The 115,343-nt window shown below is 69.9% G+C and carries 97 protein-coding genes, 3 tRNA genes, 1 other RNA gene and 4 pseudogenes (1 of these 105 running past the window's edge); 51 read left to right on the forward strand and 54 right to left on the reverse strand.

Going from position 1 to position 115,343, the window contains the following annotated elements:
- Positions 1-80 precede the first annotated feature (80 nt).
- The 9 genes from C503_RS0120550 to C503_RS0120590 all read right to left on the reverse strand — a co-directional run bounded on the left by C503_RS0120550 (position 81) and on the right by C503_RS0120590 (position 7,563).
- On the reverse strand, positions 81-1,358 hold the full coding sequence (locus tag C503_RS0120550) for a tyrosine-type recombinase/integrase (RefSeq protein ID WP_018684105.1): 1,278 nt from the start codon (positions 1,356-1,358) through the stop codon (positions 81-83).
- Between the two features lie 44 nt (positions 1,359-1,402).
- Positions 1,403-1,606, reverse strand: a complete 204-nt coding sequence (locus C503_RS0120555) for a helix-turn-helix transcriptional regulator (protein WP_026316522.1) — start codon at positions 1,604-1,606, stop codon at positions 1,403-1,405.
- Positions 1,607-1,626: 20 nt separating this feature from the next.
- A complete protein-coding gene (locus C503_RS0120560) occupies positions 1,627-3,237 on the reverse strand; it encodes a replication initiator (RefSeq protein ID WP_018684107.1) in 1,611 nt (536 codons plus the stop codon).
- Positions 3,234-3,680 carry a hypothetical protein gene (locus C503_RS0120565; protein WP_018684108.1) on the reverse strand — a complete coding sequence of 149 codons (447 nt, stop codon included), beginning with the start codon at positions 3,678-3,680 and terminating at the stop codon, positions 3,234-3,236. Before C503_RS0120565 ends, C503_RS0120560 begins: the two co-directional genes overlap by 4 nt.
- The gene (locus C503_RS0120570; RefSeq protein WP_018684109.1) at positions 3,677-5,158 is read right to left on the reverse strand and encodes an FtsK/SpoIIIE domain-containing protein; all 1,482 of its coding nucleotides are present in this window, start codon (positions 5,156-5,158) and stop codon (positions 3,677-3,679) included. Before C503_RS0120570 ends, C503_RS0120565 begins: the two co-directional genes overlap by 4 nt.
- A gap of 349 nt (positions 5,159-5,507) precedes the next feature.
- Positions 5,508-5,945: a hypothetical protein gene (locus C503_RS0120575; RefSeq protein ID WP_018684110.1), complete on the reverse strand. Its 438-nt coding sequence runs from the start codon at positions 5,943-5,945 to the stop codon at positions 5,508-5,510.
- Complete coding sequence (locus C503_RS46100) at positions 5,942-6,250, reverse strand: hypothetical protein (RefSeq protein WP_026316523.1); 309 nt, start codon at positions 6,248-6,250, stop codon at positions 5,942-5,944. Before C503_RS46100 ends, C503_RS0120575 begins: the two co-directional genes overlap by 4 nt.
- An 11-nt stretch (positions 6,251-6,261) precedes the next feature.
- On the reverse strand, positions 6,262-6,816 hold the full coding sequence (locus C503_RS47345) for an AMED_5909 family protein (RefSeq protein ID WP_211222432.1): 555 nt from the start codon (positions 6,814-6,816) through the stop codon (positions 6,262-6,264).
- 288 nt (positions 6,817-7,104) lie between these two features.
- Positions 7,105-7,563: a hypothetical protein gene (locus C503_RS0120590; protein ID WP_018684112.1), complete on the reverse strand. Its 459-nt coding sequence runs from the start codon at positions 7,561-7,563 to the stop codon at positions 7,105-7,107.
- A gap of 229 nt (positions 7,564-7,792) precedes the next feature.
- On the opposite strand from C503_RS0120590, the gene C503_RS0120595 reads away from it, so the two are divergent.
- A complete protein-coding gene (locus C503_RS0120595; RefSeq protein ID WP_018684113.1) occupies positions 7,793-8,467 on the forward strand; it encodes a GntR family transcriptional regulator in 675 nt (224 codons plus the stop codon).
- A 60-nt stretch (positions 8,468-8,527) separates the two neighbouring features.
- Here C503_RS0120595 and C503_RS44775 read toward each other — a convergent pair whose 3' ends face one another.
- The gene (locus C503_RS44775) at positions 8,528-9,364 is read right to left on the reverse strand and encodes a hypothetical protein (RefSeq protein ID WP_084477235.1); all 837 of its coding nucleotides are present in this window, start codon (positions 9,362-9,364) and stop codon (positions 8,528-8,530) included.
- A 477-nt stretch (positions 9,365-9,841) separates the two neighbouring features.
- Between C503_RS44775 and C503_RS48900 the strand changes: the two are divergent.
- Positions 9,842-10,051: pseudogene (locus tag C503_RS48900) on the forward strand (helix-turn-helix domain-containing protein); the annotation flags it as partial.
- Between the two features lie 3 nt (positions 10,052-10,054).
- The gene (locus C503_RS47975; RefSeq protein ID WP_245572542.1) at positions 10,055-10,321 is read left to right on the forward strand and encodes an XRE family transcriptional regulator; all 267 of its coding nucleotides are present in this window, start codon (positions 10,055-10,057) and stop codon (positions 10,319-10,321) included.
- A 788-nt stretch (positions 10,322-11,109) separates the two neighbouring features.
- On the opposite strand, the gene C503_RS46855 is transcribed toward C503_RS47975, so the two are convergent.
- The 4 genes from C503_RS46855 to C503_RS40135 all read right to left on the reverse strand — a co-directional run bounded on the left by C503_RS46855 (position 11,110) and on the right by C503_RS40135 (position 15,305).
- Entirely contained in the window at positions 11,110-11,286 is a 177-nt protein-coding gene (locus C503_RS46855) for a hypothetical protein (protein WP_169514571.1), read from the reverse strand.
- A gap of 11 nt (positions 11,287-11,297) precedes the next feature.
- Positions 11,298-12,161, reverse strand: a complete 864-nt coding sequence (locus C503_RS0120605) for a class I SAM-dependent methyltransferase (protein WP_018684115.1) — start codon at positions 12,159-12,161, stop codon at positions 11,298-11,300.
- 569 nt (positions 12,162-12,730) lie between these two features.
- Positions 12,731-14,038, reverse strand: a complete 1,308-nt coding sequence (locus C503_RS0120610; protein WP_051114890.1) for an ABC1 kinase family protein — start codon at positions 14,036-14,038, stop codon at positions 12,731-12,733.
- Between the two features lie 175 nt (positions 14,039-14,213).
- On the reverse strand, positions 14,214-15,305 hold the full coding sequence (locus tag C503_RS40135) for a ThiF family adenylyltransferase (protein ID WP_018684117.1): 1,092 nt from the start codon (positions 15,303-15,305) through the stop codon (positions 14,214-14,216).
- 109 nt (positions 15,306-15,414) lie between these two features.
- Here C503_RS40135 and C503_RS0120620 point away from each other — a divergent pair, with 109 nt between their 5' ends.
- Positions 15,415-15,945: a M48 metallopeptidase family protein gene (locus C503_RS0120620; protein WP_018684118.1), complete on the forward strand. Its 531-nt coding sequence runs from the start codon at positions 15,415-15,417 to the stop codon at positions 15,943-15,945.
- A gap of 218 nt (positions 15,946-16,163) precedes the next feature.
- On the opposite strand, the gene C503_RS0120625 is transcribed toward C503_RS0120620, so the two are convergent.
- Positions 16,164-17,468 carry a zinc-dependent metalloprotease gene (locus C503_RS0120625; protein WP_018684119.1) on the reverse strand — a complete coding sequence of 435 codons (1,305 nt, stop codon included), beginning with the start codon at positions 17,466-17,468 and terminating at the stop codon, positions 16,164-16,166.
- Between the two features lie 79 nt (positions 17,469-17,547).
- On the opposite strand from C503_RS0120625, the gene C503_RS0120630 reads away from it, so the two are divergent.
- The gene (locus tag C503_RS0120630) at positions 17,548-18,669 is read left to right on the forward strand and encodes a YlbL family protein (RefSeq protein ID WP_245572543.1); all 1,122 of its coding nucleotides are present in this window, start codon (positions 17,548-17,550) and stop codon (positions 18,667-18,669) included.
- A gap of 275 nt (positions 18,670-18,944) precedes the next feature.
- Here C503_RS0120630 and C503_RS0120635 read toward each other — a convergent pair whose 3' ends face one another.
- Positions 18,945-19,472, reverse strand: coding sequence for a PPA1309 family protein (locus C503_RS0120635; protein ID WP_018684121.1), 528 nt, complete (start codon positions 19,470-19,472; stop codon positions 18,945-18,947).
- A 168-nt stretch (positions 19,473-19,640) separates the two neighbouring features.
- Here C503_RS0120635 and C503_RS0120640 point away from each other — a divergent pair, with 168 nt between their 5' ends.
- The 10 genes and pseudogenes from C503_RS0120640 to lon all read left to right on the forward strand — a co-directional run.
- Positions 19,641-22,649, forward strand: a complete 3,009-nt coding sequence (locus tag C503_RS0120640) for a UPF0182 family protein (RefSeq protein ID WP_018684122.1) — start codon at positions 19,641-19,643, stop codon at positions 22,647-22,649.
- Positions 22,650-22,762: 113 nt separating this feature from the next.
- A tRNA-Met gene (locus tag C503_RS0120645) sits at positions 22,763-22,836 on the forward strand.
- Between the two features lie 334 nt (positions 22,837-23,170).
- Positions 23,171-23,244: transfer RNA gene (locus C503_RS0120650), tRNA-Met, on the forward strand.
- Positions 23,245-24,112: 868 nt separating this feature from the next.
- Complete coding sequence (locus tag C503_RS0120655) at positions 24,113-24,613, forward strand: PadR family transcriptional regulator (protein WP_026316524.1); 501 nt, start codon at positions 24,113-24,115, stop codon at positions 24,611-24,613.
- Between the two features lie 51 nt (positions 24,614-24,664).
- A complete protein-coding gene (gene prfB / locus C503_RS0120660; RefSeq protein WP_018684124.1) occupies positions 24,665-25,762 on the forward strand; it encodes a peptide chain release factor 2 in 1,098 nt (365 codons plus the stop codon).
- Positions 25,763-25,875: 113 nt separating this feature from the next.
- A complete protein-coding gene (gene ftsE, locus C503_RS0120665) occupies positions 25,876-26,565 on the forward strand; it encodes a cell division ATP-binding protein FtsE (RefSeq protein WP_018684125.1) in 690 nt (229 codons plus the stop codon).
- Between the two features lie 58 nt (positions 26,566-26,623).
- Positions 26,624-27,526, forward strand: coding sequence for a permease-like cell division protein FtsX (ftsX, locus tag C503_RS0120670; protein WP_018684126.1), 903 nt, complete (start codon positions 26,624-26,626; stop codon positions 27,524-27,526).
- Positions 27,527-27,551: 25 nt separating this feature from the next.
- Positions 27,552-28,028, forward strand: a complete 477-nt coding sequence (smpB, locus tag C503_RS0120675; protein ID WP_018684127.1) for an SsrA-binding protein SmpB — start codon at positions 27,552-27,554, stop codon at positions 28,026-28,028.
- Between the two features lie 261 nt (positions 28,029-28,289).
- Positions 28,290-28,463: pseudogene (locus C503_RS48905) on the forward strand (hypothetical protein); the annotation flags it as partial.
- Positions 28,464-28,521: 58 nt separating this feature from the next.
- Positions 28,522-30,159, forward strand: a pseudogene (gene lon, locus C503_RS42710) (endopeptidase La); the annotation flags it as partial.
- Between the two features lie 335 nt (positions 30,160-30,494).
- On the opposite strand, the gene C503_RS0120685 reads toward lon, so the two are convergent.
- Positions 30,495-31,793 carry an acyltransferase family protein gene (locus C503_RS0120685; RefSeq protein WP_018684130.1) on the reverse strand — a complete coding sequence of 433 codons (1,299 nt, stop codon included), beginning with the start codon at positions 31,791-31,793 and terminating at the stop codon, positions 30,495-30,497.
- Positions 31,794-32,137: 344 nt separating this feature from the next.
- Between C503_RS0120685 and C503_RS44075 the strand changes: the two genes are divergently transcribed.
- A complete protein-coding gene (locus tag C503_RS44075; RefSeq protein WP_084477238.1) occupies positions 32,138-35,092 on the forward strand; it encodes a S8 family peptidase in 2,955 nt (984 codons plus the stop codon).
- A 57-nt stretch (positions 35,093-35,149) separates the two neighbouring features.
- On the opposite strand, the gene C503_RS0120695 is transcribed toward C503_RS44075, so the two are convergent.
- Genes C503_RS0120695 through C503_RS0120705 form a run of 3 tightly spaced genes read right to left on the reverse strand, consistent with a single transcriptional unit; the run spans position 35,150 to position 37,591 of the window.
- Positions 35,150-35,794 carry a response regulator transcription factor gene (locus C503_RS0120695; protein ID WP_018684132.1) on the reverse strand — a complete coding sequence of 215 codons (645 nt, stop codon included), beginning with the start codon at positions 35,792-35,794 and terminating at the stop codon, positions 35,150-35,152.
- On the reverse strand, positions 35,782-36,927 hold the full coding sequence (locus C503_RS0120700) for a sensor histidine kinase (protein WP_018684133.1): 1,146 nt from the start codon (positions 36,925-36,927) through the stop codon (positions 35,782-35,784). Before C503_RS0120700 ends, C503_RS0120695 begins: the two co-directional genes overlap by 13 nt.
- 1 nt (position 36,928) lies before the next feature.
- Entirely contained in the window at positions 36,929-37,591 is a 663-nt protein-coding gene (locus tag C503_RS0120705) for a sensor domain-containing protein (RefSeq protein WP_018684134.1), read from the reverse strand.
- Between the two features lie 166 nt (positions 37,592-37,757).
- Here C503_RS0120705 and ssrA point away from each other — a divergent pair.
- Positions 37,758-38,130, forward strand: a transfer-messenger RNA (tmRNA) gene (ssrA, locus tag C503_RS44080).
- 283 nt (positions 38,131-38,413) lie between these two features.
- Here the strand turns inward: ssrA and C503_RS40150 are convergent.
- Together C503_RS40150 and C503_RS40155 are read right to left on the reverse strand one after the other, a co-directional pair.
- Positions 38,414-38,764, reverse strand: a complete 351-nt coding sequence (locus C503_RS40150) for a helix-turn-helix domain-containing protein (RefSeq protein WP_033400852.1) — start codon at positions 38,762-38,764, stop codon at positions 38,414-38,416.
- A gap of 165 nt (positions 38,765-38,929) precedes the next feature.
- Entirely contained in the window at positions 38,930-39,406 is a 477-nt protein-coding gene (locus tag C503_RS40155; protein WP_018684136.1) for a SixA phosphatase family protein, read from the reverse strand.
- A gap of 93 nt (positions 39,407-39,499) precedes the next feature.
- On the opposite strand from C503_RS40155, the gene C503_RS40160 reads away from it, so the two are divergent.
- Positions 39,500-40,996, forward strand: a complete 1,497-nt coding sequence (locus tag C503_RS40160; RefSeq protein WP_018684137.1) for a sensor histidine kinase — start codon at positions 39,500-39,502, stop codon at positions 40,994-40,996.
- 49 nt (positions 40,997-41,045) lie between these two features.
- Complete coding sequence (locus tag C503_RS0120725) at positions 41,046-41,702, forward strand: response regulator (protein WP_018684138.1); 657 nt, start codon at positions 41,046-41,048, stop codon at positions 41,700-41,702.
- Here C503_RS0120725 and C503_RS0120730 read toward each other — a convergent pair.
- The 5 genes from C503_RS0120730 to hrpB form a co-directional block, all read right to left on the reverse strand.
- On the reverse strand, positions 41,665-42,294 hold the full coding sequence (locus C503_RS0120730) for a VTT domain-containing protein (RefSeq protein ID WP_018684139.1): 630 nt from the start codon (positions 42,292-42,294) through the stop codon (positions 41,665-41,667). The two genes, C503_RS0120725 and C503_RS0120730, sit on opposite strands and share 38 nt — an antisense overlap.
- On the reverse strand, positions 42,291-43,052 hold the full coding sequence (locus C503_RS0120735; protein WP_156893361.1) for a hypothetical protein: 762 nt from the start codon (positions 43,050-43,052) through the stop codon (positions 42,291-42,293). Before C503_RS0120735 ends, C503_RS0120730 begins: the two co-directional genes overlap by 4 nt.
- Before the next feature lie 11 nt (positions 43,053-43,063).
- Positions 43,064-43,969 carry an ABC transporter ATP-binding protein gene (locus C503_RS0120740; RefSeq protein ID WP_018684141.1) on the reverse strand — a complete coding sequence of 302 codons (906 nt, stop codon included), beginning with the start codon at positions 43,967-43,969 and terminating at the stop codon, positions 43,064-43,066.
- Positions 43,970-44,050: 81 nt separating this feature from the next.
- Positions 44,051-44,521, reverse strand: a complete 471-nt coding sequence (locus tag C503_RS0120745; protein WP_018684142.1) for a DUF2127 domain-containing protein — start codon at positions 44,519-44,521, stop codon at positions 44,051-44,053.
- Positions 44,522-44,564: 43 nt separating this feature from the next.
- Positions 44,565-46,988 (reverse strand): ATP-dependent helicase HrpB, encoded by a 2,424-nt coding sequence (hrpB, locus tag C503_RS0120750; RefSeq protein ID WP_018684143.1) that lies wholly within the window; start codon positions 46,986-46,988, stop codon positions 44,565-44,567.
- Positions 46,989-47,054: 66 nt separating this feature from the next.
- On the opposite strand from hrpB, the gene C503_RS0120755 reads away from it, so the two are divergent.
- The 3 genes from C503_RS0120755 to C503_RS0120765 are packed head-to-tail and all read left to right on the forward strand — an operon-like array spanning position 47,055 to position 48,711.
- Entirely contained in the window at positions 47,055-47,540 is a 486-nt protein-coding gene (locus tag C503_RS0120755) for a MauE/DoxX family redox-associated membrane protein (protein WP_018684144.1), read from the forward strand.
- A 1-nt stretch (position 47,541) separates the two neighbouring features.
- Positions 47,542-48,342, forward strand: coding sequence for a DsbA family protein (locus C503_RS0120760; RefSeq protein WP_018684145.1), 801 nt, complete (start codon positions 47,542-47,544; stop codon positions 48,340-48,342).
- A gap of 15 nt (positions 48,343-48,357) precedes the next feature.
- Positions 48,358-48,711, forward strand: a complete 354-nt coding sequence (locus tag C503_RS0120765; protein ID WP_018684146.1) for a hypothetical protein — start codon at positions 48,358-48,360, stop codon at positions 48,709-48,711.
- Between the two features lie 1,087 nt (positions 48,712-49,798).
- Here the strand turns inward: C503_RS0120765 and C503_RS0120770 are convergent.
- The 7 genes from C503_RS0120770 to C503_RS0120800 form a co-directional block, all read right to left on the reverse strand.
- Complete coding sequence (locus C503_RS0120770) at positions 49,799-50,665, reverse strand: class I SAM-dependent methyltransferase (RefSeq protein ID WP_018684147.1); 867 nt, start codon at positions 50,663-50,665, stop codon at positions 49,799-49,801.
- Between the two features lie 15 nt (positions 50,666-50,680).
- Positions 50,681-53,539, reverse strand: a complete 2,859-nt coding sequence (locus tag C503_RS0120775) for an AfsR/SARP family transcriptional regulator (RefSeq protein WP_169514577.1) — start codon at positions 53,537-53,539, stop codon at positions 50,681-50,683.
- A gap of 322 nt (positions 53,540-53,861) precedes the next feature.
- A complete protein-coding gene (locus C503_RS0120780; RefSeq protein ID WP_018684149.1) occupies positions 53,862-55,292 on the reverse strand; it encodes an aldehyde dehydrogenase family protein in 1,431 nt (476 codons plus the stop codon).
- Positions 55,293-55,302: 10 nt separating this feature from the next.
- Positions 55,303-56,715: a gamma-aminobutyraldehyde dehydrogenase gene (locus C503_RS0120785; RefSeq protein ID WP_018684150.1), complete on the reverse strand. Its 1,413-nt coding sequence runs from the start codon at positions 56,713-56,715 to the stop codon at positions 55,303-55,305.
- A complete protein-coding gene (gene speB, locus C503_RS0120790) occupies positions 56,712-57,650 on the reverse strand; it encodes an agmatinase (protein ID WP_026316525.1) in 939 nt (312 codons plus the stop codon). Before speB ends, C503_RS0120785 begins: the two co-directional genes overlap by 4 nt.
- Positions 57,647-58,942, reverse strand: coding sequence for a flavin monoamine oxidase family protein (locus tag C503_RS0120795; RefSeq protein ID WP_018684152.1), 1,296 nt, complete (start codon positions 58,940-58,942; stop codon positions 57,647-57,649). The genes speB and C503_RS0120795 overlap by 4 nt, the downstream gene beginning before the upstream one ends.
- Positions 58,943-59,439: 497 nt before the next feature.
- Positions 59,440-60,939, reverse strand: a complete 1,500-nt coding sequence (locus C503_RS0120800; RefSeq protein ID WP_018684153.1) for a PucR family transcriptional regulator — start codon at positions 60,937-60,939, stop codon at positions 59,440-59,442.
- A 232-nt stretch (positions 60,940-61,171) separates the two neighbouring features.
- On the opposite strand from C503_RS0120800, the gene C503_RS0120805 reads away from it, so the two are divergent.
- The 7 genes from C503_RS0120805 to C503_RS0120835 all read left to right on the forward strand — a co-directional run bounded on the left by C503_RS0120805 (position 61,172) and on the right by C503_RS0120835 (position 67,190).
- Positions 61,172-62,764: an amidohydrolase gene (locus C503_RS0120805; protein WP_018684154.1), complete on the forward strand. Its 1,593-nt coding sequence runs from the start codon at positions 61,172-61,174 to the stop codon at positions 62,762-62,764.
- A gap of 83 nt (positions 62,765-62,847) precedes the next feature.
- Entirely contained in the window at positions 62,848-64,266 is a 1,419-nt protein-coding gene (locus C503_RS0120810) for a purine-cytosine permease family protein (protein ID WP_018684155.1), read from the forward strand.
- A 109-nt stretch (positions 64,267-64,375) separates the two neighbouring features.
- The gene (locus tag C503_RS40165) at positions 64,376-64,798 is read left to right on the forward strand and encodes a YbaB/EbfC family nucleoid-associated protein (protein ID WP_018684156.1); all 423 of its coding nucleotides are present in this window, start codon (positions 64,376-64,378) and stop codon (positions 64,796-64,798) included.
- Positions 64,795-65,121 (forward strand): hypothetical protein, encoded by a 327-nt coding sequence (locus tag C503_RS40170; protein ID WP_018684157.1) that lies wholly within the window; start codon positions 64,795-64,797, stop codon positions 65,119-65,121. Before C503_RS40165 ends, C503_RS40170 begins: the two co-directional genes overlap by 4 nt.
- On the forward strand, positions 65,118-66,101 hold the full coding sequence (locus C503_RS40175) for a WXG100 family type VII secretion target (RefSeq protein ID WP_018684158.1): 984 nt from the start codon (positions 65,118-65,120) through the stop codon (positions 66,099-66,101). Before C503_RS40170 ends, C503_RS40175 begins: the two co-directional genes overlap by 4 nt.
- Positions 66,094-66,636, forward strand: a complete 543-nt coding sequence (locus C503_RS0120830) for a hypothetical protein (RefSeq protein WP_026316526.1) — start codon at positions 66,094-66,096, stop codon at positions 66,634-66,636. The genes C503_RS40175 and C503_RS0120830 overlap by 8 nt, the downstream gene beginning before the upstream one ends.
- A 65-nt stretch (positions 66,637-66,701) precedes the next feature.
- Positions 66,702-67,190 (forward strand): hypothetical protein, encoded by a 489-nt coding sequence (locus tag C503_RS0120835; RefSeq protein ID WP_245572551.1) that lies wholly within the window; start codon positions 66,702-66,704, stop codon positions 67,188-67,190.
- Between the two features lie 2 nt (positions 67,191-67,192).
- Here C503_RS0120835 and C503_RS0120840 read toward each other — a convergent pair whose 3' ends face one another.
- A complete protein-coding gene (locus tag C503_RS0120840) occupies positions 67,193-68,722 on the reverse strand; it encodes an MFS transporter (RefSeq protein ID WP_018684161.1) in 1,530 nt (509 codons plus the stop codon).
- An 81-nt stretch (positions 68,723-68,803) separates the two neighbouring features.
- Between C503_RS0120840 and C503_RS0120845 the strand changes: the two genes are divergently transcribed.
- The 4 genes from C503_RS0120845 (at position 68,804) to C503_RS43455 (ending at position 72,212) form a co-directional block, all read left to right on the forward strand.
- Positions 68,804-69,238: a MarR family winged helix-turn-helix transcriptional regulator gene (locus tag C503_RS0120845; protein ID WP_018684162.1), complete on the forward strand. Its 435-nt coding sequence runs from the start codon at positions 68,804-68,806 to the stop codon at positions 69,236-69,238.
- Between the two features lie 11 nt (positions 69,239-69,249).
- Positions 69,250-70,158, forward strand: a complete 909-nt coding sequence (locus tag C503_RS0120850; protein WP_018684163.1) for a nucleoside-diphosphate kinase — start codon at positions 69,250-69,252, stop codon at positions 70,156-70,158.
- A gap of 526 nt (positions 70,159-70,684) precedes the next feature.
- Complete coding sequence (locus C503_RS0120855; RefSeq protein WP_018684164.1) at positions 70,685-70,981, forward strand: hypothetical protein; 297 nt, start codon at positions 70,685-70,687, stop codon at positions 70,979-70,981.
- Between the two features lie 799 nt (positions 70,982-71,780).
- Positions 71,781-72,212, forward strand: coding sequence for a hypothetical protein (locus C503_RS43455; RefSeq protein WP_018684165.1), 432 nt, complete (start codon positions 71,781-71,783; stop codon positions 72,210-72,212).
- Positions 72,213-72,216: 4 nt separating this feature from the next.
- Here the strand turns inward: C503_RS43455 and C503_RS0120865 are convergent, their stop codons facing one another.
- On the reverse strand, positions 72,217-72,636 hold the full coding sequence (locus C503_RS0120865; protein ID WP_018684166.1) for a VOC family protein: 420 nt from the start codon (positions 72,634-72,636) through the stop codon (positions 72,217-72,219).
- Between the two features lie 10 nt (positions 72,637-72,646).
- Positions 72,647-73,021: a helix-turn-helix transcriptional regulator gene (locus tag C503_RS47350; protein ID WP_051114895.1), complete on the reverse strand. Its 375-nt coding sequence runs from the start codon at positions 73,019-73,021 to the stop codon at positions 72,647-72,649.
- A gap of 202 nt (positions 73,022-73,223) precedes the next feature.
- Between C503_RS47350 and C503_RS0120875 the strand changes: the two genes are divergently transcribed.
- Complete coding sequence (locus C503_RS0120875) at positions 73,224-74,717, forward strand: M1 family metallopeptidase (RefSeq protein ID WP_026316527.1); 1,494 nt, start codon at positions 73,224-73,226, stop codon at positions 74,715-74,717.
- A gap of 42 nt (positions 74,718-74,759) precedes the next feature.
- On the opposite strand, the gene C503_RS44780 is transcribed toward C503_RS0120875, so the two are convergent.
- Both C503_RS44780 and C503_RS0120885 read right to left on the reverse strand, forming a co-directional pair.
- Positions 74,760-74,957: a multicopper oxidase domain-containing protein gene (locus C503_RS44780; protein WP_084477239.1), complete on the reverse strand. Its 198-nt coding sequence runs from the start codon at positions 74,955-74,957 to the stop codon at positions 74,760-74,762.
- A 17-nt stretch (positions 74,958-74,974) separates the two neighbouring features.
- Complete coding sequence (locus C503_RS0120885) at positions 74,975-76,273, reverse strand: phenylacetate--CoA ligase family protein (RefSeq protein ID WP_245572545.1); 1,299 nt, start codon at positions 76,271-76,273, stop codon at positions 74,975-74,977.
- A gap of 132 nt (positions 76,274-76,405) precedes the next feature.
- On the opposite strand from C503_RS0120885, the gene C503_RS0120890 reads away from it, so the two are divergent.
- Positions 76,406-76,478, forward strand: a tRNA-Ala gene (locus C503_RS0120890).
- Between the two features lie 151 nt (positions 76,479-76,629).
- Entirely contained in the window at positions 76,630-77,046 is a 417-nt protein-coding gene (locus C503_RS0120895; RefSeq protein ID WP_018684171.1) for a hypothetical protein, read from the forward strand.
- Positions 77,047-77,408: 362 nt separating this feature from the next.
- Here the strand turns inward: C503_RS0120895 and C503_RS0120900 are convergent, their stop codons facing one another.
- Entirely contained in the window at positions 77,409-78,722 is a 1,314-nt protein-coding gene (locus tag C503_RS0120900; RefSeq protein WP_018684172.1) for a helix-turn-helix domain-containing protein, read from the reverse strand.
- Between the two features lie 200 nt (positions 78,723-78,922).
- On the opposite strand from C503_RS0120900, the gene C503_RS0120905 reads away from it, so the two are divergent.
- The 3 genes from C503_RS0120905 to C503_RS48910 all read left to right on the forward strand — a co-directional run bounded on the left by C503_RS0120905 (position 78,923) and on the right by C503_RS48910 (position 82,126).
- Positions 78,923-80,623: a hypothetical protein gene (locus C503_RS0120905; RefSeq protein ID WP_018684173.1), complete on the forward strand. Its 1,701-nt coding sequence runs from the start codon at positions 78,923-78,925 to the stop codon at positions 80,621-80,623.
- Between the two features lie 179 nt (positions 80,624-80,802).
- Complete coding sequence (locus C503_RS40185; RefSeq protein WP_018684174.1) at positions 80,803-81,300, forward strand: NUDIX hydrolase; 498 nt, start codon at positions 80,803-80,805, stop codon at positions 81,298-81,300.
- A gap of 352 nt (positions 81,301-81,652) precedes the next feature.
- Complete coding sequence (locus C503_RS48910) at positions 81,653-82,126, forward strand: SDR family oxidoreductase (protein ID WP_425393532.1); 474 nt, start codon at positions 81,653-81,655, stop codon at positions 82,124-82,126.
- Here C503_RS48910 and C503_RS0120920 read toward each other — a convergent pair.
- Positions 82,119-82,853, reverse strand: a complete 735-nt coding sequence (locus tag C503_RS0120920) for a hypothetical protein (RefSeq protein WP_018684176.1) — start codon at positions 82,851-82,853, stop codon at positions 82,119-82,121. The two genes, C503_RS48910 and C503_RS0120920, sit on opposite strands and share 8 nt — an antisense overlap.
- Positions 82,854-82,918: 65 nt before the next feature.
- Positions 82,919-83,791, reverse strand: a complete 873-nt coding sequence (locus C503_RS47980; RefSeq protein ID WP_245572546.1) for a helix-turn-helix domain-containing protein — start codon at positions 83,789-83,791, stop codon at positions 82,919-82,921.
- A 517-nt stretch (positions 83,792-84,308) separates the two neighbouring features.
- Here C503_RS47980 and C503_RS0120930 point away from each other — a divergent pair.
- Both C503_RS0120930 and C503_RS0120935 read left to right on the forward strand, forming a co-directional pair.
- Positions 84,309-85,055 (forward strand): annotated as a pseudogene (locus C503_RS0120930) (dolichyl-phosphate beta-glucosyltransferase); the annotation flags it as partial.
- Between the two features lie 80 nt (positions 85,056-85,135).
- Entirely contained in the window at positions 85,136-87,259 is a 2,124-nt protein-coding gene (locus C503_RS0120935) for a glycosyltransferase family 39 protein (RefSeq protein WP_018684179.1), read from the forward strand.
- Positions 87,260-87,329: 70 nt separating this feature from the next.
- Here C503_RS0120935 and C503_RS0120940 read toward each other — a convergent pair whose 3' ends face one another.
- The 7 genes from C503_RS0120940 to argS all read right to left on the reverse strand — a co-directional run bounded on the left by C503_RS0120940 (position 87,330) and on the right by argS (position 95,578).
- Positions 87,330-88,325, reverse strand: coding sequence for a restriction endonuclease subunit S domain-containing protein (locus tag C503_RS0120940; protein WP_245572547.1), 996 nt, complete (start codon positions 88,323-88,325; stop codon positions 87,330-87,332).
- A gap of 583 nt (positions 88,326-88,908) precedes the next feature.
- Positions 88,909-89,610: a Crp/Fnr family transcriptional regulator gene (locus tag C503_RS0120950; protein ID WP_018684182.1), complete on the reverse strand. Its 702-nt coding sequence runs from the start codon at positions 89,608-89,610 to the stop codon at positions 88,909-88,911.
- Positions 89,611-89,829: 219 nt separating this feature from the next.
- Positions 89,830-90,471, reverse strand: a complete 642-nt coding sequence (locus C503_RS0120960) for a class I SAM-dependent methyltransferase (RefSeq protein WP_018684184.1) — start codon at positions 90,469-90,471, stop codon at positions 89,830-89,832.
- Between the two features lie 92 nt (positions 90,472-90,563).
- A complete protein-coding gene (locus C503_RS0120965) occupies positions 90,564-91,724 on the reverse strand; it encodes a glycosyltransferase (protein WP_018684185.1) in 1,161 nt (386 codons plus the stop codon).
- Positions 91,725-91,977: 253 nt separating this feature from the next.
- On the reverse strand, positions 91,978-93,141 hold the full coding sequence (locus tag C503_RS0120970; RefSeq protein WP_018684186.1) for a glycosyltransferase: 1,164 nt from the start codon (positions 93,139-93,141) through the stop codon (positions 91,978-91,980).
- Positions 93,142-93,201: 60 nt separating this feature from the next.
- Positions 93,202-93,795 carry an isopentenyl-diphosphate Delta-isomerase gene (idi, locus tag C503_RS0120975; protein WP_018684187.1) on the reverse strand — a complete coding sequence of 198 codons (594 nt, stop codon included), beginning with the start codon at positions 93,793-93,795 and terminating at the stop codon, positions 93,202-93,204.
- A 52-nt stretch (positions 93,796-93,847) separates the two neighbouring features.
- The gene (gene argS / locus C503_RS0120980; RefSeq protein ID WP_018684188.1) at positions 93,848-95,578 is read right to left on the reverse strand and encodes an arginine--tRNA ligase; all 1,731 of its coding nucleotides are present in this window, start codon (positions 95,576-95,578) and stop codon (positions 93,848-93,850) included.
- Between the two features lie 870 nt (positions 95,579-96,448).
- On the opposite strand from argS, the gene C503_RS47360 reads away from it, so the two are divergent.
- The 9 genes from C503_RS47360 to C503_RS0121025 all read left to right on the forward strand — a co-directional run bounded on the left by C503_RS47360 (position 96,449) and on the right by C503_RS0121025 (position 111,566).
- Entirely contained in the window at positions 96,449-97,810 is a 1,362-nt protein-coding gene (locus tag C503_RS47360) for a glutamine synthetase family protein (protein ID WP_018684189.1), read from the forward strand.
- Positions 97,791-98,528, forward strand: a complete 738-nt coding sequence (locus C503_RS0120990) for a gamma-glutamyl-gamma-aminobutyrate hydrolase family protein (RefSeq protein WP_018684190.1) — start codon at positions 97,791-97,793, stop codon at positions 98,526-98,528. The genes C503_RS47360 and C503_RS0120990 overlap by 20 nt, the downstream gene beginning before the upstream one ends.
- Positions 98,525-99,886, forward strand: a complete 1,362-nt coding sequence (locus C503_RS0120995; RefSeq protein ID WP_018684191.1) for an aldehyde dehydrogenase family protein — start codon at positions 98,525-98,527, stop codon at positions 99,884-99,886. Before C503_RS0120990 ends, C503_RS0120995 begins: the two co-directional genes overlap by 4 nt.
- Positions 99,887-99,888: 2 nt before the next feature.
- A complete protein-coding gene (locus C503_RS0121000) occupies positions 99,889-100,665 on the forward strand; it encodes a 3-oxoacyl-ACP reductase (RefSeq protein ID WP_018684192.1) in 777 nt (258 codons plus the stop codon).
- A complete protein-coding gene (locus C503_RS0121005) occupies positions 100,649-101,368 on the forward strand; it encodes a FadR/GntR family transcriptional regulator (protein WP_018684193.1) in 720 nt (239 codons plus the stop codon). Before C503_RS0121000 ends, C503_RS0121005 begins: the two co-directional genes overlap by 17 nt.
- A gap of 1,412 nt (positions 101,369-102,780) precedes the next feature.
- Complete coding sequence (locus C503_RS0121010) at positions 102,781-103,818, forward strand: class E sortase (protein ID WP_018684194.1); 1,038 nt, start codon at positions 102,781-102,783, stop codon at positions 103,816-103,818.
- A 140-nt stretch (positions 103,819-103,958) separates the two neighbouring features.
- Positions 103,959-109,784, forward strand: coding sequence for an SdrD B-like domain-containing protein (locus C503_RS43465; protein ID WP_018684195.1), 5,826 nt, complete (start codon positions 103,959-103,961; stop codon positions 109,782-109,784).
- A gap of 215 nt (positions 109,785-109,999) precedes the next feature.
- On the forward strand, positions 110,000-110,713 hold the full coding sequence (locus C503_RS0121020) for a class I SAM-dependent methyltransferase (RefSeq protein ID WP_018684196.1): 714 nt from the start codon (positions 110,000-110,002) through the stop codon (positions 110,711-110,713).
- Between the two features lie 202 nt (positions 110,714-110,915).
- Positions 110,916-111,566, forward strand: coding sequence for a 4'-phosphopantetheinyl transferase family protein (locus C503_RS0121025; protein ID WP_018684197.1), 651 nt, complete (start codon positions 110,916-110,918; stop codon positions 111,564-111,566).
- On the opposite strand, the gene C503_RS0121030 is transcribed toward C503_RS0121025, so the two are convergent.
- The 4 genes from C503_RS0121030 to C503_RS0121045 all read right to left on the reverse strand — a co-directional run bounded on the left by C503_RS0121030 (position 111,563) and on the right by C503_RS0121045 (position 114,112).
- The gene (locus tag C503_RS0121030; RefSeq protein ID WP_018684198.1) at positions 111,563-112,105 is read right to left on the reverse strand and encodes a methylated-DNA--[protein]-cysteine S-methyltransferase; all 543 of its coding nucleotides are present in this window, start codon (positions 112,103-112,105) and stop codon (positions 111,563-111,565) included. The two genes, C503_RS0121025 and C503_RS0121030, sit on opposite strands and share 4 nt — an antisense overlap.
- A 74-nt stretch (positions 112,106-112,179) precedes the next feature.
- Entirely contained in the window at positions 112,180-112,908 is a 729-nt protein-coding gene (locus tag C503_RS46105) for a hypothetical protein (protein WP_018684199.1), read from the reverse strand.
- Positions 112,909-112,947: 39 nt separating this feature from the next.
- Positions 112,948-113,568 (reverse strand): hypothetical protein, encoded by a 621-nt coding sequence (locus tag C503_RS0121040; protein WP_018684200.1) that lies wholly within the window; start codon positions 113,566-113,568, stop codon positions 112,948-112,950.
- 130 nt (positions 113,569-113,698) lie between these two features.
- Entirely contained in the window at positions 113,699-114,112 is a 414-nt protein-coding gene (locus tag C503_RS0121045) for a rhodanese-like domain-containing protein (RefSeq protein ID WP_018684201.1), read from the reverse strand.
- Positions 114,113-114,183: 71 nt separating this feature from the next.
- Between C503_RS0121045 and C503_RS0121050 the strand changes: the two genes are divergently transcribed.
- Entirely contained in the window at positions 114,184-115,125 is a 942-nt protein-coding gene (locus C503_RS0121050) for a helix-turn-helix domain-containing protein (RefSeq protein ID WP_026316530.1), read from the forward strand.
- A 92-nt stretch (positions 115,126-115,217) separates the two neighbouring features.
- On the opposite strand, the gene C503_RS40210 is transcribed toward C503_RS0121050, so the two are convergent.
- A protein-coding gene (locus tag C503_RS40210) for a winged helix-turn-helix domain-containing protein (protein WP_018684203.1) crosses the window boundary here: on the reverse strand, positions 115,218-115,343 show its 3' portion. 375 nt of this gene lie beyond the right edge of the window; only the last 126 of its 501 coding nucleotides appear in the window; its start codon lies beyond the right edge, outside the window; the stop codon is at positions 115,218-115,220.

A 115,343-nucleotide genomic window follows, 5' to 3' on the forward strand; every position in this document is an offset into this window, starting at 1 on the left:
AGCGACAGAAGTTATCCACATTCTTTCCGATACCTCGCCTGAACTGGGGAGATGCGTTTAGTGATCACCGTGGGCCGTCCTCAGGCCGTGAGATGAGGGCTTGGCAGCCATGCCTCAGTCATGGCCCGGCGGATGCGGTGGGGGCTTTCGGGGATGAGGTGGGTGTAGGTGCGGGCGGTGAAGGCCGGGTCAAGGTGGCCCAGGAGGTTCGCCAGCTCGATGAGGCTCACGCCGTGGGCCAGGAGGTTGGATGCGAAGGTGTGGCGTAGGGCGTGGAAGCCGTCGATGCGTTTGCGGTAGGGGGTGGCGGTGGTCTGGAAGGCGGGTACCCAGATGTCCCGGGCGAAGTTGTTCCCGCGCCACACTGGGGGCGGGAAGGGGTGGCGTTGCGACGGCGGAGGTCCGGGGACGAGTAGTCGCACGGTGATGAGGTCTCCATCCGGGACCAGCCACGGCAGGGTGACGTCATATGGTTCGTGAGCGGTGGTGTGGTCGTCAACCATCGTGATGAAGTCCTCGGTGATGAAGACTTCGCGTGTCTTGCGCCGCTTGGGCAGTCCGAACACGGGCTTCCCGTTGATCCAGCGGATTTGCCGTTGAATGTGAAGCTTGAGGTTATTTCGGTCCATGTCGTCCGGGCTGAATGCGAGTGCTTCCATTTGGCGGTGTCCGGCACGCAGGGCGATGTCCATCAATGGTCGATACTCCGGAGGGAGGCCGCTACGGATAGTGAGGCACTTTTCCCGAGGCCAGGGCTCCGGCCGGTATTCCTCGGGAACCGGCCTGCGGACGCTGTCAGCCTTGCAAGGGTTTCGTTCGAGCAACCCGTCAAAGACGGCTGCTTGCAGAAATCCCGAGATCGTGTCGAAAATCTGCGCCCGGTAGGAATCCTTTACGCCTCTTCCGCTTGACCAGTCCAGCCACTCTCGCATAGTGCTGGTTGTGAAGTGCTGGACAGGCACGTCGCCGAGGTAGGGCAGGACCATGGTGTTCAACCTGGTGTCCACACTGGCCACGGCGATCGGGTCTTTGGATCGACCTTTGCGCACTTCCGTTGTGTAGTCCCGGAAGGTGATCAATTTCGGTTCCGGCTTCTCCTCAGGCTTAGAGGCCGGCAGCAGCTTCACAAGCGGGCTTACCTGGTGCAACGCCAGGAACTTCTCGGCTTCACCCAGGCTGCGGTCCGGGAAGCTCTTGGACCGCTCGCTGCCGTCTGCGTAGTAGCGGACACGATAGCGCATACCCGTGCCGTGCAGCGCGGTCTTGTCTTTGAGGGGACGGCCGTTCTTTCCGACAATGACGTTCCCGGTCGCATCTTTCCTGTCCTTGTACCAGCGATCCTCAACGTGTCCGGCCATGGGAGTACCCCGTTTTCCTTTCGTCGTGATTGCTGAAATATTGGTCAGGCGGCTAGCTGGCCCTCGGTGCTGGCGTCAAGCCATGCGGCGATATCCTCCGGCCGATAGCGGACATGTTTGCCCATGCGCACGAAGGCCGGACCGGTGCCCTTGTGGCGCCATTCGGCCAGCGTCTTCTCCGGCAGCCGCAATAGTTCGGCCAGCTCTTCCGTGGTCCACAATCGGGTCGGTAATCCGCTATCATCCATGGTCTATCCCCCCAGTCCGGTCACGCCGCAGTCGCGGTTGCTGAAACACCCGGCCCGCCTGGTGGCCCGGCAGCGGCCAACAACGCCGTGTCGTATTCGGCCCGCCAGGTCACGCGTTCGGCTATGGCCCGCATGATCAGGTGGTCTCTCGGCGGGGCGTTACGGTCGCCGGGGGCGAGCCTCCGCCAGGCCCAGGCCGAGGTATCCCGGGCGGGTTTGACGATCCCCACCGCCGCCAGGGCCTGGGCGACGAACGCGGCCCGGTCGGCCTTGTGATCGGCCAGCGTCTTGCCCGACCACTTCCGGGACACCAGCACCCGCCGACCTGGCAGGCCGAGGGTGGTGCGTCGGTGAGCGCGTCCCTTGCAGTGCCCGGGGATGGTCCTGGAGGTGGTGCCCTGGGGGTGGACGCCGTAGAGCAGCCACACCGCGCACCGGGGCGAACAGGGCGTGATCGCGAGTTCGGCGTGGAGTCGTTCGTGGTGGTCACGCTGGCCGGGAGTGGTGGCGGTGATGATCTCGCCGGTGGACTTCGTGAGGTACTTGGTCAGGTAGCCGATGTGGCGTCCGGCTTCCTCGGTGCCGCCGAGGACGCCCTTGGAGTGCACCTGGGCGCCGAAGGTGGCGACGTGGGCGGGCTCGTCCACCAGGTCGACCGCGTCCGCCCAGGTGGTGAGCGGTTTCCGAGTCTCCGGGTCGACGAACGCGGCAGTGTGCGCGTCCCACACCGGCAGCCTGTCGCCGCCGTAGACCGGTTCGTCGTGCGGGGGCCACCACACCTGGAGATAGGTAGCGGCCGTTACCTGTCGGATCGTGTCGTGCGGGATGGCCCCGCGGATTCCCGCGTGCAAATGAGGTGCTGTTCTGCGCTGGGGTTCGACCGTGGCGAAGTACTGCACATCCCACCCGACGACGCGGCGTAGGTTCTGCCACCACCGGTCCACCAGCGAGGCGAAGTGCACCGCGTCCCGGGCCGCCCGCCGATAGTCATAGGTGCCCGGGTCGACCGGGGAACCATCGGAGCGGACGGGGCCGTAGGTGTCGCAGGTGAGGGTGACGAACATCGAGGGCCGGAACCGCCCAGCGAACTCACGGCCCACAGTGCGCTTCTCGACCTTGCGCCGGGGCAGGTTCGGGGCATCCTGCCGCCGCCTGGTCGAGCGCACCGGCGCCCTCTTCACCGGGGCCGTGTCCGGCGACGGCAACCGACCCCGGACACCGAGCCGCTGAAGCTCGGCATCCACCGAGCGGATCTCCTCCCGCAGATCGTCCGCATCGGCCCCGGCGGTGTCCCGGTACGCGGCCACCAGGTCCGCGCGCAGCTCGACCAACGCCGTGTGATCCCCGGTCGGGGCGGTGTCGCGCGTCTGCGGTTCCTCGGTCAGGTGCCACCCCTCCCGGCACTGGGCGATCCGCAACGCACGCGCCTTACGGGCACACGGCAGACACACCGACTCGACCGTGGACCCACACGGCACACCCACATAGCGGACCGCGCCATCGGTGGTGTCGGTGACCTCCATCGTGAACGGCCGCACGCACACCCCGTGCTGTTCGGCGGTGACACGCACGACCTCACGCGCCAGCGGCCCCCGGGTCCGGGTGGCGATGTCGACGATGTCTGCGGTCATGGGGTCACGTCCATCGGTGACCCGCCGCCCCAGACGTGGAGCTGTTCCGAACCGAACGTCCTGCGCTGGTGGGGTTCCATGCCCAGCGTGCCGTCCACGCCCGCCCACACCCTCACCCGTGCACGGCCGTCGGTGAGCGTGCCGATGACCGCCACGTGTGCCGATTCGTCGTTGTCCGGCCGCCACACGGACACCACGCAGTCCACCAAGGTGTCGGACCACTCGACGAGATCTCCCACGGTGTCGATCAACCGGCCCCCGTGCAACTGCACACTGATGTGGGTATCGTCGCCGGATGCGTACCCGGAGACACACAGGTAGGCCGGAACGGGCAGGTCCGCGAACACCACCAGGTGCTCACGAAGAGAGTCCATGATGGACAGATAGTCGGGGATGTCCACGAGCGCCGTGGGACTGCCGTACACGAGGGTAGTGGTGTTCATGCTGCTGTTCCTCCGGAGGTGAAGTCGTCTGTGTCGGGGAACGGGACGATCACGGCAGACCCGCCGGTGATCTCGTTCCGTAGTTCGATCAGGTTCGTGTCGGTGACCAGGAACGCCCTCGCTCGCACGGGTTCGCGTTGGCCGTCGTGCTTCACCCACGCCACACCAGGAGTCGACTCGGCGATCTCGTGGGCCGCCGCACCGCGCTGGCGGACGCCGTCACCGAGGACCATGTCCACTTGGGCCGCTTCGTCCAGGCGCATCGCGACCCGGGTGGGGAACAGGTTCCGGAAGGGGACCACTTCCTTGCGCGGGTCCTGCACGAACCCGACCACGCACACCCCGGGAGCACGGCCCTGCGAGGTGATGACCTGGAGCGCGGCCTGCGCGCGTTCACGCAGCCGCTTGTCCGGCAGATAGGCGATCAGCGCGGCCAACTCGTCCACGATCAACACCGTGAACGGGACACCGCTGTCCTTGGTCCACGTGCGACGGACACCCCGGAACCGGGTGGCGCGTGCCCGGACGTCGCTGGCGACCTTCTCCAGAAGCTCCACGGCTTCCTCGGGATCGTCATAGGCCAACTCGGAGAACACCTCCGGGCACTGGCCCAGCTCCATACCGCCCTTGGGGTCGATCCCGACCAGGCGCACCACACCGGCCCTGACCATCGGCGCCAACGCCCAGACCAACGCCCACAGGACCGAGCCCTTGCCCGCACCGGTCGCCCCCACCGTGAGCAGGTGGCCGCCCAGCAGCCGCAGGCACCAAGGCTTACCGGTCTCGGTGCGGCCCACCGGGACCTTCTTCAGATTGACCGTCGCGGCCGTGTCCAGGGCCGGGAGGGGGATCGGGTTGGCCAGCGGGTCGGCCCGCATCAAGTCCAGCTCCAACCGCCCCGGCTTGACCACCCGAACCCGGCATGAACCGGCGCCGAACGAGTGGGCCAGCCCCGACGCGCGCAGTTCCCACTGCTCCGGCGCCTGCCCTTTGACCATGCGGACCCGCACCCGGTCGCGCCACCACTCCGAGCGCACCCGCTTGAGCTTGGGCAGGTGCTCCCGGCGACCGGCCTTCCCGGTCAGCGAGGCCAGGCGCATTACCGTGCGCCATTGCCACGCGTACACCGCCACCCGACGGAACTCCGACCTGGCCCACGCCATCCGACGCGTGAACACATCCGGCGCCTGCCACCACCACACCGCCAACCCCGCGACCACGGGGACCACCAGGCCGCCGAGCAACCACCACCCACCGACGTTGCAGACCAGCAGACCCAACACCGCCGAGGCGACCGTGAGCGGGTAGTACCAGCTCATCCGCACGAACTTCGCCGTCACCCACACCGCAAACCAGACCAGCACCACCGGCAACAGCACGAGCTTGGCCTTGCCCGGCAGCATGGTCCACCACGGCAATCGGGGCCGTGCGACCTCCAACGGGGCCGGGTCGATCCACCGGCCGTTCCCGCCCTTCACCACGCACCCCGAGCCGTGGCCTGCGACGGCACCGAAATGGTGTCGAAAATCAGCGCGAGCATTCCCGCGCACGCCGCGCACTCCACATCCCCCGGCAGCAGACGCGCGTATTTCCCGCATTGACCGCACCGCGTCCGACGAACCAGGGTGACCCCCCTTGCGCGACGGGTACGCCTATCCCTTACCATCATTTTCGTTCACTCCCCCGAGTGGACAGTCACAGGAACGGGACGAGGCCGCCAAACCATTGACCCGTTCCTGTGACCTAACCCGAAATAGCCCTTCCCTAGGCGCGCGGAATCGTCACACGACCCGCGTGCGAATTATCGATAATCACCCCGCCGTAGCGTCAATGATCGTCCGCGTTCACGTTCCCGTTCGTTGGTGTGTCCAGGTCTTCCGGCCGGTACACGCCGTGGGTGAGCTTGGATAAGGCGACTCCCGCCGCCCGCGCCGCCGCCTTTCCGGCGTCGGACCACTTCGTGCCCCAGTTGTGTCGCCGGTACCAATGCGCGTCCAGGTCGGCCGCATGCTCCGGCCGGTACAGGCCGTGCGTGGTCTTCGCCACCACGATGCCCAGGGCCCGCCGAACCGAGGCGGCGAACGCCGTCCAGTTCTCGTACCGACTGTGTTCCAGGTGATCCACCTCCGTCCACTTCTCCGGGTCACCCTGGAACGGCCGCCACGCCTTGTTCGCCAACGCCTTCCGCCGCCACCGCCGGTACCCACTGGCACCGACCACACCACAGACGTAGCCCAGGCCCCAGACCCACCGCCGCCGGGTCATCGCGCCCCCTCGGAGGAATCGGCCGCATCCCGCACGGACAACGGGTTCGCGACGTCGAGGTTCTCCGGGCGATACAACCCGTACGTCGCCGCCGCGACGCGATACCGGGCCATCTGCCGCCACGCGCACAGGCGCTTCCGCCGATCCTCGAAGAAGGTGTAATACTCCCAATCCTTATCGGTCCACAAGTTGCAGTCCCCTTGAAACGGCCCAGCGGCCCGAAGCAACCACCGCCGCCGACGCCACCGCCGATACAGACTCGCACCGGCCACACCGGACACATAGCCGAACGCCCAGATCGGCACCCGTAACGCCCTCACCGCGAACCTGCCTTCTGTCGCTTCTGCGATCCCTTGGCCGTCACGTCGGACGTCGACCTGCCCGCACGGCCTGCGGCCACCAACCCGGCAGCAAGCCGGGAACACCGATCTGCCTCGCCAAGCGCCTGGTGGTGATGAAACCGGTCGATCTCCGCCACCATCCGGTAATACTCGGCACACGCGGCATAGAAGGCGGCCTGACCCTCGATCGACAATCCCTTGACACCGGCTACGTTTCGCAGCCGCGCACCGATCAGGGCAAACGATCGGATGGCATCCACACTGGTACCCACACGAATAGCGGGAACCAGATTCGGCCGATTCTCCAACACCTCACTGGGAATGGACGCCGGAACAGTCTCCGCCTTCTCCCGCTCACGAGCAGCCCAGTAAAGGGCCTCATGCTGGTGGCCACGGTCCTGAACGGCAATCCGCTCATAGGCTCGCGCACTCCGACCGAAGAAACTCAACCACTCCCTGGCCGAAGCCTGCACATGCGGACGCACGTGCACTAACGCCACATGCACATCCCGCAGGATGTCCGCACTCATCGGGTCTAGCTGTACTTCTCCCCCCGACCCCCGTGTGATAGATTGTGACATGATTGACCTCTTCCGCTCAGTGGAAGACGCGGCGGCGAACGGTTTTCAAGGCTTCCCGGCAATGGACCGTTCGACGCTGTGCGCCTCTTAAGCCCCCTCAAAAGCGAAATCTGCTTACGATAGCCAGTCGGGCGTCGTTTCTTTCGTGCCGCACGCCCTCGAACGCCTGCCCGAAGCGCACGTTCCGGTCACCCCACTCCGAGAACGGGACGACGGCGATGGGGTTCCCGCCAGTGCCTACGCGGCCTTGTTTGGTGCCTCGCTCGCGGACTTCCCCGCCCGAGTACTACCGGCGGCCGGGCTCGCGCCCGCAAACCCCTTGGCCCGGTAGACGTAAGACTGGTACTTGAACTCCCCACTGCCCGCCACACGCGGCTCAGCGGTCAGGCCCGCCAGCTCGATCGGCCGCATACCCGGCAGCACCTCCGAGGTGGACGGGACCGGCTGCACGTCCGCCAGAAACGTGATCTCGAACGACGCCCGCTTCGCGTTGGGCTCGCCCGGGTCGGTGACCTTCGCCTTCCACTGCCGCTGTCCGGTCTCCTCATCCACCCGCTGGCGAACCGGCCGACCGGACGCCCTGTCCTCCCGTGACTGGTACTCCGTGTCCGGAGCAACCTCGCCGATAAGGACGAGGCCCTGCGGGAACGCGTCATCGAAGTTGATCGGGAACCGGTGTCCCTTGCTGATCGCCATGGCGTAGGCAGTCCTCTCGCTGGTCGTCAGGTGGGGCGCTACCCCCTCGTGAAACCATCGTATACGTAGCTTCGTATACGCACAAGTGGTGCGTATACGAAGGCTGCTACGCCTCCCCCGCGCCATCACGACCAGGGGTGGCGCGGTCGACACCGAAGGAGGATCGGGATCGATGACGGGATCAGGGCCAGGCGGTGGCACGGTGGACACCGAGGGAGGGCCGGGACCGGTGCGGGAGCCCGCCTATGTCTCCATCGCGGGCACGTACGCGCGGCTCATCCGGGGCGGAGACCTGTCGCCCGGGATCCAGTTGCCCAGCCACGCCGAGATGGCGGAAAAGCACGGCGTGTCGGACATCGTGGTCCGTAAGGCTATGGAGCTACTCAGGAGTCAGGGGCTGGTCCGAACCGTTCGCCGTCGTGGCATCTTCGTCGCAGACCGTGCCAACCTCGTGCGCATTTCGCCGGAACGCCAGATGCAGAGCCCGGAAGTGTCATTCGGAGCAGAATCCGAAGAGTCGGTCGACGTTCACCGCGAAACCGCGCAAGTCTCCGCCACAGACGAACTTGCGGACATCTTCGGAGTTCAGACTGGGGACGAGCTTGTCTATGTCATCACGCGCGTTTCGAGCGGCGGGCATCCTGTGTCGATCTCGGACACCTATCACCGGGTAGGCGCGAACGGGGCGGCCGGCGCGACCGTTCTAGAGGAAACCCTTGCCGACAAGATGCCGACGAAGGTCCATGCGGAGTGGTTGCGCACGCCCGTGGGAGCCCTCGTCAAGACGGTACGCCAGGAGTTCCGCGCGGTAGACGGGCAGATGTTGATGATCTCCGACATCTCCTACCCGCAAGACCGTTACGACGCGTTTGTGTTCAGAATGAATCTCAATCCTGATTCTTGAGACTGCTGGCCATCCCGCCTGCCTGGGCCGGACATCCTGACCGATGTCCGGCCCGGACTTTCAACGGCGTACCCACCCCTCGGCGACATCGGGAATGTTCCACCATGACACGTGTCGTGAATCCTCCGACTCCAGTGTCCAGCCGTTCGACAACGCCTCAAAGAACGCATCGTCTCCGGTCATTCCCCCCTTGTGCTGCCCAACGAAGATCAGACGCTCGCCGCCTGCTCTCTCAAATGCTGCCAGGGCTTCCGATGCCATGGGCGCACCCCAACCTGGAGGCCAGCAGAGCAACAGCACATAGCCCGGCCGACTGGCTACATCCCTGTCGAACTCTTCAATATTCCCGACATGATGCCAGGTTTCAATCTGCCCGGTCGCAGGCGAGAAGGAACTATTGTCTTCCTTGTCTGGGGGTGATGAGTCGTACGCCTGGACACTCACGCCCGCGCGGGTGATCTGTGCCGCCCAGTAGCCCCGGCCCGCTCCGAGTTCGATCATCGGCCTACCTGCACAGAACGCGGCTATCCACTCTATGGTTTCCGGAGACGGGATCGCATATGCAAATATTCCTTGTAAGAGCATCTGGGCATACGCAAGTCGGCCACTTCCGTTCGAATGGCCAGCATTTACTAGCCTGCGCCCGTCGCATTCATGCACAAAGGGCGAAACGATGTCCCAATACGGATTCTCGCTTTCCGTGCGCCCGCCCGTCACATAATGAACGAAGCGTAGATCGAACGCGTTGTCTATCCGATTATCGCCTGTTCCTGGCAATCCCAGGGCGGTACTCAGATAGTCATCAACTTTCGGATATTCGACCCGAAGGCGTTCTTCGTCATTCAGCAACGCCGCCAACACCTTCCGGCGTTCCTCTGTCAAGGCAAGCTCGATCACGCCGCCTGTCCTTTCAGATCCGCATTCCTGCCGCTATGACTCCAACGCTCATCCACATCGACCACCGTAGGCCCTCTGAGGCGCGCTCGTCACCTGCGACGATCGCGTGATCCCCAGACTGGGCCGTTAGCCCATCCAACCTTTTGCGCACTTCCAGCGGGGGCAACCTGCGTCGCTCCCGCCGTCTCACCCCCCAGCCCGCACCAGTCAAGACCTTCCCGAGATGCCGACAAGGGGCGCGCCGCTGGCCCTGCATGTTCGTGGTTGCTGCTGAATCTGGCTCTATGGGATCAAGGCCGCGCCGCCCGCGCGGCGCGGCGCGGTGTGCCTGTCCTGGTGGCAGGCCGGTCCGTATCCATCGCGCCACAGCGCGGGCTCCCGCTCCGCTTCGCCCGCGCGGGCGCGCGGCACAGCCTGCCACCGGGTCGAGACGCACCACACCGCACGGGCGGCGCCGATGCAAACCGACGAGGACCGATGGTTGACACTGACCGGACGCTAGTGCGGCCTGAGCTGCTCCGCTCCGTTGGCCGACAGCTCAGAAATGCCCGAGAAGACCTGGGATGGACACGGTCTCAGGTGGTCAAGCGGGTCGAGTTCGAGCTGCACGTACAGACCTTGGCGACATATGAGCAGGGGACTAGGCAATGCACGCTAGGCCGATTCGTCGCGATCTGTCAGGCGCTGGGCGTGTCTGCCCTGGACGTCCTCAAAGATGCAATGGAGCAGACAGAGGTTCCCCCGCACAAGTTGGTTTGCGCGGTCGACCTGCGAGTGATCATGGCGGGAATTGACCCAGAACTCGAACCGCTACGACGGTGGGCACGTAATCGCCTCATCGCCGACTCCAAGACGCCCGTGGTGCCACTCGAACCTGACGAGGTCGCGACCCTTGCGATGTTCTGCGGTCTGTCCCATGAAGACTTTTTCCAGCGCCTCACCGGCGCTGACGGGTGAACGAGCCCGCCGTTCTAGCCCGAGACCGACCTTCGCATAAAGAGCAATGTGGCCTCAGGCGGTCAGGACGCGTTGCCAACCTGGTCGGTACCAGGGGCGCCCGCCCCTGGACCCCTGGCACCCGTGGCACGATCCGCGCAGACGTTGATCTGAGCTGCCGTCCGTAGCGCGGATCGCACCACGGGAACGTGGAACAGGCTCGCGCACAGCCTTCGATCCGGAGCGAATACCACCCCACGGACCTCAGATCGCGCGCGAGCCCCAGGCCGTTCAGGCCGTTCCCGACCGACGCCCAGGCCGTCCACAGGCCGTCAGACGTCAGGTACCAGCCGGAAGCAATCGGCATCAACCAGTAAGAACCCGCAGGTCACGACATTGGCTGCCGCGAACCCCCAGGTGGCGACAGCGTCGAAAAGATATCCACAGTCAAGATCCACACCCCCCGTTTCAAGATCCACCGCCACCCCCGCCCGGTAGAATGGGCCCTGGGGGATCCCCCTGGGAGCGGTGGGCTCTGTGTGGGGGCGACTTGCGCGAGGCGCGGGGGCGCGCGTCGGAGCGAGGGGCGATGTCGATCAGGCCGGGAACCGCGTGAACTTGAGCCCGTCAGGCGCGGACATGCCCACTTGGTCGAGGACGCGACGAAGATCAATTCGCGAGCCCGTAGATAGCCGCCTGGTACAGACATGCTTTGCCGCGAGTGTTGGTCAAGGGCGTGCCGCGATGTCGCTCAAGCCGGACAGCATGACGTGCCTCAGCAGTGCGACCTGGAGCGTCCTCCGGCGAGGTCACCAGTGTTCGGCGCGAAGCTTGCCCTCGATGTCCCGCACATGTCGGCGCGCACAGGTCGGGCACAACCAGCGAGGGCCGCGTTCGTCCTGTTCCGTCACCCAGGACAACGCTTCCAGCGCGGTCGCCTCGGTGCGGGAGCGGCCGCAGAGAGCACAAGCCGGGTCTTCGGTCATGGTCGATCAGGCTACGCCGCGTGGCCGAGGTGCACGGTGGACGCATTGAGCACGAAGACGTCGTCGCGGGCGGCGACCCAGTCGGGGCCGTCTCGTGTGAGCAGGCGTTCGAGGATGTCGCGGTCGGATTCAGGCAGGCGGTCGGCGCCGACGGCGGCGAGCCATGCCAGCCAGTCCGCGACCGACTCCCGAACCTGCTCGGTGGCCGGTGCGGGCAGGTCGACCAGGTAGCTGAACGCGGTCACATCGCGCAGCCCGACGTCGGTCAACGCGCGGTTCCAGCCGATCGGCAGGCGGACCGCGCCGTCGATGGCCGCGCGCATGTCGGCGAACCAGGCGTTGCGGGCGGCGACGAGCCGGTCCTGCAGGCCCGGCTCGCCGATGCCGAGATCCCACGGCAGACAGTGCGTGTGCAGTCCACCTTCGCTGAGCGCGAGCTGTCCACCCGGGCGCAGCAGCCGCGCCAGCCCCGCGAGACCCGCCAGCTGGTCGGGCAGGTGGTGCACGATCCGCGACGCCCACACGAGATCGGCGGCGGGTACGAACTCGGCCAACCGTGGTTCGGCGGCGTCCGCGCGCACGGCGACGACCTCGACCTTGTCGACCGCCCGCACCTGCTCGACCGCCACCGCCTGCAACTCCGGCACCGCGTCGACCAACACGACCCGTCCACCACCCCGCGCGGCGAGCGCGGCCGCCAACGCGACGGCCATGCCACCCGTGCCGGAACCGACATCAACGACCGTGGCCCCCGCAGGCAGCGAATCGACCAACCGCCGCGCGACCCAGCCATTGACCTCGGCCTCGATCGCATCGGTCCGCCGCATCACCGCGACCCGCTTGGCCCAGTCGATCCCGTCATGCGTGTGCACCATGCACCCCACGCTAGGCGGCCCCGTCCGGAACCGCGCACCCATGATCAGGCACCCGCACCGCGCAGCCACCACCGACTCTCGCCCGGCGGTCGCCCACGTCTTGGTCGACATCGCAGCCGCGCGCAGAGACCACCGCCCCATCACGCCCCCACGCGCACCGACGATCAAGCCGTTCATCATGATCCGCCCGCCGCCCACGTGCGGGATCGGATCCCCTCCTGATAGCACGGCCACTACGACAACCATCGCGACAGCGCACCTCCCCCTTCAGGAGCAGGTAGCCGCACGCCCGACAACTGCACGACCAATCTGAACGGCTCGCTGTGTTCGCTGGCCGCAGTGCGATCGACTCACCGCTTGATCGCCCTCACCGCTTGATCGACATCGCCCCTAGCCCCGACGCGCGCCCCCGCGCCTCGCGCAAGTCGCCCCCACACAGAGCCCACCGCTCCCAGGGGGATCCCCCAGGGCCCATTCTACCGGGCGGGGGTGGCGGTGGATCTTGAAACGGGGGGTGTGGATCTTGACTGTGGATAACTTCTGTCGCTGGGGTGGGTGAAAAGCTGGGGTCAGTCTTCGTCGGCGAAGCCGGGTTGCCAGTGGGTGATGATGTCTCGCATGGAGAACTCGGCGTCCAGTTGGCAGAGGATGCCGGTGGCGCCCGCGGTCACGCGCTGGATGAGCAGGTATTGCGGGGGCAGGTTCAGGGAGCGGCCGGTTTTGAAGTCCTGGCCGCGTAGGTCGCCGACGCGTTCGCCCTGGCGTTGCATCCAGCGGCGGGTGAAGTGGAAGCGGTCGACCGAGGCGGGTTCGATGAACGGGGCCAGGTAGGCCAGGACGTGGTCGGGGTCCAGGCGCATGCCGGGGCGGATGAAGCCCTCGTCGCGCATGAGTTCCATCAGTTCGGCGGAGTGGCCCTGGAGGGACAGGCGGGTCATCACGCCGAGGGGGCGGGGGAGGCCCTCGGGAAGGCGGGCGACGGCGCCGAAGTCGAGGACGCAGAGGCGGTCGTCGGGGGTCATCATGAAGTTGCCGGGGTGCGGGTCGGAGTGCAGCAGGCCCGCGCGGGCCGGTGAGGAGAAGTGGAACTCCGACAGGAGCCGACCAGCGCGGTCGCGTTCGTCGCGGGTGCCGTTGCGGATGATCGTGGCGAGGGGGCGGCCGTCGACCCATTCGGTGATGGTGACCTTGGGGGCGCTGGCCAGCACGCGCGGGACCAGGACCTGGTCGTCGCCGGCGAAGGCATTGGCGAAGGCGCGCTGGTTGTCGGCCTCGGCGCGGTAGTCGAGCTCCTCGGTCATCCGGTCGGCGAGCTCCTGCAGCAGCGGCTTGATCTCCATGCCCGGCGCGAACGGCTGGAACAGCCTGCTGAACCGCTGCAGCTGGCGCAGGTCGGACAGCAGGGCCTCGTCCGCGCCCGGGTACTGGACCTTGACCGCGACCTGTCTGCCGTCGTGCCATACCGCCTTGTGCACCTGGCCGATGCTGGCCGCGGCAGCCGGGCGGTCGTCGAAGTCGGTGAACCGGCTCGACCAGTTGCGGCCGAGCTGCTGGGCCAGCACCCGGTGCGTGGCCTGGGTGCTCATCGGCGGGGCCGCCGCCTGCAGCTTGGTCAACGCCTCCCGGTAGGGCTCGGCGAGCTCGTCGGGCACCGCGGCCTCGAACACCGACAGCGCCTGGCCGAACTTCATCGCGCCGCCCTTGAGCTGCCCGAGCACCTCGAACAGCTGCTCGGCGGTGCGCGCCGACAGCTCCGCGCTCACCTGCTCGGCGCTCTGCCCGGCCAGCCGCTTCCCCCAGCCGCCGACGGCCCGGCCCGCGACGCCCAGCGGAATGCTGGCCAGTCGGGCCGTGCGCGCGACGGTCTTGCGTGGCATCTCGGTCACCCGTCGATTGTCCCTTGCCGGGACCCTCGATCGCAGGGGATTCCGGTGCCATATGCGGGTCCGTACCGCCCAGGACACCGTTTCGAGGGTCGGGAAAGTCGCATATGTCGGTTGTGTGCCGCGTCGGGTGACGATCTCACGACCCCGCGGCGCGGCGGGTTGTGGGCTATCCGCGGCCTCCCCTCGCCACTGCCCGGCGGCGCCGGGACCGGGCCGGGAACAGGTACCGGTAGCTCGGGTGCGCGGCTGCCCCGCAGGCGCAGTCCGGGTGCGGCGCCCACGGCCTGCGGTCGAGTTCGGCGGCGAACGCGTCGACCTCCAGCGCCGTGTTCCACGTGCTCGGCGTCGGTACTCGTGGGTCGCGCAGCCAGCCGAGCGCGTGCAGCGTCTGCGCCGCCGCGACGCCCGCGGTCGTGTGCACGGTCGACAGGTCTACCAGCTGACTGCGCCCGGCCAGCTGCCCCGCGACCGTCGGCCAGCACGGATCGATGTGGGCGCGGTGGTGGTCGGCGCAGCGCAGACAGCTGCTCACCCCCGGCACTACCAACGGCCCGACGATGCCGACACCGTCGCGCGCGCTCACCCGCAGATGCGGGATACCGCGCTCGACCAGCTCCGCTGTGACGGCCGGTTCCGGCACCAGCGCGTCGGTGAGCAGCGCCAGATGTGGGCGGGCGCGGGAAAACCGGCGGGTGACCACCGTGTCGTCGGCGCGCCGGACCGCGTCATGCGCGGCGGGTTGTCGGGCCCGGCCGACGTCCTCCGGCCGCAGCCCCGCGCCGACGTCCTCGGCCGCCACCCGGCCACGCGCGTTGACGTGCACGTGACCGACCCCGGCCGCCGCCAGCTGACAGGCGATCGCCACGGCCAGCCGTCCACTGCCGTGGATGTACACGCCCAGGCCTGCGCGCTCGGCCGGATGCGCCGTGCTCGGCCGCTGGGCGGACACCGTCGTGTCGGCCGCCAGCCTGCGCGGCACCGGCGAACCCGGCCCGGACGCGTCCTCCACCAAGCCGCGGCCGAGCAGGTTCGCCAGCAGGTCGGCCAGGATCTCGCGGTGCGGTGGACCGACCCCGGCGAGCAGCTCCGCCGTGGTGCGCCCGCCGGTCAACCTGGCGGCCGCGGCGGCCACCGGTGCGGGCAGGTCGCGGACCACCACGGCGCGGCGTGGGTCGAGGCCGATCTGGAGCTCGCCTGCGCGTCGCTGGAGCACGGCCACGCCGGGGCGGAAACGGGGGCGAATGGTGTCGTTCGTCATGGCATCAGGGTGGCGGACGCGGCCGAACGGCGTATCGGGTTGTCCACAGGTGAGAGTCACACCCGCCCGGTCCTCCCGCAGTGTCGGTGCGGGCGATTACCGTTGTGCCGTGGCCGAACCACGCGTCGAGGTGCGCCGGAGCAAGCGCCGAACCCGCACCGTCACGGCGTACCGCGAAGGTGACACCGTGATCGTTCTCATCCCGGCCCGGCTCTCCAAGAAGGAGGAGGCGCACTGGGTGCAGGAGATGCAGCGCAGGCTGCTGCGCAACGAGACCCGGCGGCGCTCCCCGGCCCGCACCTCCGACGCCGCGCTGCTGGAGCGGTGCGGTGAGCTCTCCGACCGATACTTCGACGGCGCCTGCCTGCCGCGCTCGGTGCGCTGGGTGCCGCCGATGCGCACGCGGTGGGCGTCGTGCACGCCGGTCGACCGGACGATCCGGGTGAGCGAGCGGTTGCGGGAAGTACCCGCGTGGGTGCTCGACTATGTGCTGGTGCACGAGTTGGCGCACCTATTGGTGCCGGGGCACGGGGACGACTTCTGGACATTGGTGCACGCGTACCCGAAGACCGAGCGGGCGGTGGGGTACCTGGAGGGGCTCTCGGCGGCGGCCGGGTGGGGGATCTCGGGGGACGACTGAGGGCCTGGGGTGTCCACAGGCTTGGGGGAGTTGTGCACAGTTCTCGATCGGGGGATCTTGACAACTCGGGGAATCGGATAGCTTGCAGTGCCCCCGCTCCCAGGTGGGCAGGGGGCATGCGAGGTGAGTTTCCGGGATGGCGAAAAGCCCCGCGGGGAAGTGGCCCTGCGGGGCTTTGTGCAGGTCGGCCGAGTCTTGGTGACGAGAGGGAGGAACCGCTACTTCTCGTCGGGCTTTTCGGCTTCCTCGGTGCGCTTGAGCTGGGCGATGGGGTCGTCGTCCAGGTTGGGGGTGCCGCCTAGGCGGTCGCTGAAGTCCAGTGGCTCGTCGAGGTCGGCGGCGGTGGGCATCAGGTCCGGGTGGGCCCAGAGGCCGTCGCGGGCCTCGATGCCGTGTCGGTCGGTGATCAGGCGCCACAGCGCGGTGGCGGCGCGCAGCCTGCGGGGGCGCAGTTCCAGGCCGACCAGGGTGGCGAAGGTCTGCTCGGCCGGGCCGCCGGAGGCGCGGCGGCGGCGCAGCGTCTCGCGCAGGGCCTCGGCGCCGGGCAGGCGCTCGGCGACCGCGTCGCCGACGACGATGTCGACCCAGCCCTCGACCAGGGCCAACAGGGTCTCCAGGCGGTTGAGCGCGGCCTGCTGCTCCGGGGTGGTCTGCGGCTCCAGGATGCCCGAGCGCATGGCCTGCTCGATCGACTCCGGGTTGCTCGGGTCGACCTGGGTGGCCAGTTGCTCCAGCGCGGAGGTGTCGACCTTGATGCCGCCCGCGAACTCCTCCACGGTGGCCAGCAGGCGCTGACGCAGCCACGGTACGTGCGCGAACAGGCGCTGGTGGGCGGCCTCGCGGGCGGCGAGGAACACCATCACCTCGCTGGCCGGGCGCTCCAGGCCCTTGGTGAACTCCTCGACGTTGGCGGGCAGCAGCGCGGCGGTGGCGGCAGGCCCGAGCGGGAGGCCGATGTCCGTCGCGGTGAGCACCTCGGAGCCGAGCTGGGCCAGCGCGTTGCCCAGCTGCGAGCCGAACGCCATGCCGCCCATCTGGCCGACCATCGCCAGCAGCGGGCCAGCCTGCTGCTTGGCCTCCGCGGGCAGGGCCTCCACCCAGGCGCCGGACATCCGGCGGGCGACCGGGTCGCACAGCCGCTGCCAGGTGGGCAGGGTGTGCTCGATCCAGTCGCGCGCGGTCCACGCCTTCGTGGTGGTGGCGCCCGCCGGGAACGTGGTGGCCGGGTCCAGCCACATCTCGGCCAGGTGCACGGCGTCGACCACGGCCTTGGTCGCCTCGGCTGGCGCGGTGAAGCCGACCTGGCCGCCCAGCTTCTGCACGGCGATCTGCTTGGCCAGGTCGTAGTTGACCGGGCCGCTGGACGACCCGGCCTGGCTCATCATCTGGCCCAGCTGGCTGAGCATCTGCCCGAGCTGGTCGAACGGGTTCGCGCCCGCACCCCCGCCCTGGCCGTCGGGCTTGTCGTTCTTGTCCCGGTCGTCAGGGTCCGGCGCGCTGAAGCCGAACGAGAACTCGCTCATGCGTCCACGGTACGCGGCGACGCGAGCGGTGCGCCGTCCGGTGATCCGCCCTCCGCGAACGCACGTACCCTCTTCCCTCGTGAGCACCGCACCGGAAGCCCCAGCTCCGCAGCAGCCCGTGACCGACTCGGGCGGGGGATGGTCGTCGCCGCTGTCCGTGATCTCGCTGTCCCGTCGCGGGTGGACAGTGCTGGTCGGGTTCGTGGTCTCGGTCGGACTGCTGCTGGCCGGGTTGCTGGTCCCCATCCCGTACGTGTCGCTCGGGCCGGGACCGACCTACGACACGCTCGGCTCCGTCGAGGACGTGCAGGTCGTGTCGGTGGACGGCGCGCCGACCTACCCCGTCACCGGGCAGCTGCGGATGACCACGGTGTCGGTGAACGACGAGATCACCCTCTTCGGCGCGCTCGGACTGTGGGTCAGCGGCCGGTACGCGCTCGCCCCGCGCGAGGACTACTTCCAGCCGGGGCAGACCGAGGAGCAGATCGAGCAAGAGAACACGAAGATGTTCCAGGACTCGCAGAGCAACGCCGAGATCGCCGCGTTGCGCTACCTCAAGTACCCGATGAAGGTGATCGCCCAGCAGATCACCTCCGGCTCGCCCGCGGACAAGGTGCTCGTCCCCGGCGACCAGCTGGTCGAGGTCAACGGCAAGCGGGTGGCCGCGGCCGCCGACGTGCGCGGCGCGCTCGCGGGCACCGCGCCCGGTCAGCAGGTGGCGATCACCTACAAGCGGGACGGGCAGGAGAAACAGGCCACGATCACCCTGGCCAAGGCGACCGACTTCGGCGAGAAGGAACGGCCGGAAGGGTTCATCGGGCTGGGTGCGACCGAGCGGCCGGACGTGAACTTCAAGACCAACATCCGGTTGGAGAACGTCGGCGGGCCGTCCGCAGGCCTGATGTTCGCGCTGGCGATCATCGACCGGCTCACCCCGCGGGACCTGGCTGGCGGGCAGACCATCGCGGGCACCGGCGAGATCGACGAGGTCGGCAACGTGGGCCGGATCGGCGGCATCCCGTTCAAGATGGTCGCCGCCAAGGAGGCCGGGGTCAGCACGTTCCTGGTGCCGGAGGGCAACTGCGCGGAGGCCAAGGAGAACGCGCCGGAGGGGCTGCGGCTGGTGAAGGTGTCCACGCTCGACAGTGCCGTGCAGGCGCTGGAGGACATGAAGGCGGGCAGGCCCGTCCCCGGCTGCTGACCTCTTTGTCCGAATAGGACAGTTAGGACCGTGTGGTCGGCTCACCCGGTCGGGTGGGCGGCGGCGACCTCTTCGAGTGGACCCCGGTCACCGGATCCGGAGTTGTCCACAGGTGGGCCGAACTGTCCACAGGGCCGGATCTCGCGTTGTTTCGGCTGGTGAGAGCCTCATAGAGTGCGATCGTGAGCCCGCCCCCCAGCGTGGGGCGGGAGCTGCCCGGACGCGGGGTCCAGGGCTGGAACGGACGCGGGGGTGATCTTGTGGACGGGATGGTGTCAGGCGCGGAGAGTGTCGTACAGGGCGGTGGTGAGGTTGTCGGCCAGGCCCGGGTGTTCGACGATCTCGTCCACCTCCGGGTCGGGCGTGCGCAGGCGCAGCACGCAGGCCACAGTGCCGTCGCGCAGCGCGGCGGCCACCAGGCGGGCCTCGCGGGCCTGTGGGTGCGAGGCGGCGACGCGGCCGAGCGTGTCGGTGTCCCCGTCGGGCAATTCCGCCTCGGCCTCCGGGGGGAGCATGACGATCTCCTGGGTGAGCGCGCAGCCCGCGACCACCTCCGGCCACATGATCGTGGCGAGCGCGGCACCCAGATCGCCGTCCGGCAGGGGCTCCTGGGCGATCGGGGTGAGCGTCGAGGCCGGGTCCAGCTGGTCGGCCAGCTCCGGACGCTCGGCCAGCAGGTGCGCCGTGGGCACCAGGGCGAACAATTGGGGCGGCTGGTCCCAGCCGCCCGCGGCGACGAACTCCTCGACCTCGCGGGTCACGGCGGGCAGGTCGGGGACCGTGGGATCGCTCACGGGCGCCATGGTCCCATCCGGCCACCAGGGCGGGACCGGCGGGCGGATCGCCCGGTATCCACGCATATCGGACACCCTCACGGGAACCTGAACCGCCCCTAATAGAGTTGAACAATCAGGGCGGGCCAGGCTCGTCCGAGATGTACGTCGAAAGTCAGCGACTCTGGAGCGTGCCCAGTGGCCACTCGGCCCCCGATCGGCCTGCCGAAGCTGTCCCGTCGCAGCCGGATCTTGCTCTACATCGCCGCCACCTTGATCCTGCTCCTGCTCGTCGGGTCGCGGCTGCTCAACACCTACGTGGACTGGCTGTGGTTCGGCGAGGTCCAGTTCCGCTCCGTGTTCACCACGATCCTGTGGACGCGGGTGGCCCTGTTCTTCGCCGTCGGGCTGCTCGTCGGCGGATTGCTCGCGGTAAGCCTGTGGGTGGCCTACCGCACCCGGCCGGTGTTCGTACCGGTCTCCAGCGCGGACGACCCGCTCGCCCGCTACCGGTCCACGATCGTGCAGCGCGTGCGCCTGTTCGGCATCGGCCTTCCGGTGCTGATGGGCGTCATCGCGGGCTCGGCCGCGCAGTCCGACTGGCAGCAGATCCAGCTGCTGTTCCACGGCACCGACTTCGGCGTCAAGGACGCGCAGTTCCAGATCGACATCGGCTTCTACGTCTTCACGCTGCCGTTCATCACCTGGCTGATCAACTGGCTGTTCGTGGCCGTCGCGATCGCGTTCTTCGGCGCGCTCATCACGCACTACCTGTTCGGCGGGATCCGACTGGCCGGTCGCGGCGGCCAGCTGGCCGCGCCCGCGCGGATGCAGCTGTCGATCACCGCGGGCGTGTTCGTGCTCGTCTACGCGGTCGACTACTTCTTCGAACGCTATGAGCTGTTGTTCAACACGCACGACCTGTTCAGCGGCGCGAACTTCACCGACCTCAACGCGGTGCTGCCCGCCAAGCTCATCCTGATGTTCATCGCGGCGTTCTGCGCGGTCGCCTACTTCGCAGGCGCGTTCCTGCGCAACCTGCAGCTGCCCGCGATCGCCACCGCGCTGCTGATCCTCTCCGGCATCCTGGTCGGCGCCGCCTGGCCCGCGGTCATCCAGCAGTTCTCGGTGCGACCGAACGAGAACGCCAAGGAGGCGCTGTCCATCCAGCGCAACATCGAGGCCACCAGGGACGCCTACGGCCTCGGCCCGGACAAGGTGAAGACGCAGGACTACGCGGGCACCACGGACGCCTCGCCGAGCACGATTCGCGGCGACCAGAGCAACATCAACACCATCTCCAACGTGCGGCTGCTCGACCCGAACATCCTCGCGCCCACCTTTACCCAGCGCGAGGGCCGGGAGAACTTCTACGGCTTCCCGGAGAAGCTCGACGTCGACCGCTACACCGTGGACGGCAAGACCCAGGACTACGTGGTCGCCGCCCGGGAGATCAAGACCCAGGGCCTGACCGAGACCCAGGGCGGCTGGATCAACCGGCACATGGTCTTCACGCACGGCAACGGCTTCGTGGCCGCCCCTGCCAACACCGTGAACTCCGCCCTGCAGGACTCCAACGACCAGGGCGGCTACCCGGTCTTCAAGGTCAGCGACCTGACCAACGACGGCCCGATCAAGGTCACCCAGCCGCGCATCTACTACGGCGAGCTGACCACCGACAACTACGCCATCGTCGGCGGCAAGGACAACGGCAGGCCGCTGGAGTACGACACCTCCACGAGCACCTTCGTCTACGACGGCAAGGGCGGCGTGCCGATCGACAACCTGTTCGACAAGCTCGTCTTCGCCGCCTACAACACCGAGCGCAACATCCTGTTCTCGTCGCAGATCGGCGACGACGCGCGGATCATGTACAACCGGAACCCGCGCGAGCGGGTGAACAAGGTCGCCCCGTGGCTGACCCTGGACGGCGACCCGTACCCGGCGGTGGTCAACGGCCGGATCCTGTGGATCATCGACGGCTACACCACGCTGGAGAACTACCCGTACGCCCAGCGCACCTCGCTGAACGAGGCGACGAACGACTCGCTCGGCGGGGTCGTGCCGCAGGACAACCGGACGATCAGCTACATCCGGAACTCGGTGAAGGCCACCGTCGACGCCTACGACGGCACCGTCTCGCTGTACTCGATCAACGACAAGGACCCGGTCCTCAAGGCCTGGGAGGGCGTGTTCCCCGGCACGGTCAAACCGTCCACGGAGATCTCGCCGGAGCTGCGCCAGCACTTCCGCTACCCGGAGGACCTGTTCAAGGTCCAGCGCGAGCTGCTGTCCCGCTACCACGTCGCCGACGCGAACGAGTTCTTCTCGCAGAAGACCTTCTGGAGCGTCCCGGCCGACCCGACCGAGGACGGCGCGTCCAACGGCACGAACACCAACGGCGCGAAACAACCGCCCTACTACGTGCTCGCCCAGGCACCCGGACAGTCCAACGCGACATTCCAGATCACCAGCGCGCTGACACTGCTGAACCGACAGTTCCTCGCCTCCTGGGTGTCCGCGTCGTCCGATCCGAACGACTACGGGCAGATCACGATCCTGCGACTACCCTCGGTCGGCCAACAGGCGGAAGGACCGGTACAGGTACAGAACCGGTTCCAGACGACACCGAAGGTCACCGAGAACCGGACACTGCTGCAGAACCAGAGCGTCACACCGACATTCGGCAACCTGTTGACCCTGCCCGTCGCGGGCGGGCTGCTCTACGTCGAACCGCTCTACGTGCAGCGCAAGGACGCCAACTCGTTCCCGCAGCTGGCCAGGGTGCTGGTGGCGTTCGGCAGCAAGGTCGGGTTCGCGCCCACCATCGACGAGGCACTCGACGAGGTGTTCGGCGCGGGCAGCGGTGACACGGCGACCAAACCGAACGACAACGGCAGCGGGACGTCCACATCGCCCAGCACGACACCGCCGACCACCACTACCGGCTCGCCACCGCCCACAGTCCCCGGTGGCGGGGGTGCCAGCCCGGACATCGACAAGGCCGTCCAGTCCCTCGACGCGGCCCTCACGCACCTGCACGAGGCCACCCGCAACGGCGACTTCGCCGAACAGGGCAAGGCGCTGGCCGAACTGGAGGCGGCGACCAAGCAGTACAACGACGCCAAGACCAAGGCCGGACAGACCACCACGACACCGTCCTCACCGGGCGCCGCGCCCTCGCCCACCCCGGGCCCCGGCGGCTGACCCCGCCCACCAGGCCCGATCCGCCCCGTCCCACCTCCGTGGGGCGGGGCGGACCCGTGTTCGGACCCTGTTTGCACCCGCTTCCACCGGCCGTGTACTGTTGTATTCACCAACGCGGGGTGGAGCAGCTCGGTAGCTCGCTGGGCTCATAACCCAGAGGTCGCAGGTTCAAATCCTGTCCCCGCTACGTCGACGAAGCGACGAGTGTCCACTGGAAAGATGTGGACCTCGTCGCTTCGCCATTTCTTCTGGGGGCCCGGCCCCCAGGCCCCCACGGTGCGTGCTTCTTGCGATGGCGGGCGTGGTCGATTTTCGAGTGGACCAGCGGCTGTCGACTTATGTGGTGGGTGACGCGCGCGACTTCCGGTCTGTCTGCTGTCCGCCCGCTTGTCCGTCTGGGTTTCGAGGCTCGGGCCTGGGCGCGGGTGATCGGGTGGTAGGGGGTCTCACCTGGGGTTATGGGGGTGGTGGGGGGTGGGTGAAAAAGGGGTTTGGGGTCGGTGTAGAGTTCTGATTACCAACGCGGGGTGGAGCAGCTCGGTAGCTCGCTGGGCTCATAACCCAGAGGTCGCAGGTTCAAATCCTGTCCCCGCTACTGATAGAGGCGGCGGGTTTCGCGGATGACGCGGAACCCGCCGCCTTTTTGTCGCGTGCGGTCGGATGGTGTGGCTCGCGATCTGGGCGGTCCTGGCCTCCGGGGGTGTCGGTCCTATCGATCTTCGCCGGTTTGGGACCGATGTGGACGCCAGTGGTATGGACCATTGGGGTGGATGGTTGTGCGGTGCAACGGGCGGCGCGGGTCCATACTCGAAGTTGGATGGTCCATAGAGGACCGTGGAGGGGACATATCGATGTTCCCCTTGGGTCGGTGTCACGGTGGATCGCCCGTGTGCCGGGGAGTTCGACTATGGGTGAGGTTCTTTAGCCAGGTGAAAGATCCGGAGCGAACGTGCATCCGCACGGGCGTCCGGGACAGTCGTTTGGGAGTCGGGGTTTCCGGACTCAGTGTCCACTCTGGAGGGTTCGAGCACCGGTCGAGGGTGGATCGAGCGGGTGTCCGGGTGTGACAGGTTTCCGGTAAACGCATCGTTCGGTGGGCAGCTGCCGCGTTCCTGGGTGGACCCGGGAGTAGGTTTTCCCGGTCCACCTGGGGATGTGGGCGTGATCTGGACCACATTGGCGGGTATTTTCCGGCCGAATCCCGCCCGTTTTCCCGACTACCGGGTGGGCTGGGTGTACTGGGCCGAACGGGTAGCGCCGTGGGAAGAGATCCACTCCTTTGGGGGAGCAAGTCCGGCGAGTCCACGTGGAACAGTCCGGTTTTGGGCCAGATGGGGAGTGTCCCGTGCGCTGATCGGTCCCGGGTCGAACGTCCCGGCCGGGTGTCCGGACGATCAGCCACTGTGGACTTCCCGGCTTGGCCACTGTGGACAGCGCGGCGATGTCGTGGGACCGTGGACACCGTGTCTGAATTGAATGCAACCGCCGCAGCACTGCTCGGCCTGCTGCACGAGGGTCCGCAGACCGGTGGTCAGCTCGTGTCCGCCGCCCGGGAGCGCTTCGGCTCTTTCTTCAGCGTCACGCGCAGTCAGGTCTACCGGGAGCTCCCGGCACTGGCCGACAGTGGTCTGGTCCGGCTCGGCAAGCAGGGTCCCCGCTCCAGCCAGCAGTACGTGATCACCGCCGCGGGCAAGAAGGCGTTCAAGGCGTGGCTCGGTGGGGAGCCGGGTCCCGACCACCTCCGCAGCCCGCTCATCCTGCGCCTGGTGCACGCGAGCACGCTCACCGCAAAGCAGCGCGTCGGACTGATCGACTCGGCCAAGCAGGTCTACAACGGCGAGCACGAGGCGGCCAAGACCGCCGTCAAGACCGCCGAGGACCCGTACGCCAAGGCGATCGCCGAGTTCGGCGTCGCCCGCGCCAGGGCCGTGCTCAAGCTCCTGGACTCGATCCCCAAGTCCTGACGGGCCTACCGCCGCAGCGGCGGCGTCCGTGTCCGCGTAGTCTTTTCCGACGTGAACCCGGACGTCGCCGCCGCGCTGAAGGAACTGTCCGCCTCGTTGGCCAACGTCGAGGCGGTGATGGACCTGGCGGGCCTCCGCGCGCAGATCGCCGAGCTGGAGGAGCAGGCCGCCAAGCCGGACCTGTGGGACAACCCGGAGGCCGCACAGCAGGTCACCAGCAAGCTCTCGCACCGGCAGGGCGAGCTGCGCCGCATCGAGGACCTGCGCTCGCGGTTGGACGACCTCGGCGTGCTCTACGAGCTGGCCGAGGAGGGTGGCGACGCGGAGGCAACCGCCGAGGCGGAGGCCGAGCACGTCAAGCTCAAGTCCGACGTGTCCAGCCTGGAGGTGCGCACGCTGCTGTCCGGTGAGTACGACGGCCGGGACGCGCTGGTCACCATCCGGTCCGAGGCGGGCGGGGTGGACGCCGCCGACTTCGCCGAGATGCTCATGCGCATGTACCTGCGCTGGACCGAGCGGCACAACTACCCCACCGAGGTCTACGACACCTCCTACGCCGAGGAGGCGGGCATCAAGTCCGCCACGTTCAAGGTCACCGCGCCGTACGCGTACGGGACCCTCTCGGTTGAGCAGGGCACGCACCGGCTGGTGCGCATCTCGCCGTTCGACAACCAGGGCCGCAGGCAGACCTCGTTCGCCGCGGTCGAGGTGGTGCCGGTGGTAGAGACCACCGACCACGTGGACATCGACGAGAAGGACCTGCGGGTCGATGTCTACCGCTCGTCCGGCCCCGGTGGACAGGGCGTCAACACCACCGACTCGGCGGTCCGCCTGACGCACCTCCCGACCGGCATCGTGGTGTCCTGCCAGAACGAGCGCTCGCAGCTGCAGAACAAGGCCTCCGCGATGGCCGTGCTGCAGGCCAAGCTGCTGGAGCGCCGCAGGCAGGAGCAGCAGGCCAGGATGGACGCGCTCAAGGACAGCTCCAGCGGCTCGTGGGGCAACCAGATGCGCACCTACGTGCTGCACCCGTACCAGATGGTCAAGGACCTGCGCACCGAGTACGAGGTGGGCAACCCGACGGCGGTGCTCGACGGCGACATCGACGGGTTCCTGGAGTCCGGCATCCGCTGGCGCCGCACCCAGTGACCCCGGCCCGCGATACCGGTCGGTAACGCCCAGGTCACGCGCGGTGACCAGGCAAAACCGTAACGGTGGGCAAGGCAACGGCTCGATAACGACCAGAGGTAGACTCGCCGACCGTGATCCGGCTCGAACAGGTATCCAAGGTCTACAAGACCTCCACCAGACCCGCCCTGGAGAACGTCTCCGTGCAGGTGGACAAAGGTGAGTTCGTCTTCCTGATCGGCCCGTCGGGGTCCGGGAAGTCGACCTTCCTGCGGCTGCTGCTGCGCGAGGAGGTCCCCAGCAAGGGTCGCGTCTACGTGGCCAACTTCGACGTGGCGCGGATGGCCAGGCGGCGAGTGCCGCGGCTGCGCCAGTCCATCGGCTGCGTGTTCCAGGACTTCCGGCTGCTGTCGAACAAGACCGTCGCGGAGAACGTGGCGTTCGCCCTGGAGGTCATCGGCAAGCCCCGGCACACCATCCGCAAGGTGGTGCCCGAGGTGCTGGAGCTGGTCGGCCTGGAGGGCAAGGCGGAGCGGATGCCGCATGAGCTGTCCGGCGGCGAGCAGCAGCGGGTGGCGATCGCCCGCGCGTTCGTGAACCGGCCGCTGATGCTGCTCGCCGACGAGCCCACCGGAAACCTGGACCCGGACACCAGCCAGGACATCATGCTGCTGCTGGAGCGGATCAACCGGACGGGCACCACGGTGCTGATGGCAACGCACGACCACTCCATCGTGGACTCGATGCGCCGCCGGGTGGTCGAACTCGACCTCGGCCGGGTCGTGCGTGACGACGCGCGCGGCGTCTACGGCGTCGGTCGTTAGCGACGCCGTCCGAAGCACCCTCTAGAACCGCCCCGTACAGCGAGGAACCCCACCCCCGATGCGTGCCAGCTTCGTGCTCAGCGAGGTACTGACCGGCCTGCGCCGGAACCTCACGATGACCATCGCGATGATCATCACGACCGCCATCTCGCTCGCCATGCTCGGTGGTGGTCTGCTGGTGGTGCGGATGATCGACAAGACCAAGGCGCTCTACGAGGACAAGGTCGAGGTCAGCGTCTTCCTGACCAAGGACATCTCGGCCACCGACGCCCAGTGCGCCAACGACCCGTGCAAGGGCCTGTACGCGGCGCTGCGCGCGGACCCGGCGGTGGACGCGGTCAAGTTCGAGAACCGCGAGCAGGCGTTCGAGCGGTTCAAGAAGCTGTTCGAGGCCCAGCCGGAGCTGGTCAAGCTGACCCGCGAGGAGGCGCTGCCCTCCTCGCTGCGGGTGAAGCTGAAGGACCCGGACCGGCCGGAGGTGATCACCCAGACCTACGCCGGGCGGCCGGGCATCGACACCATCGTCGACCAGAACGTGTTCCTGGACCGGTTCTTCAACATCTTCAACGGGTTCCGGAACCTGACGTTCTCGGTTGCGTTGTTCATGGCGATAGCGGCGCTGCTGCTGATCTCCAACACCGTCCAGCTGTCCGCGTTCAACCGGCGGACGGAGGTCGGCATCATGCGCCTGGTCGGCGCCACCCGCTGGTATACCCAGCTGCCGTTCCTCCTTGAGGCCATGGTCACCGGCCTGACCGGCGCCATCCTGGCGCCGGTGCTGCTGGTGCTGTTCAAGATGTCCTTCGTGGACGGGGTGCTCGGCGACCTGACCAACGGCGGGGTCATCCAGGCCATCAGCGGTATCGACATCCTGCTGGTCACCCCATGGCTGCTACTGGTCGCGGTGGGCATCTCGGCGGTCACCGGCTACGTGACGCTGCGGCTGTACGTCCGCACGTGACGACCCACCCGTAGAGTTCTCCGGCATGGCGAAGGAACGCGGCCGCAAGGCGATCGTGACCAACCGGAAGGCGCGGCACGACTACTCCGTCCTCGACACCTACGAGACCGGGATCGTGCTGGTCGGCACCGAGGTCAAGAGCCTGCGGCTGGGCCGGGCGTCGCTGGTCGACGCGTTCGCCACGGTGGACGACGGCGAGGTGTACCTGCGCAACCTGTTCATCCCGGAGTACACCGAGGGCACCTGGACCAACCACGAGCCGCGCCGCACCCGCAAGCTGCTGCTGCACAAGGCCGAGATCCTCCGGCTGATCGGCAAGATCAAGGAGTCCGGGCTGTCGCTGGTGCCGCTGTCGATGTACTTCTCCGACGGTCGGGTGAAGGTCGAACTGGCGCTGGCACGCGGGAAGAAGGCCTACGACAAACGGCAGGACCTGGCCAAGAAGGACGCCCAGCGGGAGATGGCCCGCGCGGCCGGTCGGCGGGCCAAGGGCCGGTCCTGACAGGTTCCGTCGGGGTCGCGGGGTGGGTGCGCGGCCTGGGATCGCGGGGCCGAGGTGCCTGAGCTGGACGAACCGTTCCTCCGGGCGGTACCGCGCGACCACCGGCCCGGCTGCTCGCTCTGGGCGAACACTGAACGGAAACAAACCCGGGCTCGGTCAAGTTGAGGTGATCAGACTCAAGTTTCCTGGAGGGTGATCACCATGTCCGAGGCTCTGACGCTGCCGGTGCTTCCGCTGGACGACACGGTCCTGCTGCCCGGCATGGTCGTCCCCATCCGGTTGGCGGGCACAGACAACGCCAACGAGGCCCGTGCCGCCATCGATGCGGCAGGCGCGGCTGCCGAAAACTCCGAGGATTCCGGCGGGACGAACGAACCCGCCAGGGTCGTGCTGGTGCCCAGACTGGAGGGCAAGTACGCCCGGGTCGGCACGCTCGCCGTGGTCGAGCAGGTGGGCAGGCTGCCCGGCGGCGAGCTGGCCGCCGTGGTCCGCGGAACAGGACTATCGGGCCCGCGTGGAGAGCGCGGACCTGCCGGAGAAGGTGCGTGCCGCCGCACTGTCCGAAGTGGACAAGCTGGAGCGCACCGCGGAACAGTCCCCGGAGGTCGGCTGGATCCGCACCTGGCTGGACACCGTGCTGGAGATGCCCTGGCAGACCCGCACCGACGACGCCTACGACATCGCGGGCGCGCGGGCGGTGCTGGACGCCGACCACGCCGGGCTGGACGATGTGAAGGACCGGATCATCGAGTACCTGGCCGTGCGCAAGCGGCGCGACGAGCGCGGGCTGGGCGTCGTCGGCGGGCGGCGCAGCGGGGCCGTGCTGGCGCTCGCGGGCCCGCCCGGGGTCGGCAAGACCTCGCTGGGCGAGTCCGTGGCGCGGGCGATGGGCCGCAAGTTCGTGCGGGTCGCCTTGGGCGGCGTGCGCGACGAGGCGGAGATCCGCGGTCACCGGCGCACCTACGTCGGGGCGTTGCCCGGCCGGATCGTGCGCGCCATCAAGGAGGCTGGCTCGATGAACCCGGTCGTGCTGCTCGACGAGATCGACAAGGTCGGCGCGGACTACCGGGGCGACCCGACCGCCGCGCTGCTGGAGGTGCTCGACCCGGCACAGAACCACACCTTCCGCGACCACTACCTGGAGGTCGAGCTCGATCTGTCCGATGTGGTCTTCCTGGCCACCGCGAACGTGATCGACGCCGTGCCCGCGCCGCTGCTGGACCGGATGGAGCTGGTGCGCCTGGACGGGTACACCGAGGACGAGAAGGTCACCATCGCGGCGGGCCACCTGCTGCCCCGGCAGCTGGAACGGGCCGGGCTGACGGCCGCTGAGGTCGAGGTCGACGAGGCGGCGCTGCGGCTGCTGGCGGGGGAGTACACCCGCGAGGCCGGGGTGCGGCAGCTGGAACGGTCGATCGCGCGGGTGCTGCGCAAGGTCACGGCCAAGCTGGCCCTTGGCGACGCGGAACTGCCGTTGCGAATCGGCGCTGACGACCTTCGCGGCTACCTCGGACAGCCCAAGCACACGCCCGAGTCGGCCGAGCGCACCGCGGTCCCCGGGGTGTCCACCGGCTTGGCGGTCACCGGCGCAGGCGGCGACGTGCTGTTCGTCGAGGCGTCCCTGGCCGACCGGGAGACCGGGGCCGCCGGGGTCACGCTCACCGGACAGCTGGGCGACGTGATGAAGGAGTCGGCCCAGATCGCCCTGTCCTACCTGCGCTCGCACGGCCCCGCGCTGGGCCTGCCGGTCGGCGAACTGGCCGACCGCGGCGTGCACGTGCACGTCCCGGCGGGCGCGGTCCCCAAGGACGGGCCGAGCGCGGGCGTCACCATGACCACCGCGCTGGCGTCGCTGCTGTCCGGTCGGCCGGTGCGCTCGGACGTGGCGATGACCGGCGAGGTGTCGCTGACCGGGCGGGTGCTGCCGATCGGCGGGGTGAAGCAGAAGCTGCTGGCCGCCCACCGCGCGGGCATCACCACGGTGCTGCTGCCCCGGCGCAACGAGCCCGACCTGGACGACGTGCCGGAGTCGGTGCTCGGCGAGCTGACCGTGCACCTGGTCGCCGACGTCCGGGACGTGCTGTCCCTGGCCCTGGAACCGGCCGCCGCGGGCACCCACCTGGCGGCCTGACGACGACGGGTGGACCGCCCCGGACGTGGGGCGGTCCACCCGTGTTCCCCCAGTGCGGCAACGCCTCATGGGGATCGGCGCTGCTGTTCGATCGACGATCCGGGACCGGAGTCCGGCAGCGAGATCGGGTTCGCGGGCCAGGCTGTTCCACAAGCAGGCCGCGCTCCACAGGTCCGTGGTGATCCGTCCCGCGACGCCCCGGTTGTCGTGCCTGCCCCGCGGTCGCCAGGTCGGGAACGATGCCTGCGAGGAGGTGAGGGCGGCTGGCGGGCGGAAACCGACCCAGCGCACGCCCCCACCCACCCGGGGGGCGAACCCGCCCAATACGCGGAACCCTAGGCGATCGGGGCGGTTGTCAATATCCCTCGGTCGTGGCCTGTGGATGAAACGCGCGGGTTGTGGACAACTCGGGTGGTGCCGTCGCGCAGGGCCAGGGCGACCCCGGTGAAGACGAGCGCCGCCCACGGCAGCGGCCCGTCGAACAGGCCTGGCCCGTCCGGCGAGAAGCCGTGCACGGTGAGGCCGAGCAGTCCGCCGAGCGCGGCGACGTAGCCGACCACGAGCCGGAGCGAGCCGGGAACGGCGTTGCCGCCCATGGCCTCGAACCGGCCGAACACCCGCACCAGACCGGCCAGTACCAGGCCGGTCGCGCCCAGCCAGAGCGGCGCGGCCAGGAACCAGGCGGCCGTGCCCGGCTCGGGCGTGTGGTAGCCGAAGCCCAGCACGCTGACGCCCGCGACCGCGACCAGCGCGGGCATGTGCCATAGGTAGATGGTGGTGCAGCGTGCCCCCAGCACCCCCAGCCACGGGCCCGCCAGGCGGTTGAGCAGCGGCCGGGCGAGCAGCAGCAGGCCAAGCTGGCCGACGGCCAGCGGCAGCAGCACGGCGGCGGGCGGGCTCATGTTGGACATCGGCGCGCCCGGCATGCCGATCATGCTCAGCGCGTACGGTCCACACGCGACCATCAGGGTGACGGCGGTGTAGCCGAGGACGGCCATGGCCGCGTAGCCGCGCCGGGTGAGGCGGTCGAGGTGGCCGTCGGCGTAGCACAGGCCCAGCTGCGCGACCGCGATCCAGATGACGGCGGCGTTCAGGAAACCCGCCTCCGGCAGCCCGGCGAAGCGGACCACGTCGATCAGGACGGCCAGGCCCGCCAGTGGCAGCAGCACCTTCGGGCCGAACCGGCCGTGCGCCGCCGCCATCAGCGGGGTCGCCAGCACCACCAGCAGGTACACCACCAGGAACCACAGCAGCTGTGCTGCCACGCCGCCTGCCAGGTCCACCGGCTGCGCGGGCACCCCGAACGTCAGCAGTACCTGCGGCAGCAGCACCCACACCGCGGCCATCGGCACGACCGGCAGCACCAGCCTGCGCAGCCGCCCGGCCAGCCACGCCCGGGTGCTCGTCGCCTTCCGGAAGGAGTACAGGTTCGCCGCGCCGCCTGCGAAGAACACGATCGGCATCACCTGCGACACCCAGGTGAGCAGCCACCACCCCGGTGTGGTGAGAGCGTTCCCCGCTTCCAACACGTCTCCCGTGCCGCCGAGGTGCAGCACCGGCATCAGCCAGTGCTGCAGCACCACCAGCAGGACCGCCCCCACCCGGAGCACGTCCAGGAACGGATCGCGCCGCATCGTTGTCTCCTCGCCCCGTGAACCCGTTTGCCCGACCGGGCAAAGCCTGCTCTCCGCGCACGTGGAGAACACCCATGCCAGCAGGCGTCTTGTGGTTGCGGCCCACACCACCCGTAGGGGTGGGGATAGCCCTACCCCGGGTGTGAATTCACTAGGAATCGCTTGTCTCCCGAGGTCCGCGCCGATATCCGGGTCGGTCGGAGTCGTTCGCTATGGACTGAATGTCGGAATTCCTTCCCGATGGCTGGCGCGCCGGGGTGTGATCGTGGTTGCTTTTCCGGACCGGTATGCCGAACCGTTCGCGAACGCCTGTCCCGTTCCCTGCCGCGTTTTTGGAGCCGACGATGAGACAAGTGCGCGCGAGCCTGCGCTTTTTCTGTGCGGGAGTGGTCGCGGTGACCGCGGTGGCCCTGGCCGCGGGTCCGGCCGGTGCCGAGGGCACCGTGCTGGCCGCCGACCGGCCCGGGTCGATCCCGGGCAGCTACCTGGTGCAGCTCAAGGACTCCGCCGCCCTGGCGTCGCAAGTGGACGGTCTGGCCGCTGACCTGGCGGACCGCTACGGCGGCCGGGTGAAGACCACCTGGAAGTACGCCCTGCGCGGGTTCGCCGCCGAGATGTCGGCGAGCCAGGCGCGGCGGCTCGCCGCGGACCCGAGCGTGGCCGTCGTCGAACAGGACGCCGTGGTGTCCGTGTCCGGCACCCAGCGGAACCCGCCGTCGTGGGGGATCGACCGCATCGACCAGCGCGACCTGCCGCTGGACGACACGTACAACTACGACACCACCGGCCGCGGCGTCACCGCCTACATCGTGGACACCGGTGTGCGCACGACCCACCGGACCTTCGGCGGCCGTGCCAGCTGGGGCACGAATACCGTCGACAGCAACAACACCGACTGCCACGGCCACGGCACACACGTGTCCGGGACCGTCGGTGGCACCGAGTACGGCGTCGCCAAGGACGTGCGGATCGTCGCGGTGAAGGTGCTCAACTGCGCGGGCCAGGGCTCCAACCAGGCGGTGGCCAGCGGCGTCGACTGGGTGGCGCGCAACGCGGTCAAGCCCGCCGTGGCCAACATGAGCCTCGGCGGCGACCCGTCCACGGTCACCGACAACGCGGTGCGCGGCGCCATCACCGCGGGCGTCACCTTCGCGGTCGCCTCGGGCAACGACAACACCAACGCCTGCAACTCCTCACCGGCGCGGGTCACCCAGGCGATCACCGTCAACGCCACCGACGACACCGACACGCGCGCGTCGTTCTCCAACTACGGCACCTGCTCCGACCTTTTCGGGCCGGGCGTGGACATCACCTCGTCCTGGAACACCGGCGACACTGCCACCAACACCATCAGCGGCACCTCGATGGCGACCCCGCACGTGGCGGGCGTGGCCGCGCGGTACCTGGAGGCGCACCCGAGCGACAGCCCGGCGGCGGTACAGGCGGCGCTCATCGCGCAGGCCACGCCGGGCAAGGTCCGCAGCCCCGGATCCGGCTCGCCCAACCGGCTGCTGTTCGCCGGTGAGGGAACCGGCACGCCGACCGTCGTCACACCGCCGGGGAACCAGACCGCGACCGTCGGCGTACCGACCAGCCTGACGCTGTCGGCGACCGGCGGCACCGCGCCCTACACGTGGACCGCGACCGGACTGCCCAACGGGCTGACGATCTCCGCCGCGGGCGTGATCTCCGGTACGCCCGGCACACCAGGCGTCTTCGCCGTCACCGTGACCGCCACGCCCGCGTCCGGCACCCCCGGCACCGCGTCGTTCACCTGGACGATCCAGGCCGCGCCGGTCGTCGTCTCGCCGCCAGGCAACCAGGCCGGAACCGTTGGCGCGCCGGTGAACCTGGCATTGTCCGCGACCGGCGGCACCCCGCCGTACGCGTGGACGGCGACCGGACTGCCGCCCGGCCTCTCGGTTTCCGGCAGCTCCGTGACCGGAACGCCCACCACCGCCGGTACCTACGACGTGGTCGTCACCGCCACGCCCGCGGCGGGCACGCCCGGCAGCGCGTCGTTCACCTGGACGATCACCCCGGCGCCCACGGTCGTCACCCCGCCCGGCAACCAGAGCGGCGTCGTCGGCGAACCCGCGCGGCTGACGCTGTCGGCGACCGGCGGCACCCCGCCGTACACGTGGACCGCGACCGGACTGCCGTCCGGGCTGGCATTGTCGGCCGACGGCGTCATCGCGGGCACGCCCACCACCCCGGGCGGCTACGACGTGACGGTCACCGCGACCCCCGCCGCCGGAACCCCCGGCAGCGCCGCGTTCCGCTGGACGATCACCACCACCCCGAGCACCATCACCCTCGCCGATCCCGGACCGCAGAACGGAAAGCTTGGCGTGAAGACCGCGCTCAAGCTGACCGCGACCGGTGGCACCGCCCCCTACACCTGGGCGGTCACCGGCCTCCCGGAGGGGGTCAACGCGGAACCGAGCACCACGGACACGCTCAACGTCCGCGGCACGCCCAAGCGCGCGGGCACCAACCGCGTCTCGGTGACGGTGACCGGCTCCCGCGGTGACAGCGCGACCGTCGCCTTCGACTGGACCATCACCGAAGGCGGCGGCGTCCCCATCACGATCACCAACCCCGGGGCGCAGACCGTCAAACAGGGCCAACCGGTGTCCATCCCGCTGTCGGCCACCGGCGGCACCGCGCCCTACCGCTGGTCCGCGCGCGGCCTGCCCGGCGGGCTGTCCATCGACGGCAGCGGCCTGATCTCCGGCACGCCTGGGACCGCGGGCCTGTTCTCCGCGGTGATCAGCGTGTCCAGCTCGGACGGCGCGGGGTCGGTCACCATCGACTGGACGGTGACACCGGGCGGCAGCTGCGCCCCGGCGCAACTGGTCGCCAACAGCGGGTTCGAGAGCGGGGCCACCGCATGGACCACCACCTCGGATGTCATCGGCCAACACGGTGACAACGGCCAGCCCGCGCACGACGGCACCTACAGCGCCTGGCTCGGCGGCCGCGGCACCACCTACACCGAGAACATCGCGCAGAGCGTGACCATCCCGTCCGGCTGCGGCACCTACACGCTGTCGTACTGGCTGCACATCGACACCGCGGAGGAACCGGGCACGCCCTACGACTCGATGACGGTCAAACTCGGCGCCAACACCCTCAGGACGTACACCAACCTCGACGCGGCGACCGGCTACCAGCAGGTCACCGTGGACGTGAGCGGGTACGCGGGGCAGACCGTCGAGCTGCGGTTCGACTCGGTCGAGGACGCCGCGCTGCAGACCTCGTTCATCATCGACGACGTGACCCTGTCGGTCCGGTGAGGGGCCGGGGCGGTCGGGGGGCGCGCCCCCGACCGCCCCGCGCGTCGCCGCGACCGCTCAGCCGCGGTCCAGGAACGTGAGCACCGCCCGCACCCGGCGGTGCTCCTCCGCGCTCGGCTCCAGGCCCAGCTTGGAGAAGATGTTGCCGACGTGCTTCTCCACCGCCCCGTCGGAGACCGTCAGGGACCGCGCGATGGCCACGTTGGACATGCCCTGGGCCATCAGGCCCAGTACCTCCCGCTCCCGCGGGGTCAGCAGATCGATGGGATTGCGTCGGCCACGTGCCATGAGCTGTGCGATCACCTCCTGGTCTATGCAAGTGCCGCCCGAGGCGACGCGCTGCACCGCGTCGACGAACTCGGCCACGTCCGCCACCCGCTCCTTGAGCAGGTAGCCGACACCGCCCGCGCCGCCAGCCAGCAGCTCGACGGCGTAGCGCTCCTCCACGTACTGCGAGAGCACCAGCACCGGCAGCCCCGGCATCTCCTCCCGGGCGCGCAGGGCCGCGCGCAGCCCCTCGTCGGTGAAGGTCGGCGGCATCCGCACGTCCACGATCGCCAGGTCCGGGCGGTGCTCGGAGACCGCGCGCAGCAGCCCGTCGCCGTCCTCCACCGCCGCCACCGTCTCGATGTCCTCGTCGGCCAGCAGCCGGGTCACACCGACCCGCAGCAGCACCGAGTCCTCGGCGATCACCACACGCACGGCAGGTCCGCCCTGATCACTGTCGGCCCACCGATGGGGCTCACCACGGTCATCACACCGTCAATCGTGGCAGCGCGGTCGGCCAGCCCGGACAACCCTCCCCCCGGCCGCAGCGCGGCGCCGCCGTCGCCGTCGTCGGTGATCTCCACGACCACCTGGTCGCCGGTCGCCCGCTCGTGCCGCCACACCTTCACCGTGACCGCCGAGGCGTTGGCGTGCTTGGCGATGTTGGTCAGCGACTCGCCCACGATGAAGTAGGCGGTGCTCTCCACCGCCGCGGGCGGGCGCGGGTCCACGGTGACGGTGACCTCGACCGGCACCGGGCACTTCGCCGCCAGCGAGGACAGCGCCGCGTCCAGGCCCCGGTCGCCCAGCACCGCCGGGTAGATGCCGCGGGCCAGGTCGCGCAGCTCGGCCACGGCCAGCTTGGCGTCCGCGTGCGCCTCGTCGATCAGCGCGCGGGCCAGGTCCGGGTCCGCGTCCAGCTTGCCCTTGGCCCGGCCGAGGCCCATGGCCACCGCCACCAGCCGCTGCTGGGCGCCGTCGTGCAGGTCCCGCTCGATCCGCCGCCGCTCCGCCTCGGCCGCGTCCACCCCGCGCGCCCGGGAGGCCTGCAGCCGCTCGGCCTTGGCGCTCAGGTCGGCCGCCCGGTCCGGGCCGAGCATGGACCTGGTCAGCTGGGCGTGCAGCCAGGCGTACCGGGGCGTGATCCACAGCGCCAGCGGCACCAGCGGGATGCTGGCCACGGCCAGCCCGAACCCGAACACCGACAGCGGCAGCTGCACGAACAGGAACATGATGTCCCGCCAGGTGCGGGCGTCGGTGAGCAGCCCGCGCCACTGCCGCAGCACCGACTCCTCGCCGCCGCGGTCGAGCACCCGCACCGACGGCAGGTCCGCCCCCAGCAGCTTCCGCGTCCACGCCCGGTGCGCGTTGCCGAACGCCCGCGCCGCGCACACCCCGCCGATCAGCGTGGGCACCCCGACCCAGATGATCACGGTGCCGACGCCAACGGACAGCAGCGTGATGGTCACGATGAAGCTCACCAGGCTCAGCGGGAACCCGCCGATGAAGTACAGGATGCTGGTGAAGGGGTGCGGGAACCGCCGTCCCTGCTCGTCCAGTTCGACCATGTCAGACCCCGGTGGCCACGGGCAGCGCGTCGAACGAGCGGATCGTCGACCCGGACGGGCCCAGCAGCGCCCGCGCGAAGTAGGCGTGCGCCTTGCCGAGACCGCGGGTCACCGGCACCGCCAGCGCCAGCAGCGCCAGGCCCAACGCGGTGAACGGCAGCGCGTCCACGAACGAGTTCACCACGATCACCGGGTGGTCGGTGTCCCACAGCCGGTAGCTGCCGCCGGGCAGCCAGCGGTAGTAGACGGGCAGGAACAACATGCTCGCCGACGTCACCCAGAACGTCACCACCACGCAGAACTCGAACACGCCGATCGGGAACAGCAGCAGGAAGTACGCCATGTCCCGCCAGGTCGACACGTCCCTGACCCGCGCCTTCCACCGCCCCTGCGCGGGCAGCGGCGGGTACGGGGAGGCGATGTAGGTGTCCAGCATCGCGTACACCCGCGCCCGCTCCACCCGCCCGGCGAACCGCGCCGCCACGATCGCCAGCGCCAGCACCGGCAGACCGATCCACACGACCGCCGAGCTCACCCCGACGCACAGCATCGTGAAGAAGGCGACGAACCCGCCGACCCCCACGGGCAGGTTCATCACCAGGTAGCCGAGGGACCCCAGCACCGACGGGTTCGGCCGGGTCCCGTCGCTGTGAACGGTGGTCATCGTCTCGCCTCCTCATGCGGTTGACCACCAGCATCCCGGTTCCACCGGCCACCATCCATGGGGGGCGCCACCCACCCCGAGGTAGGGCTGGCCCTACCCCGGCATATCCGGGATGATTCGCCGACCGCCAGGCGTTAAGCTAGGCGGACACGACAGCACTACCCACGGGGGTGAACGGTTTCGACTCTGGACGTCGAGTCAGGAGAAGCGTGCAGGTGCAGGCGAGATGACCACCTCAAGCGTCGCTCGCAAACCAATAAGCGCCAAGACTAACAGTCGCGCTGACTACGACCTCGCTGCCTAAGCGAGCTCGTGTCTGTCGGCCCGGGGATGCCTCCGCCCCGGTAGCCGGCATCAGCTAGGAGGCTCACCGCCGTTCCCGGTCACGGGGAACGGTTGGGAATCCCACAGTGACTGGGCCCGTCACACCGGCTTGTTCGCGTGACCGGTGGGGTCGAGTAGAGACAGTGCGAACTGCGCACGGAGAAGTCCTGGTGAAGCGACAGAGGACCCGGGTTCGATTCCCGGCACCTCCACTCGGCCGAGGCCGACCTGTGTCCGCGGAAAGCGCGGACCGGGTCGGCCTCCATCGTCTCCGGGGGCCGAGCCCCCGGGCCCCCACGGTGCGATACCTCCTGAACCAGCGGAGGCTTGGTCCCGAACCGGCGGAGGCTTGGTCGCGGACCAGTGGGGGTTTGGTCGCGGACCAGTGGGGGCTTGGTCGCGAACCAGGGGGCTTGGTCGCGGGCCGGTGTGGCGTTGGTCTCGGAGTGGCGTGGTCTACGCGTCGAGATGTGAATGAATGGTCCGTTCGGACACCGTCTATCGGTCGGAAGCCGCCAGGGCGTCGAGTTTGGTGTGGGCGGCGGCCATTTGGTGGATGAGGAGGTCGAGTTTGCCGTCGACGTCCTTGTCATGGTCGACGGCGGGCTCGTCGGGGTGCTGCGGGGTCCGACCGTCGAGCAGGGCGTGCAGGTGGGATTCGTGCCAGCCCAAGGCTTTCGAGACCGCCTTGAGTGTCCGGCCCGCGCGGCGGCGGATGATGCCGTAGCGGAGTTCATAGATGGTGGATTTCGATACGCTCGCCCTCCTGCCCAATTTCGTCGCGGTCAACTCCAGTTCCGACATGCGTTCGTCTATTGCCCGTCCGACGACCGTCCAGTCTTGCGTCACACGCCCCTCCGCGATGGGTTGCCAGGTGCCGAGGAGCGTAGCGCGAAGCCCGGGATGAATTCATCCCCTCGGGATGAAATGGATGAAATAACGCCGATTATGCAGATGAAATCATCCGCAGGACGGATGGTGTTGACCGGTGAGGTATTGCCGGGGATTGGGGAATCAGCCGCGGATGGTTTCGGTGAGGAGCAGGCGGGAGGAGCGCGGGGCGGTGGTAAGACGTTCGCCGGGCCAGGTCAGGAGGGCTAGGGCGGCGGTCTTGAACTCGGGGCGAGTACCGGTCAGCGTCTCGACGACGTCCTCAAGGTCGGGGTTGTGGCCGATGAGGAGGATCGTGCGGGCGGTGTCCGGGATCTCGGCGAGGACGGTCAGGATGGAGCCCGCCCCCTCCCCGTAGAGCTGTTCGTCGAAAGTGGTGGGCGGCACCGTCGGTAAGTGGGCGGCGGCCAGCTCCCAGGTCTGGCGGGTGCGGGTGGCGGGGGACACCAGCGCCAGGTCGATGTCCTCGATGTGGGTGGCCAGCCAGCGGCCGACGGCGGGGGCGTCGCGGCGGCCGCGGTCGTTGAGGGGGCGGCGATAGTCGGGGACGCCGTCCGGCCAGGCCGACTTCGCGTGCCTGAGGACCACCAACCGGCGCATGTGCCTCCTCCTCCGCCGTGCTGCTGTCTCCATCGAACCAGCTTTACTTTCGACAGTGTCGAGAACGCTCCCCCGCTCTGTAGCGTCGGTCACGTGCAGCGGGGGTGGGCCGACGCGGTCGTCGGGGTCGCGGTGTGTGGCCTGTTCGGGGTGGAGGTGCTGCTCAACGCGCCGGTCGGGGTGCTCGGGTGGGGTGCGGCGACGATGTTGTCCGGGCTGCTGGCGGGGGCCATGGCGGTGGGGCGGCGGTGGCCGCTGCTGTCGTTCCTGCTCGTCGCGGTCGGACTGGCATACCTGGTCCTAACGAGCGTGGGCAGCGCCGGCTACACGGTGGCCGTGATCGTGGCCGGATTCCTCCTGGGACGGCGCGCCGCCAAGACCCGGCCCGCCGTGCTGGCCTTCACCGGGCTGGCGCTCGCCGCCCTGGTCTACGTCTCGGCGCGGGCCGTCCTGTGGGGTCGGTGGGACACCCAGGTGATGCAGTGGCTGTGGATGGTGCTGGGGCTGCTGGTCGTCGGCGTGTTCCCCTGGTTCGGCGGCCGGTTCCTGCGGCAGCGCGCGGAGCTGGTGCGGGCCGGGTGGGAGCGGGCCGAGCAACTGGAACGCGAACAGGCCATCGTCACCGAGCGGGAGCGGCTGCGGGAACGGGCGCGCATCGCGCAGGACATGCACGACTCGCTCGGGCACGCGCTGGCGCTTGTCACGCTCCGCGCCGGGGCCCTGGAGATGGCCCGTGACCTGCCCGAACAGCACCGGCAGGCGATGGGGGAGCTGCGCGCGTCGGCGGGCGAGGCGGTCGAGACCCTGCACGCCATCATCGGGCTGCTGGGCGAGTCCGGCACCCCGGACACCGTCGACGAGCTCGTCGAACGGGCCCGCGCGTCCGGGGTGGACGTGACCGCGCGGACCGAGGGCGACGTGCCCGACGGCCTGGTCGGGGTGGCCGTGCGGCGTGTGGTGCAGGAGGCGCTGACCAATGTGGCCAAGCACGCGCCCGGCGTGGCGGTCACCGTCCTGGTCTCCGGCGAACCGGGCCTGACGCTGGTGTCCATCCTCAACGAGCCCACCGCGAGCGCCCCCGCGTCCGGCGGCAGGCGAGGACTCATCGGGCTGCGGGAACGGGTCCGGCTGCTGGGCGGCACGTTCTTGGCCGGACCCCACAACGGTGGTTTCGCGGTGCACGCCCGAATCCCGCACGCGTCCCCCGCGCTCCCCGAGGAGACCACCGAGACCGTGCACGACCGCGCCCGGCGACGCGTGCGCCGGGGCTTCCTGTTCGCCATCAGCATGCCCACCGCGATCATCACCAGCCTGGTCGCGCTCATGATCGGCTACTACACGTTCTCGGTCACCAACTCCGTGCTGGACCCCGCCGAGTTCGCCCGGTTCCACATCGGCCAGTCGCGCGCCGAGGTGGAGGAGGTGTTGCCCGACATGCAGATGATGGACCCGCCGCGGCTGGCGAACCCGCCCGGCGCGGGCTGCCGCTACTACCGGGGCAACGGTGACGTGTTCGACTTCCGCGCCCCGGTGCTGCGGCTGTGCTTCGACGCCACCAGCCTCGTCGCCAAGGACGACGTGCCCCGATGACGGCCCGGATGCCTGATGACAGTCCCCGGATGACAGGGAGGGAACCGCGGTGATCCGCGTGCTGCTCGCCGACGACGAGGCGATGATCCGCGCCGGGGTGCGCGCCATCCTGGCCGCCGACGACGGGATCGAGGTGGTCGCCGAGGCCGCCGACGGCCGGGCCGCGGTCGAGCTGACCCGCGCGCACCGCCCGGACGTGGCCGTCCTCGACATCCGCATGCCGGTCCTGGACGGCCTGGCCGCGGCAGCCGAGATCCGCAGGCTGCACCCGGACACCGCCGTGGTCATGCTCACCACCTTCGGGGAGGACGACTACATCGCCCGCGCGCTCGGCGACGGCGCCGCCGGGTTCCTGCTGAAGTCCGGCGACCCCCGCGAGCTGATCGCGGGGGTGCGCGCGGTGGCCGAGGGCGCCGCCTACCTCTCGCCCCGGGTCGCGTCCCGGGTGATCGCCCAGCTGCCCACGGCCCGGCTGGACGCGCGGGCGACCGCCAGGGAGCGGGTCGACGGGCTGACCGCCCGGGAACGGGAGGTGCTCGCCCTGGTCGGCGAGGGCCTGGCCAACGCGGAGATCGCCCGGCGCCTGCACCTGGTCGAGGGCACGGTCAAGGCGTACGTCAGCGCGATCCTGAACCGTCTGGAGGTCCGCAACCGGGTGCAGGCGGCGATCATCGCGTATGAGTCCGGGCTCGTCGGACCCGCGTGACCACGAACCAGCCCACGATCAGCACGGCCACACCGATCACGACCTTCTCCAGCACGTCCGTGTAGCCCGCGACGAGATGCCAGTTGCGGCCCAGCAGGTAGCCCGCGAGCACGAACACCATGTTCCAGACCAGACTCCCGGCCGTGGTCAGCAGGACGAACCGGCGCAACGGCATCCGGTTGAGCCCGGCCGGGACGGAAATCAGGCTGCGGAACACCGGCAGCATCCGCCCCACGAACACCGCCTTGCCACCGTACCGGTCGAACCACGCGGTCGTCTTGTCCACATCGGACACGTCGAGCAGCGGCACGCGCCGGGCGAGCGCCCGCAGCCGGTCCAGGCCGAGCGCGGCGCCCAGCCAGTACAGCGCCAGCGCGCCGACCAGCGACCCCAGTGTGGTGAAGAACAGGGCGCTCAACAAGGAGATCCGGCCCGCGCCCGCCGAGAAACCGGCCAACGGCAGGAAGATCTCACTCGGCAGCGGCGGGAACAGGTTCTCCAACGCCACCAGCAACCCCGCGCCCGGCCCACCCAGCGCATCCATCACATCCAGCGCCCAGCCCGCCAGACCGCTCTCGGGTCCGGTGCTCACGCGTCCCGCCTCCGTAACGCGAACATGCCCAGGGCCAGCCCGCCGAACGACCACGCGGCGAGCACCACGGCGCCCCGCAACGCCTCGGTGCGTTCCATGAGGTCGATGCCCGCCATGCCCGGCAGATAGTGCGACAGGTCGATCAGCGCCTGCACCCCGGTGGCCTGCAACATCATCGGGACCACCATGAGCAGCAGGAACAGGATCACCAGCGACCCCGCCACGCTTCGCACCAGGGTGCCCACAACGACCGCGACCACCGAGCCGAACCCCAGATACAGCGCGATCGCCGCACCGGACGCGACCACGTCACCCGCCGTGTAGGGCAGACCCCGACCCTCCAGCGTGAGATCGGCGAGCAGCACGCCGATCCCGGATAGGACGAACCCGACCACCGCCGACACCGACGCCAGCACCACTGCCTTCGCCGCCGGGATCCGCCACCGCACCGGGATCCAGGTCACCGTGGCGCGCGCCTGCCCGTTGCCATACTCGCCTGCGACCAACAACACCACCAGCGCCAGCAACGCGAACTGGACCACATACGTCGTCGCCTCGACCGGGAGCTGCGTCGCCGCACGAGCCTGCGCGCCCGGCAGGTGGTTGTCCACCTGCGACCGCATCGCGATGCCGTTGGGCACCACCATGGCCACCATCAGCGTGGCAGCCGCCACCAGGCACCAGTAGGTCGACCGGATCGACCACGTCTTCGTCCACTCCGCCGCCACCGCGCCGGAAAACCCACCGCTCCATGTCACCCCCGGCCCCATCACACACCCACCTGGGTGGCGTACTCGACGCTGTCCGCGGTGAGGTCGAGATAGGCCTGCTCCAGCGAGGCCTGCTCGGTGCGCAGCTCGTGCAGCCGGACACCCAGCTCGAACGCCAGGTCGCCCACCTGTTCGGCGGTCGCCCCGGACACCGCCAGCTCGGCAGGCCCCACCCGCCGCGCGTGCGCCAGCCGCTGCCCCAACCGGTCCAGATCGGCAGGCCGCGGCGCGCGCACCAGCACCTGCGTGCCCGCGGCCGCGATCAGCGCCTCGATCGGCGCGTCCGCGAGCAGCCTCCCCCGGCCGATCACCACCACATGGTCGGCGACCAGCTGCATCTCGCTCATCAGGTGACTGGAGACGAACACCGTCCGCCCTTCGTCGGCCAGTTCCCGCACCAGCTCCCGGATCCAGCGCACCCCGTCGAGGTCCAGCCCGTTGACCGGCTCGTCGAACAGCAGCACGCCGGGCTCGCCCAGCAGCGCGCCCGCGATGCCCAGCCGCTGGCTCATGCCCAGCGAGTACGTGCCCGCCCGCCGGTGCGCGACCTCGGTGAGACCTACCCGGTCGAGCACCTCGACGACCCGGCGCGCGCCGATGCCGTTGCTGCGGGCCATGGCCGTGAGGTGCGCCCGCGCACTGCGCCCGGGGTGTAACGCCTTCGCGTCCAGCAGGGCGCCGACCGCGGTGATCGGTCGCCGGTGCTCGACATAGCGCCTGCCCGCGACCAACGCGGTACCCGAGGTCGGCTCGTCCAGCCCCAGGACCAGGCGCATGGTCGTGGACTTGCCCGCGCCGTTGGGGCCGAGGAACCCGGTCACCCGGCCCGGCCGGATCTCGCAGGACAGGTCGTCGACCGCGACCCGGTCCCGATATCGCTTCGTCAATCTCCGCAGTGTGATCACAGCGCCCCTTCCGTCTGACCGGAACGCTATGCCGCGCAAGGGTTCCGGTGCGTCTGCGGAACGGAAGGCTTATACCCCTACTTAAGTAACGTTCTTCCGGTACTCGCGCAGCACCAGCCAGATCACCACGACGTCGATGGCCGCGAACACGGGCAGGGCGACCGAACCGGTGCGGAACGACCGGTAGACCTCATAGACGACGAAGGCCGCCAGGACGACCGCCGCCACCGGGTACGCCCAGCGGATCTTGCGCAGCAACGCGACCACCAGCGCCAGCTTGATGATCCCGTGCAGGACCAGGTAGAAGATCGCGAACGCCCGGGTGCCGCCGTCCACGAACTCCTGCGTGGCGTGCTCCAGGTGGTGCGCGATCGACCCGTCCGGATCACCCACCAGGTCCCGCGTGATCAACGCGTGCACCAGCCCGGACACCACCATGGGCGGGACCAGCGCGAGAACTATGCCGCAGACCAGCTGGATCCCGCCATCGGCGCCCTTGAGCACCATGGCCAGCCGGAAGAAGGTCTCGGTCCGCTGTTCGCTCCGTCCCACCCGGACAGCATGCCCGCTACCGGGCCACCGCGCGGAACGGCGCTCAGCGCTGTCGCGGCTGCGTCGTGCGTTGCGAGGGCTGGGCCGTCATCGGGTCCTCCGGCCAGCGGTGTTTCGGATAGCGGCCGCGCAACTCCGCGCGGACTTGGCGATATCCCTCACCCCAGAACGACGTCAGATCGGATGTCACCGCCACCGCGCGCCCTGCCGGGGACAAAAGGTGCAGGATCACCGGAACAAGACCGTCCACCACCGTCGGCGTGGCGGTCCAGCCGAAGATCTCCTGGACTTTGACCGGTAGCGCCGGTTTGTCGCCGGAGTAGTCCAGACGCGGTTTGGAACCGGACGGGACCTCCAGACGCTCCGGCACCAACTCGTCCAGGCGGGCTGCGGCAGGCCACGGGAGCAGCGTGCGCAACGCCGTCGTCATGTCCAGACGGCCCAGGTCCGCGCGGTTGCGGGCGGAACCGACCCAGGTGTCGGCCGAGGCCAGCAGAGCCGCGTCGTCGACGGCAGGCCAGGGATCGCCGAGCGTGCGACGCAGGAGGGCGAGACGCTCGCGGAGCGACCGGGCACTCGCGGAGAAGGTCACCAGCGACAGGCCGGTAGCGCGGAGACCGTCGAGCACGGCCGCGCGCACCGCGTCCGCAGGCGGCGTGGACAGCGCGCGTTCGCGCAGCGTGATGGCGCCCAGCCTGCGGATCCGACGGGTCACGACGTCACCGTTCGCCCAGATGATCTCGTCGACCTCGGTGACCAGGGCAGGCGCGGCGGCCACGGCCAGCTGCTCGTCGGCCGTCGCCGCCAACCGGATCCGGCCGTGCGCCGCGCCGGGCACCCGCTCCGCCACCGCCACCGCCAACCACCTCGGGTCACCGAGCCCGCTGCCCGCGGGCAGCTCCACGGCCGTGCCGTTGGCCATCAGGTAGATGGGGACGTCCGCCGACCGCCTGCGGGCCAGCCGCTCCGGCTGCGCGAGCGCGACCACCAGCGCGGCGTCACCGGGAGCTGTCGGAGCGGCCCGATCCTCGATCAACGCCGCCAACCTGCGGGTCTCCCGCCGCCAGCGTTGAGACGCAGGGGAGCCGTCGCGCAGAGCCCGCAGCGACGCGGTCAGATCAGAGCTGTTCGCGAGGGTGTCGTCGTCGAGTACCGCCACCACCTCTGCCGCTGTGCGCGCCCCGACCTGGACGGCGCCATCCAGCAGCGCGCGCGCCAGACGCGGGTGAAGACCGAGCCGGGCAATCGCGCGACCCCGCTCGGTGACGGCCCCGTCCCACGCGCCCAGCGCCGTCAACGTCTCCCGGCCCGCCGCGAGCGCACCCGCAGGCGGTGCATCCCACCAGCGCAGACCACTGCCGTCAGGAGTACCCCAACAGGCAAGCTCCAGAGCCAGACGGGTCAGGTCCGCGGTGCGGATCTCCGGCTCCGGATAGCGCGGCAGCGTCGCATGCTCGTGCTCCGGCCAACACCGGTAGACCCACCCGGGCGCCTCTCGACCCGCGCGACCGGCGCGCTGATCGGCCACCGCGGCCGACACGCGCACCGTGGTCAGACCGGACATACCGCGCCTGTGGTCGACCCGCGGCACCCGCGACTGACCCGCGTCGACCACGATCCGCACCCCGGGAACAGTCAGACTGGACTCGGCCACCGCCGTCGACAGCACCACCCGCTTGCGCGGACCCGGAGTGAGCGCGGCGTCCTGATCACCCGCGGCGAGCCTGCCGTGCAAGGGGAGGACATCCGCGTCGACACCCCGCAGCGCCTCGCCGACCCGGCGGATCTCGGCCGCGCCCGGGAGGAACACCAGCACATCACCGTCGTGAGTGGACAGTGCGGCGCGGGTCGCGCGGGCCACGCACTGCTCCAGCCGCTCACCGCGCAACGGCGGCGTGTACCGGGTCTCGACCGGGAACGTACGGGCCTCGACACGCAGCACCGGGGCGTCGCCGAGCAGCTCCGCCAACCGGTCCTCGGCCACGGTCGCGCTGGTCGCGAGCAGGCGCAGATCGGGCCGCAGGCCCTCGCGGGAGTCCAGCAGCAGGGCGAGCAGCAGGTCCGCGTCCAGGTGCCGCTCATGGCACTCGTCCAGCAGCACCGTGTCCACACCGGACAACTCCGGGTCGTGCTGGAGCCTGCGCACCAGCAGACCCGATGTGACGACCTCGACACGGGTATCCGCGGAGGTCTTCCGATCACCGCGCACCGCGTAACCGACCGTGCGCCCGACCGGCTCGCCCAACAGCGCCGCCATCCGCGCCGCGGCCGCCCGCGCCGCCAGTCTCCGCGGCTCCGCCACCAGCACTTTCGCCCCCGACTCGGCCAGTGCGATGGGAACCAGGGTGGTCTTACCGGTGCCCGGCGGGGCCACCAGCACGGCCGTCCCGCGCGCATCCATCGTTCGAGTGATGTCCGGCAGGGCAGCACGCACCGGCAGGTCCGGGAGGCGGTCGAGGTGCGGCACCCGCCCAGCCTCTCAGGTTGCGCTCAGTGTGCGCGGGTAGCCTCCGGGAGCGTGACGAAAGGGACGGTGCTGGTGGCCGTCGGCACCCTGTTCCGACTGGGGCTGGCGGCGGTCTGGCTGGTGTCCGGGTGGCTCAAGGCGAGCGACCCGAACCAGACGTTCATCGCCGTGCAGGCCTACGACGTGCTGCCCGGCGGGGTGGTCAGCGTGGTCGCCGGGGCCATGCCGTTCCTGGAGCTCGCCCTCGGCGCGCTGCTGCTGGTCGGGCTCGGCACCCGGCTGACCGCGGTGCTGTCCGGGGTGGTGCTGCTGGTGTTCATCGCCGCCGTCGCCCAGTCCTGGGCCCGCGGCCTGAGCATCGACTGCGGCTGCTTCGGCGGCGGCGGCCAGGTCGCCGCGGGCGACACGCGGTACCCGCAGGAGATCGCCAGGGACACCGGGTTCCTGGTCATGGCGGTGTGGCTGGCCATCCGGCCGCGCACCTGGCTCGCCGTGGACGGCCGCCTCGGCGGCGGCGCGGCCGAGCCGGTATCGGGAAAGGTCGGGACCTGAGGTGGGCGGAGCGGAGCGCAGCGCGCGCAAGCGGCGGCAGGGCGAGCGGGTCGGCGGCAAGCCGAACCCGGTCACGGCCGCGCGCAAGTCGACGGGCAGCCGCAAACAGGCACTGATCGGCGTCGCCGTGGTCGCGGTCATCGCCATCGCGGTGGTCGTGGGTGTGATCTATACCAACAGCCGCAAGGACGCCACCTCCGACGGCCAGATCGCCGCCCAGTCCATCTCGCTGGACGTCCCCGCCCGCCGCGACGGCGCCGCGGTGCTGGTCGGCCGGGATTCGGCCAAGGTCACCATCGACGTCTACGAGGACTTCCTCTGCCCGGCCTGCGGCGCCTTCGAGAAGACCTACGCCGGGGCCGTCGAGCAGAAGCTGGACGCAGGCGAGATCAAGGTCCGCTACCACATGATCAACCTGCTGAACGAGCGCTCCGACCCGGCGGGCTACTCCACCGACTCGGCCAACGCCGCATTGCTGGCCGCCGACGAGGGCAAGTTCCTCGCCTTCCACAAGAGCCTGTTCGCCAGCCAACCCCAGGAAGGCGCGCGCGGCTGGTCCAAGGACCAGCTGATCGCCCTGGGCAAACTCCTCGGCATCACCGCACCAAGTTTCGCGGACGGCGTAAACGCGGGCAAATACGACAAGGACATCGACGCGGCCTACGCCACAGCCAAGTCCGACGAGTCGCTCTGGCAGCAGGTCGGCAGCCAAAAAGGCTTCGCCACGCCCACGGTCGCGGTGAACAATAAGGTCATCGAGACCGCCGACCCGAACTGGCTCACTAACGCCACGACGGGCTGACACCGTGGGGGACAGGTGGCACGCGCGCTACTGATCGGCTTCGACCCCTTCGCCGTATCCCACCCGAACGCCGCCGAGGTTGCGGCCGCCTTGGAGACCGGCATGGCCCGCTTCGCCGAACTCGGCTTGGAGGGCGACCTGTGCTCGATCACCGCGTTCGACACGGCCGAGGCCACGATCGTCGAAGCCCTGGCCGCGCATCCCTACGCCTGCGTGGTCATCGGTGGGGGGATCCGCAAGTCCGAGCACTTACTGGAGTTCTTCGAGCAGGTGCTCAACCTGGTACATCGACACGCCCCCCAGGCCGCCATCGCCTTCAACACCAACCCCCTGGACAGCGCCGACGCCGCCCGCCGATGGGTGAGCTGACGCCTGCGCCGTCTCCGCTGCGTCGCTGATCTCGACGGCTATTCCTCCTGACCCGACGCGGCCTGCCACCGCGATGATCGAGCCGCCAGCGTCGCGCGATGATCGAGCCGCTGGCGTCGGTAGTCGAGGACCCAACCGCTCGGCTGCCCCCGGACCCAACCCGCTCGGCGCCCGGCAAGCGAGACCTGGCAGACCGCGCCTTGGACCGCGCCAGGCGTGTGCTGCCTGCAGGCCTCAAGGACGTTCGTTCCCTTGGTAGCGGCCACCTTCGACAAGGGTCAGGCCCACCTGGGATCGCCCGACCTGCGCAGTTGCGGCGCGTCCTCGGCAAGTCCGCTGGCGGCTTCCTATGGTCGTGGGCCGCCGCCGTCACGCCGATCGTTCTTGGCGGCCGCTCGTGCACAGCAGGCGAGGGCAGCGGAACCAGCGGCCTGCATCATCGGATGTGCTGTTCGGTGCGGGCTGCGTCTGACCTGGGGTCGCGCCCGGCCACGGCCGGATCTCGGAGCCGCGCCCGGACTGGGCCAGCTGGGCCCGGGGCAAGGCATGCCCAGCATGGGCCAAGCGCGGCTGCCACGTCTGGCTTTCCAGGCGTCGAGCGGCTGGATCCGGGGGTACCCGCGATCCCGAGCCGTGCCCGGAGGGGGCGGACGTGGCGCTGTCTCAGCCTGCGCCGCGACCGAACTCCCGTTCTGATCCACATCGGCGGTGACCGGTGATCTCCGCGATGCATGCACTGAACCGGGCGTCACTGCCCGTCAGGGGCTGGCCTGCCGGCACTGCCACTGGTCTGCCAGCGGTGCCACGGGACGCTTGGCTGTCGGAGTCTCCCAGGCTTCCCCGTCGATGATGGGCGGTGGCCGCTGAACCCGGGGTGGCTTCGCTTGCCTCTTCCTATCTCCTGCTCCCTTCGCCGTGTCCCGCGCTCGCGCGTCTTCTGTCCCTCGCGCTCGCACAACCTCAACTCGCAACGAACGACACGCCGAAGAAAGTTCCGTATCCACAGCGCCTGATGGGGTGAAGCCAACGTCACCCTCAGTCGACAAAGTAACCGCACGGAAGCGCAAAAGGGTTGGCAAGACACCGATTATCCAACCCGAGCGTGGGCGAAGCCACCGAACGTCCACACCGGACCCTGCACGCCGCCGTCAGTCCGCCGTAGGTACCGTTCCTGGGCTTCGGTCATGTCGAGATGTTCCGCCACCACCAGCCCGAAGGAACCGAGGAACTCCGCCGCGCATCCCTTCCGGATCCCCCACCGCCAAGGCTCTCCCCGCGCGGCAACGTTCCGCATGACCGTGGAGGCGTCCGACAGTTCCTCGGTCCCCTCGACGATCTCCCGCCACGCGTAGTCGAACACGATGGAGCTCCCCGACGCCTGCGAAGCGAACCACCGCAGGGTACGGACAACCCCATGTTCCTCCAGGTACGGCGTCACCCCCGACCACACGACAACCGATCGCACTCCCGGATCGAACCCCCCACGCGCCATCGCGGCGGCCAAGTCCTCCTCGTTGAAGTCCGTCACCACATAACGCACATCCGCCGTACCGAGCTTCCCCGCGCGCGCCTGCTTCAGCTCGGACACCTCAGCCTGATCGACCTCGTACACCGCCGCGTCAGCGAACAAAGACCGCAGCCGGTAAGCGCGAGTGTCGAACCCCGCCCCCAGAATCACCACCTGTCGCGCGCCTGCCGCGACCTCGGCGCGCACCACGTCATCCATGTATCGCGTGCGGGCAACCTCGTACCACAACGCACTCGGCCAGTTCCGCAGAACCGCCCGCGCCACCCGCGACCGCAGCCCCGGCACCTTTATCAGTGCGCGCCCCAGCGGACGCCACGGCAACAGGCGGGCGGCGAGTACGTCCGGCCCGCGCAACGATTGGTCCGGCAGAAGCGCGCCCGCTGCCCGTAACAGGGTCGTCGTCTCGGCGGTGGAGGTGGTTGGCACGGTTCAGCTCCGCGGCTAGAGGGCGGTCAGGGCCTGGCGGACCTGGTCGGCCTCGGGCACGTCCAGTTCGTCGAACAGCCGCAGTGCCTGGTGCCAGTGGTCCGCTGCGGCGGTCGGGTCGTCGCGCAGGATCAGGGTGCGGGCGACGCCGTCGTGGGCGTAGGCGATCTCGTAGCGGTGGCCGGTCTCCTCGGCGAGTCGACGGCCCTCGGCGTAGTTTTCCAGGGCGAGGTCGAGTCGGCCGTTGTCGCGGTGCAGGTCGCCGACGGTGCGTAGGACGCGGGTCTGCACGTTGCGGTTACGGCTACGGCGCGCGAGTTCCAGTGCCCTCATGCAGTAGGCCAGCCCCTTCTCGCTCTCGCCGCGGCGCGCGTGGATCTCGCCCAGGGCACGGGAGGCGTAGCCCTCGATGGTCACATTACCGACTTCCAGCGCGATGGCGACGGCCTGCTCGTACGAGGCCACCGCCACATCCTCCCGCCCGAGGCGCAGGTGCACGTCTCCCAGACCGCGCAGCGCGTAGCCCTCCAGGACGCGGTCACCGGTCTCCACGCCGATCACCCGCGTCTCCTCCAGCGCGGTGTGCGCGTCGCGGTCCGCGCCGATGCGCACGTGCACCAGGCCGAGCGCGTGCAGGGCGCGGCCCGCGAGGCTGCGGTCGCCGATGCGCCGGGCGATGTCGATGGCTTCCTCGCAGTCCTGGATGGCTTGCGGGTAGCGGCTTAGCCACCAGTTGGTGTAGCCGCGGCAGGCCAACGCGTCCGCGCGGGATCGAATGTCCCCGGCGGCGTCGGCGGCATCGGCGGCGTTGCTGTGCAAGTCGAACGCGTCGTGGTGGTAGCCGCTGATGTGGTAGTAGCGCCACAACGTGCCGGACAGTTCGCACGCGTGCGAGAAGCGGCCGTCTTCCGTGGCGCGCGTCGCCGCCGCCAGTAGGTTGCGCCGCTCGGTGTTGAGCCAGTTCAACGCTTCCGCGTAGTTCGACAGCGTGTGTGTGGTCGACCCTGCCGTCACGTTCGGCCGATGCACGGGCTCCGTCGGCGAAACCAGGTCCATCGCCGCGGCCGACGTGAACAGGTAGTGGTCCAACAAACGAGAGACGGCCTCGTCACGTTCCGACGCCGAGTCGATGTCGAGCGACAGCGACGCCGCGTACGAGCGCAGCAGGTCGTGGAACTGGTAGCGGCCCGGCTGGTGCTGTTGCAGCAGGTGCGCGTCGACTAACTCCTCCAGAGCCCGTTCGGTGTCGAAGGGGGACCCGCGCACCAGGGCGGCCGCGGTGTGTGTGTCGACATCGACTCCGGGGATGTGTCCGAGCATGCGAAACAACGCCTTCGTCTCCTCGGGCAGTTGCTCGTAGGAGAGGTTGAACGCCGTCGCCACGCTGTGGTCGTCGGTGTTGAGTTCGTCCATGCGCCGCCGCTGGTCACGCAGCCGCGTCGCCAGGTATTCCACGGTCCACGCGCGTCGGTGCCGCAGCCGCGACCCGGCGATCCGGATCGCCAGCGGCAGATATCCGCACAGCTCCAGCACTTCCCGGGTCGCCGCGGGCTCCGCGAGCGGCCGTTCGTCCCCGACCACCTTCACGAACAAGGCATGTGCGTCGTCGAACGGCATCACGTCGAGCACCAGGACGACCGCGTCCAGGTCGATCAGCCGGTGGCGACTGGTCACGATGGTCATGCAACCGGGCGCACTGGGCAGCAACGGCGTGATCTGCCGAGTGCCGGCAGCGTTGTCCAGCACCACCAGTACCCGACGCCGGGACAGCGTTGCCCGCCACAGGCTGGCGCGCGCGTCCAGATCGTGCGGGATGCGGTCCTGTTCCACGCCCAACGCGCGCAGCAGTCCTTCCAGCGCGGCGGTCGGCGTCAACGGCGTCTGCCCAGGCGTATGCGCGTGCAGATCGAGGAAGAGCTGGGCGTCCGGGAAGCGCGGCGCCAACCGGTGTGCCACATGCACGGCCAGCGCGGTCTTGCCGACGCCCGCCATGCCGTCGATCGCGGAGACGACCATCGTGGACCCGGCCAGCGTGGCGGACTCGGTGACCCGGTCGAGCTCCGCGTCCCGGCCGGTGAAGGAGGTGGTGTCGCGGGGGAGGTCGCTGCGCGGCATGGCCGGTGTGGACGCGTTGTCGTTGTCCGCCAGGAGTCGTCGGTGCAGGTCGCGCAGCTCGACGCCCGGGTCGATGCCGAGTTCCTCGTTCAGCCGCCGGTGGAACGCGTGGTAGGCGAGCGTCGCCTCACCGGCCGCGCCGGACCGGTGCAGCGCCACCATGAGTTGCGCCGTCAACCGTTCCCGCAGCGGGTATTCGCGCGTGGACTCCACCAGTTCGCCGAGCAGTTCCCGGTGCTCGCCGTGTGCGAGGCGTAGGTCCACGCAGTCCTCGAACGCGGCCAGCCGCAGCTCGCGCAGCCGTTCGACCTGCGGGCACAGCGCCGCGCTTTCCAGTCCGGCCAGGACGTCCCCACGCCACAGTTCCAATGCGGCACGGAAAGCCGCGATGGCCGCCACCGGCCTGTCCGGTGGGAGCGCTCTCGCACGCGCGATCCGATCGCGGAACAGCGTCGCGTCAACATGGTCGGCCACATCGAGCCGATATCCGCCCGCGACAAGTTCGAGCTTCGAACTGTCCTCGGCGAGCACCCGACGCAGATCGGAAACCGCGTTGCGCACCTGCTTTTCCGCCGTCTTCGGCGGATCGGCGTCCCAGATGGCCGCCACGAGCCTGCTCAACGCGACCGGCCTGCCCGCGTTCAGCAGCAACGCGGCCAGCAGTTTGCGCTGCTTGAGACCACCGATGGGAACGGACCTGTCCGCGAACCGGACCTCCAGCGGACCGAGAACCCCGTACCGCGCCTCCCCCGTGATCACCCACGCGACCATACCAGCAGGCCGTGGGGCATCGAGGACGAAACGAGGACGGCGTCGGCGATGCTGGTGCCCGGTGGCGCGTCAGGGGAGGGCGCGCCACTTCTCATTGCTGCCGCGCGTTCGCGGCACCTGGGGTGATGAACGCGATACCGGGCAACCGCGCGTGCGGTGGGCTCGGTGTCTCATCCGGTCGCAGTCTGTTCCGTGGGGAGTCTCATTGTGTCCGTTGCACAGGGGTTGACCAGATCAATCGACGAATCCGCCGGTGCGGCAAGGGAATTCGGTGCCGGGCCGCCGCCGGACCGGGAATGGTGACCGGTGGTCATAGGGTGATCCCGGTCAGGACGAGGACGCGGTCGTCGGTGAGGTCGTGCATGGCCGAGCGCACGCCCTCCCGACCTGCCCCGGAGTCCTTGACACCGCCGTAGGGCATCTGGTCGGCGCGGAACGAGGGCACGTCGCCCACGATCACCGCGCCGACCGCGAGCCTGGCGTGCGCGTGGAACGCGGTGGCCAGGTCGCGGGTGAACAACCCGGCCTGGAGACCGAACCGTGAATCGTCCACCCCCGCCAGCGCCTCGTCGAGGGAGTCGACCGGATCCACGACGACCACCGGTCCGAACACCTCGTCCCGGTGGACCCGCGCGGTGCGGGGAACGTCGGTGAGCACGGTCGGCGCGAGCGTGGTTCCCGCGCCGTTGTTGCCGGTCCGCAGGGTCGCGCCCGCGTCGAGCGCCTCCGCGATCCACTGCCGCACGCGTTGCGCCGCCGCGGTGTCGATGAGCGGCCCGACCTCCGTCGCGTCATCGAACGGATCCCCGGTGGCGAGCGCGTCGACCGCGGTGACCAGGAGATCGACGAACGCGCGGTAGTGCGAGCGGGGCACGAAGACACGCTGCACGGCGATGCACGACTGTCCCGCCGAGTACATGGCGAACGTGGCGATCCGCGACGCCGCGTGGGCCAGGTCCGTCGCACCGGTGTAGTCGGGACAGACGACCGCGGCCGCATTGCCCCCCAGTTCCAGGACGACCTGCTTGCGCGGCACCGTGTCCCGGATCCGCCAGCCGACCTCGGCGGACCCGGTGAAGCTGACCACCGGCAGCCGGGGGTCGGCGACCAGCGCCGCGGCCACCTCGTTGGTGGTGGGCAGGATCGACCACGAGCCCGCCGGGAGATCGGTCTCGGCGAGTATCTCGCCCAGCGCGAGCGCGGACAGGGGAGTGGCGGGTGCGGGCTTGAGCACGAACGGCGCGCCCACGGCGATCGCGGGCGCGACCTTGTGCGCCACCAGGTTGAGCGGGAAGTTGAACGGGGTGATGCCAAGCACGGGCCCGCGCGACACCCGGCGCACCAAGGCCAGGCGGCCCGCGCTGCCCGGGTCGGTGTCCAGTCGTTGCAGGTCACCCGACCAGCGGCGGGCCTCCTCGGCGGCCAGGCGGAACGTGGACACGGCCCGGGTGACCTCGGTCCTGGCCCAGCGGACCGGCTTGCCGTTCTCGGCGGTGATCAGCCGGGCGAGCTCCTCGGCCCGCTCGGCGAGCCGGGCGCTGACGTGCGTCAACGCGTCGGCCCGGACGTGCGCGGGAAGTGTGGCGGTGTCCGCGGCGTGCGCCGTCGCGACGGCCGTCTCGATGTCCGAAGTGGACGCGAGGCTGGTGGTGGCGACCAGGTGGCCGTCGCCGGGGTGTCGCACCTCCAGCGGCGTCGGGCCGGTCGACGGCTTGCCCGCGACCCAGTACGGCACGGTCATGGTGCTCCCCTCAGTGCCTGTGCATGACGTGCTTGACGCGGGTGTAGTCCTCAAGGCTGTACTGGGACAGGTCCTTGCCGTAGCCGGACTGCTTGAACCCGCCGTGCGGCATCTCCGCGACGAGCGTCATGTGGGTGTTGATCCACACGCAGCCGAAGTCCAGCCGCGCGGCCGAGCGCATCGCCCGCCCGTGGTCACCGGTCCACACGCTCGCCGCCAGCGCCTGGTCGACATCGCAGGCCAGCCGCAGTGCCTCGGCCTCGTCGGCAAACGTTTGTACGGTCAGGAGCGGGGCGAAGTTCTCCTCCCACACGACCATGTCGTCCTGCTGCACCCCGTCGACCACCGTCGGCGCGAGGAAGAATCCGCGCTCACCCACGCGTTCCCCGCCGGTGAGCACGCGCGCGTGTACGGGCAGGCCGTCGAGGATCGACTGGACGCGAGCGAACTGGTCGGCGTTGTTGAGCGGACCGTAGTCCGCGGTCGGGTCGGCAGGCGGTCCGGTGTGGACCTTCTTGACGCGCTCGACCAGCCGCGCGGTGAACTCCTCGTGCACGGCCTGGTCCACGAGGATCCGGGAGGCGGCCGTACAGTCCTGGCCCGCGTTGAAGAAGCCCGCCGCGACAACGCCCTCCACGGCCGCGTCCAGATCGGCATCGCCGAACACCAGGACCGGCGCGTTCCCGCCGAGTTCCAGGTGCGTGCGAGCGACCCGGTCGGCCGCGCTGCGCGCCACCTCGATGCCCGCCCGGGTCGACCCGGTGATCGACACCATCGCCGCCGCCGGGTGCGCCACGACCGCGCGTCCGGTGTCCCGGTCACCGCAGACGACGTTGAGCACACCGGGCGGTACGGACCCGGCCACCAGCTCGCCGAGCATCGCGGCCGTCACCGGGGTCGTGTCGGAGGGCTTGAGCACCACGGTGTTGCCCGCCGCCAACGCGGGAGCGATCTTCCACACAGCCATGAGCAGCGGGTAGTTCCAGGGCGCGACTTGGCCGATCACGCCGACCGGCTCCCGCCGCACGTAGGAGGTGTGGCCGGGGAGGTACTCGCTCGCGGCGACGCCGGGCAGCAGCCGCGCGGCACCCGCGAAGAACCGCAGCACGTCGACGGACGCCAGGACCTCCTCGGTGCGGGTGACCGCGGTTGGTTTGCCGGTGTTGCGACACTCGGCGTCGACGAACTCGTCCGCTCGCCGTTCCAGGGCGTCCGCGCACTTCAGCAACGCTTCCTGGCGTTGCCCCGGGGTGGTGGCCCGCCAGACCTTGAAGGCCGCGGTGGCGGCCCGGTAGGTGCGGTCCACATCATCCGTTGTGGACAGTGGGGCCGAGTCGAATACTTCGCCGGTGCAGGGGTCGACCAGGTCGGTGGTCGTGGCCGACTCGTGCCGGACACCGTCGATGATGTTGTACACGGTCATCGTCTCTCCTCGGGCAGGACGCTCAGCAGCTCGTAGAGCACGTGGGCGGCGGCGATCCCGGTGATCTCGGCGTGGTCGTAGGCGGGTGCCACCTCGACGACATCCGCGCCGATCACGTTCAGGCCCCGGAGGCCGCGCAGGATCTCCAGCAGCTCACGGCTGGACAGGCCGCCCGCCTCTGGTGTTCCCGTGCCGGGCGCGAAACCGGGATCGAGGACGTCGATGTCGACCGAGACATAGACGGGACGGTCGCCCAGGCGGGCGCGGACCCGGTTGATGATGTCGTCGATGGGGGAGCGGGCGAAGTCGCGGGCGTGCACCGCGGTGAACCCGAGCTGCTCGCTCTCGTCCAGGTCCAGCCGCGAATACAGGGGGCCGCGGATGCCGACGTGCACGGAGTGCGCGGTGTCGATCAGGCCCTCCTCGCTCGCGCGGCGGAACGGCGTGCCGTGCGTGTAGGCGGCGCCGAAGTAGGTGTCCCAGGTGTCGAGGTGCGCGTCGAAGTGCAGGACCGCGATCGGGCCGTGGCGGCGGTGCTGCACGCGCAGTAAGGGCAACGCGATTGTGTGGTCGCCGCCGATGGTGAGCAACGTGCGGCGGGTGCCGCTGAGTTCGGCGGCGGCGGCCTCGATCGTGGCCACGGCCTCGGCGAGGTCGAACGGATTGACCCCGATGTCCCCGGCGTCCGCGACCTGACGCGTCGCGAACGGCTCGACGTCCAGTGCGGGGTTGTAGGGGCGCAGCAGCCGCGAACTCTGCCGCACGTGCGTCGGCCCGAACCGTGCCCCGGGCCGGTAGCTCACCCCGGCGTCGAACGGGATCCCCCACACGAGCGCGTCGGCGTCGGAGAGATCGGAGAGTCGGGGCAATCGCGCGAACGTTGCCTCACCCGCATAGCGCGGGACCCTGGTGGCATCCACTGGCCCGACAGTCACGCCAGCACCTCCAGCAACTCGGCGGCGGCGCGCCTGCCGCTGTCGATGGCACCGTCGATGAACCCGGGCCAGCGGTGCGCGGTGTGGGCGCCCGCGAAGTGCACCAGGCCTTCGGGGACGGCCAGGTCCTTCTCGTAGCGGGAGATCTGCCCGGCCCGGAACGTGGTCCACGTGCCACGGGACCACTCGTCGTCCACCCAGCGGTGGGTGGCGGCGGCGACCACCTCCGCGTCCGGGGCGAACTCGCGCACGGCCCGCTGCACGTCGGCGATGTCGTCGGCGTTGACGCGGTCGTGCTCGGGGGCGAAGCAGACCAGCACCACGCCGTCGGCGAGTGTGCGCATCGCGCCGACGTAGTCGAACGCCGTGCCCCAGCCGAAACCACTCAGATCCTCGGGCACGTTTCGCGCCAACGCCCAAACCTTCTGCCCCTGCCCGGCGTGGTTCTCGGTCGAGATGGCGTGCTTGGCGGGAGAGAGCGCGGGCTGGAACTCGATATGCTGCATCACCCCGATCGGCACGGTGATGAGCACCCGTCGAGCGGTGATCTCGCCGTTGTCATGCCCGACGACGACTCGATCGGACTCCTGCCGCACCCAGCGAACCGGAGTGTCGAGCCGGATCTCGGCACCGCTGTCCTCGGCCAACGCCCTGGCCAGGGACGCCGTGCCGTTGTCGAAGGTCTGTCCGAGCACGCTGGCCTGGACCATGCCCCACACGGAATTCCCCATGGCGGCAATCCAGCGGAGGATATCGAGCGCGGAACCGGTATCCGCCGATGCATTGCCGCACCCGCAGAACCAGGAAATCAACAGTTCCCTGGCATTCCCGTTCAACCCGGCGGCATCCGCCCATTCCCGGATCGACACATCGAGATCGGCGAGCCCCTGATCGGACAACGGCTTGTCCACATCCAGCCGCGCCCCGGCCGCCACCAGCGCCCGCACCGCGTGCTCCAGATCGCCGAGTTCGGCGGGCGGCCCGGGCATCAGCGTATCGAGCACCTTTCCACGATCCGACCAGGTCATCCGCCCCGGCAGCTCGCTGTCGGTGACCGGGATGCCGTAGCGCCGAACCTCATCCGAGACGAACGTCTGCTCGGGCACGATCCAGGTGCCGCCCATCTCCAGCCCGAACCCGTCGAACAGGTCGGTGCGGTACCAGGTCCTGCCCCCGATCCGATCCCGCGCCTCCACCACACACACGGTCCGCCCGGCGGCCCCCAGATCGCGGGCAGCGGTCAACCCCGCGAACCCGGCCCCCACGACCACGACGTCCACACTCGACTCCATCGAGCACTCACTCTCCTCAACCAACCCCACCACCGCGAACCGGTATCGGCACCGTACGGTCGCCTGGGACGTCGGTCGATGGACGTCACGTCTAATCCCTTGGATCGAATTGGCCATGGTGAACAGCCCCGGCATGAAGGTCGTCCCACGCTGAGGACGGGTCCACAGGCAATACGCCGCAGCCCCTTGCCGCACCTTCAAGATCCGCGCAGCGTCAACGTTTGCGTACGGCCAGGAAGCATGCCGCCCCACGCCTCATCGTCGCCGTGGCCCCCCTGGTCACAGCCACATCGGCCAGCCCGAGCCGCTCCCGACACATTCACCCCATCAAGCGATTTACTATTCGCCCCCGCCGCGATACCCCAAAAAGAAATGCCCCCACCCTTCCCGGGGGCACCCCTCGTGGCCATTCTATCGGGGGTGGGGTGGGAATAGGGGCGGTTTGATCTTGGCTGTGGATAACTTCTGTCGCTGAGACGGGTGAAGTTCGTGAGGTGTCAGGTGCCGGGGTGGGTGTAGGCGAGGGCGTCGCGGGCCTCCAGGGCCAGCCACAGCTCGTACCGAGCCGAAGCCGTGGCCAGGTCACGCCCGGTCAGCTGCTCCACGCGATCAATCCGGTTCCGCACGGTATGCCGATGCACATCCAGACTCTGCGCCGTCACATCCCACGCCCCGTTGGCATCCAGCCAAGCGCGCAAGGTGGTCGCGAGTTGGCCGCGCGGGTCGGCCGCGTCGATCGGGGCCAGCACGGTGTCGGCGAACGCGGCGAGCAGTTCGGGCGGGCCCAGTGACAGCAGCAACCGGCTCGTCCCGTGTGTGCCTGCCTCCGCCGGGCGGCCGAGTCGTTCGCTGCTGGTCAGCAAGGCCCGCGCCTGCCGCAGTGACACGGCCGCCGCTCCAAGGCGCAGCGCCGAGCCGATGCCAGCCGGGCGGCCCGGGGCGAATCGGTCGAGCAGTGCGGTCACGTCCACCTCCTCGACCGCCAGCGCCTCGACCGTGTCGCCCGTGCGGCGCACCAAGCCGCCGGGCAGCACGAGAGCGAGATCCGCGGCAACGTCGTCCGCCTCGCCCGCGCGCGCCTGCACGGCCAGTCCGCGCACCCGCGCCGACGAGACACCGAACGTCGTGAGCATGGGTTCGACCTGGTCCTCCGGCATGCCCGCGGCCAGTCGGGCGATCGCCTCGGCGCCCGCGCGGCGGCGCGGTTCGTCGGCGAGGTGGCGGCGTTCCAGCTCCAGCGTCAGCAGGGACACCAGGGCCGCGTCGACCGTGCCCGGCTGCCGGGCGCGGGCAAGCAGCAGGTGTCCACGCAGCCGCCGCGCGCCGATCGGGCGGACGCCCACCGCGACCCCGTCGACCTCCACCGACGCACTGGCCAGCAATCCCCGACCGCTGACCTCGTCCAACACCGGACGCCCCGCGGCCAGCAGCGCGGGTGCCACGGACCCGACAGCCGCGAGCTCTCGTCCGAGCAGGTCCGTCACCACCGCCGCCCGCCCGGTCGCGTCCAGCCACACCGACAGGATCGCGTTCAGCCCGGCACCCGACGTCGCCGCGACGGTCAGCCTGCGCTGCACGTCGATCGTGTGCTCCAAGGCGCGCCGGTCCTCGGCGGCGAGCGCGGCGAACACCGCCTTCGTGACCGCGATGAACGGCACCTCGTCCGGCACGATCAGCAGCGGCAGCCCCGCCTCCGCAGCCGCCAGCACCAGCCCCGCCGGCGGTTCCACGTGCGGCTGGCCATGGCCCACGCCGAACGCCAACGCCGACGCGCCGCCCGCGACCACGTCCCGGACGTAGTCGCGGCACGAGCCGGGGTCGGTCGGCAGCACCACGCCCGCCGTCATCAGCAGCTCGCCGCCGTGCAGCCACTCGCCGGGGCGGGCCAGCTCGGAGACGTGCGCGGCCGTCACCTCCCGGTCCCGCCCGGCCGCCCCGGCGACCAGGGTCAGGCGGAGGTCGCGCAGCGACAGCAGGGTGGCGACGGTCAATGGCATGGACACAGTGTCCACGCGGTCCGGCGAAGTTCAACCCCGCGTCCATCGACGCCGCCGGATCGCCGGACCTACTGTCCCCTCCCACGTGACCCACGCCTCACTCCACAAAGGACCACGCCGTGACCCCAGTCCCGCCCGTTCCCCCGGTGTCCACAGTGGCCTTGCGGTTGCCCGCGACCCGCGCGCGGGACAGGGTGGGCGGGCGCGCCCCCCGAGCGGACGGAGCGAGCCGATGACCGCGGCCGACCTGGTGGTCCAGGGCGCCACCGTGCACACCATGGACCCGACCCGCCCGCTCGCCGAGGCGGTCGCAGTCCGCGCGGGCCGGGTCGTGGCCGTCGGCGACACCCGGGATATGCGCGCGCACATCGGCCCGCGCACCGAGGTCGTGGACGCGCCCGGCCTGGTCGTCACCCCGGGACTGGTCGACTCGCACCAGCACCCCATGCACGGCCTCGCCGATGCCCGTGCCACCAACGCCGCCGGTCTCACCACCGACCAACTGCACGACCTGCTCCGCCGCACCGCCGCCACATTGCCGCCGGACGCCTGGGTGGTCGTCAACGGCGTCGAGTACGACGCGTTCCCCGAAAATCCCAGCGCGTTCCTGGACGACGCCGTCGCGGGCCGTCCCGCGTTCGTCTGGCTCGCCGACTCGCACAACGCGCTGATGAGCACCCGGGGTCTGCGGCTCGCGGGCATCACCGGTCCGATCGACTTCGGGGACCGGGCCGAGGTCATGGTCGACGACCGGGGCGTGCCCACCGGGCAGCTGCACGAGATGACCGCCGTGCTGCACGGCTATGCCGCGGTACCGCCGCCCACCACCGACGACATCGCCCGGCTCGCCGCCGACCTGTTCGCCGACCAGGCCGCGTGCGGCATCATCGGCATCCACGTGCCGGACAGCTGGCCCGGCACCGAAGCAGTGCTCGACGCCCTCGAAGAACGGGACCGGCTGCCGCTGCGGGTCATGCTCGCGCCGTGGATGTTCCCGAACGCCGTGGAGGACACACTCGATCTCGTGCGCGCTCCCCGCGCCGGGCGGCTCTGGCGGACCGGCGCGGTCAAGTTCTTTCTCGACGGCACCATCGACGGCGGCTCGGCCTGGCTGGCGCACCCGGACTGCGCGGGCGAGGGCACCCGGCCGATGTGGCGGGAGGTCGGGCGGTACGAGGAGGCGGTGCGGCGCGTGGTCGGGCTGGGCCTGCCGTGCCTCACGCACGCCATCGGCGACCAGGCCGTCACCACGGTTCTGGACACATACCAATCGGTCGGTAGGCCGCGCCGGGGACGGCACCGGGTCGAGCACATCGAGCTGCTCGCCGACGCGGACGTGACCCGGTTCGCCGAGCTCGACGTGGTCGCGTCGATGCAGCCCACGCACATGGACTGGACGTTGCCCGACCACACCGACAACTGGTCCCAGCGGCTGGGCGCGCCCCGCTGCGCGCACGGCTGGCGCTGTGCCGACATCACGCAGGCAGGCGGCCGGATCGCGCTGGGCTCCGACTGGCCGGTGGCCCACTACGACCCGCGCGTGGTCATGGCGGGCGCCCGACTGCGCCGCCCGGTCGCCCACGACCGTGCCCCCGTCGGTATTGATCAGGCGCTCAGTGCACGGCAGAGCCTCGCAGGCTACACCACCTGGGCCGCTTACGGCGTCGGCGAGGAGAGCATCGCCGGTCGGATCCGGGAAGGATTCCGCGCGGATCTCACCGTGTTCGCTGGTGATCCGCTTTCCTGTCCCGCCAGGGAACTGGCGGATCTGCCGGTCGCGTTGACGGTCGTCGACGGCCGGATCGCGCACCGCGCCGATATCTGAGTCTTCTGTGGACACCCAGGGTGTCCTCCCTTTCCCGTATTCCAGCCCGCACCGGGGAGCGCGGCAGTTTCGGAGGTTCCGTCATGACATCCACCCCCGCGTCCCCCGAAGCCGCGGTGGCCCGCCCGGCCAGGGCAGGCCACGTCGAGGCGCACGGCATCGACGTGATCGGCGACGACGAACGCCGCGGCCGCGCCCGCGACCTGGTCGGCGTGTGGGCCGCGCCGAACGTCAGCTACCTGGCCCTGGTCGTCGGCGGCGCGCTCGTGGTCATGGGCCTGCGGCTGTGGCAGGCGCTTGCGGTGATCCTGGTGGGCAACCTGTGCTGGCTGCTCGTCGGAATCCTGGCCGTCAGCGGCCCGGCCGCGGGCGCGCCCAGCGAGGTGATCACACGGGCGATCTATGGGACCCGCGCCAACCGGGTCGTCATCGGGGTGAACGGCTGGTTCATCTCGGTCTGTTATGCCGCGCTCAACTGGTCGGCGGCGTCGGTGACCGCGTTCAGCCTGTGCTCGCGGTACGGGCTCGAACTGGATACCGCGGGGAAGGCGGCGGTCATCATCGTCATCGCCGCGGCCACCCTGGTGATCAGCGTTTACGGGCACGCGACGATCGTGAAGCTGTACCCGCGACTGACACTGGTACTCACCGTCGTATTCGCGATCCTGGCGTTCTTCGTATTCGACCACACCGACTGGTCATATCAGCCGCCGACAGAGCTGCAGGGCATCGGACTGTGGGCCGCGCTCGCGGGTGGTCTCGCGTTGGTCGCGTCCGCCGCTTTGTCCTACAACAACAGCGCGGATTTTGCGCGATACCTGCCCCGCGCCACCAAACCCACCGCAGTTGCCGGCTGGACCGCCCTGGGCGCGTTCATCCCGAGCGTGCTGTTCACCTCGCTCGGCGCGCTCGCCGCGACCACATTGGACATGAGCGACCCGCAGACCGCCCTGGCAGGCATCCTGCCCGGCTGGTTCACCCCCGTCTTCCTGATCGCCGTCATCATCGGCGCGATCGCCAACAACGCCATGACCATCTACAGCGCGGGCCTCGCCATCCAGGCGATCGGCATCCGCATCCGCCGCTCCCGCAGCGTCCTGCTCGACGGCACCATCGGCGTGCTGCTGACCATGTACGCCCTGCTGGTCTCGAACTTCCTGGACGCGGTCAGCGAGGGAATGCAGCTCATGGTCGCCGTCCTCGCCCCGATGATGGCCATTTACGCCGCCGACGTCCTGATCCGCCGCAATCGGTACGACGGCCACGCCCTCAGCGACGAATCCCGCGGCGGTCCATTCTGGTATCGGGGCGGCGTGCATTGGGTGGGTGTCGGAGCACTGGTCGTGGGCACGGCGGCCGCGTTCGTCTGCGTCGACATTCCCGATCTCTACACGGGATTCGTGGCCGACGCGGTGGGCGGAATCGATCTGTCACTCCCGGTAGGCCTGGTCGTCTCCGCCACGATCTACACCACGGGCCGCCTTTCTCGGTCGAATACCTGAACCGAGACGGTGAACACACATCTTCACCATTTCCCCCTCGCGGCGGTCACGTGCCGGCTACCCTGACCCGGCGCGTGGACGTCCAGTCGACAAAGGGGGAACAGGGCCCGTGATCCGTGATCCGCAGGAGTGGGTGCGCGAGCAGGAGCAACGCACCGCCACGCTCCTGGCCAAGGCCGAGAACGCCCAGGCCATGCTGGCCGAGAACTCGGTCACCGCGACCAGCCCGGACCGCGCCGTGACGGTCACGGTCAACCCCGGCGGCGGCCTGACCTCGCTGGTCTTGGCCCCCGAGGCGGAGCGGCTGAGCCACCAGCGGCTGTCGGCCCTGATCATGACCACCTACACCCAGGCCGCCCGACAGGCCGCGGCGCGCACCATGGAGATCATGTCCGGCCTGGTCGGCGGCGACTCCGAGGCGCTCGACATCGTCCGCCAGGCCATGCCCGAACTCCCCGACCCGGACCCCGCCCCGGACCGCCCACGCGACGACGACGACGGCTTCGGCGGCGTCTACGGGGGCCGTCGATGACCACGCCCGGGTACGAGATCAACGACCCGTCGTCGCTGTCCGCGCATGTGGGCAGGGTCGCGCACGTCTCGGACATGATCAACGAGGCCAACACGGCCGGTCAGCAGGTCGGCCTCGGCGGCGTGGACGCCTATGGCCTGCTCTGCTCGCCGTTGATGATCCCGGCGTTGCAGATGTACGCGGGCAATACGGATGACCTGCTCAAAGGGGCCGCCGAACTGGCCGCGGCGTTATCGGACGGCATCAAGCGCACCATCACCGACTATGACGGCGTCGAGCAGCAGCTCTCCACCGAGTACGGCCGGTTGGAGGGGACGCTGTGAGCGCCGAGGAGCTGATCGCCCAGCCGAAGGAAGTGAAGGACGACGACCTCACGGGCGCGGGCGTCGTCGAGTCGAACGTGGCACTGATCAAGGATATTTTCTTCGACGCCACCAGCTGGGACGAGCTGGCCATGGAGGGGTTGGTCGCAGGTCTCGACCTCCTCTCGGCCTGGATGAACCCGCTCGGCGAGCTGGTCAAGGCCGGGGTCGGTTGGCTGATGGAGCATCTGGACCTGATCCGCGAGCCGCTTGAGGTGCTGACCGGCGATGCCAACCAGGTCAACGCGATCGCGGACACCTGGACCAACATCGGCAAGCGGCTCGACGACGCGGCGGCCGAGTACAAAGCCGCGATGCCACTCACCGAGGACTGGCGCGGTGACGCGGCGACCCGCTATCGCGAGCTGGCCATGGCCTATTTCGGGGCGCTCGGTCAAGTCGCGGAGCAGGCCAGGAGCGCGGCCACCGGGTTGAAGGTCGCCGGGGTCGTGGTCGCGACCGAGCGTGCGATCGTGTTCGACCTGATCGCGACCTTCGTCAGCGATGTGATCACCCGCGCGTTGCTGGCCCTGGCCTCCTCCTGGTTCACCTTCGGGACGTCGGTCTGCGTGTTCGTCGCCAGTGTGGTCACGGACGCCGTCCAGTTGGCGGCGAAGCTCCAGAAGCGGCTTGGCAATCTGTTGGGCTCCATCCAGCGGTTTGTGAAGAAGTTCGACGAACTCGGCGTGAACTCGGCTCGCCTGCAGTCGGCACTCGGTCGAGTGTCGACCACGCTGGGGCAAGAGGCCAACCAGGTCATCAAGGGGACCACGAAGACCCTGGGTGAGTTGGCGCCGCAAGCGGGCCGCCTCAAGGACTTCTCCGTCCGGACGGAGAGATACGCCGAGTCCACGATCGGTCGTGCCCTCGACGGGATGCCCGCGAAGGTCGGCAAGGAGGGCATGAAGGCCACCAACGACACCGTTAACCCGGATGACTGACCAGCGGCGGACCTACCACTGGCCCCGTGGGGTTCTCGCGATGATCTTCCTCATGCTCGGGTTGTGGTTTGCCGTCGCGCTGCACTATCGGTTCGGATGGGGCAATGTCGAGCTTCTGCGCAACGGCAAGGCCGAGATACAGGCATGTTCCCGAGATGTGGGGACCCTGTGGATGATGGTGTCCTGCGACGCGCAAGTGTGGTGGGATGGCGAGCAGATCCCCACGGCGGCGCGCGTGCGCTCGGCGCACGACCTCAGTGGCGTCACGGATGTACGGGAAGAACGCGTCAGCAGTGGGCGGCGCAACACCACACGACAGGTCGTGCCTGCGGATACCACGATCGTCCGCAGCCAGACGTTGTCACTGGTGTCCGCGTTCGGGCTCAGTGTCGCGGGATATCTCCTCGGGTACTTCCTCGGTGGTCGGTTGGCGCGGTTGTTGCCCGAGCCACCGCCCAAGGTCGAGCGGCTGGAGCTCAAGCCCTTCGCACCCAAGCGCGGTCCCAAGCGGCCCAAGCGTGGGCGTCGGCGGTGATCTCAGGTGGGCGGCGAATCTACCCCTGGCCTGCCATCGGGCTGGGCATCTTCTCCCTCTTGCTCGTGTTCTGGGCGGGATTTGGGCTCGCTCAGCGGCTGGGGGTGATGAACGTGGAGCCCTACCCGGAATTGCTGCGGAACGGCAAAGCCGAGGTGCAGTCATGCTCTGGGGACTGGGTGACCATGTGGATGACCGTGAGCTGTGACGCGCGAGTGCGATGGGACGGCATGGAGGCCACCGAGATGAAGGTCGTGCATTCGACCCATGACCTCAGCGGCACCGTGGCTGTCCAAGAGCAACGTGTTCAGAACAGGCGATACAGCACCAGGAAGCAGGTCGTCTCAGCGGACTATACGATCATCCGCAGCGAGACCTTGAGCTTGGTGTTGGTGGCTTTCTGCCCGGTATCGGGGTTTGGCCTGGGGTTCTTTCTCGGTGGTCGGTTGGCGCGGTTGTTGCCCGAGCCACCGCCCAAGGTCGAGCGGCTGAAGCTCAAGCCCTTCGCACCCAAGCGCGGTCCCAAGCGGCCCAAGCGTGGGCGTCGGCGGTGAGCTCAGGTGCGGGCGGCGACCATTTCCGGAGCCGTGATGGTCGTGGCTTTCCGTGGTAGACGGAGGGCGATGAGGAGGACCAATGCGCCGGTCAGGGTAACCGCCATAGTCCAGAGCGCGCTGACGTTCATGGCATGGATGAACGCGTTGTCCGCGGCGCGGGCGAGGCCCGGCTGCTGAGTCGCCACGGCGACATGACGCGCCTGTTCCGCCGAGATCCTGGCCTGTTCGCGCACGACCTCCGGCTGGTCACGCAGGGCGGGGGCGATCCCGCGCTGGTAGAGAATCGACATGAGCGTGCCGCCCACCGCGACACCGAACAGGCTGCCCGCCTGGCGGATCGTGCCGTTGACCGCCGATCCCGAGCCTGCCCGGTCCAGCGGAAGGGTGTTCAGCAGCGCCGTCGACACCGGCCCGATCACCACGCCGATCGAGAGGCCTTGCGCCAGATAGACGATCTCGTTCCAGACGAGCGGGGTGTCCAGTCCGAACAGCGCCCACGTGCCCTGGGCCAGCCCGGCAATGGTCAGCGCGGTCGTGGCCACCGGTCGTAAAGACCACCGCCGCACCAGGTACACCCCCAGCGGCGACCCGACGACTGTGCCGAGCGCGGCCGGGCTCACGGCGAGACCCGCCTCCAACGGCGTGAACCCGCGCGCTCCCTGGAGATAGAAGGCGCCGTAGAAGCTGCCTGCCGTCATCGCGAGCAGCAACAGCCCAAGTGCAGCGTTGCCACCGCCGAACACGCGCCGGGCGAGCAGGCGCGGGTCGAAGCTGGGGTGCCGGGTCTTCAGCTCGACGAACACGAAGGCGGCCAGCAGACCCACGCCCGCCAGGATCGGCAGCAGCACGTCCGGTTCGGACCACGAGGTCGCCTGGCCTGCCCGGATCAGCCCGTAGGCCAGCGCGGACAGGCCGGTGATCGACAGCAGCAGGCCCCACGGGTCGAGACGGCGCGGGGTCGGCACGCGGAAATCCGGGACCAGCGTGCGGATCCCGATCAGCGCCACGATCGCGACCGGGATATTGACCAGGAACACCGAACCCCACCAGAAATGCCCGAGCAGCAGACCGGCCAACAGCGGCCCGGCCGCGACCCCGACCCCGGCCGCCGACGAGGACAGCGCGATGGCGGTCGCCCGCGCCGGGCCGCTGAATGTCCACATGAGAATGGCCATGGTCGCGGGCATGATCAGCGCACTGCCCAGGCCCATCACCGCGCGGGCCGCGATCAGCTGACCGGCGTCGCCCGCGTAGGCGGCCCAGGCCGAGGCGGCCGCGAAGACCGCCATCCCGGCGGAGAGCGTGGTCCGGTGCCCGAAACGGTCGCCGAGCGCCCCCGCGGTGAACATCAACGTGGCGAAGACCAGCGTGTACGCGCCGGTGGCCCACTGCAGCTGCGCCGGACTCGCGCCCAGCCCGCGCACGGGATCGGTGAGCGTCTCGAACGCCGTGCTCAGGATCGTGTTGTCCAGCCAGATCAGCAACGACGACATCACCAGCACGGCGAGGACCAACCACTGCCGCTTCATGGCACCCCCGGTAGAATCGACAAGAACCTGTCTATCGCATCGTGCTGGATCGTCAGGAACCTGTCAAACCTTGGAGGGTCGATGGTGGCGTCCGACCAGGTCAACCCAGGCTCCCTGGCCTTCGTGGTCCGCCGCGTCTGGCTGGCCATGCGCACCGCGATCGGCGCCGAACTGGCCGAGTTCGGCCTGTCGACGCCGCAGTACGCCACGCTGATGATGGCCGCCTCACGCCCCGGCATGTCCGTCGCCGACATCGCCCGCGAGGTCGGCAGCACCCGCCAGGCCGCCAACGAGATGCTCGTCGGCCTGGAACGGGAGAACCTGATCGAACGCCACCCACACCCCAACGACCGCCGCGTCCACCAAATCCACGTCACCGCCGCGGGCCGAACCCGCCTGGCCGACGCCGGCGTCGCCGTCGCCCGCCGCGAGGCCGAACTGGAGGCGGGTTTCAGCCCGGAACAACTCGGCCTGGTCCACGGCTGGCTCCTCACCATCCCGGACAAGTGCCACTAGACTGGGCCGGGATGACCAACTGGACCTTCGCCCTCATAACCCCGGACGGATTCCTTGGCGGCGCCTTCCCGCAGATCACGCGCCTGATCGAACAGGCCGGATTCGACATCCTGGTGGCCCGCCCGATCGTTCTCGACGAAGAAACCATCCGCCGCCTCTACATCAGCCCACACCCCCGCCCATCAACCGGCGGCGACGTCTTGATACCCGTCGAGTTGTTCGCGGACCTCTACCAGATCACCCCTGGCTGCCTGCTGATTCTCGGGCGACAGCAAGGCGACGCGATCAACGCCATGCTCCGGCTGAAAGGCCACACCCGCCCGGAACTGGCCCGTCCCGGCACAATCCGCAGCATCGCCGAGAACGGTTTCCTCAACTACAGCCACTGTCCGGACACGCCAGCGGACCGAGACCGAGAACTCGCCATCCTCACGCCGGACGCCACGAATCTCCAGGCCATAGCCGAGTCCTCGAACTCGGACCTGACCGACCTGATCGGCCTCCCTTCCCTTCTCGACAGCGCAGTTGTTGTCGGCGAACGCAACGCCATCTCCTTCCCGGCAACCGCGATCCGCCTACTCCGCCGCGCCATAGCCCTTCTCGCCACCCACGCTGACGAACCGACGCTCACACAACTCCGCACCTGCCGCGCAGCACTGGACACCACAGCTACAAACCTCGACGACAACAACACCAGCCAAGCCCGAATGTCAACCGTCCAAGACGCGATCCCGCAAGCGGCACGCCCATTGACGGTCATCGCATCAGAACTCGGTCAGCCTGCAATCGCGGAAGCAGTAGAGAACCTGCTCTTCCTGTTCACCACGACCGGTCGCCCTCGGGGAAACGTGTTTCCCTTGGCTCTTTCCCCTCTGGAACGCATCGTCCTGGACAGCCACGCCCACACCCACCGCCTATGAAACCGGCTCCGCCACGCCGAGTTCGACTATGAGCGCCACAGCTATCAGCATGTAGGGGCTGGCCAAATGCTGTCCAGCCGACAGCTGTCGTTGACATGCTTCCCGGATGACGCAGACCGCGGCCACGGCGCTTGCCCAGTTCCTACTGGTGAATCTGGTGGGCGACCGGGATCGATACGGTGGGCAACGGCGCTTTCGCGGCCGCGATACCACTGCTGACCGTAGCAATTGCTCCGGACGCTCGCAATCTTGCTCGGCGTCAACACCTTCTGCGGCCAGCGCGACGAACTGCGCGCCCTGCCGGTGTCCGGTAGTCGATGAGCGTTACCAGTGCGGGCTGGCGTTGTGCATCCTCCGATCCGGCCGGGGCGGAGGCAGACACTGTACGGGAGGTGTGGTCTTCCGGCGCCAGCGTGGGCGTCCCGCACAGATTGGTTGAACCAATTGGCAGATGATTGTGGACGGTCGGCCTGCTTTGATGGAGCGGGCCCACACCGGGCCTGGCCGCAGCGAAAGGTGGACCTCCGTGAAGTTCGGGAAGATGCTCGGTGTCGCGTCGGCGACGATGCTGGCGTTGACGGCCCTGGCCGTGCCTGCGTCGGCGCAGGACTCGCCGTTCTGGTCGTGCCGCAGGGTGCCTGCGGGCTACACCTACACGATGGTGCGTGCGGACCAGGGATGCGAGCCCCTGTACTACGTCACGCTGCCCCGGACCGGGTTATGGGCGTGCAAGGTGACCGCCGGGTTCACCTACACCGCCACCCGCCCCAGTTCCAACTGCCGTCCCGACACCGACGTGCAGTACCTGCTCGCCGCCGAGTAGCCGCGCCGCGCCCCACGGCCGCGCGGTCGTGGGGCACAGCGCCTGCGCGGGGGGCGGGTGTCACCGAACAACGAGTCCTTCCGGCCGTCGAATCCGCCTCGCTGACCGGACGCGTACCGGGGGTCCCAAGTGCGATGCACGTGCGGTGGGCGGGCCGGTTGAGATGCTCTTTTCGTCGGGGTATTCGAGTAGAAGGTCATTCCGAATGCCCTGATCAATCGAGGACCAAGAACCAGTCACCCGGCGATACGCGGCCAAGTCTGCCGTCGCGTGGGCCGCGATACCTCTTCCGAGGGCGTTCGGCCCACCCGAACTGGAACTGGCTGTACGCCCCTGGGGCTGCTCCGGATCTGCTCCGGAACCGGCCGGCGGAGTCCACAAGGGACATCAAACGAAGATCACCCGCCGACCATGCTTTCGCAGGTTGCTCCAGTCAGCACCACGGACCTGTATCGCTGTGAATCACTCACCAACACGGCTTAAGTTGCTTGGTGTACTAAGGACCCGACTCTCGTTCCGTGGCCCTCACGATCAGCGGCGTGGTATCCGCCGCTTGCGGCTTGTCCGCGCCCACTGCCGATCATGGGAGAGCGCCACCAGGTCAGCCGCTGCCGGACCGAGGTGGTGGTATCAGAGGCAGGCGCTCGCTTCGGAACCCCAAGTGTGAGCCGACACGCCGGGAGGTTCCGAACCTGGAGTCGGCGTGTCGGCAGGTGGACGTGTCAACAGCCATTGGCATTGTCGGTTAGAGTGCGCATAGTGCCTGCTCACGCAGGCTGGCACCGGCCGTCACCGGCCGGTGAGGATCGCAACTCCTGACGATGGCCACACCCGGCGACATCGACAGCACTGGCACCGGCCGTCACCGGCCGGTGAGGATCGCAACTCACGAGCCGGTGAGGATCGCAACTACCGGGAGAACCGGGTCGAGCTGGTCGCGCTGCGCCAGGCCGCGCTGGTCAACGACGACTTCGCGAACCAGCTGCAGGGGATCGTGCGGGCGGAGAGCTCACACCTGCGCGAGCACCTGGAGTCGATCACCGAGGCAGGCCGCCCCCCGGCGGGCGACCCGGACCTGCTGGTCTCGGCCGTCACCAGCCTGCTGGACCAGTTCGCCTACACCTGGCTGGCGGCCGGGGGCGACGGCTCCGGTCGTCGGATCGACGACGACGAAGCCGTCGACACCCTCACCGAGCTGCTCTACTGCGGCCTGGCAGGGCACCCCGGCTGAGCGCTCAGCCCTTCGCCTTGACCTGGTTGATCCGGATCAGGTTGCCCGCGGGGTCGCGGAAGGCGCAGTCGCGCACGCCGTAGGGCTGGTCCATCGGCTCCTGCACGACCTCGGCGCCGGACGCGGCGACGCGCTCGAAGGTGGCGTCGCAGTCGTCGGTGGCGAAGATGACGCCGCGCAGCAGGCCCTTGGCCATCAGCTCGGTGAGCGCCTTGCGGTCGGCGTCGGAGGCGTCCGGGGCCGCGGTCGGCGGCTCCAGCACGATCTCCAGCTCGGGCTGGGTCGGCGGGTGCAGCGAGACCCAGCGCATGCCCTCGAAACTGATGTCCCGGTGGACCTCAAGGCCGAGCGCGTCCCGATAGAAGGCCAGGGCGGCGTCGTGGTCTTCGACGGCGATGAACGTGTGCGAGAGAGTCAGCTTCATACCGGAGACGCTACGACCCGGTGGCCCGCTTGGCTTCTTTGTTCCTGACCGGTCTGGTGAACCGCTTGGCGTAGCAGGCCGGGATGTCGACACTGTCCGCATGCGACCGCGCGCGGTACGCGCTCGGCGTCTCCCCCACCAGCTCGGTGAACCGGGAGCTGAACGATCCCAGCGACGAACAGCCGACCGCGAAGCACACCTCGGTGACGCTCAGGTCGCCGCGCCGCAGCAGGGCCTTGGCGCGTTCGACCCGCCGGGTCATCAGGTAGCTGTACGGGGTCTCGCCGAAGGCGGCGCGGAACGCGCGGGCGAAGTGCCCGGTCGACATCAGCGCGCCGCGGGCCAACGCCGGGACGTCGAGCGGCTGCGCGTAGTCGCGGTCCATCCGGTCGCGCGCCCGGCGCAACCGGACCAGGTCATCCGTGTCCACTGCACCAGCATCGCACGACCGCCCACCGAATTGTCCGGTAGTACCGCGAAATGCCACGCTCCGCGATCTTTCCCAGTGTTCAGGACGCCACTTTCGGCTGTATGTCCAGGCACGCTCCGTCGATATCTTCGTCGGCGCCCACAAGGAAAGGATGGAGATGCGCACGACAGTTCGCACCACCTCTGGTGTCGCCCTCGCCTGTGTGGCGTCCGTGCTGCTCACCAGCATCGCGGCGGCGACCCCCACACCGGGCGCGCCGGGCGTCGGCGACCCCTACTACCCGAATGACGGAAACGGCGGCTACGACGTTTCCCACTACGACATCCGGCTCACCTACCAGCCCAGCACCGACCTGCTGTCCGGCACCACGACCATCTCGTTGACGACCACGCAGGAATTGTCCAGATTCGACCTCGATTTCGCGTTGCGGGCAAAGTCGGTGCTGGTCGACAACGTCCCGGCGACGTTCTCGGCCAACACCGACGGCCACGGCGAGCTGGTCGTGACCCCGGCGCGGCCGTTACCGAGCGGCAAGCAGGTCACCGTCGCGGTCAGCTACGCGGACACCCCGTCCACGGCCAAGATCGACGGCGTCAGCACCTGGAAGCGGACCCCGGACGGCGCCCTCGGCGTGGACGAGCCGAACAGCGCCCCGTGGTGGTACCCGTCGAACAACCACCCCACCGACAAGGCCACCTTCGACGTCAACGTGGAGGTGCCGGACGGGCTGTCCGCGCTGTCCAACGGAACCCTGCTGCGCACCAGCAAGAACCGCGCGGGCTGGACGCGCTGGTGGTGGCGCAGCACGCAGCCGCAGGCGACGTACCTGACCTCGCTGGAGGTCGGCAACTTCGAGGTGATCCGGCAGACCACCCCGGACGGCAAGCCGTTCATCACTGCCTACGACAGCGACCTCGGCGACTCGCTCGGCGCGGCGAAGGCGAGCCTGGAGCGCACCCCGGAGATCATCGAGTTCCTGGCCTCCCAGTTCGGTCCCTACCCCTTCGAGGCCCAGGGCGGGGTGGTCAGCGACGGCATCACCTTCTCCCTGGAGAACCAGACCCGACCGGTGTACGGGTCGGTCAACTTCCGCTACGGGGCGAACACCTCGCTGATCGCGCACGAGAACGCGCACCAGTGGTTCGGCGACAGCGTCTCGGTGGGCCGGTGGAGCGACATCTGGCTCAACGAGGGTTTCGCGACGTACGCGCAGTATCTCTGGTCGGAGCACACCGGCGAGGGCACCGCGGACGAGTTGGCGCAGTACACCTATGACCGTATCCCCGCGACCGACCCGTTCTGGCAGGTGCTGCCGAGCAACCCTGGTCCGGACAAGCAGTTCGACAACGCCGTCTACGACCGCGGTGCCCTGACCCTGCACGCGCTGCGCAAGGCCGTGGGCGATGACACGTTCTTCCGCATCCTGCGCGAGTGGACCTCGTCGAAGAAGGGCAAGACCGGCCTGATCTCCGAGTTCGTGGCGTTGTCGGAGAAGGTGTCGGGCAAGCCGTTGCAGGAGTTGTTCCGCACCTGGCTCTACACCGCCGGCAAGCCTGCCGTCGGTCCGAACGGTCCGTCCTTCGGGGCGGCCAAGGCGTTGGTGGAACCCAAGTCGTTCAAGCAGATCGAGGCGGCGCACCACCTCGGTTGACAGTTCGGGGCGGATCACCCGCGGGTGATCCGCCCCGCCTGCTCACGGGGTGGTCCGGAAGGTCGCCATCATCATGTCCTCGTGTTCGAGGTTGTGGCAGTGGACCAGGTACCGGCCTGGGTAGGCAGTGAACCGCACGGCGACGTCGACGAACTCGGCCGGGAGCACATCGACTGTGTCCTTCCGCCCACGTCGTAGGGGCCGCGCGCTGAGTGGAAACCGGACCGCGGCGATCGGCAGGTCACCCGATCCTCACGCTATTCCAGGCCCGCCACCGGCGCCTCCCCTGACACCCACCGCACCAGCCGCTGCGTCTTCCCCACCTCGACCCGCGGCACCGCCCCGGCCGCGACCACCCGCACGTCGCAGGTCAGCCCCAACCGTTCGCGCAATGCCCCGCGCAGGTCATCGATCAACCTGGGCACGTCCGCCGTCGCCGTCTCCACGGCCACCCGCAGCTCGGGCCGCGCGGGCTGTCGTCGGTCCTCCACGACCAGATAGTGCGGACTGACCCGCCCGTCCGCGAGCAGAACGGCTTCGACCTCGGTCGGGAACACGTTCACACCGCGGATGACCACCATGTCGTCCGTGCGCCCGAGCACCTTGGTCATCCGCCGCCATTGCCCCGAGACCGGCGTGGACAATGCCGCAACATCACCGGTCCGGTAGCGGAGCAATGGCATGCCCGTCTTGGTCAATGTCGTGAACACCAACTCGCCGGGAGTCCCATCCGGAACCGGGTTGCCGTCACTGTCGAGGCATTCCGGGTAGAAGTGGTCCTCCGCGATGTCGAGCATCCCGTCGGACTCGAACGACTCGCACGCGACACCCGGACCGATGATCTCGGTCAACCCGTAGATATCGAGCGCGCGAATACCGAGCAGGTTCTCCACCTGCACCCGCATCTCGTGCGTCCACGGCTCCGCCCCGAACACCCCGACCCGCAGGCTCGTCGGCACCACCCCGGCCGCCGACATGGCCTCACCGAGGTGCAGCGCGAAGGACGGCGTGCAGGTCAGCACGTCCGGCCGGAGGTCCTGGATCAATCGAACCTGCCGCTCGGTCATCCCCCCGGACACCGGCACGACGGCGGCCCCCAGCCGGGTCGCCCCGTGGTGAACCCCCAACCCGCCCGTGAACAGCCCATACCCGTACGCGTTGTGCACGACACTCTGCCGGGTGACCCCCGCCCCGGCCAATGCCCGCGCCGCCACCTCGGCCCAGACATCCAGGTCATGCGCGGTATAGGGCACCAACGTCGGCCGCCCACCGGTCCCGGACGACCCATGCACACACACGACGTCATCGGCCTCGACCGCCCGCAACCCGTACGGGTAATGCTCCCAGAGATCTCGCTTGCCGACCGTGGGCAGCCGATGCAGATCACCCAATCGCACGTCCCGCCCGCCGCGCACCCCGCAGTCCCGCAGCCACCGAGCCTGGATGCCACCGGCCGCCAACAGCCGGTCCACCAGCCCGCACAACCGCTGTTCCTGCAGTTCACGCCGCTGCTCCAGGCCCATGTCCCGAGCACCCACACCGTCTACCACCGTCACCCGGACTGGTCTACACCTTTCCGGCTCACCAGGGAAGACCCGCGCAACCCCACCCCCGATTTCTCCCCCACCCGCCCGATGTTGTAGCGTATGCGCAGCACGCCGGGACCAAATCCTGAACGTGCCTGGTACGGGGCTGTGGCGCAGCTGGTAGCGCATCACACTGGCAGTGTGAGGGTCAGGGGTTCGAGTCCCCTCAGCTCCACCCTAGGGGTCTTACTAGAACAAGTGCCTGAATGAAGGCCACGAAGTAGGATCGCGACGCCTGAAGGCGTGCAAGGACCACCCGCATCGCGGGTGGTCCTTTTGCTTGCACCCTCCGCGCCGGTTGCTTCGGCCCGCTGATCTTGGATGGCGTGGAGCTCGCCGAAGGGCTCCCGGAGCTCACCGTCTGTGATCTTGTCGTCCTCGATGTAGAGGGCGTGGAAGATCGCCTGGTTGAGGAGGCGCCGCTGTTGGTCGCTGCAGAGTGGACGTTTCTGGTGAACCTGGCCCAGCAGTGTCTGGAGCCGCGGCTACGCGCCCGCCTCGTCGACCGGGTTCGCCGCGGGGAGACCGTCTTGGTCGGTGGCGCCTTGCGGGTGAGTCGGCACGGCATCGGGTGTCTCAAGCCAGCCCTCTCGCTGCCCTGGCATTCGTACGGCGGTGCCACGGTGTCCGACGGCGCGGTCTGGATCCATCAGGCAGGCGCCGGGAAGCCGGTGGTGGCCGTGCCACTGAGCAACCCCAACGCGGGCTTGATTCCCGCTCTCCTCGTCGCACTCAGGTCGTGACTGCGGCATCCGCGGCCGTTGAGCCCTTTCGCGTGAACGTGGCCGTGGTCGGCAAACCGGTCCATTTCATATCTGACACAGGTCAGAAACGCAAAAACGAGTGGAAAATTCGTCCGAATCGAGCGCGTTCACCAGCATGTCCGCTATCGGCGATGTCGGCTTTCCACGTTCCCACTCCGCGCGGCTATGTCGGGTAGCGATGCCCGGGATCCGATCCCCCCTGCGGGGCGCTGATCATCCAAAGGTGGTGCTCATGGTTGATGCCGGTGCCGGGGGCGGGAGCCTCGCCTGCCCCGTACGCGTCTCCCGCTGCTTGTTCTCGGGTCGATCCGGTCGGGTTCTCGAACAGGAGCTGGTGTTGGCTACCGCCGAAGTCCAGGCCTTGTCTGGGTTGCGTGGACGCGGTGGGCGAGATCGGCCAGGTGCGGCATGGTGTTCTGGCGGGGTGCCTGTCTCAGGTCGGTGACCAGGGTGCGCACGGCGGCGCGGGTGTGGACCTCGCCGGGTGCGGTGCGTTCGGCGGCGAGCAGGGTGCGGTAGGCGCGTTCGGGGTTGCCGTGGTCGTACCAGCAGCGTGCGGTGTCGACCAGGACGCGGGCGCGTCGTTCGACGGTGGGGATGACTGCGAGCGACTGGTGATGGGCGTGGGCGAGTCCGGCGGCGGGGTCGCCGAGGGCGTGCGCGCCGCAGATCCGGTAGCTGACCAGGTTGCCCAGCAGGGTGCGCTGGTGTGGGCTGTTCTCGGCGAGGTGGGTGACGGCAGCGGCGGCGTCGGCGAGCAGTTCGTGGGAGCGGTCGCGGTCACCGGCCTGGGCGGCGGCGTAGCTGGCCGTGCAGTGCAGCATCCCGTGCATCAGTGCGTGGTCGGGGTGCCCGGCGGGGTCGAGGTGGGCTGCGGCGTCGAGGGTCAGGTGTTGGGCGTGGTCGTGGTGTCCGGCGCGGCGGGCCACGGCGGCGAGCATGCGCTGGGCGCGCGCCAGGACCAGGGGGTCTTCGGCCAGGTGGGCGTGGTGTTGGGCGCGGTCGGCGGCGACCCATTCCAGCCCGGAGGCCGTCAGCTTGATCAGTGCTTCGGTGGTCAGGGTGTAGGCGGCGGCTGCCAGGGCGTGGGTGTCGGGAGTGGAGGTGCGGTCGGCGGCGGCCTGGGTGGCGGCCAGCAGCGGGGGCAGTCGGTCGGCGAGCATCAGGTAGTCGCAGCGGGTGAAGGCTTCTCGGGCCTCGGCGATCCGCGAGGCCTGCGGCGGGGCCGGTCCGGGGTCGGTCTCGGTCGGTCCGAGCAGGAGCGCGTCGCCGAGTGTCCGGGTCAGCAGTCGCGCCGGGTCGATATCGGTGCCGGATCCGGTGGGGAGCCCGGTCATCATGCCGCCTGCCGCGATCAGGAAGGTGCGGCGGCGCATGGGGTCCTCCTCGGTCGGTGCCGGTCCAGGCTCACTGTAGGGGCGCGGTAGCGCCCGTGCCGGGAGGACGGGAGCGAGTCCGAACGACTCGACGGGCAGCGCAAGGGCCTCGGCGAAGGCCCGCATCGTCGGTACGTCGCGCAGGGGCACGGCGCCGGTCTCGTACCGGGATACCGCGCTGGCGTGCAGTCCGCAGCGGCGCCCGAGCTCGGTCTGTGTCCACCCGCGCGCGGTACGGGCCTGGCGCAGGACGGCTCCGGGGTGGTCCGCGGTGCTCATCGTCGAGTCCCTTCCCGGGGTCGCTCCGGTGTCCCTCGAACCGGTTCACGGTAGTCGCCGCGCGCCGGTGTGCGGGCCGGATGTGCGGGATCGGCACACGGTGTGCGCGATCCGCACACGCCCCTGCCTCGCGCACCGGCCACGGGATTGTCTTGGGTGGCCCGCTTTCCGTTGGACCGCAACAGAAAGAAGCCATCGTGATGACCGCTACCACGATCACCGACACCGTCGACCCCGTGGACGCCTATCTGCGTGCCGGGCGCATCATCGCCGCGCACGAGACCCGCTCGGACATGATCGAGCGGGTGACCGCCGCCCTGTGCGCCGCCGATTGCGCCTTCTACCCCGCAGGTGCCGCCGCGTTCGGTGCCCGGCTGCGCCGGGCCATGGACGCGCGGCAGGTGGTGTTCTCCACCCCGATCATGACCAACGCCGGCCGCCACCCCGACCGTGCGCTGGCCGCGTGCGTGGTGCCGCCAGTGGACCTGCGCGGTGACCTCGCGGCCGTCGCGGCGAGCGTGCACGCCCACCACCAGGCCGGGATGGGCACCGGGTTCCGGCTCGACGAGGTCACCGATCCCGTCACGGTGCTGCGTCACCTCAACACCGTCGCCGTCGAGGGGGCGTGTGCCGGTCGGGAGGACAGGCCGGTGGGCAACATGGCCGTCCTGTCCCTGGACCACCCCCGCGTGCAGGAGTTCATCGACTGCAAACTCGGCGCCGACACCCGCGGTGAGATCTGGAAGTTCAACATCAGCCTCCTGGTCACCGACGCGCAGATGCGGGCCGCGGACGCCGGGCCCGGCCGGGAACGTGATCTGCTGTCCGCCGCCGCGCGCGCCGTGCACGCCTGCGCCGACCCCGGCCTGGTGTTCATCGACCGCCTGGAGGCCACCAACCCCACCCCGCACCTGGGCGCCTACGTCTCCACCGCCCCCTGCGCCGAGGTCGGCCTGGCCACTGGAGAAGCGTGCCAGTTCGGCTACCTCAACCTCGGTGCCTTCCACCGCCCGGACGGGGACGTCGTGCCGGTCGACCTCGACGCCCTCGCCGAGACCACGGCGTTGCTGGTGCGGGCCCTCGACGACGCGATCGAGGCCAGCCTCCCGCACTACCCCAGCCCCGTCACCGTGGCCATCATGACCGCCAAACGCAAGATCGGCATCGGGATCTGCGGGCTGGCCGACTTGTTGTTGACCGCGGGCCTGCCCTACGGCAGCCCGGACGCGATCCGGCTCACCCGCGATCTGGTGGCCTTCGTCAACTACCACTCCAAGCTGGCCTCGGTCACCCTCGCCGAGGCGCGCGGCCCCGCCCCCGCAGTCGCCGACGGCCGCTCCCGCTACGCCGACCCCGACTTCCTACGCCGCTTCGCCCGCCCCGAGATCCGCACCGTCACCCCCGCCCACTGGGACACCCTCGCCGACCGCATCGCCACCACCGGGCAGCTGCGCCACGCCCACACCGTCGCCCTGCCCCCGACCGGGCGCAGCGCCCCCGTCATCGGCGCCAGCACCGGCATCGAACCCCTGTTCCGACTCACCAGCGACCACACCGGCGACCTGCACCCCGCCGCCGCCCACGCCCTACGCCAGGCCGGGCGCACCGACCTGATCGGCCACATCCACCTCCACGGCAAACTCCCCCGCGACCACGGCCTGCCCGCCCCGCTGGCCGACCTGCTGGCCACCGCCACCGACCTCGAACCCGCCGCCCACCTGGCCATGACCGCCGCCGCCCAGGCGGGCGTCGACGACGCGGTCAGCAAGACCGTCAACCTGCCCGCCGACGCCACCGTCGAACAAGTCCACGACATCCTGACCACCGCGTGGCGACTCGGCTGCGCCGGGGTCACCGTCTACCGCGACGGCAGCCGCGGCACCCAACCCAAACCCCTGTGACCGTGTCGATCACGACCCTGCCCCGAGGTGAGGATGACCTCCACCGACCACGTACTCGACACACCATGCACCCGGTGGCCCGGTAGGTCATCCTCACCCAGTCCGGCCCCGACGGGACCCGCGTACCGTGGGCCCGCCGCGCCACCCAGCGGATCCAACGTCGGGAGACAGGAGAAACCATGGTGGATCAGTGCATCAAGGACACCCGACACGACCGCTACCCCGTCGCCGCCCACCTGATCCTCACCCACCCCACCACCGGCCACGTACTGCTGATGCGACGCGACGGCACGTACTACGGCCGACATCGACTCGCCTTCGTGGCCGGACACGTGGACACCGGCGAGACAGTCACCGACTGCGTGGTCCGCGAGTCCGCCGAGGAGATCGGAATCGGACTCGACCCCGCCGACCTGACCCCAGCCGGTGTGATGTTCCGCCGCTCAGCCGAGCCCCGAGTGGACTTCTTCTTCACCGCTCACACCTGGACGGGAGAACCACGCATCCGCGAACCGCACAAGTGCAGCGAGCTCCTCTGGGCCGACCCCGACAACCTGCCCGCCGACGTGCTCGACTTCGTCCCCCGCGCGCTCGACAACACCCGAACCCAGCGGCACTTCGACGAGTTCGGCTGGACCACCACACCCGCCCTGCCAGCCACCCCTCCCCGCCGCTGAAACAACACCCACGACACGGTCCACGTGCTCCGACAGGACAAGCACTGCCAGCATGCTCTTGTCATGATGGTGGTGTGACTCGTGTGCTTGTGCTCGGCGGCTCGTGGTTCCTTGGTCGTGCTGTCGTCGAGGAGGCGCTGGCACGAGGCTGGCAAGTGACCACGTTCCGCCGCAGCAGGTCAGGGGCGGACGTGGGCGACGTTCGCGTCATCCACGGTGATCGGACCGTGCACGCGGACCTGACGCGGTTGGCCGCGCACGGGCCTGGGATGCACTCGTCGACACCTCCGGCTATGTTCCCCGCGAGGTGGGCCTCGCCGCTCGCGCACTTGAGCCGGTGGTCGGTCGGTACGTGTTCGTCTCCACGGTGTCGGTGTACGAGGGTTGGCCGGTGCAGCCCCTGACGGAGGAGTCCGCGGTCCTGGACTGTCCCGCGGATGTCGGGGCCGACTTCGGGTACGACGGGGACCCTGGCCCGTCGATCTACGGGTTCACCAAGGCCGGCTCGGAGCGCGCGGTCCTGGAGGCGTTCGGTGATCGACGAGTCGCCGTGCTGAGACCGGGAGTGATCCTCGGGCCACGGGAGTATGTCGGCAGGCTTCCGTGGTGGCTGCGCCGATTCGAACGAGGCGGGCGGGTGCTCGCACCGGGACGTCCGGAACGGGCTGTGCAGCCCGTCGATGTACGCGACGTCGCCGCCTTCGCGCTGACGACAGCCACCGGTCCCACCGGAACGTTCAACGTCACAGCCACGGGAGATGACAGCCGCGACGAAAGATCAGCAACGAAGAGCCCCGCCAGGCCACTACACGGTCGACTCATGTAGCCACGATGGTTGCCTCCTCCAATTCGTTCACCACATCGCCCGTGGCGCGCTGGACGGCGAGCTGCTCCTCGAACTCGGCCCGGACGATCTTGACGAGCTGGCGAGCCCGAGTGGTCCCTACTCCGAGCCGGATGCGCAAGGCATCAGCGGATATCGGCTTCTGGTGAGCCGCACGGTGAACCGCGTCTTCTCGCCGAGCCTGAGCCAAGAGAACCTCCGGCGTGCGCCCAACGGCTACTCGCCCGCCACCTCGCGGCAACACGTCCTCACCAAGTTCGGGCCTCGTCTCCGGCGCACCCTCATTCGCGTCCGCATGGACAGCCAGCCCAGGTCGACCGACTCCGGACGCGGCTGACACACGAGTTGTAGCGCCAATCGCTTGCAAGAGGCCAGGACCGACCTCCGCCCAGCCGATCAACAGCAGCGGCCCTACCGCATCGAACGCCGCCTTACCGAACTCGCCCGCGACCAGAGGCTCTGCCACGTTCAGCGCGAGCGTGACCGCGCTGGCGAAGAGCAGCAACCGACGAGCAGGTCGCAGCACGTCCGGCGAAACACCAGTGAGGGCCAAGTGCCGGATGCCCAGCAGCAGCCCGAGGATCGAAAGATCAACCGCAGGAGCCACCAGCGGCGCGACCCACGCTGGCACACCAAGCCGGAGCGCGAGATTGAGGACGTTGCCAAAACCGAACAGGAAGGCCAGACCAACGACCACGCCCATGATCACGGTGACAGCCTGAATTACAGCAGCCCCGTCTGACCCTGATCGCGTCGACACAGCTGCCCCGCGAGTCATCGAACATCACCTGCTTCGACGCGCGGACGCCCGTGGGTGTCTCGGGTGGCAATGCCGCGTTCACGCAGTTTGCTCAGCACAGTGGTGTGGGCGACGCCGAGATGGTCGCCGACTCGTACCAGCGACCAGCCGAGGCCATAGAGGCGGATGGCATCCTCGACCTGCTCGGTCGAGAGACCACGGCGGCGCATCAACACACCGTTCCGGTGGAGAATGCTACTGGCCGTTCGCCGTTCGATGCCGAACCGGTCACCGAGCTCGTACACCGTCGCACCGGACCGGTAGCCGGCGATCAGCTGTTCGACTTGCTCGGTGCTGAGTTGCCGGGCGCGGCCGGGGCGGTCGCGCTTGATCGACGGCGGCTCGGGCGTGTCGAGGCTGGGGAGCTTCTCGCGGAGCTCTTCCAGGGCTTTGACCTGGTATTTTATGTTCGAGTAAGGCCCCCTAACCTCCACAATGGAATTTTGTGCGTGAATCACCCGTTGACCTGTGGAAGCATGGTCAGCGGGTGATCTTTGTTTGGTGTCCTCTGTGGACTGTGTCGGCTGGTTCTGGAGCGGATTCGGAGCGGTCGTCATCCCGGGATGGAATGGGTCGTAGGTCGGCTCCAGGTCGAGCGGTCCGGGTGTCTTCGGGACGGTGGCATCTCGGGCCGTGAGTGTGGCGACCTTGCTGCTCCATGCGCGCGGACGAAGACGTGGACGCTTGTTGTCGGGCGGCCGGTTCCCGCTTCTCGATCGGAACGTCGGCATGGCTTCCCATTCGAATGCCCCGCCGGAAAGAGCACCTCGAACGATCCACCCGCCGCACACGCACCGATCCGGTCCGCGCGACTCGTCCTGCGTACCGAACAGAACCCCGACGGTCACCGAGCAGTCCTCACCCCCGTTCCCGGCCACGGGCGACGTGCCACGGCGACACGACTGGTATCGCGAGCTCCGTCCACGCGAGAGTGTTGTCGGGTGCCCGTACGCGCTTCGGAACCTCCAGTGCGGGCCGACACGCCGGGAGGTTCCGAACCACACCTCGGCGTGTCGACCCCGGACCATGTCAACAGCTGTTGATAAAGTCCGGCCGCGTGGACAAAACCCCTGCTCACGCAGGCTGGCACCGGCCGTCACCGGCCGGTGAGGATCGCAACTGACGCGGTTCGGAAGGCCAGGTCGAGGGCTCATCGCTGGCACCGGCCGTCACCGGCCGGTGAGGATCGCAACCACCAGCTCGCGCACGAGTTGGAGGGCCGGTTCACCCCCTGGCACCGGCCGTCACCGGCCGGTGAGGATCGCAACCGCCCGCCTGATCGAGCTGCCGCGTGACTCCCGGCACACAGCCACCGCATAGCCGTGGCACATGCCCGCCTCAGCGCCCCTGCCGATCGTTACCGGCATGACGGCGATCGCAGAAGCCCCACGGGCCACCGAACGAAGCACCGACCACCACCGGGTCACCCTCGATGTGGTCATTCCCGTGTACAACGAGGAAACCGACCTGGAGCCCGGTGTCCGCACGCTCCGCGCCTACCTGGCGGTGTCCGTCCCCTACCGGTTCCGGATCACCATCGCGGACAACGCCAGCACCGACGCCACCCCCGAGGTCGGTACCCGGCTGGCTCGGGAGCTGCCCGAGGTCGAGTACGTCCGCTTGGCGGAGAAGGGGCGCGGGCGCGCGCTCAAGGCGGTCTGGCTCGCCTCGGACGCCGAGGTTCTCGCCTACATGGACGTCGACCTGTCCACCGATCTGGCGGCACTCGACGTGCTGGTCGCGCCGCTGTTGTCCGGGCACTCGGATGTGGCGATCGGCAGCAGGCTGATCCGGGGTGCGCGGGTGGTGCGCGGCGTGCAGCGAGAGTTCATCTCCCGCTGCTACAACCGGATCCTCCGCACGGTCCTGCGCGCCCGGTTCTCCGACGCGCAGTGCGGGTTCAAGGCGATCCGGTCGGACGCGGCACGGGCGTTGCTTCCGCTGGTCGAGGACACCGGCTGGTTCTTCGACACCGAGCTGCTGATCCTGGCCCAGCGCAGCGGGATGCGGATCTACGAGGTGCCGGTCGACTGGATCGACGACCCGAACTCCTCGGTGGACATCGTGGCCACCGCGCTCGCCGACCTCCGGGGTGTCGCGCGCATGCGGCGTACCCGGGCCCGCCGGGTCACCGCCCCCGTTCGCGTCCTGACCGCCGCCTGACTGCCGCCTGACCTCGAAAAGGGAACGCCATGACCGCCCTGCTGTCCACCCCGCCCCGCCACCGCGTCGACGAGCCCGCGCCGCTCAAGCCCCCCGCGCGGATCGTCCGCCTGCTGCGTGGCCCGCTCGACCAACCCGCGTTCGTTCGCCCGGCCGCAATCGGACTGCTCGTCGCCACGGCGTTTCTGTACCTGTGGGACCTGACCGCGTCTGGCTACGGCAACAGCTTCTACGCAGCCGCCGTGCAGGCGGGCACCCAGAGTTGGAAGGCCTGGCTGTTCGGGTCGCTCGACGCGGGCAACGCGATCACCGTGGATAAACCACCGGGTGCGCTCTGGGTGGCCACCGCGTTCGCGCGGCTGTTCGGGTTCTCCAGTTTCACCGTGCTGGCGCCGCAGGCGTTGATGGGTGTGGCCTCGGTCGGGCTGCTCTACGCCACCGTCAAGCGCACCAACGGCCCGGTCGCGGGTCTGATCGCCGGTGCGACGCTGGCGGTGACGCCGGTCGCGGTGTTGATGTTCCGGTTCGACAACCCGGACGCGCTGCTCGTGCTGCTCATGGTCGCCGCCGCCTACTGCGTGGTGCGCGCCCTGGAGAAGGCAGGCGCGAAGTGGCTGATGTGGGCGGGTACCGCCATCGGGTTCGCCTTCCTGACCAAGATGATGCAGGCGTTCCTCGTCCTGCCCGCGTTCGCGCTGGTCTACCTGGTCGCCGCGCCCACGACGCTGCGCAAGCGTTTGCTGCACCTGGCGGGCGCGCTGGTCGCCGTGGTCGTCTCGGCCGGTTGGTACGTCGCGTTGGTCGAGTTGTGGCCTGCCGACGCCCGCCCGTACATCGGCGGTTCCACCACCAACAGCCTGCTCGAACTCGCCCTCGGCTACAACGGCCTCGGTCGCATCTTCGGCGGCGAGGGCGCGGGCGGCGGCGGTGGGGGTGGCATGTCGACCGGCTTCGGTGGCGCCACCGGCATCACCCGCATGTTCGGCACCGCGTTCGGCACCGAGATCTCCTGGTTGCTGCCCGCCGCGCTGATCGCCCTGGTCGCAGGCCTGTGGTTCACCCGCCGCGCCCCGCGCACCGATCAGACCCGGGCCGCGCTGCTGCTGTGGGGTGGCTGGCTGGTGGTGACCGCCCTGGTGTTCAGCTACATGGACGGCATCATCCACCCGTACTACACGGTCGCCCTGGCCCCGGCGCTCGGCGCCCTGGTCGGTATCGGCACCCGGGAACTGTGGCGCGGCCGGACCGCTTTCGGCCCGCGCGCCGCGCTGGCCGCCATGGTCGCCGTGACCGCCGTGTGGGACTTCATCCTGCTCGACCGCGACACCTCTTTCCTGCCGTGGCTTCGGTATGTGATCGCCGGTCTCGGTCTGCTCGCCGCCGTGGTGCTGCTGGTCGGTCTGCCCCGTGCCCGCCAGGCGATCGCCGTCGTCCTCACCGCCGCCGTTCTCAGCCTCGGCCTGGGCGGCGCGGCCTGGGCGGTCAGCACCGCCGGGCAGGCGCACACCGGGTCCATCCCCACCTCGGGTCCGGCGAGCAGTGCCCAGGGCGGCGGCCCCGGCGGCATGATGGGCGGCACCCCGTCCGGCTCGGCAGGCTCTGCCGGGTCCGGTTCGGACTCGACCGGCTCGACGCCGTTCGGCTCGGCTCCCTCCGGTTCGGGCACAGCCGGTTCGGATGGAGTGGGCTCGGACGTCAACGGCACTGCCCCGTCCGGCTCGGGCTCGTCCGGTTCGGGGGCAGATGGTTCTGGGTCGGGTGGTGCCGGGTCGACCGACTCCGGGCGCACGGGTGACCGGGGCATGGGGCGCGGTGGTGAGGTGAGCAGCGAGGTGACCGCGTTGCTCTCGGCGACCACCGGCAAGTGGGCCGCGGCGGTGTCCGGATCGCAGACCGCCGCGTCGTTGGAGTTGGCCACCGGCAAGGCCGTCATCGCGATCGGCGGGTGGAGCGGTACCGACGACGCGCCGACCCTCGCCCAGTTCCAGGCGGCGGTCGCCGCGGGGGACATCGGCTACTACATCAGCGGTGGCCAGGGTGGCGGTGGGATGAGTGGTGGCACCTCGGCCGCCGCCGAGATCGCCGCCTGGGTCCAGGCCGACTTCACGGCCACCACGGTCGGCGGGTCCCAGGTCTACGACCTGACCAAGTAGCCCCGCACAGTGCCCGGCGGCTCCGGTGAGCCGTCGGGCCTGCCCCGTCCCGATTGTCTGCTGTGGACTGTCAGGCTTCCGGTTCCTGCCACTGCAGGCCGTAGCTCAAGCCCTGCTGCAGGTCGTGGAACTCCAGCGCGATATCGCCCACCCGGTCGATGTTCAGCAGGTCCGCGCCCGGCTCGAAATCCTCGTAGGCCTTGGCGGGCAGCCCGTTGATCCGCCACACCCGCGGGGGCGGGTTGGTCGGGTCGAAGCGCACCCGCACCGAGAACTCCTCGCACCGGCGCAGCGGGGTGAACACGTAGTAGGGGCGCATCCACGAGCGCGGATAGGAGGTGAACTTGATGCTGTAGTCGTGCCGCTGCCCCAGGCTCAGCGGGCTGGGCAGGCGGACCACGAAGCGGGTGTGGCTGGAGGAGACGCGCTGCTCCTCGACGATCTCGCCGCCGTAGGCGATCTCCGCGCGGATCACCGAGTCGTCCGGGGCGCCCCGGTCGCGCGGCGCGCTCAGCGACAGGATCAGCTCGTCCAGCTCGTCCACCGCCGCCACGATCTGGCGCTGTTCGGTGAGCGTGGGGGTGTCCAGGTCCAGCCGGAGAGCCGCGCGCAGCGACTCGACGTACCAGCCGTCGGGGGAGTAGGAGCCTGCTTTGCGGTCGCGCATGCCCACGTCGTAGAGCAGCTCGGCGAGCAGCTGGAACGCGCTGTCGACCCGCCTGCGCGCGGTGCGCGGGTCGCGGTCGAACCGGTTGGCCAGCCAGTCGATGCGCTGGTCGAGGAAGCCGCCGTCGGCCTCCTTGTGCAGGCCGAGCGCCACCGAGGCGGCCAGGTCCAGGTCGGAGGGCAGCCGGGCGCTGAGGTGGGTCAGCTGGAGCACCAGCTTGCGCCGCACCAGCGCCGGGTCGTCGATACCGGTGATCCCGCAGGCCATCCGCAGCGCCCGGCCGACCCGGTTGTGCAGGTCGTCGGAGCGCACCCCGCGACCGCGCCGGATCTCCTTCAGCTCGCTGACCACCTCGGCGATCTGCACACCCACCACCTGCTCGCCCACCGCTTTCCGCACTCGCCCGGCCCGCACCTTTTCCTCCACCCAGGATCGCAGAACTCGGCCGGGTGTAACCAGTGCCAGTCACGGCGGGCACCCGGACCTGTTGACAAATCAAGGACAACGCTGGGGCGGCGGGCGGAAACAAAGGCGGTGGTCCACGCTCCCCGCGCGAACCACCGCCTTCCCCCCGCCCCCGATCCATTACCCGGCCCCGACCGGGCGACCGACGGGCGGGACACCGCGTGGTGCCCCGCCGGGTCGTTCACTGCAGCGTGACCAGGGTGCCCAGCACCCACACCGGCATCGAGTGGCTCTCCATGGCTTCCACCTCCTCACCGTGCCGCGGGCAGCCTCCAGCCCGCGTCGAACTCGGTTGTTACCGCGAGAAAGTCGCTAGAAAGAAGATTCCCGGCCTAGAACCCGGACACGAGCAGCATCCCGGAGCCGACACCCGCCAGGAAGGACCAGAATCCCATTCGGGCCACCGATCCCATCGTCATGAGCATTCGCATAGTGCTTACCTCCCCGTTTCCCCGCACCGTCCCGCAGTGACAACAATGCCCCGGTCGGGAGACCGGGGCGATGACACGGGGCAGGGTCAGTGCATGCCATTTGGCATATCGCCGACGAAGGCACGCAGCACGTCGGGGCGGGCGATCACGGTCTGCCTGCGGGTGGTGACCACGATGCCGCGGTCGCGCAGCACCGCGAAGGCACGGGCCACGGCGCGCAGCGAGGCGCCGACCCGGTTGGCGGTGTCCTGCTGGGTGAACGGCACGCGCAGCGCCACGCCGGTGTCGGTGGGCACCCCGTGCGTCTGGGACAGCCACAGCAGGAACGCGGCGACCCGGCGGGTGACGTCCATGGTGGCCGAGTCGGCGCGGGCGGTCTCCGCCTCCATCAGCCTGCCCGCCAGCTGCTTGATCATTGCCAGCGCCACCGCGGGCCGGTCCAGCAGCAGCGCGCTGAACTCGGTCGCGCGCAGCACCACGGCCCGGACCTCCTCCAGGCTCTCCACGCTGGCGGTGCGCATCCAGCCGTGCAGCGCGGCCAGGTCGCCCAGCACGTCGCCGGGGCCGCGGAAGGCCAGCAGCACGGTCTGCCCGTCCGGGCGGTGCGAGAGCACCCGGGTCCAGCCGCGCAGCAGGACCAGCACGTGGTCGGTGGGGTCGCCCTGCCGCAGCAGCACCTCGCCCGCGGCGTACGTGCGTGGCAACCCCAGGCCGACCACGTGCTCGCGGTCTTCCTCGGCCAGGTATGCCATCAGGGACTCGGCAACCAGTTCACTCGGAAGGCGCATGGACCACCCTTCACCGCCGGCGCACCGCGATGATCATCGCGCCGCCGGCCACGTTGGCGCCACCGGGACCGTCCGGTCCCGGTGGCCTGCGTAGCTCGGTTTCCATCACGGACTCCTCTCGTCGCCGACGTGGTCCTCGGTCGACGGTAATGCGCGCGGCCCCGCGGCCGGGTGCGCGCAGGGCGATTGACCAGGTTCTGTCCACGGGGGAAGACCTGGTCACGGCCCTGTTCGGGCCAGTACGCGGGCCTGTGGCACGCGCGCGTCTGGGTCGCGCAGCACCCGGGTGTCCACGGTGAGCCCGGCATCGGCCAACCACCCGCACACCCGGTCGACCGGCTGTCGGTACACGTCCAGCGCGATGCCGGTGTGACCGTAGCCCTCGGTCTTGTGGCTGCGCAGGTCGCCGACGTGGAAGGCCAGCAGCAGCCATCCGCCGGGGCGCAGGACGCGGGCGAACTCGGCGAACGCCGCGGGCATGTGCTCGGCGGGCAGGTGGACGGTCGAGTACCAGGCGAGCACCCCGGCCAGGGACGCGTCCGGCTGGTCCAGGGCGAGCATCGAGCCCTGGCGGAACCGCAGTCCAGGGTGGCCCCGGCGGGCGATGGCGAGCATCTCCGCCGACAGGTCGACGCCCGAGACGTCCAGGCCCGCGGCGGCGAGGTGGCCGATGAGCCGTCCGGTGCCGCAGCCCGCGTCCAGCACCGGGCCGCCGCCGTCTGCCAGGACGAGGTCCGCGAACGCGGTGAGCAGTGCCCGGTCCTGGAGGTCGGTGGCGATGGCGGGCACGGTCGCGGCATAGCCGGGCGCCACGGTGTCGTAGGCCGCGCGGGTGGCGGTGAGGAAGGAGGGCTCGGTCATGCCCGGGGACCGTAACCGCGGGGACCGTCACCGGTCGGCGGACAGCGCCATCGCGAGAGCCGAGACGATGCCACCGACCGGTGCGGGGAGGTTCAGGCGTATTCGGGCAGCCGCTCGGCCACCTCGGCGGGCGTGGGCATGGCCGCGATCTCGTCGGCCAGGGAGCGCGCGAGCTTCGTCGCGGACTCGTCGGCCAGCAGGCCGTCGGCGGCCGCGGTGACGGCCTCGGCGGTCAGGCCGGGGCCGACCAGCTGCCTGCCGCTGCCGTGGGCGCTGATCGCGTCGGCGTTCACGAACTGGTCGGCGCCCTGTGGCAGCACCAGCTGCGGCACTCCCACCGCCGCGGTTCCCAGGGTGGTGCCCGCGCCGCCGTGGTGCACGACCAGGTCGGTGTGCGGGAGCAGGTCGGCCTGCGGGACCCAGGGCAGCACGGTGACGTTCGCGGGCACGTCACCCAGCGAGTCGACGGGCACCGTGGGGCCTGCCGCGACCAGGACCCGGTGGCCGGTGGCGGCCAGTCCGTCGATCGCCGCGCGCAGCACGCTCGCGCTGCCGAACGCGGTGCCCAGGGTCAGGTAGATCAGCTTCTCGCGGTGCTCGGTCACCCAGTCGGGCAGCTCGCCCGGCTCGGCGAAAGCCGTGGGGCGCAACGGGATCCGGCTGACGTACCCCGCCGCGTGCTCGGGGTCCTGGAGTGAGAGCGGGTAGATGTCCAGGTAGGGGGTGCCGCCGGGGAAGCCGGGCGTGCCGCCGTACTCGACGCCGACCTCCTCGGCCAGCGCGCTCAGCCAGTCCTGCGGCCGGAACGTCGTGTTCGACATGGTGCCGCGGCCGATCCCGTGGCACACCGCGGGCACGCCCTCGGCGGCCGCCGCGATCGCCGCGCCGGGCGCGCCCGCCTCGTAGATGACCAGGTCGGGGCGGCGTTCGGCGAGCACCGGCCGGAGCGTGGCCACGGTGGAGCGGGGCAGCACGTCGCCGAACACCCGGGTGGCGATGCGGTTCTGCGCGTCCTGGTCGAGCCGGACGTGCTCACCGGGCATGATCCGGTGCTCGCGCATGGCGTCGCCGAACGCGGCCTGCATGTCGGCACCTGCGTGCACGACGTCCAGGCCGAGCGCCACCAGCGGCGGGTGGAAGTTGCCCCAGGTGCTGTAGATGATCTCGTGCCCCTGGTCGCGCGCGGCGAGCGCGAGTGGGAGCAGCGGGTAGGTGTGCCCGTGTGAGGGCAGGCTGTTGAAGAGGATCTTCACAGCACCACGGTAGGGAAGTTCCGGAATGAACGCTCCCGCGATAATCCGGACATATCCCGGAATCCGGCACACGGTGCCCGTTTCGGTGCGTCGCCCTGGTCACCCGTCGCCGGTCGGTGGGACGGCCCCCACCGACCGGCGAGTGCCCGGATCGGACGGGTGTCCGGACAAGAAGAGTGTCCAGAGCAGCGGAGTGTTCAGAGCAGCGGAGTGTTCAGAGCAGCGGAGTGTTCAGAGCAGCGGAGTGTACGGATCAGACGTAGGTCGACAGGGTGGCGGCGGTCTCCGCCGGGGATGGCATGGCGGCGATCTCGTCGGCCAGCGCCCGCACGCACTCGGCGACCGCGGTGTCGGTCAGCAGCTCCCCGGCCAGCGCGGTGATCGCCTTGGCGGTCTGCGCCTCGCCTGCGAGCTGCCGGGCCGCGCCGGTGCCGGTGATCGCGTCGGCGTTGATGAACTGGTCGGCGCCCTGCGGCAGGAACAGCTGCGGTATCCCCGCCGCTGCCGTACCCAGGGTGGTGCCCGAGCCGCCGTGGTGGGCCACCAGGTCGGCGTGCGGGAGCACCTCGGCCTGCGGGACCCAGGGCAGCACGGTCACGTTGTCCGGCGACGCCCCGAGCGAGTCCACCGGCACCGTCGGGCCCGCGGCCACCAGCACCCGGTGGCCGGTGGCGGCCAGGCCCCGGATGGCGGCACGCATCACCGCGGAGCTGCCGAACGCGGTGCCCAGGGTCAGGTAGATCAGCTTCTCGCGGTGCTCGGCCACCCAGTCGGGCAGCTCCCCCGGCTCGGCGAACGCGGTCGGGCGCAGCGGGACCCGGGTGGTGTACTTGGCCGCGTAGGCCGGGTCCTGCGCGGACAGCGGGTAGATGTCCAGATAGGGGTCGCTGCCCGGGTGGCCTGCGTTGATGGCGAACTCCACGCCGTTGTCGGCGGCCAGCGCGCCCAGCCATTCCTTCATGCCGGGCAGCTCGTCCAGTCCGCCGCCGCGGCCGAACCCGTGGCACAGGGCGGGCACGCCCTCGGCGCGGGCGGCGATGCCGACGCCGATCGCCCCGGACTCGTAGACGACCAGGTCGGGGCGGCGTTCGGCGATCAGCGGGCGCACCGTGGCCACCGCGGCGCGGGGCAGCAGCTCGCCGAACACCCGCACCGCAGCCGCGCGGATGACACCCTCGTCGAGCTGGGCGTGCGTGCCGCTCGCGGGGCGTTCGACACCCGCGAGCGCGTCGGCGAACGCGCCGTTCATGTCGCCGCCGCCGCGCACGACCTCGAAGCCGAGCGCGACCAGCGGCGGGTGGAAGTTGTCCCAGGTGGCGTAGATGATCTCGTGCCCCTGGTCGCGCGCGGCCACGGCGAGCGGGAGCAGCGGGTAGGTGTGCCCGTGCGAGGGCAGACTGCTGAAGAGGATCTTCACCAGTCCACGGTAGGGAACTTTCCCACCGGCGCGGTCACCCTTTTCGGTGACCTCCGCCGCTCACCGTAGGGCGGGTGGCAGCTCGGCCGGATCGCCCAGCGGCCAGTCGAGCGGGTCGGGGCCGAGCCCGGTCAGCTCGCGCAGCTGCAGGACGCACCACGGGGACACCGCGCGGGTACCGGCCGCCACCGACGCGGTGAACTCCGTCCACGGCACCCACTCGACCGAGTCCACCTCGTCCGGGTTCGGTCGCGGTGTGTCCTCCACCACCACCCGGTACACCGGGCACATCTCGTTCTCCACCACGCCGTTGCCCATCTCGGCGCGATAGCGGAACCGCGGCAGGACCAGCTCCACCTTGTGCGGTCCGGACAGTCCCAGCTCGTCGACGAGCCTGCGGGCGACCGCCTCCTCGGGGGCCTCGCCCGGCGCCGGGTGCCCGCAGCAGGAGTTCGTCCACACGCCCGGCCAGGTCCGCTTGTGCGTGGCCCGCCGGGTGAGCAGGAACCGACCCGCGCGGTCGAACACGTAGCTGGAGAACGCCAGGTGCAACGGGGTGTCCGCGTGGTGCACGGTGGCCTTGTCGGCCACCCCCGCCGCGTGCCCGGCCTCGTCCAGCAACACGACCCGCTCGACCTGCTCGATGATCGTCACCGGGTCACTGTGCCGGTCCGGTCCGGGTCGGGCAACCCGGATCGGACCCGTCTCACAGTTCGTGCGGCGCGGCGATGCCCAGCAGGTCCAGGCCCAGGGTCAGCACGTCCGAGGTGACCTTCGTGAGCACCAGCCGGGACGCCCTGGTCTCGGCCGGGACGTCCGAGCGCAGCACCGGGCAGGTGTCGTAGAAGGCGGTGAACGCCGTGGCCGCCTCGTACAGGTACGCGCACAGCTTGTGCGGCGCGTACGCCTCCACCGTCGCCGCCAGCGCGGCGGGCAGCTGCAGCAGCTTGAGCACCAGTGCACGCTCGGCGGGCTCGGTGATGAGCACCTCGCCCGCGGGCTCCTGCCCGGCCTTGCGCAGCACTGAGTGCGCGCGCGCGTTGGCGTACTGCAGGTAGACGGAGGTGTTGCCCTCCTTGGCGAGCATCCGCGACCAGGTGAACACGTAGTCCTTTTCCCGGTCGTTGGACAGGTCGGCGTACTTGACCGCGCCGATGCCCACCGCGCGGGCCACCTCCACCTGTCGGTCGGAGTCCAAAGAGGACCGTTCGGCGACGGTCTTCGCCGCCTGCTGCACGGCTTCCTCCAGCAGCTCGACCAGCTTCACCGAGCCGCCAGCCCTGGTGCGGATGGTTTTGCCGTCCTCGCCGAGGATCGTGCCGAATCCGATGTGGACGGCCGTGTGCGCGTCGGTCAGGTAGCCCGCCTGCCGGGAGGCGGCGAACACCATCTGGAAGTGCTGCGCCTGCGGCATGCCCACCACGTACAGCAGGTCGGACATGCCCCGCTCGGCCGCCCAGTACCGGGCGGTGGCCAGGTCGGTGCTGGCGTAGCCGTAGCCGCCGTCGCTCTTGCGCACGATCAGCGGCAGCGGGTCGCCCTCCCGGTTGGCGAACCCGGGCGGGAACACGCACACCGCGCCGTCGCTGATCGTGGTCAGTCCCTTGGCGTCGAGGTCCTCGATCACCGCGTCCAGGTAGGGGTTGTAGAAGCTCTCGCCGTAGATGTCGCCGGGGGTGAGCAGGATGCCCAGCAGCTCGTAGACCTTCTGGAAGTACCGGGTGGACTCGCCGACCAGCTCCCGCCACAGCGTCAGCGTCGCCTCGTCGCCGCCCTGCAGCGCCACCACCCTGGCCCTGGACCGCTCGGCGAACGCCGGGTCGGCGTCGAACTTGGCCCGCGCCTCCTGGTAGAAGCGGTTGAGGTCGCTGATGCCGGTGTCCGCCGAGTGGCCTTCGTCGACCAGGTGCTCGATGAGCATGCCGAACGGGGTACCCCAGTCGCCCAGGTGGTTGTGCGGGGTGACCTCGTGCCCGGCGAAACGCAGCAGCCGCAGCACCGCGTCGCCGATGATCGACGACCGCAGGTGCCCGATGTGCATCTCCTTGGCCACGTTCGGGCTGGAGTAGTCCAGCGCGTACCGCCGCGGCTCCTCGGCCGCGGGTACGCCCAGCCGCGGGTCGCCGAGCAGTCCGGCCGCCCGCGCGCGCAGCCACTCGTCCCGCAGCCGCAGGTTCACGAATCCGGGCCCGGCCACCTCCGGCGGCTCGACCATGTCCGCGGCGTCCAAGTGGTCCACGATGGCCTGCGCCACCTCGCGCGGCGCCTTGCCGATCCGCTTGGCCAGGCTCATCGCCGCGTTGCACTGGTAGTCGGCACCCTCGCGGGTGGACGGTCGGACGACGGCCTCGACCGGTGTGATCTCCACGCCAAGGCCGCGGCGCAGCGCCCCGGCCACCCGGGCACCCAGTTCGAGTCCGACATCTCCGTGCGCCACCCTGGCACCTCCTCACCGTCGGTGACCAGTATTCCAGGGGGCCGCACCCGACTTTCCCGGCAGTCCCGGGGTGGACCGGGATGGATCGCCCGCCCGCCCGGCGGTGCTGGTCGCGCCGGGCGGGTGGGCGGGCCTGGCGGCCGGACGGCGGGGTCCGGCCGGGGTATGGCGGTGGAGGCCGCCGCCCGTGCGGTGGGGGCGGCCTCCACGGCCCTTCGGAGCCCCTGGTGCGGGACAGGCTCCGGCGCAGTGGTCGGGAGGGCGCGGCGGCACCCGCCGTGCGGGCACCGCCGTCGCCACGTGTTCCCCCGGTCCCCGGGGGGAGCGGTCGCGCGCCGCGGTCACCGTCCCCCGGTCGCAGGGTCCCGGCGGCCCCAGCCCTCGATGGAGTTCGCCGGATGGTGGAGTGGTGTTCGCTTCGCGTGGAACGATGTCAGTATTTGTTAACCGCCGTGAACCTGACAAGGCACCGGGCCGGTGGGGTTTTTACCGTTCCCAGTACTGCGTCCGCCCGCGGCCGGATCCCGCGCCCCGCAACGGGATGCCGCTCGAACGTCCTTTGTGGATGGTCACACCGGCGCGGTGGTCGTGCGTACACCACACGGTGGCCTGGCTGGGATCGCGACCGTTCGCCCGCCGTGCTCGGTCCGACTCCGTTCACGGCTCGCAATGGATCACAGTCGACCCATTGCCGGGCGGATTCCCCCGCCACGCGGACCGGGCGGGCGACGACCGGGCGTCGTGCCCCGGTCACGAACTGTTCCCCCTCCGGCGGTTGCGCATGTCGGGCAGCGCTGCCAGCATGCTGGGGGCACATCCGGCAATGGGTCACCAAACGAACCTTTACGACCCGCGCGAGGAGGTCGGCTCATGCGCGACGGCGACCGGCTCACCCCGGACCGGCTGCGGGAACTGGTCGCGGCGGGTCGGGTGGACACCGTGCTGGTCGCGCTGACCGACATGCAGGGCAGGCTGCAGGGCAAGCGGTGCTCGGCCCGCTACTTCCTCGACGAGGTGCTCGCGCACGGCACCGAGGCCTGTGACTACCTGCTGGCCGTCGATGTGGAAATGAACACCGTCCCCGGTTTCCGGTCCTCCTCCTGGGATCTCGGCTATGGCGACCTCGTGCTCCGCCCGGACCCGGCCACCCTGCGCCCGCTGCCCTGGCACGAGGGCACCGCGCTGGTGCTCGCCGACGTGGAGCTGGTCGGCGGTGGCCCGGTCACCGTCTCCCCGCGCCAGGTGCTGCGCCGCCAGCTCGACCGGCTCGCCGCGCGCGGACTCACCGCCTTCGTCGGCACCGAGCTGGAGTTCCTGCTCTTCACCGACACCTACGAGCAGGCCTGGCGCTCCGGCTACCGGGACCTCACCGCGGCCAACCAGTACAATGTGGACTACTCGCTGCTTGGCACCGGCCGGGTCGAGCCGGTGCTGCGCGCCATCCGCCAGGGCATGGCGGGCGCCGGGATGTACGTCGAGTCGGCCAAGGGCGAGTGCAACCCCGGCCAGCACGAGATCGCCTTCCGCTACACCGACGCGCTGACGACCTGCGACAACCACGTCGTCTACAAGACCGGCGCCAAGGAGATCGCGGCCGCGCACGGGATGAGCCTGACATTCATGTCCAAGTACGACGCGCGCGAGGGCAACTCCTGCCACATCCACCTGAGCCTGCGCGCCGACGACGGCACGCCGGTCATGGCGGGCGACGGCGAGCACGGCTTCGCCCCGCTGATGCGGCACTTCCTCGCCGGTCAGCTGGCCTGCCTGCCCGAGCTCACCTACTTCCACGCGCCGAACATCAACTCCTACAAGCGGTTCGCGGACGGTTCGTTCGCCCCGACCGCGTTGGCCTGGGGCGTGGACAACCGCACCTGCGCGCTGCGCGTGGTCGGTCACGGCGAGTCGCTGCGGGTGGAGAACCGGGTGCCGGGCGGCGACGTCAACCCCTATCTCGCGGTCGCCGCCATGATCGCGGCTGGCCTGCACGGCATCGACCATGAGCTGCCGCTGGAACCCGCCACCACCGGCAACGCCTACACCGCCGACAAGCCCCGCGTCCCCGCCACCCTGCGGGACGCGGCCGACCGGCTGGCCGACAGCACGGTCGCGCGCGAGGCGTTCGGCGCCGAGGTGGTCGAGCACTACCGCAACGCCGCGCGGGTCGAGCAGCGCGCCTTCGACGCGGCCGTCACCGACTGGGAGCGCGTGCGTGGCTTCGAACGCCTCTGACCCCGAGCGGCCCCCGCTCATCGGCCTGACCACCTACCTGGAACCGGCCACCTTCGGCATCTGGGAGACCGACGCCGCCGTGCTGCACCGCGACTACCTGGACGCGGTCCGCGCCGCGGGCGGCAACCCGGTGCTGATCCCGCCGATCGGCGACTGGCGGGCGGAGACGGTGGCCTGGCTGGACGGGCTGGTGCTGGTCGGCGGCGCCGACCTGGACCCGAGGCACTACGGCCAGGCCCCGCACCCGACCACCGGCACCCCGCAGCCGCTGCGCGACACCGCCGAGCTGGCCCTGGTGCGTGCCGCCCTGGAGCTCGACCTGCCCATGCTGGCGGTGTGTCGGGGCATGCAGCTGCTCAACGTCGCTCTCGGCGGCACCCTGCACCAGCACACCCCGGAGATCGTCGGCACCAGCGACCACCAGCCGCAGGTGGCCATGTTCGGCAAGACCGAGGTGCGGGTGCTGCCCGGTTCCCGGCTCGCGGACGTGGTCGGCGAGTCGGTGGACGCGCTCTGCTACCACCACCAGTCGCTGGACCTGGTGGCCGAGGGTCTGCGCGTGGTGGCCACCGCCGCGGACGGCACCGTGGAGGCGGTCGAGCTGGACGGCGCCCGGTTCGTGCTGGGTGTGCAGTCGCACCCGGAGCAGAACACCGACGACGTCCGCATGTTCGCCGCGCTGGTGCGCGCGGCCTGCCAGCGAAGGGAATCCCGGTGACCGATCTCGCCGTGTTCAACCCGGCCACCGCCGAGCTGATCGCGTCGGTGCCCGCGCTCGGGGTGGTGGAGACCGATGTGGCGATCGCCCGCGCGCACGCCGCGTTCCCGGCCTGGCGCGCGGTGGCGCCCGCGGACCGCGCCCGGCTGCTGCGCCGGTTCGCCGACGCCGTGGACGCCGACCTGGAGAACCTCGCCCGGATCGAGGTCGCCAACGCGGGCCACACGATCGGCAACGCGCGCTGGGAGGCGGGCAACGTCCGGGACGTGCTGCACTACTTCGCGGGTGTGCCGGAGCGGCTGTCCGGCAGGCAGATCCCGGTGGCGGGCGGGGTGGACATCACCTTCGCCGAGCCGCTGGGCGTGGTCGGCGTGATCGTGCCGTGGAACTTCCCGATGCCGATCGCCGCCTGGGGGTTCGCGCCCGCGCTGGCCGCGGGCAACACGGTGGTGCTCAAGCCCGCCGAGCTGACCCCGCTGACCGCGCTGCGGCTGGCCGAGCTGGCCCGTCAGGCGGGCATCCCGGCCGAGGTGTTCCAGGTACTGCCGGGGGAGGGGCCGGTGGTGGGGGAGCGGTTCGTCACCCACCCGCTGGTCCGCAAGATCGTGTTCACCGGGTCCACCCGGGTCGGCAAGCGGATCATGGCCGGGTGCGCCGACCAGGTGAAGCGGCTGACGCTGGAGCTGGGCGGCAACAACGCCAACATTGTGTTCGCGGACGCCGACCTGGCGAAGGCCGCCGCGACCGCGCCGTACGCGGTGTTCGACAACGCTGGCCAGGATTGCTGCGCGCGGTCCCGCGTGCTGGTCGAGCACTCGGTGTACGAAGAGTTCCTCGGGCTGTTCGAGCAGGCGGTCCGCCGGGTCGTGGTCGGCGACCCGGCCGACGAGGCCACCGAGATGGGGCCGCTGATCTCGGCCGACCACCTGGCCCACGTGCAGTCCTATGTGGACAACGCGCCGGTTGCCTGCCGGGGCACCGCGCCGGACGGGCCCGGCTTCTGGTTCCCGCCCACCGTCCTCGGTCCGATCCCGGCCGACCACCCGGCCGTCGCCGAGGAGGTGTTCGGGCCGGTGGTCGCCGTGCTGCCGTTCACCGACGAGGCCGACGCGGTCCGCCAGGCCAACGCCACCGAGTACGGCCTTGCCTGCTCCCTGTGGACCCGCGACGTCGGCCGCGCCCTGCGCGTCGCCCGCGCTGTCGAGGCGGGCAACCTCTCGGTCAACTCGCACGCGTCGGTCCGCTACTCGACCCCGTTCGGCGGCGTCAAGCAGTCCGGTCTTGGCCGCGAGCTGGGACCCGACGCGGTCGCCGCGTTCACCGAGACCAAGAACGTCTTCCTCGACACGCAGGAGTGAACATGACGCAGGACGGGCGACGGCTGGCAGGCCGGGTCGCCGTGGTGACGGGCGGGGCCAGTGGAATCGGGCTGGCCTCGGTGCACAGGCTCGCGGCCGAGGGGGCCAGGGTGGTGGTCGGCGACGTCGACCAGGACGGCGGGGCGGCCGCGGCCGAGGCGGTGGACGGGCTGTTCGTGCGGGTCGACGTGACCGACGAGGCCCAGGTCGAGGCCCTGTTCCAGGCCGCTGTCGACACCTACGGCAGCGTGGACGTGGCGTTCAACAACGCGGGCATCTCCCCGCCGGAGGACGACTCCATCCTCACCACCGGCCTGGACGCCTGGCGCCGGGTGCAGGAGGTCAACCTGACCTCGGTGTTCCTCTGCAGCAAGCACGCCATCGGCCACATGCGCCGCCAGGGCCGCGGCTCGGTGATCAACACGGCCTCGTTCGTCGCGGTCATGGGCGCGGCCACCTCGCAGGTCTCCTACACCGCGTCCAAGGGCGGCGTGCTGGCCCTGAGCCGGGAGCTGGGCGTGCAGTTCGCCCGTGAGGGCATCCGCGTCAACGCGCTGTGCCCCGGCCCGGTGAACACGCCGCTGCTGCGCGAGCTGTTCGCCAAGGACCCCGAGCGGGCCGCGCGCAGGCTCGTGCACATCCCGCTGGGCCGCTTCGCCGAGCCCGAGGAGATCGCCGCCGCCGTCGCGTTCCTCGCCAGCGACGACTCCTCGTTCATGACCGCCTCCTCGTTCCTGGTCGACGGGGGCATCTCGGGTGCCTATGTCACTCCCCTCTGAGCCGGTCCCGCAGGTCCTCGCCGACGCGCTGTTCCGCCCGGTCCGGGCGGGCAACGCGTTCGAGGAGACGATGGAACGCATGCTCCAGGCCATCCGCCTTGGCGTCGTCCCCCCGGGCGGCAGGCTCCCGCCCGAACGGGAGCTGGCCGCCCGCCTGGGGGTGAGCCGCGTCACTCTCCGCGAGGCGCTGCGCGCCCTCCAGGAAGCGGGCTACGTCGAGTCCCGCCGCGGCCGGTACGGCGGCACCTTCGTCCGCCCGACCTCCGCCGACAACCTGCCCCTGCCGCCCCCGGGCGACCTGGAGGACACCCTCACGCTCCGCCTTGCCCTGGAGACCGGTGCCGCCGAGGCCGCGGCCGCGCGCGCCCTCACCCCGCAGTCCCGCCGCCACCTCCGCGCCCGCCTGGACGACTGCACCGCCGCCCCGCTGGCCGACTACCGCCGCACCGACTCCCGCCTCCACCTGGCCATCGCCGAGGCGACCGGCGCGCCGTCGCTGACCGGGGCGGTGGCCGACGTCCGTACCCGCCTGAACGCCCTGCTCGCGTCGATCCCGCTGATCCCCACCAACATCGAGCACTCGGACGACCAGCACCGCGCCATCATCGACGCCATCCTCGCGGGCGATCCCGTGGCCGCTCGTACCGCGATGGCCGAGCACATCTCCGGTACCGCGTCCCTCCTGCGCGGCTTCCTCGCCTGAGGACTGTCCACATGGTTCTCGGGATCGACCGTGGTTTCGTCCTGGTCGTCGTGGGTGTATCGGGCCTCTGGAGATCTTTTCGCCGGTTATCCACACCCTGGTCGGTTCAATCGCGGGTTTGGTCGCGGGGTATCGACCTCGGGCAAGATCGCATGACTTTCCGGGCGGGCGGCGTTTCGCGTCGGGATGGAGCAAGGAATGAGGCGAGGAGTATTCATGCGGGGCATCGGTGTCGGATTCGGGTCGCGGGAGATCATTGCGCGGACGGATTTGTCCACGGATGTCGGTAAGCTGGATTCGGGCGGCGGAGGCGGGCAACCCCGGGGCTGTCCGGGTCGTGTCTCCTGGGGGGATGGCCGGACTCACGCCATGGGAACGCCCGGGTGACCTATCGTCTTCGCAACGGACCGGCATCGAACGGCGCAGGGAGTGGACAGGTGCAGGACGACCATCGACACTCGACGCCCCCCACGGGGGCGCGAGGGCCGGTGCGCCCAGCCGGTCCGCCCACCCGGTCGGCCGCGCCTACCGGGGCCGAGACCGGCGGGCCCGGTGCCGACGAGGCCGCGGCGGCTGGATCCGCCGCTGGTCAGGCAGCTGATCGGCGGCCGGGCTCCGGACCGCAGCGGGCTGGTCGGCAGCCGGGCGCACCGGTTGAGCGGTCGAACCGTCAGCCTGCCGGGCGCGATGTCAACGGGCGGGACCCGGATCGGCAGACACCTGTTCGACGGAACGGCACCCGCCCGGCACCTGAGCAGCAGCCCCCGACTCGACGCCCCGGTGGACAGGCCGCCGGGAGGACCGATCGGCAGCTCGCGGAACCCCAGCCCCGAGACCCCGGTCGACCAGCCCCTGATCGGCCGGATCAGGTCGGTCCAGCACCGGACCGGCAGGGCTCACCGGACCGGCAGGCACGGCCGCGACGTGTCCCGGGCCGAGCGGACCCGGACGGATCGGCCTCCGCCGGACAGAACCCCGCCCAGCAGAGTCCGGCGCGCCGACATCCCGAGAACCCGGCGCCGGTGCGTCCGGGATCGACTCGACGCCGCCAGGACGCCGATGGGTCTGCTCCCGCCGGGCGGGATACGGATCGCCAGGACCCCGGTGGCGCGCAGCCGCGCTCGGGCCCGGGTAGCGCGCCTGGACAAGGCGCGGACCCGCGGGGTTCGGATCCACGAGGGGCGCGGCGCGCGCCGGGCGGGCCGGATGTCGAAGGGGCTGACCCGGGGCGACGCGGCTCGGAACGGCAGGACTCCGGTCGGCTCGCTCGGCAGGGGCAACGCCCGGACCAGGGTGGTTCGCCTCGTCGGGAGCCCGGTCGGCAAGGCTCGGGCCTGCGTGGGCCCGCTGGGCAGGGGCGGAAGAACCCGGCGGAGGCACGTACCGAGATCCTGCGGCCCGTCAGCCCGCCGGTGGACGAGCCCACGGAGTTCATCACCGTGCACCGGGGCGACCTGGGGGGCGCGATCTACCGCGACCCCGCCACCGAGGACCTGACGCCGCTCCCCGCCACCGAGGATGCCCCCGGGCACGACCGGGACGACCGGGACGGCGACCGAGACGACCAGCACGACGAGCACGACGAGACGCACGCGGACGGCCAGGAGGCCGACGAGCGGCCCGAGCCGCGCAAGCTCGGGACCGGGGCCGCCATCGTGCGGACGGCGGGCGAGGTCATGGTCACCCTTGGCCTGGTCATGCTGTTGTTCGTCGTCTACGAGGTCTGGGTCACCGACCTGATCTCCGCGGGCAAGCAGGAGGACGTCACCGTCGCGCTGGACGAGCAGTGGCAGCACCCGACGGACGCCGGGCCGGAGCGGCAGGAGCGGTTCCAGTTCGCCGAGGGGCAGGGGATGGCCAAGCTGTACATCCCCGCGCTCGGCGAGGACTACAAGTTCACCGTGGTCGAGGGCACCTCCGAGCGGGACCTGGAGATCGGCCCCGGCCACTACGCGCACTCCGCCCTGCCCGGTCAGGCGGGCAACTTCGCCGTCGCCGGGCACCGGGTCGGCAAGGGCGCGCCGTTCAACGACCTCGACCTGATCCAGGCGTGTGACGCGATCGTGGTGGAGACCGAGACGCACTGGTACGTCTACCGGCTGCTGCCCACCCCGGACGACGCCCGGGACTGGGCCGCGAAGGCCGCCGACCCACGGTGTGCCGGGTCGGCCGACTCGGCGAAGGTGGAGCCGCTCGGCGGCGAGTACGCGGCCGCGGTGGGCAGGCAGATCGTGTCGCCGTCGCAGAGCGAGGTCGTGGCGCCGGTGCCGGGGAACGCGAAAGCGACGACGCCGCCGGACCAGCGGAAGAAAATGATCACATTGACCACCTGCCACCCGAAGTTCTCGAATCGGCAGCGAATGATCCTGCAGGGGATCATGGTGCGCGAGCAGGCGAAGAACCCGGCCGATCAAGGGGCGGTCCCGGCCGAGTTGCGCGAGACCGGCTGAAGATCCGCCCAAACCCGCCGGACCGCATCGTTACCGACATTTACCCAACTCGGTGAACATCCGCTCGCCAACGCGCGCCCGCCCAGGACGCGCGGCACATTCCGAAACGTCGGAAAGTGCTTCCGTGGTTGGGAGTTGGCATGTCCAAATCGAGAGCGGCACGTCGCACACTGGCGGCCGCGCTGGCGGCGACGGCCGCGGCGGCGGGAGTGGTGTTCGTGTCCTCTCCCGTCGAGGCGTCCATCGAACGCGGGCTCACGCTCGCGTACGACAGTGAGGTCTACGGCGACTTCCTGCAGACGGGCAACGGCAGTCTGCGTTGTCCGGACGTCACAGATCCCGTCGACCCGTTCGGTGAGCCCCGCACGACCTGTGCCACCACACAGGACCGTTCGAACGTCTCCGCCACCGGTATCAACGACAGCTACTACATGCGGTGGGCCGACGTCGACTCCATCGACGAGACCTACAACTCCTCCACGGCCAGCCTCACCATCCCGACCGGTGCCAAGGTCGACTTCGCCCGGCTGAACTGGGGCGGCAACACCGGCAAGTTCCGCGGTGACGACGGCGTCATGTCCGAGCAGACCGGGTGCAGCTCCCGACAGGTGCTCGCGGACGCCGGTTCGGCGAACAAGCCCACGGGCAGCCCGAGCAGCACGCAGGTCTGGTTCACCACGGGCGGTTCGACGCTCACCTACCTCCCCGCGGTGGTGAACTCGGACTCGACCGCCAACATCCCCAACTCCCAGCCGCAGTACTACACGGCGTACGCCGACGTGACCGGCCAGGTCCAGGGCCTGGCGAGCGGCTCGGCGCAGACCATCGGCGTCGGCAACGTCTGGACCCCGGAGGGCTTCGGCTGCTACGGCGGCTGGTCGCTGGAGGTCGTCTACTACTACGACGCCCCGGACGCGACCAACGCCCCGGTCAAGCGGCACGTCTTCGTCTACGACGGACACATCCGGCAGTCCTCCAGCGACAGCGCGGTGTCCCAGACGATCAACAACTTCACCGCCATCAGCAACAACGTGCACGCGGGCGTCACCGCCTACGAGGGCGACTTCAACCTCAACGGCGACACGTTCTCGATCAACAGCACCGCGCAGGGCGAGCCGCTGGCGACCGGCACGACGAACAACTTCTTCGTCGGCAACGCGCCGGGCAAGCTGAGCCCGTCGGTCGCGAACAACATGAGCGTCGACTCGAAGCGGTGGACCACCTCCGCCGTCCTGGCGGGCGACCTCTCCGCCACCATGGGCTTCACCACCACGAACGACACGTTCGTGCTGGAGGGCATGGCGATGTCGGTGCCGGTGGCCTCGCTCACGGTGGCGAAGACGATCACCTCGGGCGGGCCGTTCCGGCCGGGTGACACCGTGCCCTACCAGATCGTCGTGACCTCCCCGGGCGCGACCGCCTCGACCGTGGCGGTGTCCGACCCGTTGGTGTCCAACTGCGACAAGACCATCGGCGCGTTGGCCGCGGACACCCCGTACACGTACACGTGCAGCGGGCCCGCGCCGCAGAACGACTTCACCAACGTCGCCAACGCGTCCGGCCTCGGCCCGTACGGCGAGGAGATCTCCGGCCAGGGCAAGGTGGACGTCGACGTGTTCCACCCGTCGATCGCGATCACCAAGACCGCGGACAAGGCGAACTACGCGGCGGGCGAGACGATCACCTTCACCATCACCGTCCACAACGACGGCGACAGCCCGCTGACCGGCGTGGCCGTCACCGACGCCAAGGTGGCCGGTTGCGCCTCCACCATCGGCAGCCTGGGCACCGGCGGCAGCAACAGCTACACCTGCACCGCGACGGCACCGATCACCGGCGACAGCAACACGGCCACGGTGACGGGTACCGACCAGCTGGGCGGCACGGTCACCGACAGCGACACGGCGAGCGTCCCGACCGTCGGCGCGGTGTCCGGCAAGGTGTTCTCCGACCGCGAGAACAACGGCACCTTCGACGCGGGCTCCAGCGACTCCGGCATCAGCGGCGTCGCGATCGCCCTCACCGGCAGCACCACCATCGGCAGCAACCCGGTCAACCTGAACACGACCACCGCCTCGGATGGCACGTTCAGCTTCCCGAACATCCAGGCGGGCACCTACACGCTCACCGAGACGCAGCCGACCGACTTCGACGCGGGCACCGGCACCCCCGGCACCAACGCGACGAAGGTCAACGACAACTCCTTCACGGTGACGTTGCTCCAGGGCGCCAACAGCGCGAACAACCTGTTCGCCGAGAAGCCGACCTCCAGCTTCGCGGGCTCGGTCTACATCGACGCGAACAACGACGGCATCCGGCAGGGCGCCGAGACCGGCATCCAGAACACGCTGGTCTCGCTGGCGGGCACCGACTCCCAGGGCAACGCGATCTCGCTGACCATGTCGACCGACAGCAACGGCCTGTTCATGTTCCCGGCGCTGCGCCAGGGCATCTACAGCCTCGCCGAGAACCAGCCGCTCGGGTACTCCGACGGCAAGGACACGGCGGGCACGTCCGGCGGCTCGACCACGATCAGCGACCTGATCAGCGGTATCAGCCTGGCGGCGCGCACCGACGCGACCGGTTACCTGTTCGGCGAGTACGTCGCGTCCTCGATCACCGGCTCGGTGGTGGACGACGCGGGCAACCCGATCCAGGGCGCCACCGTCACGCTGAGCATGCAGGGCGGCGGCACCACCCCGGGCAGCACGGCCTCCAACGGCCAGTTCGTGTTCCCGAACCTGGCGCCGGGCACCTACACGCTGACCGAGACCCAGCCGCTCGGCTACGGTGACGGCCCCGAGACGGCGGGCCTCCCGGCGGGCAACATCACCGTCAACGACGTGATCAGCGGCATCGTGATCGCGTCCAACACCGCGGCGGTCAACTACAAGTTCGCCGAGACCCGCGGCTCGATCGCCGGGTTCGTCTACGTCGACAAGAACAACAACGGCCTGATGGACCCCGGTGAGGCGCCGATCCAGAACGCGTCGGTGACGCTGACCGGCATGGATGTCCGGGGCAACCCGGTCAACACGCCCGTCACCTCCGGCCCGACCGGCAGCTTCCTGTTCAGCGGCCTGGTCGCGAGCACCAACTACACGCTCACCGAGGTCACCCCGAGCGGGTACACCGACGGCAAGGAGACGGTCGGCACGGCCAGCGGCACGAACAACACGGCCGACTCGATCAGCGGTATCAACCTGACCGCGGGCACCAACGCCACCGGCTACCTGTTCGGCGAGTACATGCCTGGCTCGCTCGCCGGTCGGGTGGTTGACGACGGCGGGAACGGCATCAAGAACGTCTCGCTGCTGCTCACCGGGGTCGGCGCGCCGATCCCGGCCACGACGAACAGCAACGGCGACTTCTCCTTCCCGAACCTGGTACCCGGCACGTACTCGCTGCTGGAGGGCCAGCCCACTGGCTACGCCGACGGCGCGGACGAGGCGGGCACCCTGGGCGGCACGCTCAGCGGCACCGACCAGATCGACGGCATCGTCGTGAACTCCGGTGACGAGGGCAGCGAGTACCTGTTCAGCGAGATCCGCGGCTCGATCAAGGGCGTCGTCTACGAGGACAAGAACAACAACGGCGTCCAGGACCCGAACGAGCCCGGCATCGGCAACGTCCCGGTGGTGCTGACGGGCACCGACGCCAACGGTGACCCGGTCAACGTCCAGGTCACGTCCGTCGCGGGCACCACCGAGGCGGACGCGGGCACCGGTGACTTCTCGGTGACCGGCGGCGCGGTCGACCCGCCCGGCACGTTCACCTTCATGGACGTGGTCGGCGGCGAGTACTCCCTGTCGGAGAACACCCCGGAGGGCTACCTCGACGGCAAGGAGACGGCGGGTACCGCGGGCGGTTCGAGCCTGCCGCCGGACGAGATCGTCGGCATCGCGCTCACCGGCGGCCAGAACGCCACCGGCTACCGGTTCGGCGAGCTGATGGGTGCCTCGATCAGCGGCATGGTGACCTACACCAACGTCGACGGGCCCAACCCGATCGACAACGTGCTGCTCACCCTCACCGGCAAGGACGATCTCAACGCGGACGTCAACGAGCAGATCCGCACCGACAGCGACGGCGTGTTCACCTTCGATGGCCTGCGCCCGAGCGGTGTCGGCGGCTACACGCTGACCGAGGAGAGCCTGCTGCCGCAGTACCTGCACCTCGGGCAGGCGGCGGGCAGCGCGGGTGGTATCACCACGCTCCCGCACGTGATCAGCGGGATCGCCCTCGACCCGGCCGAGAAGGCGAGCGAGTACGAGTTCACCGAGAAGCTGGGCTCGCTCAGCGGCAAGGTGTTCCAGGACTTCAACGACAACGGCATCCAGGACCCGGCCGTTCCGGCAGGTCCGAGCACCCCGGCCATCCCGGCCGAGCCGGGCATCCCGGGTGTCACGGTCACGTTGACCTACCTGGGCGTGGCGACGTCGAACCCACCGGTCACCGCCGTGACGAAGGGGGACGGGTCGTACAACTTCCCGAACCTCCTCGGCGGTGAGTACACGCTGACCGAGACCCAGCCCGCGAACTACGCGGACGGCCTCGACAAGCCGGGCGGTTCGAGCTCGACCCCGAACGGCACCCTGGAACCGCCGGACACGATCACCGACATCGAGCTGTCCGCGGGCGCCGATCTTGAGGGCTACACCTTCGCCGAGAAGGGCGGCATCATCAACGGCACGGTGTGGCGGGACGAGAACAGCAACGGGACCATCGACATCGATGAGACCGTGCGCTACCCGGGCGTCACGATCACGCTGAAGACGGCGGGCGGCCAGGACGTGACCACCGCGACCACCAACTCGCAGGGTGTCTACTCCTTCAAGGACATCCCGGGCGGCAGCTACGTGGTGGTCGAGAGCCAGCCGGTCGGCCTCGGGTCGTCCACTCCGGACTCCGTGCCGGTGACGCTGTCGGTCGTGCCGGTTGCCAGGGCGGCCGCCGAGCCGAACCCGACCGGTGCCGTGGTCAACTTCGGTGACCAGCTCGGCCTCATCGGCGATCTGGTGTGGAGCGACACCAACGGCAACGGCCTGCAGGACTCCGGCGAACCCGGCGTCCAGGGCGTGACGGTGATCCTGTTCAACGAGGCGGGCACCGAGGTCACCAGGACCACGACCAACACCGACGGCGTCTACTGGTTCCGCAACATCGAGGTGGGCAACTACACGGTCGGCATCGAGCCGCCGACCGGGAAGGTGCTGACCAAGCCGGGTGTGGCCGGGGACGACAAGAACTCGGACTTCAACTGGGTCACGATGAAGACCGCGACCATCCCGATCCAGGTCGTGGCGGCCATGATCCCGCAGCTGACCACCATCGACGCCGGTCTGGTGAACAAGCTGACCGACCTCTCGGTCGGCGTCACGACCGACACCCCGAGCGCCACCATCGGCGCCACCGTGGTGTTCAGCGCCAAGGTCACCAACGCGGGCACGGTGCCGGTCAAGGGCGCCCGGACCACGATCAAGGTCCCGGACGGCCTGAAGATCGTCTCGGCGGGCGGCACCGCCGTTGCCGCGAACGACTTCGGCACCGAGTCGGTCGACGGCGACGCCTTCCAGGCGGAGGCGGCGGCCGTGTGGACCTGCACGATCAGCGGCCAGATCGCGACCTGCACCACGGACGCGACGATCCTGCCCGGACAGTCGACCAGCCCGGTGCTGGTGAACACGACCGCGCTCACCACGGTCGCCGACACCACCGCGATCGCGGGCGTCACGCTGGCCGACGGCACGGCCGACGACAACTCGGCCAACGACGCCGCCCAGGCGGTCGTGGGCGTCGTCGCCCCGACCGAGACCACGACGACCGGCACGTCCACGAGCGGCACGCTCGCCAGCACCGGCGCCAATGTCCGGTGGCTCTTCTACGGCGGCGCGCTGCTGATCGTGATCGGCTGCGCCACGGTCTTCCTGGTCCGCAGGCGGAAGGGGAACAACACCCCGGAATGAGAGTGAGTAGTCGCTGAAACAGCGGGCTCGCCGATCTTCGGCGGGCCCGCTGTTTCGTCCTGTTGATCACGGGTGGTGAGGCTGATGCAACGCGGGCGGTACTCGTTCGTTATCTGATTTCACCTGAACAGCCCAAATTGTGGATCAAGGACTTGCCTCGGTAGCTCTTGCGACGTAAACCATCACCCATCGGTGGTCAGATGGGCGGAGGAGCGATGGACCGAGCGGTCAACGCGAACTGGCAAGGCTTCTGGGACGACCTGCCGCACGAGAGCGGCCTGGCGGTCTGGGACAGCGCGCCGGAGGTCACCGCCGTCGCCCACTTACCGCTGTTCGAACAGCACTTCGCCGTGGACCTGCCGGTGCTCGACATCGGGTGCGGCAACGGCACTCAGTCGGCGGCGCTCGCAGGCCACTTCGAGCGGGTGCTGGGGCTCGACTTCGCGCCGTCCGCGATCGCGCACGCGCAAGCGTTGCAGGCCGCCGCCGGGGTGGAGTTCCGGACGTTCGACCTGGCGGACGTGGCCGGTGCGCGGGCGTTGCATGCGGAGCTGGGCGACGTCAACGTGTACATGCGGGGGGTGTTGCACCAGATGCCGGACGAGCGGCGGGGGGATGCGGCTGCCGCCCTGGCCGTACTGTTGGGGAATGGCGGGCATCTGTTCGCGGTGGAGTTGTCGCCTGCTGCCGGGTTGACGATCAAGGACGCTATTTCGGAGGGGCCCTCGGCCGTGCCGAAGATGCGACAGGTGTTCAAGCACAATCTGACGCCCGCGGCTTGGGACGAGGGGAAGCTGGAGGCTGTGCTGGCGGGGGCCGGGCTGGCGGTCGTGGAGTCCGGGGCGGTCGTGTTGGAGAGCACGGATACGTTGGCCAATGGGGACCGGTTGGATTTGCCGATGAATTATGTGGTGGCTCGGCGAGGGTGAGTTGTTCGGGCGCGGGCCGAGGGCTTCTTTTACGACTGGCCTTCGGCCTGCGCCTGGATCTTTCGGCCCGCTCACTTTCGGTATCAGGGCGGCGAGGCCAGGCGGGCGGGCAACCCCTGCATGATCCATCCCACGACCCCTCCCCTGGGGGGACCGGCGGGGCTAAGGTCGCGGGGGTGTCGATGGGCCCTGGGGGTGGAGTGTGATCGAGCGGATCCTGCCGGTCGACGTGGTGGCCGTGGAAGCCTTCGCCGATCCGCCGGACGCCGTGCTGCTTCCCGAGGAGGAGGCGGTCGTCGCCAAGGCGGTCGACAAGCGACGTAGGGAGTTCACCACCGTCCGTCACTGTGCCCGCCAGGCGCTGGCACGTCTTGGCCGGGAGCCGGTCGCGATCCTTCCCGGTGAGCGGGGCGCTCCCGGGTGGCCGGACGGCATCGTCGGGAGCATGACGCACTGTGCCGGTTACCGGGCGGCCGTGTTGGCGGAGGACAAGGTGGTCACCTCGCTCGGTATCGATGCCGAGCCGCACGTGACCCTGCCGGACGGGGTGCTGGACGCGGTCTCGCTGCCGGACGAGCGGGAGCACCTCGCCGCGCTCGCGGCCGCCGAACCCGGTGTGCACTGGGACAAGCTGCTGTTCGCCGCCAAGGAAAGTGTCTACAAGACCTGGTTCCCGTTGGCGCGCAAATGGCTCGGCTTCTCGGATGCCCGCATCCGCCTTGCCCGGGACGGGACGTTCACGGCGGAGCTGCTGGTTCCCGGGCCGCAGGTGAACGGGGCCGAGCTGCGGGGATTCGACGGGCGCTGGACGACCGGTGACGGGCTCGTGGTCGCCGCGATCGCGATGGTCTAGTCGAACAGGGACGGTTGGCCGTTGGGGGCCGCGCCCTCGATGCCAAGCATGCGGAGCTTGGTGACCGCGCCATCGCCCGCCGAGAAGCCGCCGACCTTGCCGTTCGCGCCGAGGACGCGGTGGCAGGGGATGACGATCGGGTACGGGTTGCGGCCGAGTGCCTGGCCGACTGCCTGGGCCGAGCCGGGCAGGCCGAGGCGGGTGGCGACCTCGCCGTAGGTCAGGGTGTCGCCGGGCGGGATGGCGCGGGCGATGGCGTAGACGCGGCGGTCGAAGTCGGGGATGTCGGTCGGGTCGACCTCGATGTCGGTGAGGTCGTCGCGGTCGCCGGTCAGCAGGGCGGTCATCCGGGCGATCGCGGCGCGAATGTGTGCTGGTGGTTCGGCTTCGTCGGACGCGTATCGGCGCAGGCGGGCGACCGTGGCGGATTCGCGACGTTCCGGCAGTTGCACGGCGGTAATGCCCTGCGGACCCCACGCGACGCCGCAGCGGCCGATGGCCGTGTCGAAAAGGGCGAATCCGCTCGTCTCGGTTTCCACTCCGACAGTGTGCCGCACCGCACCGACAAAGCGGCCCCCTCCCGAAACCGAGAGGGGGCCGCGAAGGTCGTTTCTCAGGAGTGCAGGAGCTGGTTGAAGAACGCGCGGTAGCGGCGGAGTGCCTGGCGCAGTTCCTCGGTCTGCGCGTCGGCGCCGCTCTGCCATTGCTCCTCCAGGCCGCGCTTGTGCTCGGTGAAGGTGGCGGCGAGCGCCTGCATGACCTCGGCGACCAGGTGGTCCGCGTTGCGCACGGCGTCCCGCGGGTCGTCGACGAAGGTTCCCTGGATGCCCGACCACTGGGCCCGGAAACGTTCGACCTCGTCGTCGCTGAACAGGTCGGCGCCGGGTTCCTCGGCGTCGGTCGCGACCGGGACGCCCGCGGCGCGGTGCTCCTGCTGGACCGGGATGGCCGCGGTCGGCGTGGTGTCCGCGGGTGTGGTGACCTCGGCCGGGCCGGTGTACAGGTCGGCGTCGGTCGGCCCGCGGTACGGGTCGGCGGCCTCGGGGGTGGTGCTGTCGGGGGTGGTGACGTCGGCCTCGACGGGCTCGCCGTACCGGTCGTCCGCGGTGGCCGGTCGGGGCGACTCGTGCACCGCGTCGCGGTCGAACGCGTCCGGGTCGGTGCGGTCCGGGTCGGGGGTGTCGGTGTGGCCTCTGTCGGTGTGTTCAGCGGCCCCGGTGTATTCGGGGGCGTTGCGTTCGGGGTCGGGGTGAGCGCTGCCCGGGTGGTCGGTGTCGCGGCCGCGGGTGCCGCCAAGCAGGTCCTCGGTCTGCAGCTGGTCGTCGCTCTGGTTCTGTCGCAAGGGAAAGGCCTTCCGTGTGCCAGGGAGGGGAAGGGGGTGTCAGGCCTGACCGGCGTGGTGGTCGGTGGGGGCCACCTGGCCGTTCGCGTGCTGGTCGGTGGTGCGCGGCCGCGGGATCTCGGTGTCCGCGCCGTCGCCGAGCAGGTCCTGGAACAGCGAGCGGTAACGCACGATCGCCTCGCGCAGGTCCTCGGTGGACACGTCGCCGGCGTCCTGGCGCAGCCGCACCGCGTGCGCCAGCCGGTAATGCTCCACAGTGGACGAATGGCGCACGGACAGGTCGGCGAAACGCTGGTCGGCGTCCCCGTCGAGCGGGTAGCCGCGGTCCGCCATCAGGGCGGTGACCAGACGGTCCGCCTCCTCGACGGCCTCCGCCGGGCGGTCGACGAACCGCTCCTGCACGGCCGCCCAGTCCGCGGTGTAGCGCTCGCGCTCGTCCGCGGACAGCGTGCGCAGCTCGAACTGGGCGTGCCGCTTCTCGCGTTCGACCAGCTCCCGCTCGGCCTCGCGCTTGGGGTGCTCGCGCAGCAGCCGCTCGTACTCGCCGCCGAACCGCGAGCGCAGCCGTCGGGTGTGGGTCTGCGACCGCACCACCACGGCGACCAACGCGATGATGACGACGACCGCGACGACGATGCCGATGATCGCGCCAGTGGACATCGGATTCTCCTTCCGGACTGGGAAAACCGCGTGCTGTGTCCGCGTCCCGGTTCGGGCTCTACTTACCCGGGGCCCCGGAAGGCGAAACGGCTTCGCCGGACGTTGGTCCGATAGGCGCAGTCTGCCCCGGTCAGCAACCGCAGTCGGAAACCGTGGTGAGCGGATCGGCCATCCGGTCGCGCAACTCCCCGGCCACTGGAAGCCCTTCCCGCGCCCAGTATTCGAATCCGCCGAGCATTTCCCGGACCTGGTAGCCGAGCCGCGCGAACGCCAGTGCCGCGCGGGTCGCGCCGTTGCAACCGGGACCCCAGCAATAGGTGACGACCCGCGCACCGATCGGCACGAGCTCGGCGGCGCGCGCGGCGATGTCGGCGGTGGGCAGGTGGATCGCGTCCGGGATGTGTCCCTGCGCCCAGGCCGCGGCCGAGCGCGAGTCGACCACGACCAGGTCGGGCTCGCCCGCCAGGAGTGCGGCGCGGACGTCGGAGACGTCGGTCTCGAAGGTGAGTCTGGCGGTGAAGTGGGCGACGGCGTCGGTGTTCATGTCGGAATCCTGCGACGGCGGGGGTGGTCGGGGACAGTGGCGCTGACGACGCTGTGCGCTAATATCTCGCCATCCACACCGTGACCGTCCTGGCCTATGACGGCCTGTCCGCCTTCGAACTCGGCATCGTGACCGAGGTCTTCGGCCTACCCCGCCCGGAACTCGGCATCGACTGGTACCGGCTGACCATCTGCGCCCCCGCCGCGGTCCGCATGGTCGGCGGCGCCACCCTGACCGCCGACGCGGACCTGTCGGCCATGGCCGACGCCGACACGGTGATCGTCCCCGGGGTGCCGAACGTCCACACGCGAGTCTCACCGGCCGTCGTCGAGGCACTCCGCTCCGCGCACGCCCGAGGCGCTCGGCTGGTGTCGATCTGCTCGGGAGCCTTCGCGTTGGCCGAGACGGGCTTGCTCGACGGCCGCCGCGCCGCCACGCATTGGCGTTACGCGGATCTGTTGGCGCGGCGCTATCCGGCCGTGCGGGTCGATGCCGACGTGCTCTATGTCGACGACGGGGATGTGTTGACCAGCGCCGGTAGTGCTGCCGGTATCGACCTATGCCTGCACCTTGTCCGCGCCGACCACGGCACCGCGATCGCCAACGCGGTGGCGCGGCGGTTGGTGGTGCCGCCGCATCGGGAAGGCGGGCAGGCGCAGTTCATCGAGTCGCCGGTGCCCGCGCCCGCGGATGACGCCGTGAGCGTGAGCATGGCCTGGGCGTTGGCGAACCTGACCGAGTCGATCACGGTCGATCTGCTGGCGCGGCGCGCGCATCTGTCGGCGCGCACGTATCTGCGGCGGTTCAAGCAGGCGAGTGGGACCAGTCCTATTCGTTGGCTTATCACCCAGCGCGTACAGGCGAGCCTGCCGTTGCTGGAGACGGGGGAGCAGTCGATCGAGGAGATCGCCGCAGCGGTCGGGTTCGACAGCCCGGTGACCTATCGGCACCACTTCACGCGCGCGTTGCACACGTCCCCATCGGCCTACCGCCGAGCCTTCCGCGCCCGCTGACGTTTCTCGTACGCCCGCGGTGCTTCCGGATCGCGTCCTGGGTGGTGGGCTCGATGGGGCGTGTCGACCTGGCAGGTGTCGCGGGCCCTGGTCTATTTGCCGCGTTCGATGGCGACCAGGGACGGGTCGGCGATCTGGTAGCCGACACCGCGGACGGTGCGGATCAGGTCGGTGTTGGTGTCGATCTTGCCGCGCAGCCTGCGGACGTGCACGTCCAC

Origin of the sequence: Actinokineospora enzanensis DSM 44649, assembly GCF_000374445.1 — a bacterium.
Lineage (GTDB): Bacteria > Actinomycetota > Actinomycetes > Mycobacteriales > Pseudonocardiaceae > Actinokineospora > Actinokineospora enzanensis.

Excerpts from the sequence above, each read along its gene's own strand:
- C503_RS0120785 (WP_018684150.1), bottom strand. The coding sequence starts at position 56,715 with ATGACCGTGTACAACATCATCGACGGTGTCCGGCACGAGTCGGCCACG.
- C503_RS0120780 (WP_018684149.1), bottom strand. The coding sequence starts at position 55,292 with ATGACCGTGCCGTACTGGGTCGCGGGCAAGCCGTCGACCGGCCCGACG.
- C503_RS0120830 (WP_026316526.1), top strand. The coding sequence starts at position 66,094 with ATGACTGACCAGCGGCGGACCTACCACTGGCCCCGTGGGGTTCTCGCG.
- C503_RS0121045 (WP_018684201.1), bottom strand. The coding sequence starts at position 114,112 with ATGAACACCGACGCCGTCGCCCACTTCACCGCCAGACTCACCTTCGAG.
- C503_RS0120700 (WP_018684133.1), bottom strand. The coding sequence starts at position 36,927 with ATGGTCGAACTGGACGAGCAGGGACGGCGGTTCCCGCACCCCTTCACC.
- C503_RS0120810 (WP_018684155.1), top strand. The coding sequence starts at position 62,848 with ATGACATCCACCCCCGCGTCCCCCGAAGCCGCGGTGGCCCGCCCGGCC.
- C503_RS0121000 (WP_018684192.1), top strand. The coding sequence starts at position 99,889 with ATGACGCAGGACGGGCGACGGCTGGCAGGCCGGGTCGCCGTGGTGACG.
- C503_RS40155 (WP_018684136.1), bottom strand. The coding sequence starts at position 39,406 with ATGCGCCGGTTGGTGGTCCTCAGGCACGCGAAGTCGGCCTGGCCGGAC.
- C503_RS0120565 (WP_018684108.1), bottom strand. The coding sequence starts at position 3,680 with ATGAACACCACTACCCTCGTGTACGGCAGTCCCACGGCGCTCGTGGAC.
- C503_RS40185 (WP_018684174.1), top strand. The coding sequence starts at position 80,803 with ATGGTGGATCAGTGCATCAAGGACACCCGACACGACCGCTACCCCGTC.
- C503_RS0120625 (WP_018684119.1), bottom strand. The coding sequence starts at position 17,468 with ATGAGCGAGTTCTCGTTCGGCTTCAGCGCGCCGGACCCTGACGACCGG.
- smpB (WP_018684127.1), top strand. The coding sequence starts at position 27,552 with ATGGCGAAGGAACGCGGCCGCAAGGCGATCGTGACCAACCGGAAGGCG.
- C503_RS0120850 (WP_018684163.1), top strand. The coding sequence starts at position 69,250 with ATGACCAACTGGACCTTCGCCCTCATAACCCCGGACGGATTCCTTGGC.
- C503_RS0120575 (WP_018684110.1), bottom strand. The coding sequence starts at position 5,945 with ATGACCCGGCGGCGGTGGGTCTGGGGCCTGGGCTACGTCTGTGGTGTG.
- C503_RS0120960 (WP_018684184.1), bottom strand. The coding sequence starts at position 90,471 with ATGACCGAGCCCTCCTTCCTCACCGCCACCCGCGCGGCCTACGACACC.
- C503_RS0120550 (WP_018684105.1), bottom strand. The coding sequence starts at position 1,358 with ATGGCCGGACACGTTGAGGATCGCTGGTACAAGGACAGGAAAGATGCG.
- C503_RS0120865 (WP_018684166.1), bottom strand. The coding sequence starts at position 72,636 with ATGAAGCTGACTCTCTCGCACACGTTCATCGCCGTCGAAGACCACGAC.
- C503_RS0120805 (WP_018684154.1), top strand. The coding sequence starts at position 61,172 with ATGACCGCGGCCGACCTGGTGGTCCAGGGCGCCACCGTGCACACCATG.
- C503_RS47345 (WP_211222432.1), bottom strand. The coding sequence starts at position 6,816 with ATGAGTGCGGACATCCTGCGGGATGTGCATGTGGCGTTAGTGCACGTG.
- C503_RS0120590 (WP_018684112.1), bottom strand. The coding sequence starts at position 7,563 with ATGGCGATCAGCAAGGGACACCGGTTCCCGATCAACTTCGATGACGCG.
- C503_RS47350 (WP_051114895.1), bottom strand. The coding sequence starts at position 73,021 with ATGGACCGCGACTACGCGCAGCCGCTCGACGTCCCGGCGTTGGCCCGC.
- C503_RS0120555 (WP_026316522.1), bottom strand. The coding sequence starts at position 1,606 with ATGGATGATAGCGGATTACCGACCCGATTGTGGACCACGGAAGAGCTG.
- C503_RS0120875 (WP_026316527.1), top strand. The coding sequence starts at position 73,224 with ATGCGCACGACAGTTCGCACCACCTCTGGTGTCGCCCTCGCCTGTGTG.
- C503_RS0120935 (WP_018684179.1), top strand. The coding sequence starts at position 85,136 with ATGACCGCCCTGCTGTCCACCCCGCCCCGCCACCGCGTCGACGAGCCC.
- C503_RS0121040 (WP_018684200.1), bottom strand. The coding sequence starts at position 113,568 with ATGTCCACTGGCGCGATCATCGGCATCGTCGTCGCGGTCGTCGTCATC.
- C503_RS40170 (WP_018684157.1), top strand. The coding sequence starts at position 64,795 with ATGACCACGCCCGGGTACGAGATCAACGACCCGTCGTCGCTGTCCGCG.
- C503_RS0120905 (WP_018684173.1), top strand. The coding sequence starts at position 78,923 with ATGACCGCTACCACGATCACCGACACCGTCGACCCCGTGGACGCCTAT.
- C503_RS44075 (WP_084477238.1), top strand. The coding sequence starts at position 32,138 with ATGAGACAAGTGCGCGCGAGCCTGCGCTTTTTCTGTGCGGGAGTGGTC.
- C503_RS43465 (WP_018684195.1), top strand. The coding sequence starts at position 103,959 with ATGTCCAAATCGAGAGCGGCACGTCGCACACTGGCGGCCGCGCTGGCG.
- C503_RS0120795 (WP_018684152.1), bottom strand. The coding sequence starts at position 58,942 with ATGGAGTCGAGTGTGGACGTCGTGGTCGTGGGGGCCGGGTTCGCGGGG.
- C503_RS0120560 (WP_018684107.1), bottom strand. The coding sequence starts at position 3,237 with ATGACCGCAGACATCGTCGACATCGCCACCCGGACCCGGGGGCCGCTG.
- C503_RS0120685 (WP_018684130.1), bottom strand. The coding sequence starts at position 31,793 with ATGCGGCGCGATCCGTTCCTGGACGTGCTCCGGGTGGGGGCGGTCCTG.
- C503_RS0121005 (WP_018684193.1), top strand. The coding sequence starts at position 100,649 with ATGTCACTCCCCTCTGAGCCGGTCCCGCAGGTCCTCGCCGACGCGCTG.
- C503_RS0121020 (WP_018684196.1), top strand. The coding sequence starts at position 110,000 with ATGGACCGAGCGGTCAACGCGAACTGGCAAGGCTTCTGGGACGACCTG.
- ftsX (WP_018684126.1), top strand. The coding sequence starts at position 26,624 with ATGCGTGCCAGCTTCGTGCTCAGCGAGGTACTGACCGGCCTGCGCCGG.
- C503_RS40135 (WP_018684117.1), bottom strand. The coding sequence starts at position 15,305 with ATGACGAACGACACCATTCGCCCCCGTTTCCGCCCCGGCGTGGCCGTG.
- C503_RS0120900 (WP_018684172.1), bottom strand. The coding sequence starts at position 78,722 with ATGAGCACCGCGGACCACCCCGGAGCCGTCCTGCGCCAGGCCCGTACC.
- C503_RS0120705 (WP_018684134.1), bottom strand. The coding sequence starts at position 37,591 with ATGACCACCGTTCACAGCGACGGGACCCGGCCGAACCCGTCGGTGCTG.
- C503_RS0120845 (WP_018684162.1), top strand. The coding sequence starts at position 68,804 with ATGGTGGCGTCCGACCAGGTCAACCCAGGCTCCCTGGCCTTCGTGGTC.
- C503_RS0120950 (WP_018684182.1), bottom strand. The coding sequence starts at position 89,610 with ATGCGCCTTCCGAGTGAACTGGTTGCCGAGTCCCTGATGGCATACCTG.
- C503_RS0120635 (WP_018684121.1), bottom strand. The coding sequence starts at position 19,472 with ATGGCGCCCGTGAGCGATCCCACGGTCCCCGACCTGCCCGCCGTGACC.
- C503_RS0120840 (WP_018684161.1), bottom strand. The coding sequence starts at position 68,722 with ATGAAGCGGCAGTGGTTGGTCCTCGCCGTGCTGGTGATGTCGTCGTTG.
- C503_RS0120610 (WP_051114890.1), bottom strand. The coding sequence starts at position 14,038 with ATGCCACGCAAGACCGTCGCGCGCACGGCCCGACTGGCCAGCATTCCG.
- C503_RS46855 (WP_169514571.1), bottom strand. The coding sequence starts at position 11,286 with ATGACCGAAGACCCGGCTTGTGCTCTCTGCGGCCGCTCCCGCACCGAG.
- C503_RS0120800 (WP_018684153.1), bottom strand. The coding sequence starts at position 60,939 with ATGCCATTGACCGTCGCCACCCTGCTGTCGCTGCGCGACCTCCGCCTG.
- C503_RS0120605 (WP_018684115.1), bottom strand. The coding sequence starts at position 12,161 with ATGGTGCACACGCATGACGGGATCGACTGGGCCAAGCGGGTCGCGGTG.
- C503_RS47360 (WP_018684189.1), top strand. The coding sequence starts at position 96,449 with ATGCGCGACGGCGACCGGCTCACCCCGGACCGGCTGCGGGAACTGGTC.